The organism is Neobacillus niacini (assembly GCF_036961885.1).
Lineage (GTDB): Bacteria > Bacillota > Bacilli > Bacillales > Cytobacillaceae > Neobacillus > Neobacillus niacini_H.
Genome location: NZ_JBALNQ010000023.1, coordinates 84,329 through 180,990 on the forward strand (window position 1 = coordinate 84,329; position 96,662 = coordinate 180,990).

At 38.3% G+C, this 96,662-nt stretch carries 97 protein-coding genes, 1 pseudogene and 1 riboswitch; of the genes and pseudogenes, 65 read left to right on the forward strand and 33 right to left on the reverse strand.

Annotated elements, in window-relative coordinates:
• Positions 1-122: 122 nt before the first annotated feature.
• The 9 genes from larB to V7124_RS11190 all read left to right on the forward strand — a co-directional run bounded on the left by larB (position 123) and on the right by V7124_RS11190 (position 11,040).
• Positions 123-893, forward strand: coding sequence for a nickel pincer cofactor biosynthesis protein LarB (gene larB / locus V7124_RS11150; protein WP_335488980.1), 771 nt, complete (start codon positions 123-125; stop codon positions 891-893).
• Positions 874-1,779, forward strand: coding sequence for a LarC family nickel insertion protein (locus tag V7124_RS11155; RefSeq protein ID WP_335488983.1), 906 nt, complete (start codon positions 874-876; stop codon positions 1,777-1,779). Before larB ends, V7124_RS11155 begins: the two co-directional genes overlap by 20 nt.
• A gap of 338 nt (positions 1,780-2,117) precedes the next feature.
• The gene (gene larC, locus V7124_RS11160) at positions 2,118-2,591 is read left to right on the forward strand and encodes a nickel insertion protein (protein ID WP_335488986.1); all 474 of its coding nucleotides are present in this window, start codon (positions 2,118-2,120) and stop codon (positions 2,589-2,591) included.
• Positions 2,592-2,901: 310 nt separating this feature from the next.
• Positions 2,902-3,399 (forward strand): TRAP transporter small permease, encoded by a 498-nt coding sequence (locus tag V7124_RS11165; RefSeq protein WP_335412481.1) that lies wholly within the window; start codon positions 2,902-2,904, stop codon positions 3,397-3,399.
• Position 3,400: 1 nt separating this feature from the next.
• The gene (locus tag V7124_RS11170; RefSeq protein ID WP_335412478.1) at positions 3,401-4,696 is read left to right on the forward strand and encodes a TRAP transporter large permease; all 1,296 of its coding nucleotides are present in this window, start codon (positions 3,401-3,403) and stop codon (positions 4,694-4,696) included.
• 50 nt (positions 4,697-4,746) lie between these two features.
• Positions 4,747-5,772 carry a TRAP transporter substrate-binding protein gene (locus V7124_RS11175; RefSeq protein WP_420489509.1) on the forward strand — a complete coding sequence of 342 codons (1,026 nt, stop codon included), beginning with the start codon at positions 4,747-4,749 and terminating at the stop codon, positions 5,770-5,772.
• Positions 5,773-5,877: 105 nt separating this feature from the next.
• On the forward strand, positions 5,878-7,707 hold the full coding sequence (locus V7124_RS11180) for a sensor histidine kinase (protein WP_335412474.1): 1,830 nt from the start codon (positions 5,878-5,880) through the stop codon (positions 7,705-7,707).
• The gene (locus V7124_RS11185; RefSeq protein WP_335412472.1) at positions 7,704-8,495 is read left to right on the forward strand and encodes a response regulator transcription factor; all 792 of its coding nucleotides are present in this window, start codon (positions 7,704-7,706) and stop codon (positions 8,493-8,495) included. Before V7124_RS11180 ends, V7124_RS11185 begins: the two co-directional genes overlap by 4 nt.
• 208 nt (positions 8,496-8,703) lie before the next feature.
• Entirely contained in the window at positions 8,704-11,040 is a 2,337-nt protein-coding gene (locus V7124_RS11190; protein ID WP_335488989.1) for a glycoside hydrolase family 3 protein, read from the forward strand.
• A 63-nt stretch (positions 11,041-11,103) separates the two neighbouring features.
• Here the strand turns inward: V7124_RS11190 and V7124_RS11195 are convergent, their stop codons facing one another.
• Entirely contained in the window at positions 11,104-11,589 is a 486-nt protein-coding gene (locus V7124_RS11195) for a QueT transporter family protein (protein WP_335488992.1), read from the reverse strand.
• Between the two features lie 8 nt (positions 11,590-11,597).
• Positions 11,598-11,642, reverse strand: a riboswitch (PreQ1 riboswitch).
• Positions 11,643-11,903: 261 nt separating this feature from the next.
• Between V7124_RS11195 and V7124_RS11200 the strand changes: the two genes are divergently transcribed.
• The 7 genes from V7124_RS11200 to V7124_RS11230 all read left to right on the forward strand — a co-directional run bounded on the left by V7124_RS11200 (position 11,904) and on the right by V7124_RS11230 (position 17,048).
• Positions 11,904-12,764, forward strand: a complete 861-nt coding sequence (locus V7124_RS11200; RefSeq protein WP_335488995.1) for an energy-coupling factor transporter ATPase — start codon at positions 11,904-11,906, stop codon at positions 12,762-12,764.
• Positions 12,764-13,651 (forward strand): energy-coupling factor transporter ATPase, encoded by an 888-nt coding sequence (locus tag V7124_RS11205; RefSeq protein WP_335488998.1) that lies wholly within the window; start codon positions 12,764-12,766, stop codon positions 13,649-13,651. The genes V7124_RS11200 and V7124_RS11205 overlap by 1 nt, the downstream gene beginning before the upstream one ends.
• Complete coding sequence (locus tag V7124_RS11210; protein WP_335489001.1) at positions 13,641-14,483, forward strand: energy-coupling factor transporter transmembrane component T family protein; 843 nt, start codon at positions 13,641-13,643, stop codon at positions 14,481-14,483. The genes V7124_RS11205 and V7124_RS11210 overlap by 11 nt, the downstream gene beginning before the upstream one ends.
• Before the next feature lie 24 nt (positions 14,484-14,507).
• Positions 14,508-15,059 (forward strand): ECF transporter S component, encoded by a 552-nt coding sequence (locus tag V7124_RS11215; protein ID WP_335412462.1) that lies wholly within the window; start codon positions 14,508-14,510, stop codon positions 15,057-15,059.
• A 20-nt stretch (positions 15,060-15,079) separates the two neighbouring features.
• Positions 15,080-15,502: a VOC family protein gene (locus V7124_RS11220; RefSeq protein WP_335489004.1), complete on the forward strand. Its 423-nt coding sequence runs from the start codon at positions 15,080-15,082 to the stop codon at positions 15,500-15,502.
• Between the two features lie 60 nt (positions 15,503-15,562).
• Positions 15,563-15,955 (forward strand): globin, encoded by a 393-nt coding sequence (locus V7124_RS11225; RefSeq protein WP_335489008.1) that lies wholly within the window; start codon positions 15,563-15,565, stop codon positions 15,953-15,955.
• A 265-nt stretch (positions 15,956-16,220) separates the two neighbouring features.
• Positions 16,221-17,048: a glycerophosphodiester phosphodiesterase gene (locus V7124_RS11230; RefSeq protein ID WP_335412458.1), complete on the forward strand. Its 828-nt coding sequence runs from the start codon at positions 16,221-16,223 to the stop codon at positions 17,046-17,048.
• A 60-nt stretch (positions 17,049-17,108) separates the two neighbouring features.
• Here the strand turns inward: V7124_RS11230 and V7124_RS11235 are convergent, their stop codons facing one another.
• Positions 17,109-17,864 carry an SDR family oxidoreductase gene (locus V7124_RS11235; protein WP_335489145.1) on the reverse strand — a complete coding sequence of 252 codons (756 nt, stop codon included), beginning with the start codon at positions 17,862-17,864 and terminating at the stop codon, positions 17,109-17,111.
• 417 nt (positions 17,865-18,281) lie between these two features.
• Between V7124_RS11235 and V7124_RS11240 the strand changes: the two genes are divergently transcribed.
• From V7124_RS11240 to V7124_RS11285, 10 genes are all read left to right on the forward strand, one after another.
• Positions 18,282-19,577, forward strand: coding sequence for an ABC transporter substrate-binding protein (locus V7124_RS11240; RefSeq protein ID WP_335489011.1), 1,296 nt, complete (start codon positions 18,282-18,284; stop codon positions 19,575-19,577).
• Positions 19,578-19,783: 206 nt separating this feature from the next.
• Complete coding sequence (locus tag V7124_RS11245) at positions 19,784-20,644, forward strand: carbohydrate ABC transporter permease (RefSeq protein ID WP_335412454.1); 861 nt, start codon at positions 19,784-19,786, stop codon at positions 20,642-20,644.
• Positions 20,644-21,462, forward strand: a complete 819-nt coding sequence (locus V7124_RS11250) for a carbohydrate ABC transporter permease (protein WP_335412452.1) — start codon at positions 20,644-20,646, stop codon at positions 21,460-21,462. Before V7124_RS11245 ends, V7124_RS11250 begins: the two co-directional genes overlap by 1 nt.
• A gap of 102 nt (positions 21,463-21,564) precedes the next feature.
• Positions 21,565-22,608, forward strand: a complete 1,044-nt coding sequence (locus tag V7124_RS11255) for a LacI family DNA-binding transcriptional regulator (protein ID WP_335489014.1) — start codon at positions 21,565-21,567, stop codon at positions 22,606-22,608.
• Between the two features lie 79 nt (positions 22,609-22,687).
• A complete protein-coding gene (locus V7124_RS11260; protein ID WP_335489016.1) occupies positions 22,688-23,419 on the forward strand; it encodes a ThuA domain-containing protein in 732 nt (243 codons plus the stop codon).
• Between the two features lie 22 nt (positions 23,420-23,441).
• The gene (locus V7124_RS11265; RefSeq protein WP_335489147.1) at positions 23,442-24,482 is read left to right on the forward strand and encodes a Gfo/Idh/MocA family protein; all 1,041 of its coding nucleotides are present in this window, start codon (positions 23,442-23,444) and stop codon (positions 24,480-24,482) included.
• 60 nt (positions 24,483-24,542) lie between these two features.
• Complete coding sequence (locus V7124_RS11270; protein ID WP_335489019.1) at positions 24,543-25,511, forward strand: sugar phosphate isomerase/epimerase family protein; 969 nt, start codon at positions 24,543-24,545, stop codon at positions 25,509-25,511.
• A gap of 97 nt (positions 25,512-25,608) precedes the next feature.
• Positions 25,609-26,289, forward strand: coding sequence for a YesL family protein (locus V7124_RS11275; protein ID WP_335489022.1), 681 nt, complete (start codon positions 25,609-25,611; stop codon positions 26,287-26,289).
• 144 nt (positions 26,290-26,433) lie between these two features.
• On the forward strand, positions 26,434-27,513 hold the full coding sequence (locus V7124_RS11280; protein WP_335489025.1) for a Gfo/Idh/MocA family protein: 1,080 nt from the start codon (positions 26,434-26,436) through the stop codon (positions 27,511-27,513).
• A gap of 196 nt (positions 27,514-27,709) precedes the next feature.
• Positions 27,710-29,368 (forward strand): glycoside hydrolase family 13 protein, encoded by a 1,659-nt coding sequence (locus tag V7124_RS11285; RefSeq protein WP_335489028.1) that lies wholly within the window; start codon positions 27,710-27,712, stop codon positions 29,366-29,368.
• Between the two features lie 16 nt (positions 29,369-29,384).
• Here V7124_RS11285 and V7124_RS11290 read toward each other — a convergent pair whose 3' ends face one another.
• Positions 29,385-30,761, reverse strand: coding sequence for an MATE family efflux transporter (locus tag V7124_RS11290; protein ID WP_335489030.1), 1,377 nt, complete (start codon positions 30,759-30,761; stop codon positions 29,385-29,387).
• A gap of 225 nt (positions 30,762-30,986) precedes the next feature.
• Between V7124_RS11290 and V7124_RS11295 the strand changes: the two genes are divergently transcribed.
• Positions 30,987-33,224 carry a sensor domain-containing protein gene (locus V7124_RS11295; protein WP_335489033.1) on the forward strand — a complete coding sequence of 746 codons (2,238 nt, stop codon included), beginning with the start codon at positions 30,987-30,989 and terminating at the stop codon, positions 33,222-33,224.
• Between the two features lie 61 nt (positions 33,225-33,285).
• Here the strand turns inward: V7124_RS11295 and V7124_RS11300 are convergent, their stop codons facing one another.
• From V7124_RS11300 to V7124_RS11310, 3 genes are all read right to left on the reverse strand, one after another.
• Complete coding sequence (locus V7124_RS11300; protein ID WP_335412434.1) at positions 33,286-33,675, reverse strand: hypothetical protein; 390 nt, start codon at positions 33,673-33,675, stop codon at positions 33,286-33,288.
• Positions 33,676-33,780: 105 nt separating this feature from the next.
• Positions 33,781-34,629, reverse strand: coding sequence for a LiaG family protein (liaG, locus tag V7124_RS11305; RefSeq protein WP_335489036.1), 849 nt, complete (start codon positions 34,627-34,629; stop codon positions 33,781-33,783).
• A gap of 135 nt (positions 34,630-34,764) precedes the next feature.
• Complete coding sequence (locus tag V7124_RS11310; protein WP_335489039.1) at positions 34,765-35,703, reverse strand: DMT family transporter; 939 nt, start codon at positions 35,701-35,703, stop codon at positions 34,765-34,767.
• Positions 35,704-35,933: 230 nt separating this feature from the next.
• Between V7124_RS11310 and V7124_RS11315 the strand changes: the two genes are divergently transcribed.
• The 4 genes from V7124_RS11315 to htpG all read left to right on the forward strand — a co-directional run bounded on the left by V7124_RS11315 (position 35,934) and on the right by htpG (position 39,969).
• Positions 35,934-36,353 (forward strand): SRPBCC family protein, encoded by a 420-nt coding sequence (locus V7124_RS11315; protein ID WP_335489042.1) that lies wholly within the window; start codon positions 35,934-35,936, stop codon positions 36,351-36,353.
• Positions 36,354-36,722 carry an ArsR/SmtB family transcription factor gene (locus V7124_RS11320; protein WP_335489044.1) on the forward strand — a complete coding sequence of 123 codons (369 nt, stop codon included), beginning with the start codon at positions 36,354-36,356 and terminating at the stop codon, positions 36,720-36,722.
• A gap of 596 nt (positions 36,723-37,318) precedes the next feature.
• Positions 37,319-37,936 carry a LysE family translocator gene (locus tag V7124_RS11325; protein ID WP_335489046.1) on the forward strand — a complete coding sequence of 206 codons (618 nt, stop codon included), beginning with the start codon at positions 37,319-37,321 and terminating at the stop codon, positions 37,934-37,936.
• A 152-nt stretch (positions 37,937-38,088) separates the two neighbouring features.
• Entirely contained in the window at positions 38,089-39,969 is a 1,881-nt protein-coding gene (htpG, locus tag V7124_RS11330; protein ID WP_335489049.1) for a molecular chaperone HtpG, read from the forward strand.
• A gap of 57 nt (positions 39,970-40,026) precedes the next feature.
• Here htpG and adhE read toward each other — a convergent pair whose 3' ends face one another.
• From adhE to V7124_RS11345, 3 genes are all read right to left on the reverse strand, one after another.
• Positions 40,027-42,630: a bifunctional acetaldehyde-CoA/alcohol dehydrogenase gene (adhE, locus tag V7124_RS11335; RefSeq protein WP_335489051.1), complete on the reverse strand. Its 2,604-nt coding sequence runs from the start codon at positions 42,628-42,630 to the stop codon at positions 40,027-40,029.
• A gap of 92 nt (positions 42,631-42,722) precedes the next feature.
• Entirely contained in the window at positions 42,723-42,950 is a 228-nt protein-coding gene (locus tag V7124_RS11340) for a hypothetical protein (RefSeq protein ID WP_335412419.1), read from the reverse strand.
• Between the two features lie 163 nt (positions 42,951-43,113).
• Positions 43,114-43,503, reverse strand: a complete 390-nt coding sequence (locus V7124_RS11345) for an SET domain-containing protein (protein ID WP_335489053.1) — start codon at positions 43,501-43,503, stop codon at positions 43,114-43,116.
• Positions 43,504-43,785: 282 nt separating this feature from the next.
• Between V7124_RS11345 and V7124_RS11350 the strand changes: the two genes are divergently transcribed.
• The 5 genes from V7124_RS11350 to V7124_RS11370 all read left to right on the forward strand — a co-directional run bounded on the left by V7124_RS11350 (position 43,786) and on the right by V7124_RS11370 (position 46,857).
• A complete protein-coding gene (locus tag V7124_RS11350) occupies positions 43,786-44,721 on the forward strand; it encodes a dipeptidase (protein WP_335489056.1) in 936 nt (311 codons plus the stop codon).
• A gap of 128 nt (positions 44,722-44,849) precedes the next feature.
• On the forward strand, positions 44,850-45,080 hold the full coding sequence (locus tag V7124_RS11355) for an excisionase family DNA-binding protein (protein ID WP_335412586.1): 231 nt from the start codon (positions 44,850-44,852) through the stop codon (positions 45,078-45,080).
• Positions 45,081-45,221: 141 nt separating this feature from the next.
• The gene (locus V7124_RS11360) at positions 45,222-45,599 is read left to right on the forward strand and encodes a DUF488 domain-containing protein (RefSeq protein ID WP_335489059.1); all 378 of its coding nucleotides are present in this window, start codon (positions 45,222-45,224) and stop codon (positions 45,597-45,599) included.
• 10 nt (positions 45,600-45,609) lie between these two features.
• Positions 45,610-46,332, forward strand: a complete 723-nt coding sequence (locus V7124_RS11365) for a GDSL-type esterase/lipase family protein (protein WP_335489062.1) — start codon at positions 45,610-45,612, stop codon at positions 46,330-46,332.
• Positions 46,333-46,392: 60 nt separating this feature from the next.
• Positions 46,393-46,857 carry an SRPBCC family protein gene (locus V7124_RS11370; RefSeq protein ID WP_335412409.1) on the forward strand — a complete coding sequence of 155 codons (465 nt, stop codon included), beginning with the start codon at positions 46,393-46,395 and terminating at the stop codon, positions 46,855-46,857.
• 113 nt (positions 46,858-46,970) lie between these two features.
• Here V7124_RS11370 and V7124_RS11375 read toward each other — a convergent pair whose 3' ends face one another.
• Complete coding sequence (locus V7124_RS11375) at positions 46,971-48,029, reverse strand: YeiH family protein (protein ID WP_335489065.1); 1,059 nt, start codon at positions 48,027-48,029, stop codon at positions 46,971-46,973.
• Positions 48,030-48,152: 123 nt separating this feature from the next.
• On the opposite strand from V7124_RS11375, the gene V7124_RS11380 reads away from it, so the two are divergent.
• The 5 genes from V7124_RS11380 to V7124_RS11400 all read left to right on the forward strand — a co-directional run bounded on the left by V7124_RS11380 (position 48,153) and on the right by V7124_RS11400 (position 52,892).
• Complete coding sequence (locus V7124_RS11380) at positions 48,153-49,037, forward strand: LysR family transcriptional regulator (RefSeq protein WP_335412406.1); 885 nt, start codon at positions 48,153-48,155, stop codon at positions 49,035-49,037.
• Between the two features lie 123 nt (positions 49,038-49,160).
• Positions 49,161-50,111 carry a hydroxyacid dehydrogenase gene (locus V7124_RS11385; protein WP_335412404.1) on the forward strand — a complete coding sequence of 317 codons (951 nt, stop codon included), beginning with the start codon at positions 49,161-49,163 and terminating at the stop codon, positions 50,109-50,111.
• Between the two features lie 120 nt (positions 50,112-50,231).
• Positions 50,232-50,576 carry a UxaA family hydrolase gene (locus V7124_RS11390; protein ID WP_335412401.1) on the forward strand — a complete coding sequence of 115 codons (345 nt, stop codon included), beginning with the start codon at positions 50,232-50,234 and terminating at the stop codon, positions 50,574-50,576.
• 3 nt (positions 50,577-50,579) lie between these two features.
• On the forward strand, positions 50,580-51,737 hold the full coding sequence (locus tag V7124_RS11395; RefSeq protein ID WP_335412399.1) for a UxaA family hydrolase: 1,158 nt from the start codon (positions 50,580-50,582) through the stop codon (positions 51,735-51,737).
• 87 nt (positions 51,738-51,824) lie between these two features.
• Positions 51,825-52,892: an Ldh family oxidoreductase gene (locus V7124_RS11400; protein ID WP_335412397.1), complete on the forward strand. Its 1,068-nt coding sequence runs from the start codon at positions 51,825-51,827 to the stop codon at positions 52,890-52,892.
• 43 nt (positions 52,893-52,935) lie between these two features.
• Here V7124_RS11400 and V7124_RS11405 read toward each other — a convergent pair whose 3' ends face one another.
• A complete protein-coding gene (locus V7124_RS11405) occupies positions 52,936-53,631 on the reverse strand; it encodes a FadR/GntR family transcriptional regulator (protein ID WP_335489068.1) in 696 nt (231 codons plus the stop codon).
• A 508-nt stretch (positions 53,632-54,139) separates the two neighbouring features.
• Here V7124_RS11405 and V7124_RS11410 point away from each other — a divergent pair.
• From V7124_RS11410 to V7124_RS11420, 3 genes are read left to right on the forward strand one after another with little or no spacing between them, the layout of a single operon-like run.
• Entirely contained in the window at positions 54,140-55,141 is a 1,002-nt protein-coding gene (locus V7124_RS11410; protein ID WP_335412392.1) for a TRAP transporter substrate-binding protein, read from the forward strand.
• 19 nt (positions 55,142-55,160) lie between these two features.
• A complete protein-coding gene (locus V7124_RS11415) occupies positions 55,161-55,742 on the forward strand; it encodes a TRAP transporter small permease (RefSeq protein WP_335412389.1) in 582 nt (193 codons plus the stop codon).
• A gap of 13 nt (positions 55,743-55,755) precedes the next feature.
• Positions 55,756-57,030, forward strand: a complete 1,275-nt coding sequence (locus tag V7124_RS11420) for a TRAP transporter large permease (protein ID WP_335412387.1) — start codon at positions 55,756-55,758, stop codon at positions 57,028-57,030.
• Between the two features lie 132 nt (positions 57,031-57,162).
• On the opposite strand, the gene V7124_RS11425 is transcribed toward V7124_RS11420, so the two are convergent.
• Together V7124_RS11425 and trhA are read right to left on the reverse strand one after the other, a co-directional pair.
• Positions 57,163-57,504, reverse strand: coding sequence for a YqzG/YhdC family protein (locus tag V7124_RS11425; RefSeq protein ID WP_335489071.1), 342 nt, complete (start codon positions 57,502-57,504; stop codon positions 57,163-57,165).
• A gap of 148 nt (positions 57,505-57,652) precedes the next feature.
• Positions 57,653-58,300 carry a PAQR family membrane homeostasis protein TrhA gene (gene trhA, locus V7124_RS11430; RefSeq protein ID WP_335412382.1) on the reverse strand — a complete coding sequence of 216 codons (648 nt, stop codon included), beginning with the start codon at positions 58,298-58,300 and terminating at the stop codon, positions 57,653-57,655.
• A gap of 133 nt (positions 58,301-58,433) precedes the next feature.
• Here trhA and V7124_RS11435 point away from each other — a divergent pair, with 133 nt between their 5' ends.
• Complete coding sequence (locus V7124_RS11435) at positions 58,434-59,024, forward strand: DUF1836 domain-containing protein (protein ID WP_335412380.1); 591 nt, start codon at positions 58,434-58,436, stop codon at positions 59,022-59,024.
• 305 nt (positions 59,025-59,329) lie between these two features.
• On the opposite strand, the gene V7124_RS11440 is transcribed toward V7124_RS11435, so the two are convergent.
• Complete coding sequence (locus tag V7124_RS11440; RefSeq protein ID WP_335489074.1) at positions 59,330-60,904, reverse strand: glycosyl hydrolase family 28-related protein; 1,575 nt, start codon at positions 60,902-60,904, stop codon at positions 59,330-59,332.
• Positions 60,905-61,070: 166 nt separating this feature from the next.
• Between V7124_RS11440 and V7124_RS11445 the strand changes: the two genes are divergently transcribed.
• Positions 61,071-61,967: a hypothetical protein gene (locus V7124_RS11445; RefSeq protein WP_335489077.1), complete on the forward strand. Its 897-nt coding sequence runs from the start codon at positions 61,071-61,073 to the stop codon at positions 61,965-61,967.
• 55 nt (positions 61,968-62,022) lie between these two features.
• Here V7124_RS11445 and V7124_RS11450 read toward each other — a convergent pair whose 3' ends face one another.
• Positions 62,023-62,769, reverse strand: a complete 747-nt coding sequence (locus V7124_RS11450) for an RDD family protein (RefSeq protein WP_335412374.1) — start codon at positions 62,767-62,769, stop codon at positions 62,023-62,025.
• A gap of 127 nt (positions 62,770-62,896) precedes the next feature.
• On the opposite strand from V7124_RS11450, the gene V7124_RS11455 reads away from it, so the two are divergent.
• The 7 genes from V7124_RS11455 to V7124_RS11485 all read left to right on the forward strand — a co-directional run bounded on the left by V7124_RS11455 (position 62,897) and on the right by V7124_RS11485 (position 66,598).
• Positions 62,897-63,199 carry a DUF3892 domain-containing protein gene (locus V7124_RS11455; protein ID WP_335412372.1) on the forward strand — a complete coding sequence of 101 codons (303 nt, stop codon included), beginning with the start codon at positions 62,897-62,899 and terminating at the stop codon, positions 63,197-63,199.
• Positions 63,200-63,316: 117 nt separating this feature from the next.
• Entirely contained in the window at positions 63,317-63,706 is a 390-nt protein-coding gene (locus V7124_RS11460; RefSeq protein WP_335412370.1) for a cupredoxin domain-containing protein, read from the forward strand.
• 232 nt (positions 63,707-63,938) lie between these two features.
• Entirely contained in the window at positions 63,939-64,172 is a 234-nt protein-coding gene (locus V7124_RS11465) for a hypothetical protein (RefSeq protein WP_335489080.1), read from the forward strand.
• On the forward strand, positions 64,147-64,503 hold the full coding sequence (locus V7124_RS11470; RefSeq protein ID WP_335489083.1) for a DUF2085 domain-containing protein: 357 nt from the start codon (positions 64,147-64,149) through the stop codon (positions 64,501-64,503). Before V7124_RS11465 ends, V7124_RS11470 begins: the two co-directional genes overlap by 26 nt.
• A gap of 266 nt (positions 64,504-64,769) precedes the next feature.
• Positions 64,770-65,198, forward strand: a complete 429-nt coding sequence (locus V7124_RS11475; protein WP_335489086.1) for an HIT family protein — start codon at positions 64,770-64,772, stop codon at positions 65,196-65,198.
• A gap of 20 nt (positions 65,199-65,218) precedes the next feature.
• A complete protein-coding gene (locus V7124_RS11480; protein ID WP_335489090.1) occupies positions 65,219-65,848 on the forward strand; it encodes a histidine phosphatase family protein in 630 nt (209 codons plus the stop codon).
• Positions 65,849-65,881: 33 nt separating this feature from the next.
• Positions 65,882-66,598 carry a nucleotidyltransferase domain-containing protein gene (locus V7124_RS11485; RefSeq protein WP_335489094.1) on the forward strand — a complete coding sequence of 239 codons (717 nt, stop codon included), beginning with the start codon at positions 65,882-65,884 and terminating at the stop codon, positions 66,596-66,598.
• Positions 66,599-66,607: 9 nt separating this feature from the next.
• Here V7124_RS11485 and V7124_RS11490 read toward each other — a convergent pair whose 3' ends face one another.
• Complete coding sequence (locus tag V7124_RS11490) at positions 66,608-67,168, reverse strand: maltose acetyltransferase domain-containing protein (RefSeq protein WP_335489097.1); 561 nt, start codon at positions 67,166-67,168, stop codon at positions 66,608-66,610.
• Positions 67,169-67,422: 254 nt separating this feature from the next.
• Between V7124_RS11490 and V7124_RS11495 the strand changes: the two genes are divergently transcribed.
• The 4 genes and pseudogenes from V7124_RS11495 (at position 67,423) to V7124_RS11510 (ending at position 69,327) form a co-directional block, all read left to right on the forward strand.
• Complete coding sequence (locus V7124_RS11495; RefSeq protein ID WP_335489100.1) at positions 67,423-67,833, forward strand: GNAT family N-acetyltransferase; 411 nt, start codon at positions 67,423-67,425, stop codon at positions 67,831-67,833.
• Between the two features lie 12 nt (positions 67,834-67,845).
• Positions 67,846-68,271 (forward strand): annotated as a pseudogene (locus V7124_RS11500) (histidine phosphatase family protein); the annotation flags it as partial.
• Between the two features lie 108 nt (positions 68,272-68,379).
• Entirely contained in the window at positions 68,380-68,910 is a 531-nt protein-coding gene (locus V7124_RS11505) for a GNAT family N-acetyltransferase (protein WP_335489150.1), read from the forward strand.
• Between the two features lie 30 nt (positions 68,911-68,940).
• Complete coding sequence (locus tag V7124_RS11510; RefSeq protein ID WP_335489102.1) at positions 68,941-69,327, forward strand: iron chaperone; 387 nt, start codon at positions 68,941-68,943, stop codon at positions 69,325-69,327.
• Between the two features lie 180 nt (positions 69,328-69,507).
• Here the strand turns inward: V7124_RS11510 and V7124_RS11515 are convergent, their stop codons facing one another.
• Complete coding sequence (locus V7124_RS11515) at positions 69,508-70,878, reverse strand: MFS transporter (RefSeq protein ID WP_335489105.1); 1,371 nt, start codon at positions 70,876-70,878, stop codon at positions 69,508-69,510.
• A gap of 124 nt (positions 70,879-71,002) precedes the next feature.
• On the opposite strand from V7124_RS11515, the gene V7124_RS11520 reads away from it, so the two are divergent.
• Positions 71,003-71,614, forward strand: coding sequence for a hypothetical protein (locus V7124_RS11520; RefSeq protein ID WP_335489108.1), 612 nt, complete (start codon positions 71,003-71,005; stop codon positions 71,612-71,614).
• An 85-nt stretch (positions 71,615-71,699) separates the two neighbouring features.
• Here V7124_RS11520 and V7124_RS11525 read toward each other — a convergent pair whose 3' ends face one another.
• On the reverse strand, positions 71,700-71,834 hold the full coding sequence (locus V7124_RS11525; protein WP_335412347.1) for a hypothetical protein: 135 nt from the start codon (positions 71,832-71,834) through the stop codon (positions 71,700-71,702).
• Between the two features lie 46 nt (positions 71,835-71,880).
• Positions 71,881-72,138 carry a hypothetical protein gene (locus tag V7124_RS11530; RefSeq protein ID WP_335412345.1) on the reverse strand — a complete coding sequence of 86 codons (258 nt, stop codon included), beginning with the start codon at positions 72,136-72,138 and terminating at the stop codon, positions 71,881-71,883.
• 426 nt (positions 72,139-72,564) lie between these two features.
• Here V7124_RS11530 and V7124_RS11535 point away from each other — a divergent pair, with 426 nt between their 5' ends.
• Positions 72,565-72,891, forward strand: a complete 327-nt coding sequence (locus V7124_RS11535; protein WP_335412343.1) for a YnfA family protein — start codon at positions 72,565-72,567, stop codon at positions 72,889-72,891.
• Between the two features lie 31 nt (positions 72,892-72,922).
• Here V7124_RS11535 and leuD read toward each other — a convergent pair whose 3' ends face one another.
• From leuD to V7124_RS11595, 12 genes are all read right to left on the reverse strand, one after another.
• The gene (gene leuD, locus V7124_RS11540; protein ID WP_335489111.1) at positions 72,923-73,507 is read right to left on the reverse strand and encodes a 3-isopropylmalate dehydratase small subunit; all 585 of its coding nucleotides are present in this window, start codon (positions 73,505-73,507) and stop codon (positions 72,923-72,925) included.
• Complete coding sequence (leuC, locus tag V7124_RS11545; RefSeq protein WP_335412339.1) at positions 73,507-74,925, reverse strand: 3-isopropylmalate dehydratase large subunit; 1,419 nt, start codon at positions 74,923-74,925, stop codon at positions 73,507-73,509. The genes leuD and leuC overlap by 1 nt, the downstream gene beginning before the upstream one ends.
• A gap of 114 nt (positions 74,926-75,039) precedes the next feature.
• On the reverse strand, positions 75,040-76,146 hold the full coding sequence (gene leuB, locus V7124_RS11550; RefSeq protein ID WP_335412337.1) for a 3-isopropylmalate dehydrogenase: 1,107 nt from the start codon (positions 76,144-76,146) through the stop codon (positions 75,040-75,042).
• Positions 76,147-76,191: 45 nt separating this feature from the next.
• The gene (locus V7124_RS11555) at positions 76,192-77,739 is read right to left on the reverse strand and encodes a 2-isopropylmalate synthase (protein WP_335412335.1); all 1,548 of its coding nucleotides are present in this window, start codon (positions 77,737-77,739) and stop codon (positions 76,192-76,194) included.
• Positions 77,726-78,757, reverse strand: coding sequence for a ketol-acid reductoisomerase (gene ilvC, locus V7124_RS11560; protein WP_335412332.1), 1,032 nt, complete (start codon positions 78,755-78,757; stop codon positions 77,726-77,728). Before ilvC ends, V7124_RS11555 begins: the two co-directional genes overlap by 14 nt.
• Positions 78,758-78,780: 23 nt before the next feature.
• Entirely contained in the window at positions 78,781-79,302 is a 522-nt protein-coding gene (gene ilvN, locus V7124_RS11565) for an acetolactate synthase small subunit (protein WP_335412328.1), read from the reverse strand.
• Complete coding sequence (gene ilvB, locus V7124_RS11570) at positions 79,299-81,026, reverse strand: acetolactate synthase large subunit (protein WP_335412323.1); 1,728 nt, start codon at positions 81,024-81,026, stop codon at positions 79,299-79,301. The genes ilvN and ilvB overlap by 4 nt, the downstream gene beginning before the upstream one ends.
• A 478-nt stretch (positions 81,027-81,504) precedes the next feature.
• Positions 81,505-83,175: a dihydroxy-acid dehydratase gene (ilvD, locus tag V7124_RS11575; RefSeq protein WP_335489113.1), complete on the reverse strand. Its 1,671-nt coding sequence runs from the start codon at positions 83,173-83,175 to the stop codon at positions 81,505-81,507.
• A 10-nt stretch (positions 83,176-83,185) separates the two neighbouring features.
• The gene (ilvE, locus tag V7124_RS11580; protein WP_335489116.1) at positions 83,186-84,094 is read right to left on the reverse strand and encodes a branched-chain-amino-acid transaminase; all 909 of its coding nucleotides are present in this window, start codon (positions 84,092-84,094) and stop codon (positions 83,186-83,188) included.
• A gap of 566 nt (positions 84,095-84,660) precedes the next feature.
• Positions 84,661-85,947: an ammonium transporter gene (locus V7124_RS11585; RefSeq protein WP_335489119.1), complete on the reverse strand. Its 1,287-nt coding sequence runs from the start codon at positions 85,945-85,947 to the stop codon at positions 84,661-84,663.
• A 151-nt stretch (positions 85,948-86,098) separates the two neighbouring features.
• Positions 86,099-86,434 (reverse strand): MerR family transcriptional regulator, encoded by a 336-nt coding sequence (locus V7124_RS11590; RefSeq protein WP_335412312.1) that lies wholly within the window; start codon positions 86,432-86,434, stop codon positions 86,099-86,101.
• Positions 86,435-86,565: 131 nt separating this feature from the next.
• The gene (locus V7124_RS11595) at positions 86,566-86,856 is read right to left on the reverse strand and encodes a hypothetical protein (RefSeq protein ID WP_335412309.1); all 291 of its coding nucleotides are present in this window, start codon (positions 86,854-86,856) and stop codon (positions 86,566-86,568) included.
• 296 nt (positions 86,857-87,152) lie between these two features.
• Between V7124_RS11595 and V7124_RS11600 the strand changes: the two genes are divergently transcribed.
• The 3 genes from V7124_RS11600 to V7124_RS11610 all read left to right on the forward strand — a co-directional run bounded on the left by V7124_RS11600 (position 87,153) and on the right by V7124_RS11610 (position 89,451).
• Positions 87,153-87,968 carry a basic amino acid ABC transporter substrate-binding protein gene (locus V7124_RS11600; RefSeq protein ID WP_335489122.1) on the forward strand — a complete coding sequence of 272 codons (816 nt, stop codon included), beginning with the start codon at positions 87,153-87,155 and terminating at the stop codon, positions 87,966-87,968.
• Between the two features lie 107 nt (positions 87,969-88,075).
• The gene (locus V7124_RS11605; protein WP_335412304.1) at positions 88,076-88,732 is read left to right on the forward strand and encodes an amino acid ABC transporter permease; all 657 of its coding nucleotides are present in this window, start codon (positions 88,076-88,078) and stop codon (positions 88,730-88,732) included.
• A complete protein-coding gene (locus V7124_RS11610; RefSeq protein WP_335412301.1) occupies positions 88,729-89,451 on the forward strand; it encodes an amino acid ABC transporter ATP-binding protein in 723 nt (240 codons plus the stop codon). The genes V7124_RS11605 and V7124_RS11610 overlap by 4 nt, the downstream gene beginning before the upstream one ends.
• A gap of 39 nt (positions 89,452-89,490) precedes the next feature.
• On the opposite strand, the gene V7124_RS11615 is transcribed toward V7124_RS11610, so the two are convergent.
• Positions 89,491-90,000 (reverse strand): hypothetical protein, encoded by a 510-nt coding sequence (locus tag V7124_RS11615; protein ID WP_335412298.1) that lies wholly within the window; start codon positions 89,998-90,000, stop codon positions 89,491-89,493.
• A 241-nt stretch (positions 90,001-90,241) separates the two neighbouring features.
• Between V7124_RS11615 and V7124_RS11620 the strand changes: the two genes are divergently transcribed.
• Positions 90,242-92,998, forward strand: a complete 2,757-nt coding sequence (locus V7124_RS11620; RefSeq protein ID WP_335489126.1) for a dynamin family protein — start codon at positions 90,242-90,244, stop codon at positions 92,996-92,998.
• Positions 92,999-93,042: 44 nt separating this feature from the next.
• Here V7124_RS11620 and V7124_RS11625 read toward each other — a convergent pair whose 3' ends face one another.
• Positions 93,043-93,450 carry a DUF1761 domain-containing protein gene (locus tag V7124_RS11625; protein WP_335489129.1) on the reverse strand — a complete coding sequence of 136 codons (408 nt, stop codon included), beginning with the start codon at positions 93,448-93,450 and terminating at the stop codon, positions 93,043-93,045.
• 397 nt (positions 93,451-93,847) lie between these two features.
• Here V7124_RS11625 and V7124_RS11630 point away from each other — a divergent pair, with 397 nt between their 5' ends.
• Together V7124_RS11630 and V7124_RS11635 are read left to right on the forward strand one after the other, a co-directional pair.
• Positions 93,848-94,993 (forward strand): acyl-CoA dehydrogenase family protein, encoded by a 1,146-nt coding sequence (locus V7124_RS11630; protein WP_335489132.1) that lies wholly within the window; start codon positions 93,848-93,850, stop codon positions 94,991-94,993.
• 16 nt (positions 94,994-95,009) lie between these two features.
• Positions 95,010-96,572 (forward strand): fatty acid--CoA ligase, encoded by a 1,563-nt coding sequence (locus V7124_RS11635; protein WP_335489135.1) that lies wholly within the window; start codon positions 95,010-95,012, stop codon positions 96,570-96,572.
• Positions 96,573-96,662 lie beyond the last annotated feature (90 nt).

The window sequence follows — 96,662 nt, forward strand, 5'->3', positions numbered from 1 at the left end:
GGAGAAGTAAAAATGGTCCCCATGAGGGGTTCATGAAGCCAAAATTGCGGTGGAGAAGTAAAAATGGTCCTCATGAGGGTTCATGAGGCCCAAAATTGCGAGTTTTTAAAGGGGGGAATCAAGTGCTTGAAGAAATTTTAGAACAAGTTCAAAAAGGGACCCTCAGCATTGCGGAAGCAAAAGATCAATTGGCGACGTTTGAAAATTTGGGGTTTGCAAAGGTTGACCATCACCGTAAGAAACGCCAGGGCTTTCCAGAGGTTGTCTATGGCGAAGGGAAAACATCTGAACAAATCATATCGATTATTCAGGCTTTAAGGGCAAGGAATAATCAGGTCATGGTAACAAGAATTTCCAAAGAAAAGGCAGCAACTGTTCAACAGGCATGTCCCGAATTTATTTATCATGAAGTTGCCCAAATACTATTTTGGAAAAACCAAGAAGAGTCAAAAGTTCATTCCAATGGTTATATCGCTGTAGTTGCAGCGGGTACTTCTGATTTAAGAGTGGCAGAAGAGGCAGCCGTTACGGCAGAAATATTAGGCAGTAAGGTCCATCGGATTTATGACGTGGGAGTAGCCGGAATTCATCGTCTGTTGAATCATGCCGAAGAAATCCAAAAAGCAACGGTTTCAGTAGTGGTAGCAGGCATGGAAGGAGCACTTCCGAGTGTAGTGGGCGGACTCGTTTCCCACCCTGTCATTGCCGTTCCGACAAGTGTCGGGTACGGGGCGAATTTTAACGGGTTATCTGCCTTGCTGACAATGCTGAATTCATGTGCTTCTGGAATTAGTGTTGTTAATATTGATAATGGCTTTGGCGGCGGGTATAACGCGGTATTAATTCATCAACTTGCACAAAAAGGGGAAAGAAATGAAGACACTTTATTTTGATTGTTTTTCAGGAGTTAGCGGGGATATGGTCATTGGCGCTCTTATTGACGCAGGTGCCGATCCAGTAAGATTAGTAGAAGAATTAAAAAAATTACATATTGAAGATGAATATGAATTGAAGTGGAAAAAAGTCGTAAAGAACGGGATAACAAGTACAAAATTTGATGTGGTGTTATTGAATCAACATCATGACCATGAGCACACACATAGCCATGATCACGAACATGACCATGGACACACACATAGCCACGATCACGAACATGACCATGGACACACGCATAGCCATGATCACGAACATGACCATGAGCACACACATAGCCATGATCACGAACATGACCATGGGCACACACATAGCCATGATCACCACCATCACCACGATCACCGCTCATATCAAGATATCGCAAAATTAATTAACGAGGCTGATTTTTCTCAACCAGTAAAAGATACCGCCTTGAAGATTTTTAAAAAAATTGGAGAAGCAGAAGGACTCATACATGGAGTGCCTTTGGAGCAGGTTCATTTTCATGAAGTGGGTGCGGTTGATTCAATAATTGATATTATTGGGACAGCAATCCTAGTTCATCAGTTAGAGATATCAGTAATCAAATCATCTCCGATTCCAGTTGGAACCGGAAAAATCCGTATCGATCATGGCCTCTATCCAGTACCAGCCCCTGCAACACTCGAAATATTAAAGGGTGTTCCGATCGAACATTCAGAAGTTAGATTTGAGCTCACAACGCCGACTGGTGCAGCGATTGTCGCGGTTTTAGCGGAAGAATTTTGCTCAATCCCTTCAATGAAAGTAACAGCAATTGGCTATGGAGCAGGAACGAAGACCTTTAAAGATCACCCAAATGTTGTGCGAGTCATCATCGGAAAATAAGGCTGCTTGCTTCTACATAATGGCCTTTTATAGTGCCCCAAATACAATTAGAAACAAGATCTCGGTCACTATAGACCTGCTATAGTGCCCCAAATACAATTAGAAACAAGATCTCGGTCACTATAGACCCGTTATAGTGACCCAAATCTATTTAGAAACAAGGTTTCGGTAACTATAGGCCTGCTATATATAGTGCCCCAAATCTATTTAGAAACAAGGTTTCGGTCACTATAACCCGCCTATCGTTGCAAAAATGGCAATCATCCTCAAAAACAGCAAATAAAATCGAAACAACAGCTTACTAGATTTCCATATCTAAAGTGAGAGGAGTTACCGGAATGAATTCTCACCCTCCTAATCATGAACACATAGATGATCAGATGGTCAAAATGGAAGTAAATTTGGATAATATCCCAGGAGAATGGCTTGGCTATGTAATGGACTTACTTTTCGAAGCGGGTGCTAATGATGTTTTTTACACACCAATCTATATGAAAAAAAATAGACCGGCCATCTTGCTTCAGTTACTTTGTTCTCTTGAAAATGTCACGAAAATGAAGGATATCCTTTTTAAAGAAACCACCACGCTTGGTGTTCGTTTTTATCCATTAACGGTTCATCGATTAGAACGAGTATTTATTAAAGCTGACACAAAATGGGGACCCATCACTGTCAAAGAAGGAATACTTAATGGACAGGTCGTTCAGCGGGCACCTGAGTATGAGGAATGTAAGAATCTAGCACAACTCCATGATATTCCTTTAAAACAGGTTTATGAACAGGTATGGAAGAGCCTTGATACCAAAGAGTAAAAAAGTCAATAAAAAAATGAAACGAGGCTGTCCAACTCAGGGCGGTCTCGTTTCATTATGGACGTATTGCAGAACCTATATTGACATGCAAAGTAAATGAATGCTAGAATCAATTCTGAAAATTAGTTTATTAAACTAACAAAAAAATAAATTTACCCAAATTTCGCACAACCAAACAAATGAAAAGGCTTTCTAATTTCCGAAACCTAAAAAAAACACAAATTCTTCTAAAAAAACAACATTTTAAAACATCCCCCTTATCCGTAAAATGTTTATAAAGTAAACGTTTTCAACTAAAGGGGGGAGTCACATGGAGTATATAAAAAAGTTTTTTAAAGCGATCGATTCTATTTTCGAAAAATTCACATTAGTAGCTTTGGTATCATTAATACTTATTGTTACAACACAGGTTATGACGAGGAAATTATTTAACTTTGTTTTCTTTTGGTCAGAAGAAATTACCCTGCTGCTATTAGCATGGTTTGCCTTTATGTCCATTGCAATCGGCTTTAGGGAGTATATTCATTTAGGAATTGACTCGTTCACAAACCTATTTCCAAAATCTTTTAATAAGGTCTTAGATAAAATCATTAGTGCTACTATTTTTGCATTTGGTTTTTATTTGATCGTCCAAGGTTGGGAATTTACATTGTTGACGATGGAATCCACTCTTCCAGCAACAAAACTCCCAAGTAGTATCACATACGTGGCGATGCCGATTACAGGAATTATGATATGTGGTTACTCGCTCCTGCAATTCTTCAATATTAATACAACCAGACATGATGGTGTGGAGGAGGGAATGTAAAATGGATACGAACACAATCGGAATTATTATCTTAATCTCAAGCTTTGTTATTCTAGTGCTGCTTCGTTTTCCGATTGCTCTTACGCTTGTGGTATCGTCCTTGCTAACAGTAATCTATATGAAAATCCCACTTCCTGTTATTGGTCAGCAAATGATTCAAGGAGTTAACTCCTTTTCCTTGCTCGCTATTCCATTCTTTATCCTAACAGGACAAATTATGAGTGAAGGTGGACTTGCACTAAGGATAGTGAATTTTGCCAGTTTACTAGTAGGAAGAATACGTGGTGGACTTGCAATGGTAAATAGTGTTGCAGCATTGTTTTTTGGAAACATCTCAGGGTCAGCTGTGGCGGATGTTTCATCAGTAGGATCTGTTATGATTCCCATGATGAAAAAGAAGGGATACGAAGCAGATTATGCAGTTGGGGTAACAATAGCCTCCGCTATTCAAGGGGTAGTTGTTCCACCGAGTCATAATCTCGTCCTTTACTCGTTAGCAGCTGGGGGCGTATCTATCGCAAGTCTATTTATGGCAGGTATCGTGCCGGGATTCATTATGTTAATTTCGCTCATGATCACGAGCTATATAATCGCTAGAAAACGAGGGTACGGTAAAGCAGATCCTGTACCAAAGTCACAATATCTCAGCATTATCTTACATGGCTTTTTATCCTTAAGTCCCGCCGTTATTATACTTGGCGGAATCATGAGCGGCTGGTTTACAGCTACAGAGTCTGGTGCATTAGCATGTTTATATTCTTTTATTCTAGCATTTGTTATTTATCGAGAAGCACCTATCTCTAGTATGTGGAAAATACTCACCAGAACAATGAGAACGGTTTCGATGGTATTCTTCTTAATTGCAGCATCTGCGTCCTTTGGCTGGATCCTTGCTTATTTGCAAATTCCTGCTGCAGTAACAGAATTGTTCCTAAGTATTTCTGACAATCCAATTATCATTTTATTAATTATTAATATCTTATTGCTCCTTCTAGGTGCACCTATGGACATGGCACCAATGATTTTAATCATGACACCAATTCTCCTTCCAGTTGTAACCAGCTTTGGAATGGATCCTGTCCATTTTGGAATCGTATTGATCTTAAATGCAGGGATTGGTTTATTAACACCACCAGTTGGAACCGTTTTATTCGTTGGTTGTGCGATTGGTAAGGTCTCCATCCAGCAGGGTACAAAAGCGATGATGCCATTTTTCTATGCTTTACTTGTTGTTCTGTTAATTATCACCTATATCCCAGAGGTTGTTATGTGGCTGCCGAATATGCTAGTCAAATAGTCTAGGATAAGGTGAAGATTATATAAAAATAGTAAAAAGGGGTGTTGATTTTGTTAAAGAAAAAGGTTACTGGTATTTTAGCAGCAACATTGTTAATGGGTACATTCCTTGCGGCCTGCGGGAAAGAAGAAGCAAAGCCGAGCAGCAGCGGTACCAAGGAAGAAGAAAAACCGTCCTATACGTTCCGCTTAGCTGACAATCAGCCAGTAGATTACCCAACTGTCATGGGTGACAAAAAGTTCGCTGAGTTAGTAGAGGAAAGATCCGATGGCCGTATTAAAATTGAAGTTTATCCATCGGCACAGTTAGGCGATGAAAAATCTGTTCTTGAACAAGTTCAACTTGGAGCGATTGAGTTTACTCGTATCAACGCCAGCCCACTTGCTGAATTCAATAAAGAGTTTACTCCACTTGGACTTCCTTATGTCTTTGAGAGTGAAGATCATCTTTGGAATTTCTTAAATGGAGATATGGGAACAAAATTACTTGATGGACTTGAGCAATCTAAGATGAAGGGATTAGCATATTACGATTCTGGTTCACGTAGTTTCTATTCCACAAAAGAACTTAAAGGTGTGGAAGATTTAAAAGGACAGAAGATTCGTGTTCAACAAAGTAAAATTAATATTGATTTCATGGCTGCCCTAGGTGCAAGTGCTACACCAATGCCATATGGAGAAGTATTCAGTGCCCTTCAAACAGGTATTATTGATGGAGCTGAAAACAACTTACCAAGTTTAGATTCATCTAACCATTTTCAAGAAGCTAAGAACTTGATCCTTGATCACCACCAACGTATTCCTGAAGTTCTCTTAATTAGTAAAGTTGCTTGGGATAAACTTGACAAAGAAGACCAAAAGCTTATTAAGCAAGCTGCACTTGATTCTGTTGAAACACAAAGAGCTGAGTGGGATAAATACGAAGAGAAATCTGAAAAGAAATTAAAAGACGCAGGTGTTACATTTACCGAAGTTAAAGATCTTAAACCTTGGACAAATGCTGTAAAGTCTATGGTTGATGAATATTCAAAAGAGTATAAAGATGTAATGGATGCAATAGCGAAAGCTCGTCCATAATCTTTCGCTACAAAAACACCCTGCTGGTTATTTTATCCATTTACCAGCTGGGTGTTTTCTGTTTTATTATAGATAGGAGTCAGAAAATTATAAGGAAGTGAAAAAATGCAATGGCGGAAGAAAAAAATAGTTGAATTTATTGAACGGTATATTCTCTTGAAAAATCAATCACTAATGACCAAGCTTTGCATTTTTTCTAGCTTTCTCGTTATTTTTCCTGTCCTTTCAGTGGCCATCATTTCCTATTCACGCTCCTCCGTTGAATTAGAAGAGGAGCTCCGACAACATAGCAGTCAAGTTATTGAACAAGTAGAATCACATATTGAATATTATTTACAGGAATTTGAAATTACCAGTTTAAAAATTATCAATTCTCCTGAGGTATCTAGACTTTTTAAAGATGATAAAAGTGATAATTTGGTAGAAGGAGCCAGAAACACATTAAAAAATGCTGCCTATTCTCGTGCGGATATATCCAATATTACTGTTTTAGTGGGTGACGATATTGTCATTGATACACTTGGGGATAGGAATTATTATCCTTCCACTAAAATAAAAGAAGAATATTGGTATTCATCCGTTCCTTTAAACGGAATGACCATGTTAGTCACTAGAACACTAAAACTAAAAAACAAAGAACAGCCGGTTATTTCTCTCGTAAGGAGATTATACAATCCTGATACTCTCCTCCCAGTTGGAGTGCTAATTATTGATATTAATTTTCGGAGAATTGAGGAAATATCAAACAAAGTAACAATTAGTAGAAACGGATATTTTTTTATATTGGATGCTAATGGGCATTATGTATATCATCCCGATTATTCGAAGCTTGGAAAAAAGGTTGAATATAGCCAGCTATCAAAGCTTAAAACCAGTGGGAACAGTACACAAATTTTAGAGAATGAACGGAATGATTTTGTCACCTATACGTTTTCCCCGAATATCGGCTGGAGTTTTTTTACGGCGGTACCTTATAAAGATATAACGGGTGGAATTATTCAAATCGGAAGAACAATCATCCTGACGATTCTATTCTCATTAATGATTGCCTATACAATTGGTTTTGTTTTTGCAACTAGCATCATTCGACCAATCCGACGCTTGCAACAGTTTATGAAAGAAGTTGAGATTGGAAAACTTAATGGCAGGGTACTAGTCGAATCAAACGATGAAATTGGACAGTTATCCGCTGGTTTTAATAATACAGTTGAAAAACTCTCTAATTTACTTGAAGAAGTATATATCTCAAAATTAAGAGCGACTGAAATGTCTCTAAAACAAAAAGAAATTGAAATTAAGATGCTTCAGTCTCAAATGAACCCCCATTTTTTATATAATTCCTTAGAAACAATTAGAGGGATGGCGTTAGAAGAGGGTCAGGAAGATATTGCAACGATGTCTTTTTCCCTTGCAAAGCTTCTACGGTACAATCTTAAAAATGAATCGTCAACCGTTAGCTTAAGAGAAGAAATTAAGTTTTGCCAGACCTATCTTCAGATCCAGAAGTTTCGCTTTGATGACCGTTTTGAGTACGAGATTGATATACCGGATTGGGCGATGGATCTTCAAGTTGTAAAATTTTCACTGCAGCCCTTAGTGGAAAATTGCTTTGTTCATGCCTATGGCCAAATGATTAAAAAGTTCAAGATTAAGATAACAGCAATTCTTCATTCAGAATCGGTTTATACCATTTTAATTGAAGATACTGGTACCGGAATTCCTAAAGATGTGTTAGAGGCACTTACCAAAAAAATAGACGAAAAAGTAACAAACTCTGATGGGAATAAAATTGGAATTTTAAATGTTCATCAAAGGATTCATTATGTGTTTGGTGAGGATTATGGCTTAAGAATTAGGAGTCAAGAGGGTAGGGGAACAATTGTTGAAATGCATCTGCCAAAAAAGGAAAATAAAGAGGTAGGGGAAGTTAGATGAGAAAAATCTTGTTAGTGGACGATGAGCGATGGGTTCGTACCGCTCTAAAGTGGACAATCAACAAATTGAATCTTCCTTTGCAAGTAGTTCATGAGTGCAGTAATGGTTTGGAAGCATTGGATTGGATTAAATTAAATGAAGTAGACCTGATTCTAACGGATATTCGAATGCCAATTATGGATGGTATTGCTTTGGTTAAGGAACTTAGTACTTTAAAAGGTGAATATGACGTTATTGTCATATCGGTTCATGATGAGTTTCATTTTATTCAACAAGCCATGCGGGGAGGTGTCACGGACTACCTTCTTAAACCGATTGAAGAAACAGAAATAAAAGCTTGCCTAGAGAAATGGTTAAATAAAAAAAGCAGTGAAGGAATAACGAGCAAGCAAACCAAACCTGAAAAAGAAACTCTTCCCTTATCAACGATTGATCGAGTCTTGGAATATATAAAGAAAACACCATTAGATCAAATTACTTTAAAAGAAGCGGCAGAAAGTATTCATATTAATCCTAGTTACCTAAGCCAACTGTTCAAACAACAGCTCAATAAAAAGTTTGTTGATTATATTACAGAATTGCGAATTGAAGAAAGTAAACGGTTATTGCAAAATACATCCTTAAGAATGTCTGAAATAGCTGAAAGAGTGGGCTATTCTGATCTCGCTTACTTTAGTAATAATTTTAAGAAAGTAGTGGGATGCTCGCCATCCGAGTATCGAAATATCCATTTAAAAAAGGACGAAAGTAAAACGAAAAGAGCGACAAGTATAGAGTCAGGAACCTAGGTTTCTGGCTCTATTTTGCATTTTTTTAGAAAAGTATAGGTATGTAGTCATGGGTATTTTTAACTGAATATTTTTAATATTAAAAAAACACAAATAAAACTAAAAAATACCCCTCCTAGGAAAGTACTTTTAGGTTGTACAATCAAGTAGAGTTGGAAGCGCTTACTTACATAGAAGGAGGGAAACTGGCTGATGTGACACCTTATTAATGAAAATATCTTTAGGAGAATTAACAACCATTCAATTAGAAAAAGAGGGGGAAGAAAAAATGGCATCATTATCAAAACAGATTAAAAAATCTTCAAAACTAAGAAAAAAACTTCTGGCAACCGCACTTACTCTATCATTAGTTGCGCCAGTCATTGGACCGCAGGCAGGTTTTGCAAATGATGAACAAGGATACACAGGTGAGGAAGGAGCAGCTACTCCTTATTCTGGACGAGGTGCCATTACAACTTATAAAATTGCAAAAGGTGAAGGCCAGCCAGAAATTGAAGTGGCAACTCAAGATAGAATTCTTGAAATTAACGGCAAATATTTTAGAGATGCGAATGGCAGTAAAAGCTTAGATGTTTACGAAGACTGGACAAAGCCAGTTTCAACACGTGTAGCGGATTTGATTAGTAAAATGAGTCTTGAACAAAAAGCCGGATTGATGTACATAAATACTCATACCCCAGTAGCCGATCCAGCAGATGGGAAATTTGTAACCCCTGCGAACAGTAAAATTGTTACTGATAAAAAATTGCGTCACGTGATTTACCGTCTAACTCAAAACTTAGGCGATATTGCCAATTATAATAACCAAATGCAACAATTAGCAGAGGGTCTTGAATTAGGTATTCCGGTTGTGATTACTTCCAATCCAAGAAACTCTGCCTCAACAGATTATACCAATATTACCAATGCTCAAGATCAACATACCTTCTGGCCAGGAACTTTAGGTTTAGCAGCAGGACGAGATGTAGAAGCAGTTGCTGAATTTGCCGATATTGCCCGCCAGGAATGGAGAGCGGCTGGTATTCGAAAAGTTTATGGATATATGGCTGACGTTGCAACAGATCCACTTTGGGCAAGAATCGAGGAGACATTCGGTGAAGATCCAAAATTAGTTGGAGACATGAATTATGAAATCGTTAAAGGGTTCCAAACTGAAACTCTTGGCAAAGACAGTGTAGCCATTACAGTTAAACATTTCCCTGGCGGTGGAGCTCGTGATGATGGGCAAGATCCTCACTTTGCAAACGGCAGCTTTAACATTTACCCTACTGAAGGAAGCATGGAGAAGTATCATATTCCTCCTTTCATGAGAGCGATTGAAGCAGGTGTAGCATCCGTCATGCCGTATTATGCCTATCCTAGCAATGATAGTGCTAATCAAGGGTTGCCAGCGTACAGTGAAACTAAGCAATTTGAGGAAGTTGGTATGACTCTTAATAAAGGAATCATTGATTACTTGCGTGAGGGTCTTGGTTTCAAAGGATATATTAACTCTGACTCAGGTGCAGTTGCGGGCAGCGCATGGGGCTACCTAGTTGATGAAGATGGAAATCCAATTCCTAATGCACAAAAAGTGGCCAAAGCCATTAATGCAGGAACAAATATTATTTCAGGTGGTGCAAATCCAGAGTATGTAATCGAGGCAATTAGTAGCGGCTTACTAAAAGAAGCTAAAGTGGACGAATCCATTACGTATACTCTATCAGAAATGATGACATTAGGTCTATTTGAAGATCCATACGTAAATCCTTCAGAAGCTATTGCTGCTGCAAACAATGAAGAAAACAGAGCATTAGCTTACGAAGCACACCAAAAGTCAGTTGTTCTAATGCGCAATGATAAAATCGATGGTGGTAAAAAACTATTACCATTAACAAATGGAAAGTTAAAAGATGTTAAGCTTTATGTTGAAGGATTTATTGGGGTTGCTCCAGGAAGAAATAATCCAAATCCTCAAAAAACTATTAATGAAGAATCAGCAAAACAAACTGCTGCATTTAATGCAGACTTAAAGAAAATGCTCAAAGAAAAATTCCCTAACATTACGTTAGTGGATAGTGTTGACCAAGCAACTCATGCATATTTATATATTAAACCAACTCAATCTAACTGGGATAATGACCCACGTATTGACGTTAATGAAACAACAGGTATTCTTGAACTAGATCGAATCATTGAAATTCAAAAAGCTGTTCCAACCATTACTGCGGTAAACTTTACGAACCAATGGCTTATTAATGAACTTGAGCCAAATGCTGCTGCATTAATCGGTACTTTTGGTACACTACAAGAGGCAGTATTTGATGTAATCACTGGAAAATTCAAACCGGTAGGAAAACTTCCATTCGCTATTCCAGCTAGTACAGAAGCGGTAGAAAAGGAAATTGGAGATGTTCCAAGCTTTGCGCCTGAAGAATATGCAGATTTCGAATATGTGAATAAAAATGGTGACAAATACGAATACGGATTTGGTCTTGCTTACAGCGATGGCAACAACGGAAAAGCAGTTGGTAAACCTGCTCATGCCGAAAAATCCTCGAAATAATAAAATTAGCACAATTTAAGACTGTTATAAAAAGAGATGCTACCCAAGTAGCATCTCTTTTATCTATACTCTTTTTTCAAAATGAACACGTTTATTAATAAAATACATAATCGGCATACCTACTGCCATTACAATAAATTCTCCTGCTGCTACAGTCAGCCAGGTAAATAAGAACGGCAATTCAAATGCCAAGTTTAATTCAAAGGCAATGATAAACATCGTTATAGTGAAAACTACCGTATTCACAATCATTCGAGCCCAAATACCTTTAATAAAGCGTGCGGAAATGATCGTGATGGATAACGCTAATACGGATTGACCAACTCCAAAAACTAGGTCATAAGCGACCATTGGCGAAAAGAAAAGGTTGCTGAAAAATACTCCTAAAATGATTCCGAACATGTACTTTTTATTGAATACGACGAGATGGTTAAACATTTCGGAAACACGGAATTGAACATTCGTAAAGCCAAAGGGTGCGATTAAACCGGATACAGCAATATATAGCGCAGCTAAAATCGCGTTTACAACAAGTGTTTTAATTTTCATATTTATTACTCTCCTTAGTTTTTTTACGTGGGAGGTTCTCGAACCACGTTTTATAGGCAATGTATTATATTAATAGAAATAAATCTACTAGTCAATGGAAAAAATTTTTAAAGTATTATCGAAACATAAACTTACTGGAATAATTGGATAATATTCCCCCCAATGTACATTCTAAAGGTAAAAAAAGAACGTCAAATTAATACTTCAGGATACCCCCAATTTAGTCTTCATGCTATTATATTTCTTGTGTATCATTTCCTATGGTTGAATAATATTCTGAATATTAATAAAATAGAAGTGAGAGGGGGGACTAGATGGAACCCATTATAGTTTTAGAGAATGTATCCTTTTCATATAAAATCAATGAAAACTCTTCTGTTTCTGTTCTTAAAAATGCTTCATTCTCGATTTTTCCTGGTGAATATGTTGCGATTATTGGCCACAATGGTTCTGGGAAGTCGACATTATCCAAGCATTTTAATGGGCTATTAACACCTGGCTCAGGGGATGTTTGGGTGCACGGACATAATACGAAGGATGAAAGCAAGAGGCTCGATATCCGTAAAGCGGTAGGTATGGTCTTTCAGCATCCTGATAATCAAATTGTTGCAACCATTGTGGAGGAAGATGTAGCTTTTGGGTTAGAGAATATTGGTGTACCGAGAGCAGAGATGAAACAAAGAATTGATGAAGCGTTGGACGTAGTAAAAATGACTGAGTTCAGGAAGAGGCCGCCGCATCACTTATCTGGGGGACAAAAACAGAGAGTTGCAATAGCTGGGGTACTTGCGATGCAGCCAGATTGTATCGTGTTTGATGAGTCAACCAGTATGCTTGATACCTTTGGCAGAAATGAGGTTCTTCAGGTTATGCGAAAAATGAATGGGATGGGAATGACGATCATTACCGTTACCCATCGCATGTCAGAAGCAGCAGAGGCGGACCGCATTATTGTGGTGGAAGACGGGAAAATTGTTATGGATGGACCACCACAAGAAATTTTTAAACATAAAAAGGTATTAATGGATCTTCAGCTAGATATCCCGACCGTTAGTCAAATCGCTGAAATTGTCCATAATGAATATCAGATTTTTTCTAAAGAGTTAATTAAAGAAGATGAACTCATTGATGAAGTAAAAAGAGTTTCAAGAGCACGGAGCGGGGAGATGGGCTAATGCCTGGTAAGCCAATATTAGAAATAGAAAATTTGTTTCATACATACATGAAAGGTACTCCAATGGAGCATGAGGCTTTGAAGGGGACGAGCATGGTGATCAGTGAGGGGGAATGTATTGCGATTATTGGGCACACCGGCTCAGGTAAATCCACCCTAATCCAGCATTTTAATGGTCTAATTCGTCCTGATTCGGGGAAAGTCATCGTCGATGGGGTAGATTTATCAAAAAAACGAATTGACATAAAAGCGTTACGAAGAAAGGTTGGACTTGTTTTTCAAAATCCAGAGGACCAAATTTTCGAAAAATTAATTGGTGATGATGTTGCTTATGGCCCTTTTAAACTTGGTTTGCCTTTAAAGGAAGTAAGGGAACGAGTTAAATGGGCGATGGATATGGTTGGGTTGAATTTTGAGGTAATGAAGGATAGGCAAACATTTGCCTTAAGCGGCGGACAGAAGCGCAAAGTTGCACTCGCTGGAATCCTTGCGTTACAGCCCAAGATATTGGTTCTTGATGAGCCGACAGCAGGTCTTGATCCAAGGTCTCGAAATGAATTGCTTGATAAGATTAAGTACTTAAATAAGATGGAAAATCTAACGGTCATTTTTGTTTCACATAACATGGAGGAAGTCGCTTACTTAGCAGACAGGGTTTATGTAATGGCGAATGGTTCTGATGTCTTATCAGGTACGCCTGAGGAGATTTTTACAGATAAGGAGAAACTGCAGGATTACCAAATTGGAACGCCCGAAACGGTACAAATTTTATACCGGTTGAAAGACATGGGGTACAATGTAGATATTGCTGCTTTTACGATTTCCGAAGCAGCAAACGAAATCATAAAGGTTCTTGCCAATGGAAAGGGGGAGAATCATGGCGAGTGAATTTGAACTATCTCGAAATATTACGATTGGTCAATACATCCCAACTGGTTCTTTTATTCATAGGCTGGATCCGAGAGTAAAGCTGTTTGTATTCACTATTCTTGTTATAGCCATAGCCCTCAACACTAGTTATATAGGGAATATTATCGGTCTGCTATTATCCATTTATTTATTCTTGGTATCCAAAATACCTATCAGTTATGGATTATCTGGCATCAAGCCGGCAATCCCCTTTATAATCATATTAGGTGTGCTTCAGCTAATTTTCCAAGGTAATGTATTTTCTGGTGGGACGGTATTTTTTAAGTATGGTTTTATTTTGATAACGAGTGAAAGTATTCGATTAGTGATTGTTTCAGCGATACGGTTTGTAGAAATCATTTTATTAAGCAGTGTTCTTACTTTATCGACTTCAACTACTGAGTTAACCCATGCTATCCAAAGTCTTTTAAGCCCATTGAAGAAAGTGAAATTTCCTGTCCATGAGATATCATTGATCATCACGATTGCGATTCGTTTTGTGCCAACCTTTGCGATTGAAATGGAAAAAATGATGAAGGCACAAGCTTCAAGAGGGGCAGATTTCGGATCAGGGGAATGGTGGAGAATCATTCAGAGGACAAAGGATATGTTTCCGATTATTATTCCCTTATTTACGATTGCGTTATCAAGAGCAGAGGACCTTATCTTAGCAATGGAATCCCGATGCTATACTCCGGGGAATGATAGAAGTGCCTATTCTGTTTATAAAGCGTATGGTCGAGATTACGTCGTATTAATCATTGGGCTATTATTTTCAATTCTACTACTTTTTTATCCATTTCCGTATTAGAGATTATAGAGGGGGAAAAATGAAATGAAAGGTTCATTAACGATTAGAAATATTGTTATTGCTGGTGTCCTTGGTGCGATCGCCATTCTTTTAGGAGTCACTCGAATAGGCTATATTCCTGTCCCTACAGCAGCTGGAAATGCAACCATCATGCATATCCCTGCTATTATTGGGGGAATCATGCAGGGACCCGTTGTTGGTGCGATTGTCGGCCTTATCTTTGGTGTTTCGTCTTTTTTAAATGCAACCGTGCCTCTATTCAAAGATCCTTTAGTGGCCATTTTGCCTAGACTGTTTATTGGAGTCGTCGCCTGGCTTGTGTATGTTGGAATCCGCAAAAAAAGTGAATATCTTGCGATTGGTACTGCAGCATTCTTAGGAACCTTGACCAATACAGCACTTGTTTTAACGATGGCCGTCGTGAGAGGCTATATGGCCGCTGGTGTTGCATGGACAGTGGCCATAACGAGTGGAATCCCTGAAGCGATTGTTGGTACGATTGTAACGCTAGCGGTCGTCTTAGCGTGGAAGCAAATGGGTAAGGGAAAGAAATCTAAAATTTCAGAGGACCTATGAGTTGTAAATGAGGGAAGAGTATGCTGCACCATGTTGAAATAAATGTTTCGAATCTACCTAAAACGATTGAATTTTGGGGATGGCTATTAACGGAATTAGGGTATGAAGAGTATCAAAAGTGGGATAGGGGTATTAGTTGGAAACATCAGGAGACGTATCTCGTTTTTGTCCAAGCTGAAGAACGATTCCTAGATAGTCCCTACCATCGAAGCAGAGTTGGATTAAACCATCTAGCCTTTCATGCAAAGTCAAGGGAACATGTAGATGAAATGACTGAAAAATTGAAGGAAAGGGGGGTTAATATCCTCTACTTTGATAAACATCCATACGCTGGAGGTTCAGACTATTACGCTGTTTTTTTTGAAGATCCGGATCGAATAAAAGTGGAATTAGTTGCCCCTTGTTCGCCTAAATTTGTTTTGGTCTTTAATAGTGTGATATAAATCACGAAGCTCCACCTGTTTTTTCTTTATAATCAAAAGAAAGTAAAAGGGGTGTGGAACGTGGATTATAAGTTTAAAACTCTTTATAGTGAAATTGGCGGGCAAGAAACGATCGATAAACTTGTTGATGCTTTTTATCCTCGAGTCTATGCAGATCCAGAGTTACGGCCGCTTTTTGAAGGGGATATGGAAGAAATTAAAAGGAAGCAACGAATGTTTCTTCCGCAATTTTTAGGAGGTCCGGCACTGTATAGTCAAGAATTCGGACCGCCGGCAATGAGAGGGCGTCATCTACCTTTTGAAGTAACACCAAGGAGAGCGCAGTGCTGGCTTCGCTGTATGAAAGAAGCTTTTATCGAGATTGGTCTATACGATAATCCGGCAGGGTCTGCCTTTTATGATCGATTAACACAGGTTGCGGGAATCATGGTAAACAGTCCGGATAAAGAGTAAAGTATCAATAGGGTGCCCACAAAACGTGGACACCTTTTTTGAAGCTTGCTCCCTATTCGGCATCGGTCATGCGATAGGGATACCATATCACTGCTTATTTTTTTGCAAAGGGTAAAAGACCGAATTATTTGTAAATTAATGCATGAACATTTAACTAGTTTATTTTACCTTACATTAATCAAGTCTAAACGTTGATAACATATTAGCTAAACAATTCTCCCATACAATACTAATTGTAGACACATTTAAAAGGGAGATGGAGAAAATGAAAAAAGCAACTTTATTTGGAGCTGGCCTTGCTATTACGTTATTATTAAGTCCGTTCCAGCAGGCTTTTGCAGCAGAAACAACGGGGGAGTTACGTCAAGTTGATACGGTAGCCCACCGCGGGGCAACAGGGTATGCTCCTGAAAACACCATTGCCGCTTTTGATAAAGGGGTAGAAATGAAAGCAGATTATATTGAAATTGATGTTCAAAGAAGTAAGGATGGAGAATTGGTCATTATTCATGATAATAACGTTGACAGAACAACAGATGGTACCGGGTATGTGAAGGACTTAACGTTTGAACAGATTAGAAGTCTTGATGCAGGCAGCTGGAAAGCGGAACAATTTAAAGGGGAAAAAATTCCTACATTAGATGAAATTCTTGATCGGTATCATGGGAGAACGGGTATTTTAATAGAATTAAAATCACCTGAGCTTTATCCTGGAATTGAAGAACAAGTAGCCCAAAAATTAATTGAACGAAATCTAGATAAGCCTCAAAATGAAAAAATCATCATTCAATCTTTTAATTTTGAATCTATGAAACTAACAAACAGCCTATTACCGAAAGTGCCCATTGGTGTCCTTACATCCAATAGGGCTCACACAACGGAACAAGCATTACAAGAATTCTCAGCCTATGCTGACTACTTTAACCCAAGCTATGGCATTGTTACGGAAGAATTAGTTAATCAAGTTCATGCACTGGGAATGAAAATCCAATCCTGGACAGTTCGCAGCCATGAAGCAGCTCAATTTCTTTTAGATATGAACGTGGACGGAATTATTACCGATTATCCTGATTACGTAGATCCAAGAAAATAGGACAAACTATTGCCAAAAGAGGGAAAACGTGGACACCCTTTTTTGATGAATACAATCTCCCTAGCTTCTTAAAAAACCACCTTCAGAATTGAATATTTGTCCTGTAATCCATTGTGCTTCTTCGCTGGCAAGGAATGCAACTAGGCGAGCAGCATCTTCAGGAATTCCAATACGTCCAAATGGAAATTTTGGCAACAATTCTTGCTTGATTTCTTCGTTCATCCACCCAGTGTCCGTTGGACCTGGGTTTACTGCATTTACTGTAATTCCAAGAGGTGCAAGCTCTGCAGATAAGGAAAGAGTAAAAGCAGATATAGCCCCCTTCGTTGCAGCATAAGCCAATTCACCCGCCATGGGACCAAGTGCTTGTCCTGATGTAAGATTAATAATCCGTCCCATCGCATTCTGAGAGTCTCTAATCCGACGTGCAAATTCAACAGACAATAGGAAAGTGGCTCTCATATTTACTGCATAATGATCATCAAGTATTTTTGCATCTAAATTCATATACCCATCTCTAGTGGAATGAGCTGCATTATTAACCAAAATCGTAGGTGAACCTAATTTTAAATTTACTAAGTCCATTAATTTAGCCGGTGTGCTTGATTTCGAAAGATCCATTTCTACATTTGCACATTTAACTTTATGTTCTTCTATGCTGGCTTGAAAATTTACAATCCAGTCTCTATCAGCATTCAAATGAGTAAAGAAAATATCTGCACCTTCTATTGCTAGTTTTTTACAAATTGCAGCTCCAATTCCTTTTCCATGACTTACCCCGGTAACAACCGCTATACATCCATTAAGATTTTTAATGATAACACCACCCCAAAAAAGTTTTATAGTACTTTTACTATATTATATGAAAAAAATTACTAGAATACTAAATAATTCCATGTGTTCACTTGTGAAAATTTATCAAGCATAGTTGTTTATAAAAATTACCTTGAAAATTAGAAGATAAAGAATTCTGTAAAAATGATGATAAAAAAAATATTGTGATTCTAGTAATGCTGTGTTAAGATAAATTCAATCACGTAGTGCAAACGTTTTCGTAAATATTTCATAGAGTTAAATTTTGTGTAATTACTAGTTGGATAAAGGGTTACCCAAATTTTATTTCTTTTAAACTATTATTGGAAGCGTTTACGCTATGTGCTTTTGCATGAATTTATGCAAACGAATTCATGGTGGGAAAACGATTAAAGACTTTATATTAGGAGGAAAAAAGGAATGAAGAGTAAAAAGTTTTATGCGGGAATTCTATCAACTCTCTTAGCATCTAGCCTTGTATTAGGTGGATGTGCATCTTCTAGCAGTAGCGAGAAAGAGGATTCAGGGGATAAGGTAACAGTTGACGTTTTCCAATTTAAAGTTGAGTTTAAAAAACAATTTGAAGATCTTGTAAAAAAGTATGAAGACGAAAACCCTGATGTCGATATAAATGTAAAAACAGTCGGTGGCGGAAATGACTACGGTGCATCATTAAAGTCAGCCTTCTCTGCAGGAGATGAGCCGGACATTTTTAACGTAGGCGGGCCGTCAGATGTTGAAGATTACAGAGAATGGCTGGCGGATTTATCAGAGACAAAATCAGCATCAGCCGCTCTTGAGGGAACACTTGATAGCGTCAAGGAAGGCGAAGAAGTTCTTGGCTTGCCGTTCAACCAAGAAGGTTACGGATATATTTACAATAAGAAAGTGTTTAAAGATGCTGGAATCGACCCAGCTACACTCAAAACATATGAAGATTTAGAAAAAGCGGTTAAAACATTAGATAGCAAGAAGAAAGAACTTGGCCTTGATGCAGTATTTGCGCTAGCGGCTAAAGAAACTTGGGTAATCGGTAACCACTTAGCGAACGTTTACATGGCTCCTGATTTCAACCATAGTGTTCTTGAAGCATTTAATGCAAAATCTGCACCATTCACAAAATCAGAAGAATTAAAGAGAATGCTTGACCTACAAGCTAAGTATTCAGTACAGCCCGTATTAAGCCTAGACTATTCTCAACAAGTTGAGCAATTATTCTCATTAGGAAAAGTTGCAATGATCCAGCAAGGAAACTGGACTTATAACTCTATCCTAGATATCGATCCAGAACACGCTGAAAAAAATATTGGTATGATTCCAATTCCTGTTGAAGGTTTTGAAGGAAAACTACCTGTAGGTGTTCCAATGTACTGGGCAGTAAATAAGAAGAGTGATGAAAAAGTAGTACAAGCTTCTAAGGACTTCTTAGATTGGATGTATACATCTGATGCTGGTAAAACTGCTGTAATGGAAGACTTTAAATTTATCCCTGCATATGAAGGTTATGACACAGCAAAAATTGCTGATCCACTTTCACAGGAAATTTACAAATATTCTTCTGAAGGCAACACAATTGGCTGGGTATTCTTAGGATCACCTATCGGTTGGCAGGAAGAAGTATTAGCTGTTAATATGCAAAAATATTTAAGTGGCGAAAGTTCTTGGGAAGAGGCAATAAAAACCGCACAAGAATCTTGGGAAAAATCACGTAAATAGTCTAGATTTATGTATTTGATTGTTTATTTTAATAGGTTGAACACGCTAGTAAAGTAATGTAAAAAGCTAACGAAGCGTAACTGATGCTTCGTTAGCTTCTTTAAAAACATTTTTATACTGGGTTATTAGCAATTAGATCAAATTTTGGCAGTACATTTTTAACTTACCGATATACACATGTCGGGAATTGTATTGGGGGGACTTAGGTGAGAAATCGGGATATATCGTTTTGGATTTTTGTGACACCAGTTCTTTTAGCTTTAGGACTAGTGGTCATCATCCCTTTACTCTATGGGTTTGTTTATTCCTTCACAAACTGGAATGGTCTTACCGCTGACGAGTTTTTAGGCTTTAGCAACTATATTGATTTATTTAAGGAAGAAGAATTCAGAGCTTCACTTTGGTTTACGATTAAATTTGCCGTTGTATCGGTCATCTTATTGAATGTCCTAGGTATGGGACTCGCCTTACTTGTTACACAAGGTCTAAAATCAAGCAACTTTTTAAGAACTGTATTCTTTATGCCTAACTTAATCGGCGGGCTTATTCTAGGATTTATTTGGCAGTTTATTTTTGTAAGTGCCTTTAGTAGTATCGGAGATTTACTGGGAATTGAAGCTTTAAAAGGTTGGTTATCTACTACAGAAACAGGCTTTTGGGGACTTGTGATTCTTAATTGTTGGCAGTGGGCTGGATACATTATGATTATTTATATTGCCTATTTGGAGAATATACCGGGTGACTTACTTGAAGCAGCAGAAATTGATGGGGCAAATAGCTTCCAACGATTCAAAAATATTATTTTTCCATTGGTTGCACCTGCCTTCACGGTAAGTATGTTTTTGACGGTTTCACACTCTTTTAAAATATACGATCAAAACTTATCATTAACAGGTGGAGGACCATTCAACTCCACACAAATGGTAGCGATGGAAATTTATAAAACTGCCTTTAATGAAAACCAAATGGCTTTAGCGCAATCAAAAGGAGTTATCTTCTTAATCCTAGTTGCAGCTGTAGCCTTGACAAATGTTTACTACAACAAGAAACGGGAGGTCGACTTGTAATGAAACAAAAGAAAAAAAGTCGTTTTTTACTTGAGATTTTCGGCCTTCTACTAGCTATTCTTTGGTTATCACCATTTTACTTAATGCTTGTAAACGCCTTTAAAACAAAAAGGGAAATTTTTACGGATGTGCTGGGAATGCCAGATGAATTTACCGCGGATAACTTTGTCGAGGCTTTTGATCATTTAGACTTTATTAGCTCTCTATTTAACTCCCTGCTTATTTCTGTTTTAGGTGTAGGGGTTATTATCCTGTTTTCTTCAATGGCAGGTTATGCATTAGCAAGAAATAAAAGTAAACTAAGTGGGATTATCTTTTTCCTTTTTGTTGGTGCAATGCTTATTCCATTCCAATCCGTCATGATTCCGCTTGTCTCGATCTTCGGCCAAGCTGAAATGTTAAATCGAGTTGGTTTAATCTTTATGTATTTAGGATTTGGAAGCAGCCTTTCCATTTTCTTATACCATGGCGCTATGACAGGTATTTCTATATCACTAGATGAAGCTGCATACATTGATGGAGCGAGCAAATTCCAAGTGTTTTGGCATATTATTTTCCCATTGTTAAAGCCCATTTCAGTTACTGTTGGAATTTTGAATGTAATCTGGATTTGGAATGACTTTTTATTACCATCACTTGTATTAAAAGAAGAGTCTGCGACGATTCCTTTAAAAATGTTCTTTTTCTTTGGACAATTTACAAAGCAATGGCATTTAGCCTTAGCAGGATTAACAATTGCAATTATTCCTGTAATCATTGCTTACTTCTTTGCACAAAAACAAATTATTAAAGGAGTATCTGACGGGGCTGTCAAATAGAGCTATAATAGGGTAATAGTTTGTTGTTTTTTTATAAATAGATAGAATTAACAACTTTAGTGAATGATTATCCATATATATAGCAAAAAAGGGGGAAAAGGGATGTCAGTTACGATTAAAGATGTTGCGAAAAAAGCCAATGTGGCTCCCTCAACTGTTTCACGTGTTATGTCTGATAGTCCAAGTATTAGTGAAAAAACAAAACGGAAAGTTCGTAAAGTTATGGAAGAAATGGGCTATCATCTTAATCTTAATGCTAGAACTCTAGTTCAGAAATCAACACAGACTATTGGGATTGTCATGAAGAATTCAACAAGCCAATCTCTGCTTAATCCTGTTTTTCCTGAAGTGTTAAGTGGAATAAGTGCTTTTTGCCATAAGCAAGGTTATAGTATGCTCCTCACCACAGGGGAAACAGAAGAGGACATCTTTGTTGATACGGTAAAAATGGTCCAAGGGAAACGAGTGGATGGCATTATTGTCTTGTATTCAAAAAAGGACGATAAAGTAGTTCCATTTCTCATGACGTCCGGAATTCCTTTCGCCGTGATTGGAAAACCTGTATATGAATCAAATAAAATGATGTATGTGGATAATGATAATGTTCAAGCTGCAAAGGATGCTACGGATTATGTCATCAAACGTGGGCATCAGCGGATAGGTTTTATCGGTGGAGACATCCGGTTCGAAGTAACAGAAGCGAGATTAAACGGTTATAAGGAAGCAGTAAGAGACGGTAATTTGGAAATTAATGAGGACTATATAAAAAACTTTCCATATGATCGGGACCTAGGATCACGAGCAATTAATGAATTATTGAATTTAGCAGAACCTCCCACAGCAATCGTCGTTACAGATGATTTAAATGCACTAATTATATTGTTAGCTTTAAAAGAACGTAATATTAAGGTACCAGATGACATTAGTATTGTGAGCTTTAATAACACGATAATTTCAAGTCTATCAACCCCTCCTTTAACTTCGGTAGATATACAAACGTTTCAATTGGGGTATGAATCGGCGCGATGCTTATTAGAACAGATAAAAGAACCAGAAACAATTAAAAAGAGTATTATCATCCCTGCAATTATAGTGGAAAGAGAATCATGTAAAGTGTACAACATGAAGAAGCCTCAAATTAATTGAAAACTGAGGCATTCGTGCATAAAATTACGCAAACGTTTGCCTAACATAAAATTATCTAGAATATAAGGAGAGGATAAAAATGAATGTATTGGTATGGAATGAAAACCGACATGAACAGACAAATACAGTGGTCGCAGAAAATTATCCAAATGGGATCCATGGAGCAATTGCCGAATTTTTAAAAGAAGACCAAATTAATGTTAAAACCGCAACGTTAGATGAGCCTGAACACGGTTTAACTGATGATGTATTAAATGAAACAGATGTATTAGTTTGGTGGGGCCATAAAGCACATAATGAAGTTAAGGATGAGATTGTAGAAAAAGTACACAAAAGAGTATTAGAAGGTATGGGCTTAGTTGTCTTGCATTCAGGCCATTTCTCAAAGGTTTTCAAAAAGTTAATGGGGACAGGCTGTGACCTTAAGTGGCGTGAGGCTGGTGAAAAGGAGCGCATTTGGGTGGTTGATCCAACACATCCGATTGCAGAAGGCCTTGGACAATACATTGAATTAGAGCAAGAAGAAATGTATGGTGAACATTTTGATATTCCTACACCAGATGAACTCGTATTTATTAGCTGGTTTGAAGGTGGAGAGGTTTTTCGCAGCGGCTGTACGTTCAAACGCGGACAAGGTAAAATTTTCTACTTCCGTCCTGGACATGAAACATATAAAACATATCATAATACAGAAATTCAAAGAGTAATTAAAAACGGTGTAAATTGGGCAAAACCTTCTAAAACTGCTACACCTGTATATGGAAACTCGAAGCCATTAGAGACTATCTCAGAAAAGGCAATAGTAAAATAAGCTAGTACGAAGGGGAGCGAAAATTATGACATTAAAAGTAGCTGTTATTGGATGTGGCAGTATTGCAAAACACCGCCACTTACCAGAATATCATGCACACTCTGGGGTCGAAATTACCGCGGTATGTGATATCGTTAGAACACGTGCGAATGAAATGGCTGAAAAATATAATGCCAAAGCTTACACAAGTTATGAAGTGTTATTTGCAAATGAAAAGATCGATGCAGTAAGTGTTTGTTTGCCAAATGCTCTTCATGCACCTGTATCGATTGCAGCATTAAATGCTGGATGCCACGTTTTATGTGAAAAACCAATGGCGACATCAAGAGAAGAAGCGGACCAAATGATAGACGCCGCTCACACTCATAACAAGAAATTAATGATTGCTCATAATCAACGTTTTGTGCCTTCCCATGTGAGAGCAAGGCAATTAATCGAAAATGGTGAAGTAGGTAAAATTTATAGCTTTAGAACCACGTTTGGCCACGGTGGTCCAGAAGGTTGGAGTGCTGACGGAAAAGATAGCTGGTTCTTTAAAAAAGAACAAGCTTTTATTGGGGCAATGGGTGACTTGGGTGTTCATAAAGCTGATCTTCTTCGCTATTTATTAGGAGTAGAATTTGTTGAGGTTGCCAGCTTTGTAGAAACAAGTGCAAAAGAAAACACAGATGTGGATGACAATGCTGTATTTATTCTAAAAACAGAAAACGGCATTATTGGAACACTTGCAGCTAGTTGGGCTTACACGGCGAGTGAAGACAACTCTACGGTGATTTACGGTGAAAAGGCGATTTTACGATTAGAAGATGATCCGAACTATTCCTTAATCGTTCAATATCGTACGGGTGAAGTGGTTCGCTATGAATTAGGAAAAATACAGTCTAACGATGAGGGTGGACAAAAGAATACACATGTAATTGAAAACTTTGTTTCTTCTATTGAAAATGATACGGTGCCTCCTATTAGTGGTGAGGAAGGTAAAAAGTCATTAGAAGTGATTATTGCGGCAATTGAATCTAATGAAAGTAAAGAGATTACCAAGATTTTTCAGGTGCAATCATAAGTAAATCAGTGAAACAGGATAATTTGTTGAATTTATATAATTGAATGGAGGTTAGTAATCTTGAAATTAGGTGTTTTTACCGTTCTATTTTCAGAAAAGTCATTTGAAGAAATGCTGGACCATGTACAAGCGTCTGGCTTAAAAGCTATAGAAATTGGCACAGGTTGTTATCCTGGTAATGCCCACTGCCCAGTAGATGAATTGCTAGAAAGCGAAGAAAAGCGAGCTGAATATCTTGAAAAAGTTCAATCTCGTGGTTTAACCATTAGTGCTTTCAGTTGTCATGGAAACCCCATTTCACCTGACGAGCAATTTGCAAAAGAATCACATGATACCTTAACCAAAACAATTAAGTTGGCAGCGATGATGAATGTACCGGTAGTGAATGCTTTTTCTGGTATCCCTGGAGACCAAGAGGGAGCGAAGTTTCCTAACTGGCCTGTAACACCATGGCCGAATGAGTATTCAGAACTCTTACAATGGCAATGGGAGGAAAAACTTATCCCGTATTGGAAAAAACAAGGTCAATTTGCTCAGGAAAATGGAGTAAAGATCGGCTTGGAGCTCCATGCAGGATTTCTAGTTCATACTCCTCATACGATGCTTAAGTTACGGGCGGCAACATGTGATGCTATCGGTGCAAATCTTGATCCTAGTCATTTATGGTGGCAGGGTATTGATCCAGTTGCAGCAATTAAAATATTAGGTAAGGAAAATGCCATCCATCATTTCCATGCAAAGGATACATATATAGACCAAGAAAATGTAAACATGTATGGATTAACAGATATGCAGCCTTATTCAAACGTGCAAACCCGAGCTTGGACTTTCCGTTCTGTAGGATATGGCCATAGTATTCAAGAGTGGTCTAATATCATAAGTGCCCTAAAAACATATGGGTATGATTACGTAATCAGCATCGAGCATGAAGATCCAATCATGTCAATTGATGAAGGTTTCAGTCGGGCAGTCAAAAATCTAAAAAGCGTGATTATCGAAGAAGCTCCATCCGATATATGGTGGGCATAGAATTGATATAAAAAGTGCCCCCTTTAAGTACACTTGTGTTTAGTCGATGAGACACACTTACTTGAGGGGGTTTTTATTTCAATATGGGAGGTCAAATATGAAGAATACTTCTGGTATGATGGGGGGATTATACCGCCTTTGTGATTGGTTTATGAGATTTAGTGTAGGCAATATACTATGGATGGTTTTTAATATTCCCATTGTGTTTATTTTATTTAATATACTATATGTGGAACAAAAAGGGGTCCAGTTCTTTTTACTAGTTCCTCTTATTATTTTGCTGCCACTTTTATTTTTTCCCGCAACGACCGCGATGTTTGCGTCTGCACGGGATTGGGTTATCAAGGACGAGAGTACCAGCTTAAAGCAATATTGGCGTTACTATAAAGAAAACTACATTAAAAGTCTAATGGGCGGTTTGGTTTTAACTGCTGTTTGGACCATCTGGGCTGTGGATTTCTACTATTTTAGTAAGGACAATGCCATACTTATGGGTATTTTCTTATTTCTAGGAATGGTGTTATTTGTTTTCTCGATCAACTTCTTTACAGTTATTTCACATTACCGCTTGAACTTACTGACTGCTTTGAAGAAAACCTTACTAATTACAATTGGAAGTCCGGTATTATTTTTAACGATTCTCATTAGCAGCAGTATCCTACTATATATTAGTTTAAATGTATTTTGGTTTTTGCTTCCTTTTTTTACAGGGGCATTAATCGCTTACTTATCATTTTCTGCATTTTATCGATATTATCTGAAAGTAATATCCGCTTGAGTTGGTGAAAATAACAATTTGTCCAAAAGGCAAAATAGTACATGTTTTAATTATATCATCTAAATCTTATAACTTATTTTCATAAAAAGATGGAATCAAATAAGGAATGTTTTGAAAAAGCAGGATAGAAAAGGAGAGTCAAAATTGAAGAATAAAGAATATCAATTAGTCATTGTTGGTTATGGCGGGATGGGAAGCTATCATGCGAAGCAGTTGCTCAAAGAAAACAAAAATATAAATGTTGTTGGAACATATGATGTTATGGAGGAAAGAAAAGCGGCTTCTATCACAGACGGCTATAAGGCATATGAAAGCTTAACTGCAGTTTTAGCCGATGATGACGTTGATTTTGTCCTCATTGCCACTCCAAACGATGTGCATAAAGAAATCGCAATCGCGGCCTTAAACGCTAAAAAACATGTCATTTGTGAAAAACCTGTCACCATTTACAGTGAAGAGTTAGTAGAAATCATGCAGGCAGCAAAATTGAATGACCGTACGTTTATAGTGCACCAAAATCGCAGATGGGATGAAGATTTTCTCACCATAAAAAAAGTATATGATGAACAGATTATTGGTGAGGTCTTTCATATTGAATCTAGGGTCCAAGGTGCAAATGGAATTCCTGGAGACTGGCGCCACCTGAAAGAGTTTGGCGGAGGAATGGTACTCGATTGGGGTGTACATTTGTTGGATCAATTATTATTTATGGTCGATAGTAAGATTACAAGTGTCTATGCTCAGTTATCTTATGTTTTAGGCGATGAAGTAGATGATGGATTTCAGGCATTTATAACTTTTGAAAACGGGACCACTTCTTTAGTGGAAGTTGGAACAACAAACTTTGTTCAACTGCCGCGTTGGTACACAAAAGGGACACAAGGAACAGCTGTCATCCATGATTGGGATATCAACGGTAAAATCGTGACTCAGAATCTTGGTGAAAATATAGAAGCTCCAAAACCAATTAAAGCTGGGCAAGGACTGACGAAAACAATGGCCCCTCCGTCTGAAAAAGCTGTCAGTACATTGGAATTGCCGAAAGTAGAAAAGACAATGGAAAGCTTTTATGACAATGTGGTTTCAGTGGTGGAAGGAAAAGCTGAACCAATCGTCAAAAATGACGAAGTGTTACGTGTCTTACAATTAATTGAAACAATTTTCAAAGCAGCCGAACTGAACGAAGTGATCAAGGATTTTGATAAAACTAGAAGTCATGTATGACTGACGAGAAATTAACGATTTGAAGCATTGAAAACAGCTAGTAACACTTATGTATTAGTAAGGACATTAGTGTTGCTAGTCTTTTGTTATGAACAAGATAACAGGTTTCGCAAAAACTTATTTGGGATCAGTTTTGATTGACCAACCAGTATCGCGAATGTGGTGGGTAAAGACATCAAAGAAAAGAGGTGCAGACATGAAGAAAAAATGGTGGAAAGAAAGTGTTGCCTATCAGGTATATCCCCGAAGCTTTATGGATAGTAACGGAGACGGGATTGGGGATTTAAAGGGAGTAACCTCCAAATTAGATTACCTGAAAGAATTAGGAATCGATGTAATTTGGCTGTCTCCAATGTACAAATCTCCTAATGACGATAACGGCTACGATATTTCCGATTATCAGGATATTATGGATGAATTCGGGACAATTACCGATTTTAATGAGCTGCTGGAAGGTGTTCATAGCCGCGGCATGAAGCTAATCCTGGATTTAGTGATCAACCACACAAGCGATGAGCATCCATGGTTTATAGAGTCTCAGTCTTCTAAAGACAGTCCAAAGCGAGACTGGTATATTTGGAGGGACGGAAAAGACGGGAAAGAGCCGAATAATTGGGAGAGTATTTTTGGCGGTTCTGCTTGGAAATATGACGAAACGACCGATCAGTATTTCTTGCATATTTTTTCAAAAAAACAGCCTGACCTTAACTGGGAAAATAAACAGGTTCGGAAATCGCTTTATGAGATGGTAAATTGGTGGCTTGATAAAGGAATCGATGGATTCCGTGTCGATGCGATCAGCCATATTAAAAAAGAAGAAGGTCTTCTAGATATGCCAAATCCTGAGGGCTTAAAGTATGTCCCTTGCTTTGAAAAAATGATGAATGTTGATGGTATTCATTCGTTCCTAGATGAACTAAAGGAAGAGACGTTTTCAAAGTACGACATCATGACAGTCGGCGAGGCAAATGGTGTAACGGTTGATGACGCAGCGGATGTTGAACAGTGGGTCGGCGAAAAACAAGGGAAGTTCAATATGGTTTTTCAATTTGAGCACCTTAATCTATGGGATGCTGAAGTGAAAAAAGAACTTAACATTGTCGAGTTAAAAGATGTTTTAACCCGCTGGCAAAAAGGTCTTGAAGGAAAAGGGTGGAATGCTCTTTTTATCGAGAATCATGACAAGGCACGTGTAGTCTCAACATGGGGAAATGACCAAGAGTTTTGGCGTGAAAGTGCAACTGCATTCGGAGCAATTTACTTCTTTATGCAGGGAACACCATTTATTTATCAGGGTCAAGAAATAGGAATGACAAATGTTAAATTTGATTCGATTGATGACTATAATGATGTATCTGCAAAAAACATGTACGCTTTGAAGAAGGCAGAAGGAATTTCCCATGAAGAAATAATGGAAGTGATTTGGGCTTCCGGTCGTGATAATTCTAGGACTCCTATGCAGTGGTCAGCAGAGAAAAATGCTGGGTTTTCTTCAGGCAGCCCGTGGCTTAAGGTTAACCCGAATTATAAAGAAATTAATGTTGCTTTACAGAAAAAGGATGAAGATTCGATACTGAATTTTTACAAAAAAATGATACAACTTAAGAAAGAAAATGAAGTGTTAACTTATGGCACGTACGATTTGCTGCTCGCTGAAGATCCACAGATTTTCGCCTATACCAGAACGCTTGGTAAAGAAAAGATACTAGTAATCGCGAACCTTTCTGTAAATCCAGCTGAAACTAGTAGTATTAACATTGAAAAATGTTATCTTTTATTAAATAATTATCAGGTAGCAGAGCAAGAAAATATGCACATTTTACAGCCTTATGAGACGAGAGTTTATCGAATGTAAATGTAAAAGACGATTTCTAATTTGAAATCGTCTTTTGTGCGCTTAGCTTTGGTTTAGAAAGCCGTTCCCACGGCTTTGAAAGCCATCGCCTTAAAGCAAAGCAGCCGCGCAGCCACTCATCTGCACCCTGAGCAAGCCAAATTCCTAACAGACCTAAGCCAAAATGAACACCAAAAAGATAGCTAAGAAGTACGGCTATTCCCCACATCGAAATAATGCCAATAACAACTGGAAAACGAACATCTCCTGCAGATTTTAAGGAGTTCATTAAGACAATATTCATCGCTCTCCCAGGTTCAACAAAGACAATAGCCCACAGGACAGGAAGTCCAACTATAATAATGGTGGGGTCCTCTGTAAATACATTTAAAATCGAACCCCCACCCATGGCGATGGCAAGTGAAGCTAGGGTTGATGCGACCATGGCGATTTTTAAGGTGCGAATTCCACGTTTTAAGGCACGGTCAAATTGTTTAGCCCCAATATAACGTGCTACTAACAGCTGAGTACCTTGAGCAATGGCGAGTGTAAACAAAAAACAAAGCATGTTAATATTCAAAATATATACTCTCGCCGCTAATGAGGCGGTCCCCATTGTAACAACAAAGCTAGTAATGACCACCTGTGATAATTGATAGGAGAGATTTTCTCCAGCTGATGGAATCCCAATTTGGAGCAATCCGCGGATATCATCCTTTTTAACATTGAATATGTCTTTGAAAACGATTTTTAAGGAAAGTCGGCGATATAACAAATAGAGCAGAGCGCAAACCGCAAAGGCACGTGCGGCAAAAATAGCCCAGGATACACCCGTCACGCCTGTAACCGGTAACCCAAAAATTCCTGTAGTGGCAACGATATTACCGCCAATACTAATCAAATTCATAACAATAGTAACCATCATTGATTCCTTGGTATATCCATAACTGCGAAGGATTGCACTCAAGGCGAGCGAGAGTGACTCGAAAAAGAGAGATAGTGCACATATTTGGACAAAGGTAAGTCCATAGTCAAACACCTGTCCATGAATATTATATAATCGAAGCATGGGTTCTCCTAAAACATATACAAGAATGGCTATGGATATTCCAAACCAGAAATTCAATCCAAATACGGAATATGATAATTGTCTGGCACGTTTAAGTTTTCCTGCCCCAAGATTTTGACTTATTAAAACCGTTGCACCGATGGAAGTGACGTTAAAAACCAAAATGAAGATATTTAAAAGTTGGTTGGCTACACCAACACCTGCTACTGCTTGATCGGAGTAATGACTTAACATGAGGGTAGCCACAATGCCCATCCCCATATGAAGGGAAAGCTCAATTAAGAGCGGCCAAGTAATAGTAAAGAGTGTCTGTTCTTGAAATTTAGTGTTTTTTTGTTCTTCCACGAAATTCTCCTATTTCTAAATGGTTTTATAAAATAAGTTATATTTTACTCTTAAATAGTTAATTAAGGAATAGGAAAATAATAGGCCCAATGTATCTATAGCAGCTATATGGATTCATACTATTAAGATACAAAACACTACTCCGGATATGAAAAATAATTCAATTGTTATATTGTAAAAAATTTGCTATTTTTAATGTATAACATACTAGAATTGGAGACAAACATGGTAAAAAAAGGTAATTTATATATGTTGTTATTAATCCTCTTCTTTTTTTTATTGGCCGCTTTTGAAGCAGCAGATATTGTATTTCCTGAGATGATTCATTCAATTAAAATAGTTAGTTATATTACTCTTACTATCTATATAGCTTCTACCTTCATCATTTTCTTCTTATTAAAAGAATATGATAAGAAAGCAGATGAATTTCAAAAAAATCAAAAAAAGATGGAAAATATATTTGATACTCTTGATGTTGCAATTTGGTCCCATGATATGAAGAATGACAGTTTACTAATTACTCCAGGGATTGAAAAGTTATACGGCTATAAAATGGAAAATTTTTACGAAGATACAAATCTGTGGAAAGAAGTAATTTATCCAGAGGATTTGTATGTTTTAGAGGATAGAGGACAGAAACTTGCAATGGGACAACCGGTTACTAGCCAATATCGAATCATACGACCAGATGGTGAAGTCCGCTGGATTCAGGATAGAGGGATTCCGACCATTGACCAAAAAGGTGATTTTGTAGACTTTAATAGTGTGTTATTCGATATTACTGACCGCAAAGAAAGTGAAGGACTTTATCAAAGTTTAGTAGAGATGTCACCCGATATCATTGCCGTTGTTTATAATGGGAAAATTGAATATATAAATGAAGCAGGCTGTAAATTAATTGGGGCGGATTGTCAGGCGGAAGTGATTGGCCAATCGGCTAAGAATTTTGTTTCTTCTCAAATTACAGATTTAATCAAGAGTAGAGTATTCTCTACAGATAAATTGGAAACTGAACGATTTCTTTTTGAATTTCAGGTAAGAAGAACAGACGGTGAAAGCATTGAGGTAGAGATGGCAGCAAGGACTATTCTCTATGAAGGTCGCTTTGCCGTTCAAGTAGTGGGCAGAGATATCACTCAACGGAAAAAATCGGAGCAAACCATTAAATTTATGGCCTATTATGATACTTTAACGGGGTTGCCAAATCGAAATCAGTTTAGATACCATCTAAATGAAATATTACACCATCAAGAGAATAAAACCCACGCTGTCATTTTCTTAGATTTAGATCGATTTAAAATCATCAATGATACGAAAGGTCACACGGTTGGCGATATTATACTTCAAAAGGTGGCAGCACGATTAGAAAACGCAGTTCAAAATGAAGGATTAGTATCTCGCCAGGGCGGCGATGAATTTATTATACTGTTAGAAGATAGTGAAAAAGAAAATGCATCACGAGTGGCTAAACGAATTCTTAATGAATTTTCAACCCCATTTGAAGTGTATAGTGACGAATTCTATGTTACCCCAAGTATCGGTATTAGTATCTATCCCACAGATGGAACAGATGAGGAAGCACTTATTAAAAATGCTGATACAGCTATGTACCAAGCTAAGGACCACGGAAAAAATACCTATCAATTTTACTCAAATAATCTCGATGGCATCTCAACGTGGAAAATGAAATTAGAGAACTGGTTGCGAAGAGCCTTGGAGCAGGAACAAATGACCCTTCACTATCAGCCCCAGTTTGATCTCCGTACAGGTCAAATTGTCGGGGTAGAAGCGTTGATTCGTTGGACTCATCCAGAATACGGATATATTGCTCCGGCTGAATTTATTCCACTTGCAGAAGAAACGGGTCTTATCGTGCCACTCGGAAAATGGATTTTAAGAAGGGCATTTGAACAGAGAAAGGCGTGGAAGGACGCTGGATATGAGGATTTCCCTATAGCAGTAAATGTTTCTGTACGGCAATTTCAAGATGAAAATATTCTCCCATTCATTTCTGAGATGATTGAGGAGGTTGGACTTGAGGCAAGTTATTTGGAACTCGAAATTACTGAAAGTCTGATGCAAAACTTAGATAACTCTACTATTATTCTGAATCAATTAAAGGATTTAGGCGTTCAGTTATCTGTGGATGACTTTGGGACAGGCTACTCGTCATTAAGCTATTTGAAACATTTACCGATTGATAAAATCAAGATTGATAAATCCTTTGTAGACGACATTATTTCACATTCTAATAAAGGAATGATGGTGAAGACCATCATTGATATGGGGATGAATTTGAAATTCTCTGTCATTGCGGAAGGTATCGAAACGGAAGAGCAGGTGAAATTCCTAACTAGGAACGCATGCCAAATCGGACAAGGCTATTACTATAGCGAACCATTATCTGCAGAAAAGTTTGAAGAATTTCTGTTAAAAGGGAATGTCCCTGCTCAATTGGAATGATAAAGAGGCGGAAATCTCCGCCTTTTTTGTATTCCAAAAAAGACTTTCGGTGAATGGTTTGCTAATTTCCCCATTTTAGGTGTATGGATAATGTACAGCAACTCATGGGTACACTTGGGTCTGTGTGTGCTGTAAGATCGAAAGTCACACCAGTTGGCGTAAAATTTGTTTTCACAGGCACTTTTAGTCCAAGTGATTTCATTAAGGTATCCACTTCTGCATGGTTCCCTTTCTGTGCAGCTGACATTAACTTAAGATCAAAGTTTGAATCTCCTAATCTGTCTAAAAGGATACTACCTTGGTCCATTAATAATCTATAGGTCTTAATGGACTTCTTGAAGACATTCACATCCACCTGCGGATATTGCCTAGGTATTGGCTGATATTGATTATAACTCGGGTAAATACGCGGCTGAGGGTGAAGTGGGTAAGGATAATGGTAAAAGTACATCATAACGCTCCTTCCATAGTAAAAGCACAGGGCATTATACGTTATGAAAAATGGACACTTTTGGTTACAGTTAAAGAGCGCATGGTCCATACGCTCTTTTTTATACTAAAAAATATCAACATCACCGCTTGAAACGGAAATATCTATCTTATGTTTACCGGAACCATGGGTTCCTTTAAGGCTTTTCTTATTGCTGCTCGTAGTAGTTAAAGGAAACTCACTCTGTATATTTCCACTGCTTACATTGCCAACTAAGCTGAAATCAGCGTTATCGGGCAAATCGAGGTTCACGTTTCCAGAACTAAGGTCAATTTCAATCGAATCATTTAACTTATCCATTTGAACGGAGAATTTCCCTGATGAAACATCTGCATGAATGGCGCCAGTATAATGTTCGATATCTAAATTTCCAGAACTAAGGTCAAAAGTACCTGTTTTCGTCGTTAAAGTGTCAATTTCAACATTGCCAGAAGAACCATCATGTGTAAATTCTGCCACTTCTAAATGATCGAGATTTACATTCCCTGAACCAATATCTAAAGAAAGCTTATTTAATTTCATTGAATCTCCGGAGAAATCCAAGCTGCCTGATCCAAGTTGAATGTTCATATTCCGATTATAATCTTCAGGAATATAGATTTTTAGTTTTCTCTTTTCGGAAAAAGCGAACCAATTAAACATTTTTTTTTGCGTTTCAACTACTAATCTGTTTCCATCTTCTTTTACGATTAGTGAGCCATTACCAGTTAATACCGCTTCTACATCATTTCTGTCCTCAGGAATAATTGTGGTGCGAACGGAACCCACATTTATCTCTATGGTGTCAATTTTCTGTGATACCGTAGCCCTGCCTTCCTTACTGCCGCCAGACATAAAACCATCTAACTGGAACGACTGGTTAAAAACAATATATAACCCAGTAATAATCAATAGAAGAATCACAATCCTTTTCATTCTAAATCCCCGCCCTTCACTTCTTATAGTTTAATAATAAGTGATTCTTGATTAACTACCAATGTACTACAGATTTATTTTTTCCTAAGACTTGAGACGTATTAGGCAGTGAAAAAAGCAGTGTGTGATCACTGCTTAAACCGAGCTGTATGGGATTTTCTTTTTCTGCTTTGTCTGCCGTATATACTCATCTACCGCACCTGATCCAAGTAAAACTCCAAATAATATTAATAGGAAGCCAATAATTTGAGAAAAAATAATAACTTCACCTAGGAATATAACTGCACTAATCAGTGCGAAAAAGGGGTTAAGGTTAATAAAAATAGCGGCTTCGGACACCCCGACTTTTCCAATTGAATCATTATATATCGTATGGCCAAAAGCAGTTCCAATAATTGCAGAGCCTAAAAACACCAGCCAAACACCTGGAGACCCGTCTGTGAGCGTGCCTAATCCCTGTGGCTCCTTAAATAAGCCAATGATAAAAAGAATAAATGAACCAATTAGCAGCATGTATCCCGTCATAAGGCGAGGATCCAAGGTTTTGGAAATCTTCTTTATCATCACAAAGCTGAAGGATTGCGTTAGAATAGAAAGAAACACATAGATATCACCAATGGAAATATTACTAATTCCTCCATTCCCGACCACAACAATAAAGGAAACCCCCGTTAAGCCCAAGATGATCCCCGAAAACTGTAACAACGAAATCCTATTTCCTAAAAAGAAAAATGCAATAATCGTTGTTAATAATGGAGCGAGCCCCAAGATAAGTCCGCCGTTTGAAGCTGAGGTTTTTGACAGGCCAATGGATAAAAAATAATGATGACAGACTACATTGAAAAATGTCGCTATCAGGATATAAACAAATTCTTTCTTTGTCGGTAACCTTATTTGTTTAATGAAATAAAGGATAATAAATACGCAAATGGCCGCTGTAAAAACCCTTAGAGCTGTAATGGTTATAGGTGGAAAGACATCAACAATAATCTTTAATGCAATGACATTAAGCCCCCAACTCATCATCACTAAAACTAACAGAATATAAATCTGGTATTTTTGCGATTTTGACAAATGCTCATCTTCTTTCTAAATTGTTCGAATTTTATGATGGTATCATTATACAACATTCATATAAAATTCAAAGAGTTTTATCTAGAGTGTGTTTATCTTTCTGATTTATAAATCGAGATTATGGGGAAAATAAACGGGAAAAAAGATTGACATGAAACCAAATGGTTTTATATAATTTAGAAAGCGAAACCAATTGGTTTCATATTAAAGGATGAAGGTAGGATTAATCATTGGAAAATACATTACAAGATATTAAACAAACAGTTTTAATTAATGCCCCTATCAATAAGGTTTGGGAACAAGTATCAACTTCAGAAGGGATTGCTGCTTGGTTTATGCCAAATGACTTTAAACCCGAAGTAGGCTATGAATTCCATATCCAATCTCCGTTTGGTCCATCTCCATGTAAAGTGACTGAATTTGATCCCCCAAATGGGCTTTCGTTTAACTGGGATACGGATGGCTGGTTTTTATCGTTTAGCTTAAAGGATTTAGGTGATAAAACAGAGTTTACCGTTATTCATGGCGGTTGGCCGCAATCTGACGCAATTATTGGCAAGGCCAACCAAAAGGCTTCTGCTATTCGTGATAATATGTCTCAGGGGTGGGCAGGGATCGTTCAAAAACTGCGCCAACTTTTGGAGAGCTAAGTGTCAACTCCCGCACAAAAGCATGATGTATTTCAAGCAATTGCAGACCCTACTCGGAGAGAGGTACTACGATTACTTGCGGAAAAAGAGTTGCCCATTTCAGAAATAGCAATTCATTTTCCCATGACTCGTACGGCCATTGCCAAACATCTTCAAGTCCTTTCGTCAGCTGAATTAGTCAGTGGTCGGAAGCAAGGCAGAGAGAAAATTTATCGGCTGCAGCCAGAGCCGTTAACCGAACTTAAACAATGGCTGTCCTTCTACGAAAAATTTTGGGAAAACAAGCTATCAATTCTTAAGCATATTGTAGAAAACCCAAGTGAAAATAGTTTGAGCGTCATTCATACAGAAGAAACCGACAAAAATTAATGTCGGTTTTTTTGTGCTTAGAGTTATAGTGACCGAGAGATAGGAAATGAAAGGGTTTGGGTAACTATAAGAGGCTTATAGTTACCGAGACATGAAATATTAAGGTGTTTGGGTAACTATAAGAGGTTCATAGTGACCGAGAGATGGAAAAATAAGGTGTTAGGGTAACTATAAGAGGTTTATAGTGACCGTGAGATGGAAAATTAGGTGTTTGGGTAACTATAAGAGGTTCATAGTTACCGAGAGATGAAATATTGAGGTGTTTGGGTAACTATAAGAGGGTCATAGTGACCGTGAGATGGAAAATAAGGTGTTTGGGTAACTATATAAGATTCATAGTTACCGAAGAGCATTTAAACAAGGCATTTGGGTCAATGCAGAGGTGCTGGAGTGACCGAAGAGCATCTAGAAAAGGCAATTGGGTCAATGCAGGAAGCACGGAGTGACTGAACAGCATCTAGAAAAGGCATTTGGGTCAATGCAGAAAGTCCGTATGCCGATGCTCTCGGACATTCTTTCTCCAACACTTAATAAAAAGCCAATCTCTAGAATAGTGTGATAAAATACTTGTAAACACGTATATAGAGGAGAGGGATATGTGGGCGTTTATTTTGGTCGTACTGGTGCTTTTTTTAATCCCAGGTCCGGCTGTTTTTTTAACATTAACTCAGACATTTAAAGGCGGATTAAAAACTGGGATCATTACCGGTGTTGGAATTGCTGTGGGGGATTTACTTCATTCGATTGCAGCCGTTCTTGGACTATCTGCCATCCTGATGTCATCAGCATTAGCTTTTGAGGTAGTAAAATATTTAGGTGCAGCCTATTTAATCTTTTTAGGAATAAAAGCATTGCTTGAAAAAACAAAAAAACTCGAACCACAGCCAATTGCCAAACAAGAGAATCCGGCTGTATCCTTTCGACATGCATTATTAATAGAATTACTTAACCCAAAAACATCCTTATTTTTCTTGGCCTTTCTGCCTCAATTTGTAAAATCAGATGGTCCACCGGTAGTTATTCAATTAGTAACACTAGGTCTAGTTTTTGTAATAATGAGTATTTTGTACACCTCATCCCTAGCTTTTCTAGCAAGTTCATTAGGGAATAAGCTATTCAAGAAAGATGGTAAGGTATCCCGCTGGCAGGGAAAAGTTGTCGGAACCATTTATATTGGATTAGGTTTACAATTGGTCTTCCAAAGCCAAAAATAAAAGTAAGGCGGCACATGAAAAAGTGTGTCGCTATTTTATTGACAGCGTCAACGATTTTATGATATTTAAATAATGTCGGCATTAGCACTCTTAAGTCGAGAGTGCTAATCATTCAATTTCAATTTAATTAAAATGAGTAAGGAGTGGTTTCTATGGCAAAAAAGCAGTTTAAGGCAGAATCTAAAAGGCTGTTAGAAATGATGATTAACTCTATTTATACCCACAAAGAGGTATTTTTACGAGAGTTAGTCTCAAATGCAAGTGATGCGATTGACAAAATCTATTACAGAGCTTTAACAGATGATGCGTTAAGCTTCGATAAGGATAGTTACTTTATTAAAGTAATTCCAGACAACGAAACGAGAACCTTGAAAATTATTGATACTGGTATAGGAATGACAAAAGAAGATTTAGAGACAAATCTTGGAACAATTGCTAAAAGTGGATCTTTAGCTTTTAAGAAGGAAACAGAATTAAAAGATGGTTATGACATTATTGGTCAGTTTGGAGTCGGTTTCTATGCTGCATTTATGGTAGCAGACGTAGTGACTGTTATAAGTAAAGCATTAGGCAGCGAGGAAGCCTACAAGTGGGAATCGAATGGAGCAGAAGGTTATACCATCGAACCTGCTGAAAAAGAGTCAGTTGGCACTGAGATTATTTTAAAAATCAAAGAGAATACTGAAGATGAAAATTACGATGAGTTTTTAGAAGAATATCGTTTAAAGTCAATTATTAAAAAATACTCTGACTTCATCCGCTATCCAATTAAAATGGATGTTTCTAATAGCAGACCAAAAGAAGGCAGCGAAAACGAGTTTGAGGACTTTGTAGAGGAACAAACTATTAATAGTATGGTTCCAATCTGGAAGAAAAATAAAAGTGAACTAACAGATGAAGATTATGCGAACTTCTACACAGAAAAGCGTTACGGGTTTGATAAGCCAATTAAACATATCCATATAAGTGTCGATGGGTCCATCCGTTATAATGCGATTTTATATATCCCGGAAAAAACTCCATTTGACTTCTATTCAAAAGAGTTTGAAAAGGGCTTAGAACTTTATTCAAATGGCGTGTTGATTATGGACAAGTGTGCAGACCTGCTTCCTGACCATTTTAGCTTTGTCAAAGGGATGGTTGACTCAGAGGACCTTTCTCTTAACATTTCAAGAGAAATGCTCCAGCATGATCGCCAATTAAAGCTGATCTCTAAAAACATTAACAAAAAGATTAAAAGTGAATTACAAAGCCTCATAAAAAATGACCGTGAAAAGTATGAAGAATTCTATAAATCATTTGGCCGTCAATTAAAATACGGGGTGTATAGCGAATTCGGCGCAAATAAAGAAGTATTACAGGATCTCATCATGTTCTACTCTTCAAAAGAGAAGAAGCTAGTTACATTGGATGAATATGTAGAAAGAATGCCTGAAAATCAAAAATATATTTATTATGCATCTGGTGAGTCCATTGAAAGAATCGATAAGCTTCCTCAAGCAGAGTTTGTTTCTGAAAATGGATATGAAATTCTTTACTTCACTGAGGATATCGATGAATTTGCAATCAAAATGTTAATGACTTACAAGGAAAAAGAATTCAAATCAATCTCTTCAGGTGACTTAGGAATTGAAGGGGAAGAAAACAAGGAAGAGTCCGACTCAGTAGAAAAGGAAAACAAGGAAATCTTTGACTATATGAAAAACATTTTATCTGGAAAAGTTAAAGATGTTAGAGTTTCAAAACGGTTAAAGTCGCACCCTGTCTGCTTGGCTACTGAAGGTGATATATCCATAGAAATGGAGAAAATCCTTGCTGCAATGCCTGATAATCAAAACATCAAGGCAGATAAGGTTTTAGAAATTAACAAAAATCATGAAGTTTTCCAATCACTAAAGGATGCCTTTGAAACGGATAAAGGAAAATTAGATCTTTATACAAAGTTACTTTACAATCAAGCACTTCTAATTGAAGGATTACCAATCCAGGATCCAGTCGAATTTACAAATGATATTTGTAAGATTATGGTATAAAAAACTACAAAAAGCCATCATTGTGGATGGCTTTTTGTGTTTGTTTATTAAACTCTTTTAAACTCCCTTATATGCTTTACGATAAATTTCAGCTAATTCGGTTACTAAAGGAAGCTTAGGGTTAGCAGTGGTGCATTGGTCTTCGAATGCCCGGTCTGCCAGATAGTCTACTTTGCTTTCGAAAGCGTCAGCATCAATATTATTTGCTTCGATACTCATTGGAATATCAAGCTCTTTTGCAAGTCGAATGATGGCTTGAACCAGGCTTTCTACTCCTTCCTCTGTGGTATTCGCAGGCAATCCTAGTGTTCTCGCAATTTCTGCATAACGCTTATCTGCCACAAAGTGTGCATATTTAGGGAATGCTGTAAATTTATTTGGTTTAGTAGCATTATAACGAATCACATGTGGCATTAATATTGTATTTGCACGTCCATGAGCGATATGGAATTCTGCGCCTAACTTATGGGCAAGGCTATGGTTGATCCCAAGGAAAGCATTTGCAAAGGCCATCCCAGCAATCGTTGATGCATTATGCACCTTTTCACGTGCCAATTCGTCACTACCATTTCGATAGGCTCTAGGCAAATATTCGAATACAAGTTGGATTGCTTTCATCGCAAGCCCATCTGTATAGTCATTAGCCATACAGGACACATAGGCTTCAATGGCATGTGTCAATACGTCCATCCCAGTATCGGCTGTAATATGCTTCGGAACAGTCATAACAAACTGTGGGTCAATGATCGCTACGTCTGGTGTTAATTCATAATCTGCAAGAGGATATTTCATATTTGCTTCTTTATCGGTAATAACCGAGAATGACGTAACCTCTGACCCAGTTCCTGAGGTAGTTGGAATGGCTACAAATTGTGCTTTTTCACCTAATTTAGGGTATTTTACAATTCGTTTTCGGATATCAAGGAATTTCTGTTTTAAACCAAAGAAATCTGAATCTGGATTCTCATAGAACAGCCACATACCTTTGGCAGCATCCATGGCGGACCCGCCACCAAGGGCAATGATAACATCCGGCTGGAATTTAGCCATCATTTCGGTACCCTTCATAACTGTTTCAATGGATGGATCAGGTTCTACCTCTGAAAAAATTTCACAATGGACGTAATCAGCACGTTTTCTTAAATAATAAAGGACTTTATCAACATAGCCTAGTTTCACCATTCCGGGGTCCGTTACAATGAATGCTTTTGAGATCTTCGGCATTTTAGCCAAATACTGTGTTGAATTTTTCTCGAAATAGATTTTGGACGGAACTTTAAACCATTGCATATTAACATTCCTTTGGGCTACTTTTTTAATATTGATTAAGTGAATCGCACCAACGTTCGTTGATACAGAGTTTCCTCCATATGAACCACAGCCAAGTGTAAGTGAAGGCATATAAGCATTGTAAATATCACCAATGGCACCTTGTGAAGATGGGGCATTGACAATGATTCTTCCAGCTTTCATCCGGTAGCCATACTGCCTAATCACTTGTTGATCCTGAGAATGGATGACTGCAGAATGTCCTAAACCGCCAAATTCTAACATTTCTTCTGCTCTTTTTAAACCTTCTTCAAGACTGCTGACCCTGTAACAGGCTAGGATAGGGCTTAATTTTTCTCTTGATAGCGGGTATCCTGGTCCGACGCCAGTTAATTCAGCTACAAGAATTTTTGTGTTTTCAGGAACGGTTACTCCTGCTAAAGCAGCAATTTTGCTAGCAGCCATTCCAACAATATCAGGATTAACAGCACATGATTTTTCATTAATGACTAATTTTTCGACTTTTTCTTTTTCTTCTTCATTTAAAAAGTAACAGTTATTCGCAATCAACTCATTTTTGACAGCTGAATAGATTTCTTGCTCAATAATAACTGCCTGCTCAGAAGCACATATCATTCCGTTGTCAAAAGTTTTTGATAAAATTAAGTCATTTACTGCTTGATGAATGTTAGCTGATTTCTCCATATAGCACGGAACATTTCCAGGTCCAACACCGAGAGCTGGTTTACCTGAGCTATAAGCGGATTTGACCATTCCTGCACCGCCAGTTGCTAGGATCATAGATACTTTTGAGTGATTCATCAGTGCTTGTGTAGCCTCAATAGAAGGCGTTTCAATCCATTGAATGCAATTTTCAGGAGCACCTGCCTTTATAGCTGCGTCTCTAAGGATTCTTGCTGCCTCACTGCTGCATTTTTGTGCAGAAGGATGGAAGGCAAAAACGATTGGATTTCTCGTTTTTATGGATATTAGTGCTTTAAACATTGTTGTGGATGTTGGATTGGTTACAGGTGTAACACACGCGATGACACCAACTGGTTCGGCGATTTCAATGATTCCTTCGTGTTCGTTTTCGTTTATGATGCCAACGGTTTTATCATATTTGATATTATGATAGACATATTCAGTTGCAAACATATTTTTAATGATTTTATCTTCATAAACACCTCGATTGGTTTCTTCAACAGCAAGTTTTGCAAGCTGCATATGCTGATCAAGTCCTGCTAAGGCCATTTGTTTCACAATCGTATCAATCATTTCTTGGTCAAAGCTGCGGAATTCCTCTAAAGCTTTTAGACCATTTTCCACTAAGGTATCAACCATAGTCGTTACACTTTGCAAGTCCTTGCCCATTTTTTCTGTCACTGCCATTATATATTCCTCCAATTACTTAAAAGTTTGTGAAATATTTCACAATCATATATAAAAAAATAATAACAAACGATTGGATAGAATCTTACTGGTTATTCACAAACTGGATTTCGTGGTATTTTTTCAAAGGAGATGTCATTCAGTACTTTAGAATATTTTTTTACAACGATGACATAATTGACTGTCCATATATAATTTGGAATAACCTCATTATCCTTAATCATCATCGCCTCAAATTCGTCACCAATAATCTCTTCGAATGCTTCTTGTGTATACGTTTCAGAATCAGTAGAAAAAGATCTCCATTCACATATCATCATGTTTAATCACTCCTTGTTCCTTAATAAATTTATCATAACATCTAATTTTGATAAAAGTTTGTGAAATATTGAACAAACTTTGAAAGTTTGACAAATATACCAAAAATGATTCTTTTTACCTAAAAAGAGAGTTATGGAAAAAAAACAGCCCGGTTAGGGGCTGTTATTTTTCTTGCTTTTCTTTATCGAACCAAAGCAGTTCTTGATCCTCTTCGTCACCATTATAGTTGATAAGAATCTCTTCACCAGCTTTAATGTCTTTGTAAGCAAAAAAATCAAAGGTATGGTTTGGAAAATTAATTTCATACGTAGCATTTGGCTGATAGGAATGGTTAAATAACATTCCATAACCTAAAAGAAGGCATGTGTGATTAATACCATATTCGAATGCGTAATCAGCAAGCAGTGTTTTTTCAATATGTTCATGCTCTGCATTTGGATAGGCAATAACGGGTGCTTCATGGAGAAGTTCACCTTTTTTAATATCACGAGTTGCAAATACTCCTCGATTAAACTCTCCATCGCTAAGTGTTGAAGTTTTTATTTCTATCATGTTCGTCACCTACATTTACTTTCTTCGAAGTCAATTATCAGGGCTCTTTCCTTTACGAAAACAGCCATTATCTTTTCAGTTTGACAGGTAATGTGTTTGAAAGCAACTGTTTTTCTGTATCTCGCATGATAGTGTTTCTTAAAAGGGTAAAATTTAATCGGCAAAGATATAAAAAAACGATACTAGGCTAAAATAGCCATTCCTAAATACTATTTCGTTGTCGCATAAAGTAACCTTTATGTCGTATTTATGATAAAATTTTTATAAAAAGGAGTCGCTTAAATGAAAATAATTGACCTGCATTGTGATGCATTACTTAAGCTTTCAGAAGGAGAAGGGACACTGCGGTTTGCGGATGCGAAGGAATTACAGACAAACAAAGCTCGGCTGCATAAAGGGCAAGTCAAGGTACAGTGTTTTGCGATTTTTATTGAGCCTGATATTCCATCAGACCAGAAGTTTCAGGTAGCGCTTGAACAAATTGATTATTTTTACAAGGAAGTTCTCGGAAAGAATCCAGATATGGTTCATATTAAAGAATGGTCTGATTTTGAGCGGATCAATATCGGGCAAATCGGCGCCATGCTAACACTTGAGGGCGTCGATGCAATTGGAAACGATTTAATGAAGCTTCATATTCTTTATCAGTTGGGGGTTCGCTCTGTTGGATTGACCTGGAATCATGCAAATTTAGCGGCGGACGGGGCTGGTGAACCGCGCGGTGGCGGGTTGACGCTTTTTGGAAAAGAGATTGTCACGTTTAATAACGAGCACCAGATCCTTACGGACATTTCTCATCTAAGTGACAAGGGAATTTGGGAGGTCATTGAATTAGCTAAGTTTCCTATTGCCAGCCATTCTAATTCCCGCACGATCTGTAACCATCTTCGGAATGTAACGGATGAACAGGCAACGGCGATGTTTGAAAGAAACGCGATGATTCATGTGGTCTACTATCCTCCATTTGTAAAAGAATCCGGAGAAGTCACCATTATGGACCTTATGAGACATATCGATCATTTCTGTACATTAGGCGGTGTAAGTCATATTGGGTTTGGTTCTGATTTTGATGGAATTGGGACATTTATAACCAATCTAGAGGACGCATCGAAATCACAAAATCTCATTAATGAATTATTAAAGCATTTTAAAGAAGATGAAGTGAGAGGATTTGCATATCAAAACTTCCTTGACCATCGACCAGGTGTAGTAGGATGAAGGCCAGAGAAGCTGGTTTAATAGTAGAAGCTGCCAACAGGTGCTAAAAATACAGGCAGTAACTACAAAAGGAAGAGCTGGAAGAGTTGTAAATAATATATCACCATTACGGATGAGGAATGAAATATATGTATCTAACCATTAAAGAAACAGCAGAATATTTATCAATGCCAGAATCAAAAGTAGAAGCACTAATCAAACAAAAGAAAATCCGCGCCATCCATGACGGCGAATCCTGGATCATCAACAAAGAACAATTCAACACACACCTAAAACAAATCGAAAAATATAAACACCTAGTCGAAGAAATTCTAAGCGAACCCGTCCCCGAAGACCTCGACATCAAGGACGAAGACTAATTTTGGTGCCAATTTTTTGGTGGCACCATTTTGGTGCCCATTTTGGTGCCTGTCACCGCCCGTGGACACTGTCACCGCCCGTGGACACTGTCCACGTGGAATGGACACTTTTCTCAATAAACTGATAAGGAGGGTTTAAAAATGGGTGGTTTTTTCTTGAAGAGGGTTTATGAGCCGTATGATGAGTCTGATGGTTCTAGGATATTGGTTGATCGTCTATGGCCTCGTGGAATTTCGAAGGATGCTGCAAAATTGACAGCATGGCAAAAGGATATTGCTCCAACACCAGAGCTTCGTAAATGGTTCTGCCACAAGCCTGAATTGTTTGAGGAGTTTCGTACAAAATACATAGAGGAATTGCATACGGATGTGCAAAAGCTAAAGATTATTGAGGAATTAAAAATAATGGCATCTGAAGGAATGGTTACACTGCTTTATGGAGCAAAGGATCCTATATATAATCATGCAATTGTGTTACAAGAAGAGCTCAACAGAATGATAAATGAAGTAAAAGCATAGGAGTTTTAACATGAAAAAATACTTCTTTTTCTTCTGTATTATTTTAGCCCTGTTTGGCACTTATAACGTTACTCGCGGTTCTTCAGCCAATACAAAGGTGATTAACCTAGTAGCCCTCGGTGATTCCATCACACATGGAATAGGGGACCCTGCAAAAAAGGGATACATTGAAGGAGTTAAAGTAAAATTACAGGATATACAGAACACTCCAGTCAAACTAAGTAATTTTGCCATACCTAGATATTCTACCGAAAAAGTCCTCGAACAACTTCAGGACAAAAGCATCAATACGAAAATAAAAAAAGCCAATTATATTATTCTTTATATCGGAACGAATGATTTTCGAAAGAGTGCGAGTCATCAATTTAACCCACTTGATGTAAAAAAGGTAAATGAGGGTAAGGCTGCTTTTACAACCAACCTTAATAAAATTCTAGAAAATATAAGAAAAAATAATTCTGAAGCTCCAATTTTTGTTTTGGGTCTATATCAACCATATGTCGAATACTCGAATCGCAATGAAATTCTAAACACCATAAAAGATTGGAACCATGGGATTGTCCAAGTGGCAGGTAATTATGACCGAACTTTCTTTGTTGCCACGCTTGACCTATTTCAAGATAAACCCAAAAGTACCTATTTCAGTGATTCTCTACATCCCAATCCTGCTGGATATACATTAATTGCTAATCGATTATCTGAAATAATAGTAAAAGAAATTAGTAATAAATAATCTTGGAATAGAAATCATAGTGATAATAAGCAGTGAATAAAGGAAAAAGGGGGAGTTATTATGATAACACTAAACGAAAAACCCGTGGTTAAGGCAGAAATGCTTATTCGCAAACCCGTTGAGGAAGTATATGAAGCTTTTATCAACCCAGAAATAACTACAAAATTTTGGTTCACCAAAAGCAGCGGAAGATTAGAGAAGGGTAAAACCATCAGATGGGACTGGGAAATGTATGGTGTGGGTGATGAATTAACTGTTAAGGAATTAGAGCATAACAAGGTAATAAGAATTGAATGGTCAAATGGCACCCAGGTGGAGTGGGTATTTACTTTCCGCAAAGATAATGAAACATTTGTGTCGATAACCAACTCAGGATTTTCAGGAACCGGGGATGAAATGGCAGCTCAAGCTATTGATTCAATGGGAGGATACACGATGGTCCTCTGCGGGTTAAAGGCACTTTTAGAGCATAACGTCATGTTGAATCTTGTTTCCGACAAAGCTCCAGATGCCCACGTTAACTAGAAAGAATAGAAAACGATGAAGCCATTCCATATGATGAAGAGGTCTAAAGTAAATAGTTTGTTCAATAGAAAAAACTGGTCAACATTAACGTCATGTTGACCAGTTTAATAGTTTTAGATGACAAAGAACGTAATAATTGATAGAAGGATAGATGTGATTAGCATGGCTAGTAGTGGTCTTAAGGCTTTTGTACGGAGGTCACGGAGGCTTACGTTAAGGCCTAGTCCGACCATGGCTGATGTAAGGATAAATGTTGTTGCGGTGGAAATGCCGTCTAGAACAGGTACCGGTACAGATATCCATGTGCCTAATACATAGCTTCCGAATAAACTCATTAGTATGAAACCTACCAAAAACCAAGGAAAATCAACTTTTGTTTCTCCTGCCTTCCCTGCAGTTTTCCGTTTCATCCAATACATCAAAATAAAGCATAACGGAACGAGCAGCAGAACGCGTCCTAGCTTGGCCAGCAGCGCCATCGCTAAACCATCCGGACCAGCAGGGGCACCCGCCAAAGCCACATGGGCAATTTCGTGAAGGCTGGTGCCGCTCCAGATTCCATAATCAACAGCGGACAACGGAAGAATCGGGCGGATAATCGTATATACAATAGAAAAAATGGTTCCGACTAAAGCAATGATGCCCACCCCTATCGCTGTATCCTCTTCTTTGGCTTTGATGATGGGTGCTACCGCTGCAATTGCTGCTGCCCCGCATACACCAGTGCCAACCCCAAGAAGTAACGACAAAGAAGAATCTGCTTTCAGCCGTTTACCGAGCCAAATTGTCGCGAGGATGGCAAATAAGATGACTCCGGCATCCCGAACCACGAGTCCTAGGCCTTGGTTTAAAATTATATCGACGTTTAATTTTAGACCATATAAGATAATTGCAAACCGTAAAAAATATCTTGCTGAAAACTGGATTCCTGCTCGAATTTTTTCTGGATATCCGAAAAATTGCCGGTATATGATTGCTAAGGTAATTGCACAGGCCATCGGTCCAACCCGGCTAAAGCCAGGTATGGCCGAAAGGGCGAATCCAGCTGCCGCAATGACAATCGTAAAGGCAATTCCTCCTAACCACAAATCAGTAGATTTTGGCTGCGGCTTTTTTTGCTGCTGGCCCAAATTTTCCTGTAATGATAAGGCACTTGCTGATTGACTACTCATTCAATCCCCCCTAAACTTTATTTTTCTAATTATAGATTACTCTCGTTTTGTAGATAAGAAAAATAATGATATATAATGGTAATAATAAGTAAATCAATATACATCAATAACAAGGGGGCTAATATGCATCAATATTTACAGGTATTTGTTAAGGTAGTGGAAAAGGGGAATTTTTCAAAAGCTGCAGTAGAACTTCATATGACCCAGCCGGCGGTCAGCCAATACATCAAAGTCCTCGAGGAATCCGTTGGAGCCCGGCTTTTAGAACGGAGTAATAAATATGTCCGATTGAATAAGGCGGGAGAAATTGTCTATCATCATGCAAAAGAGATTATCGCCCTCTATTCAAAAATGCAGTATTTAGTCGATGATCTCACCAACAATGCCTGCGGACCTATTGCAATTGGGGCAAGCTACACATTCGGAGAATATATCCTGCCGCACATCATTGCAAGGCTGCAGGTACACTATCCGCTTATTTCACCGTCCATCCAGATTCACAATACAAAAGAAATCATTGACCTCGTCCAAACCCATCAATTAGACATTGGCATTGTAGAAGGGCATATCCCCGAAAAGATCCCCAATGTGGAGATTGTTTCTGAGGATAGAATGGTTATAGTCACTTCACCCCACCATCCATTGCTAAGAGTGAACAATGAAAGGATTCTAGAGGAGTTAGAGCAAGAGACATGGATTTTACGAGAAAAGGGCTCGGGAACAAGGGAAGCCGCCGATCATTTGTTCCAACAATTCAATTTTACCCCTCAGAAAATCATGGAATTCGGAAGTACACAAGTCATCAAGGAATCGGTTGAGGCGGGGCTTGGGATCAGTCTGCTTTCTCAATGGGCCATCAATAAGGAACTTATGTATGGTGTATTAGGAATTGTCGCTGTTAAAGGACTGCCGTTTAAACGCAATTTCTCCATCTTAACGCATTCGCCTTACCAGACAAAAGCATTACAACAATTTATAGAAACATTGCGAGAATACTTGGGAGAGTGAAGCATGGGGAACCAGCCCTATGCTTCAAAAATCTATTGACCAAACTAGCAGGTGGGTGTTTTAATATGGTTATAGTGGTTGGGTCACCGAGCCATCCTCAACTTGAAGGAAGGGAGTTTTTTTATGAAAGCCTTGATAACAGAATTAATCTGGAATGAAGGAATTGAAGAACTAAAACAACATGGGTTCGACGTGCATTATGATGAAGGTCTTTGGAAAAAACGCGAAAAGCTGCTTGAAACGGTTAAAGAGTATGATGCCATTATTGTTAGGAACCAAACAAAGGTGGATCAAGAACTATTAGATTCCGGAATTCGCTTGAAGGCAGTCGGCCGCTTGGGAGTTGGAATGGATAACATTGACGTCGCAGCAGCGAAAAATCGCGGCATTCAAGTGGTTTATGGAGGTCATGCGAATGCCACGTCCGTTGCGGAATATGTTATGGCCGCCATGTTAAGTGCCAATCGTTCGCTTTTTCAAGCAGCTGCGGACTGCAGGGCGGGGAATTGGAACCGTAAAAGGTTTACCGGTGGCGAGATTGCGAACAAAACACTCGGATTAATTGGACTAGGAGAAATCTCTCATCGTGTAGCGAAGCGGGCACAAGCTTTTGGCATGAAAGTAATTGGCTATGACCCGTTTATCAACGAGTACGACTATATCGTTTCAGAAACAGGTGTTCAGCTAATACAATCCTTGGAAGACATTTTAACAGATGCCGATTTCATTTCCTTGCATATTCCATTGACACCAGCGACGCATTATTTTATTTCGGAATCAGAATTGAAAAAGATGAAACCTACAGCATTTATTATTAATACCTCTAGAGGGGGGATTATAAAGGAATCTGCACTGGTGGCTGCTTTACATGATTATACAATTGCCGGAGCCTTTTTGGATGTACTAGAAATAGAACCTATCTCACAATCTAATCAACTTTTAGCCTGCGAAACAGCCATAATCACACCTCATATTGCAGGACTCACCGACGAATCCCAAATTAGAACCTCATTATTAGTAGCAAAAGAAGTAGTGAAAATTGTAAATGGCGAACGTTCCTTATGCACTATATAAAAAATATTTTGAAAATTTAAATATTAGTGTTGACTATCCCAAGATTAGATGATTTAATAAGTGTATAAATATTGGTTGGGTCACTCAACCAATTCTCAATCATCAAAAGGAGGCTTTCAAATGAGTAACAATAGTCAAGCAAGTACTCTTACGGAGAAGCAGTCAGAGGCAGCTGGAAATGTAAGCACTCACAAATTTTTAATCCATCATCGCGGCGATCATGTAGGTGTTGCTACAAGTCCCATTCAAAAAGGGGAAAAAGTAGTCGGGATTTATATGGATGATAACTCCGATATTGTTGTTACAGCTAAAGGGGATATTCCTTTGGGTCACAAAATTTCTCTAGTTAATTTAGAGGCAGGGGAACCAGTTTTAAAATATGGCGTGCAGGTTGGTTTAACAACAGACAGGTGGGAAATCGGTGAATACGTTCATACTCACAATATTAAAACGGCGAGGTGGTAGAAAATGAGTCAACAGCTTTTTGGTTATCGCAGGGAAAATGGTAAGGTCGGCATTCGGAATCACGTCATTATTTTACCGGTAGATGATATTTCTAATGCAGCGTGTGAAGGTGTTGCAAGACAAGTGCAAGGAACGCTGGCACTTCCTCATGCATACGGCAGGCTTCAGTATGGTCCAGACTTAGATTTACATTTTAGAACGATGATTGGAACGGGTTCTAACCCTAACGTAGCAGCTGTTGTCGTCATCGGGATTGAAGAAAATTGGGCGAAGAAAATCGCTGATGAAATTGCCAAAACTGGTAAACCAGTATCCTATTTTTCTATCGAGGGAAATGGTGATTTAGAAACGGTCCGTGCGGCATCCTGGAAGGCGAAGGAATATGTTCAATGGGCCACTGAGCTACAGAGAGTCCCAATTGAATTAAAGGAATTAACGGTTAGTATTAAATGCGGTGAGTCAGATACGACAACTGGGCTGGGTTCATGTCCGACAGTGTCGCAAGCTGTTGATCGCTTAGTGGATGCCGGTGCTACTGTTTTCTTTGGGGAAACATCTGAACTAACAGGCGGCGAGCATTTAATCCGCGACCGGATGGCTACACCGGAATTGCGTGACCAATTCATGGCCATCTATGATAACTATGTTGGCGAAATTGCTTCTAAAGGTGTTGATCTATTAGGATCACAGCCAACTCAAGGAAATATCGCAGGAGGCTTGTCCACCATCGAAGAAAAAGCATTGGGCAATATTGCGAAAACAGGATCGAAGGAAGTCATTGGTGTCTTGGAACCTGCTGACAAACCAGAGAATGGACCTGGGCTTTACTTCATGGATACATCTTCTGCAGCAGCAGAATGTATTACGCTAATGGCAGCCGGAGGAGCGGTGCTTCACTTATTCCCTACAGGTCAAGGAAATATTATTGGCAACCCAATTGAACCTGTTGTGAAGATCACGGCTAACCCTATCACTGCTGCCACGATGAGTGAACACATTGATGTTAACGTGCAAGGTTTACTGTCGCGCAATATTTCTCTCGAAGAAGCTGGAGATCAATTAATGGAAATGATTTGCCGTACCGTTAATGGACGTCTTACCAGTGCAGAAGCTTTGGGCCATCGAGAATTTGTAATGACTAAACTATATCGCAGTGCGTAAAACTTTTCTCCCTACACATGTTTATGCGTAGGGAGTTCCCTTTTTGGGGAGGCTTTTTAAAATAATTTTATGATGAGGAGTTTAAGAATGGGAACCTACAGTGAAGCTGATCTTAAGCGATTTTGTGAAAATGTACTAATCAAAGTGGGAATGAGTCATGAGAATGCCTCTGTGGCTGCTGATTCTTTAGTCAAAGCGAACCTGGAAGGGGTTGACAGCCACGGAATCAGCCGTCTTCCCATTTATGTAAAGCGCTTCAATGATCGTCGGATAAATGTGAATCCCGACATCAAAATGACGGAGCAAACCGCTTCTGTTTTACTTGTTGATGGGAATAATGGTCTTGGTCATGTTGTCAGTTATCAAGCAATCGTAAAAGGAATAGAAATGGCTAAACAGAGTGGGATAACGGCCATTGCAATTAAAAATAGCAATCATTTTGGGACTGCTTCTTATTTTTGCCAGCTGGCATGTGAACAAAATCTCGCTTGTATCGGATTCACCAATTCTCCCCCGGGAATTGCTCCTTGGGGCGGGAAACATGCCTTTTTCGGAACGAATCCCATCGCATTTGGTTTTCCTACCGGGAACAATCAGCCAGTGATTATTGATTTATCCACTAGCATTGCCGCCAGAGGGAAAATTATTTTAGCAGCGAAGCAGGGAAAATCGATTCCTGATGGATGGGCGATTGATGAAGACGGCCTCCCAACAAATGATGCGGAAGCGGCACTAAGAGGTTCTGTGCTGCCGTTAGGTGGAGCGAAGGGATCAGCTTTAGCTTTAGCCGTTGAAATCTTAACCGGTATCCTTTCCGGAGCCGCTTTTGGACCCCATGTGAAAAATCTTTATCATGAAGCCGAAACCGAGGGCGCAAATGTGGGGCATTTCTTCATCTTGCTGGACATCGAAAAGTTTATGAACTTATCTACCTTTTTTACCTCGCTTGAACATCTTTTAATAGAGATGAAGGAAATCCCAAAGGTGCCGGGAACGGATGAAATCAGATATCCAGGGGAAAGAAGAAAAAGGGACAGGGAGCGGCGGCAAGTGGAAGGAATTGAATTAACGTCTAGTGTAGAATCGGAACTAACTTGTATAGGCGATGATTATAACGTCCCATTTCCAAAACCGATATCAGTAGAAAAAATATAAAAGGAAAAGGCTGTTCTCTATCAATGCAGAACAGCCTTCTTCATTAATCGGTTATAGCATTTTCTGTAATCGAACGCTCAACGCTTTCCAAGTGTTCCTTCATACAATGCTGTGCTAAATCTGGATTCTTTTGTTTAATTGCCTGTAAAATCTTGGTGTGTTCTTGGACGGATTGTAAGGCACGACCAGGAATTTGAATCGTTTTATTCCGTGATTCCGACAATAAATCGATTAAATAATTCATGATCCTGATTAGGACTACATTGTTTGAGTTATTCGCTAAAGTGATATGAAATTTATGGTCTAATTCCGCTAGACGAATATAATCCACCTTTCCTTTAACCATTTCATTTGCTTCATTCACAATTTGTTCCAATTCAATCCATTGTTCTTCATCCGAATTTTCAATTGCCCACTTTACTGTCCATTCCTCGAGGATTTTTCGGACTGAGAAAAAATCCTTGATCTGTTCAGTTGAAACAAAAAATGCTTCCGTCATCTTTTGAATTTGATGTTCCGGCGACGCAACAAATACTCCTGTACCATGCTTCACTTGTAAGTATCCGTATGCTTCGAGGATTTTATAGGCTTCCCTTACCGTATTTCTGCTCACGGAAAGCTCCATCCCCATCTCTCTTTCCCCTGGGATCCGTTCGCCTACCTCGTATTCTCCTGCATGAATCTTTTTCTTAATACTGTCTGCAACCTGTTCAGAAATTCCTTTTCTATTAAATTCCATTTGGACCTTAACCTCCTCTGTCAAAATTTAATGACCGCTTCTCTTTTTTTAAAAATAGTAAATTTATCCTAGTGGCTCAACCTTTATTTAAACATTACGTAAATAGCTTGTAAATGAGTGATATCAATAAAGGAGATATAAATTTTTATGTTATAGTAATCGATACAATGCTTCGTTGTTTATAGCAGAAATACGACTTCTTTGTAAAAAGAAGGCATAAATTTATATGGAAAATGTCATCTATTCGTAGTCTTGCTAAGGCGGTAATTGGTTAGGTGACCCAACCAATTTACTTTATTAAACCATTTTTACTGTGACTATGCAATAAATTTATTTAATTGAACAAAAAATGTTTGATTTTTTTGAAAATTGAAATATAATTAATTTAATGGTTGGGTGACCGAACCATAAAGGGAGGAGGAGTACATATTAGCTTGAGCTTCAACATGTGTCTAGGCTGTTTTGTGGAAATTGAAAAGGCTTACAATAATGGCAGGGAGGTTAGGAAATGAAAAAAGGGTCTGTCTTCATTCTAATAGTTTTAACCTGTTTACTAATGATTAGTGGCTGTTCCAGTGAAACGAATAGTGAGAAAACCGATGCAGAGTATGTTTTAAGGCTTGGACATTTACAGACAGAAACTCATCCTTATCATAAAGGAGCTTTAAAATTTAAAGAGCTTGTGGAGGAAAATTCAAAAGGTAGAATGCGAATTGATATTTTCCCAAGCAGCCAGTTAGGAAACGGGCGGGATCAGATTGAGGGGGCTCAAATAGGCTCGATACATTTTCACATCGGTTCTGTTGCTCCAGTTACCAACTTTGCTCCGCAGTTTAATGTTCTGAATCTGCCTTATTTATTTGAAAGCCGTGAGCATGCATTCAAGGTTCTCGATGGGGAAATCGGCAAGGAGCTCGGAGTCGATTTGGCGAATAGAGGGCTAATGAATTTAGGTTTTATGGAAAACGGCTGGAGACATATGACAAATAATGTAAGGCAGATAAAAACGGTTGAAGATGCAGCTAGTATGAAAATTAGGGTTCAGGAATCACCACCCTATATTTCCTTTGTTAAAGCCCTAAAATCTACTCCTGTACCAGTACCGTTCGGAGAACTTTATACGGCGCTTGAGCAGAATGTGGTAGATGGGCAAGAAAACCCACTTGCACAGATTTACCTAAACAAATTTAATGAAGTTCAAAAGTATCTGTCGTTAACCCATCATAACTATGATGCAGCTGTTTTTATCATGAGTAAAACAACCTTTGACACGCTGCCAAAAGACCTTCAAAAAGTGATAGCAGAGGCCTCTAAAGAAGCGATTCAATTTGAAAGAAAAACCGCTTTAGAGGATGAGGAAAAGCTGCTAGAAGATCTGCGGAAAACAGATATTCAAATAGAAGAAAACCCTGATTTCGACTCCTTTAGGGAAGCTGTGAAACCAGTGTACAAAGAATTCGAAGATTCCATTGGAAAAGATCTGCTGGAAGAAATAGATAGCTTAAAATAAGCGTGTGGGGGTGCTATTAATGAAAGAGTTTATGACGAAAATGAGTAAAAAGATTAATAAAGCTAGTCAAATGCTCTTGATTTTATTTTTCATTATTGCTTTCGTGTCTACAGTTTATCAAGTTTTTTCCAGGTTCGTTTTACAAAGCTCTGTCATGCAAAATATGCTCCCGATGGTTGACTTTTCCGTATTTAATTTAAGCTGGATTGAAGAGCTGATCCGCTATTTGTTTGTTTGGATTGTTTTTTTAGGAATCGGAATAGTCTACAAGAGCAAAGAACACGCTCAGGTGGAAATTTTGCTTCATTATTTTTCTGAAAATTGGAAAAGTAAACTGCAAGTCCTCATCGAAGTCATTAACTCTGCTGTCTTTCTATTTTTAATTGTGTATGGCTGGAGTATCTTAAAATTTACCAGCCAGCAACTATCCCCTTCAATGGGACTAAATATGACATTGATTTATGGAGCAGTATTCGTCTGTTCGCTCATCTGCCTCATCCATTCTATTGTTAATATCCTTGGTTTGGTATTTGAAAAAGAAAAAAGTGCTGAGATGGTTCAAGCAAGCATGGAAAAAGAGAATCCCCATTTGGGATCATGAAGGAGGAATATGAATGACGGTATCAGTTATTATCCTGGTTGTCCTATTTTTATTAATGTTTCTTGGTGTCCCGATTGCGATTTCGTTAATCTTAGCATCTATTTCCGGCTTTTTGACCAGCATCTACTATATCCCATTAGAAGTCGTTCCTCAAAGACTCATAACCTCTGTAGATTCTTTTCCGCTTCTGGCCATTCCATTTTTTATGTTAACGGGTGAATTCATGATGTCCGGTAGTATGGGACAAAGGATTGCGGGATTTGCTTTTGCGGCTGTCGGCTGGGTACGTGCTGGTTTAGCCCAGGTTTCGACGTTAACAAGTATGTTTTTCGCTGGTATTTCGGGATCGGGAGCAGCTGATACGGCCGCTGTTGGGAAGATGATGATCCCCATGATGGAAAAAAAGGGGTATGATAAAGGATTTGCCGCTGCAACGGTAGCAAGTGCCGGAACCATCGCTGTTGTCATTCCACCTTCGATTCCTATGATTGTTTATGGAGTAACCGCTGGAGTATCGATTGGGGACTTGTTTACAGCCGGGATTGTGCCTGGAATCTTAATTGGTATATCCATTATGATATTAAATTATTGGCTGACAAAGAAGAATAACTATTCTCAAGAGAACACAAAGTTTGAATTCGCTACTTTTAAAAGGACCTTTTGGGAAGGTATATTGGCTTTGATTCTTCCATTAATTATCATATTCGGGATCCGGGGAGGGATTTTTACACCGACGGAAGCTGGTGCAGTAGCGGCCGCGTATGCTTTTATTATCAATAAATTTGTCTACAAGGATATGAATTGGAAGGATGTACCTGAGGCATTTATTAAAGCAGGAAAAATGACGGCGATGGTGGTGTTTATTATTGCTGCCGCTAACCTATTTGGCTGGCTTCTAACCGCTGAACAAATCCCGCAGATGCTTGTTAAGCTTGTAACAGGATTCTCTGACAATCGTTATCTAATCTTACTTATGTTTACGGTCATATTCTTTATCGCTGGATGCTTCTTAAACGCATCTGCTGCAATTACCATATTAACACCACTATTGTTGCCAATTGCTCTAACTGCAGGAATTGATCCTGTCTTTTTTGGCCTAATCATGGTCGTCAATCTTTCAATCGGGTTAATCACACCGCCAGTTGGATTAGACCTCTTTGTGGTAAAAGGAATCGCCGACGTTTCCTATGATAGACTGATTCGATCGGTTTTACCATTTATCGCCGTCATGGTCGTTGACCTATTAATCATTACGTACTTCCCGGCAATATCAATGTTTTGGGTGTAAAGTGTAGTGAATATTGTGGTTCGTTATAAGGGGTAGTCCTTCTATTTTAATAGGAGGCCCTTTTTTTTGTTGTTCTGTTTTCACACAAGGGAGAGTATCTGGACTTATTTCATCTTCGCGTGTTTCAAACTACTATCTCGGTGTCTCTTTTAAGGTGATGTTAATGATTTTTTCGGTTTCATTATTAAATTCAATATTTACAAAAACGCCGAATTCCTTTTGTGTGCCTTTTAACCATAATTTAAATTTTTCTGTTGATGTATGTTGTCCAATTACCTTTCCAATATGGAGATAATCGACGACTCGAGCATTCGGATACTTTTTTTGCGTTTCTTTAACAGCCAGTTGCCCCCACTTAGCATAAGGGGGTATAGGCTTTTGCTGTGCATATGCGGTATCGTGTAAAGTTCTGGGATATGAAGGACTTGAGAAGACAGTTAAAGTTGCACATATAAAAATCAAAAGGATTCTCATGGACTCCAGCTCCTTTGCTTTTTATTATTATGCAGGTTCAAGTTATTCCTTATGTATTTTTATTAAAAATGGAAAATGCCTCTGTCGTCACAGGAGGCATTTTCTATTTTATATAAGGCAGTCATTGAAACGTTTGTAGAAAAGAGTCTTAGATAACAAAAAAGAACACACATAAAAAGTGAGACAAGCTGCCAAGCATAATAAAAATGTGGAAAATCTCATGAAAGCCCATGTATTTCGATTGAAGAAATTTTGGTTTAGCCCCGTAAATGACTCCACCAATTGTATAAAATATGCCGCCAAGTACTAATAAGAATAAGCCTGTAGGTTCTAAACTTCCTGCTAAAGGAGAGAAGACAAACACAATCATCCAGCCCATAACAAGATACAGTGCTGTTGAAATCCAGCGTGGACAATTAAACCAGACCATCTTAAAAACAACTCCGCTTAACGCTACTGCAGCAATTATGGAAAATAAAATATTTCCTGTTGTTCCATTCAAACTGATAAAGCAAAAAGGTGTGTAAGTACCTGCGATTAATATAAATATCATCGAATGGTCCAGGCGTCTTAAGAATGCAATGACGTGATCTCTTGCTATTACCATATGATAGGTGGCGGATGCAGAATAAAGGAGGATCATACTAATCCCAAAAATGATGACCGCTGTAATGGCCATTTTAGACGAGGTGGTGCTTGACACTTTAATTACCATTGCTAGAAGTCCAACAAATGATAAGAGTGCTCCTGTTAAATGTGTGAGTCCATTAATTGGTTCACGAATATAATTGCTCAATCCAATAACCCTCCCAATGCAACATGTAGTTTTAATAACTACTTATAATCATACTAACAAAATATAATCTAGTCAATGATAAATTGTTACGATATAATGTTTTATATACACGACTAGGAACGGGGTTAATTTAATGGAAAAGATCCACGCAATTATTAATGAGCTTGGGCTGGAATCCAATCTTAAACTGAATGACATACCAGATATTGATTTATATATGGACCAGGTTATTCAGCTATTTGAGAGCAAATTTGCTGACTCAAAGCGAAATGAAGAAGAAAAAGTTCTTACGAAGACAATGATTAATAACTACGCAAAAGGGAAGCTAATTTTTCCAATAAAAAATAAGAAATACTCCAAAGAGCATTTGATTTTGATGAGCTTAATTTATCAGCTAAAGGGATCTCTCTCCATTAACGATATTCAGATAACACTTGATGGGATTAATAAGAGGATCATCAAAGAGGATATCGAGTTAGATTCTTTTTACACGAGTTACTTAACTCTTTCTAAAAAGAATGTAGCGGATTTCAATAAGGATATCGATGAGAGGGTTAAGGATGTTATGGATGAAGTTACAAAAATGGAGGATAGGCATTCACCTTACTTAGAGCAGGTATTAATGATTTCTTCACTTGTTCATATGAGTAATTTATATCGAAAAGTCGCTGAAAAGCTAGTCGATGAAATCGTGGTTGAAAAGGAAGAAAAGCGTCATAGATGATTACCTAAATGGATCCTTTGAAGTTCCTCACTTATCGGTTTGAGGATCAGGTTAAACACCTGAGCTGAGAAATAGACGGAAGAATTCCGGGTAAGTCGTAATTTTCATTAAAAAAGGCTTAAATAGACGGAGAGATTCCGCCTATTGACTCGAAAAAGTCAAAAATGGGAGATTTTGCTTTGCTTAAGCGGAAAACCTCCCCTTATTTTTCCTCGAAACGAGCTCCATTCTAAAATTACGCGGAAAACCTCCGCTTATTTTACACTTGCTGATTATTTGAGGACACGACAACTTATTTAAAAGATTTACTTCTTTGACGCTTTTTCCTCTACTATTACCTTTTTAACCAAAATATCCTTAACACCGGCACCTATATCAATTGCTTTTGTAGCAGAATCACGAACCTCAACGTTACTGATAGTCACAGAATCAGCCTTGTTACTTCCTCCATAAATTTTAATACCTACACCAGCACTTTTAAAATTCTTGATAGAAATGTTGTTTAGAATAACATTCCTTGCACGATACTGAATCGCAATGACGGGGTTGTCCTGATAGTTATATTCCGGGTCACCAATCAAAGAAAAGTGATTAATAACGACATTTTTATAAGCAGAAACAACCAAGCCACGTGGAGTGGAATATTGATAAAGATTTGTAAAAATAGGTGCAATCGCTGCAAGATTAATCGCAACAATATTGTAGGCAGTTTTCGATTCGGGGTCCGTACTTTTGTGATGACCAATATGGCGGAAATTATATGACCTGTTATCGTTTACTGAAATATGCCCAACAATTTTTACATTAGAGGCTGCAGAGGAATTTTGATGAGCCTTTATTTCGACTCCCCCAAAGCATCTTGTAGTCGAATTATTAACAAGGAGGACATTAGATGACCCGTCATCCACTTCAATTCCATTTGAATTTGAAAAACCTCTATTGTGGGCCCGGCCGCTTGGGTCACACATATGAGAGCGAGAAATAAAAATGTAATCACTATGATGGGTAGTAATCCCGTCATCTCCAAATCCATATCCATTAAGATTATCAAGCCAAACATACTTGCTGCCGCCTTTGGCACGATATCCGTCCCCGCCATAATTGTACAATGTAGAGGAAATATCAAAGCAATGGAGTCCAGGGTTAATACCTTCTACATCTTTTACCCAGCCATAGGTAACATTCGCATAGGTTAAACAGCTTGAATAATTACCCCAAGTACTTGTCTTTTCTGCGTTTCCGAGCCTTTCGACATTCCAGTCTAAACTCAGTCCTTGCACCAAAACATGATGATTACCTCTCCAATGGTTGGTGTTGGTAATTAATCTTGTTCCTTTTGGAGCGTCATCATGAAGTTTAATGGTTGTTTTCCATTTTCCTGCCCCTACTAGATAGGTCCAAGATGGTAGACAAATTCCTTTTGTAAAAAATACACCTTCCGGAACAATTACTTTTACTCGGCCGTTACCGATTGCTTTTTTAAATGCAACTGTATTGTCCGTTATTCCATCTCCAATCCCGCCATAATCTTCAATATTTACCTCTTTCGTTATGGAATGGAGTAAGTGCTCGTACTCCTCATCCAATATCGTTTTCCATTCAGGAACCACGTTTCCTTCAGAATCCACATGTGTTTGTGTCGGCTCTACTATTTGTGTAGGTTTAGCAAAAAGGCGAAATAACTCTTCATTGATTTTTTGAGATAATGTTAGCGGGCTGGGGCTATTACTGGGTTGCGGAACAGGAACCTTTTCCACACATTGTTGAAAAAGCCTATCTGTTTCAGAGAGTACCTGTTTATAATTTAGTTGATTTCCTGTAATTTGTGAGAGGAGTTGTGCATTTTTTCGAGGGTCATGGTATTTATCTAAAAACAGCATCCGTTCACACTCCAATGGAAAAATAATATGATTTGATTATCTCTTATTTAGAGTGAAAATTCTAGTAAATTCGTAAATTCTGAACCTTTTGTGAACAAGAAGGCAGAAGCATTAATGTATAGAACTATATATATAAATAATAAATTCTGAAAGGAGGATTTCAATCATGAAGTACAAAAGGACCATAAGCCTACTAGTCTTAGTCATTGCCTTATTGTCAATCATTGCTACTACTAACGCCATTTTCTCGAATCAAGGTCAAGGTGAATTTGAATACAAATCAATATTTGGAGAGACTATTTCTATCTATGGTAAGGGGCTTTATCAGCATGAATCGGTATCAATGGCTGCTCAAGCACTCGCCCAGGATTATGTTACGCTGCTTTTAGGAGTTCCATTGCTATTATTATCATTTTATTTTTATAGAAAAGGCCTGCTTAAAGGTAGCCTACTCCTAACGGGAACATTAGGATATTTCCTATACACCTATGCCTCTTACTCATTTCTTTCCATGTATAATTCCATGTTTCTCGTCTATGTTGCCCTCATGTCAGCCAGCTTCTTTGCCTTTACCCTTATGATGATGCAATATGATGTTGACCAATTACCATTATATTTTTCGGAAAAACTTCCGGTGAAATTTTTAGGTGGTTTCTTATTATTTGTTTCGTTTGTGTTTGGAATGATGTGGACAGGGAAACTAGGTTTTCCACTCTTAAACAACACGCCACCTGCGGATCTGCAGCACTATACAACTTTTGTCATTCAGGCACTAGATCTTGGGTTTGTCATTCCAGTCGGTTTGCTTGCCGGTGTTTTGCTGATTTTGAGAAACCCATTTGGTTATTTGCTGGCTCCTGTGATCATCATAAAGGAAATAACTTTGCTGACAGCATTGACCGCAATGGTTTTTCTTCAAATGAAAGCTGGAGTGGAGATTGGTTATTTGCTAGTTTGGAGTGTTATTCTTTTTAATCTCTTAGTTATTTTTTGTATGATTTTAGTATTGGTAAACATAGAAGAGACCTTAACGGTAAATCGCCATGACCTGACATTACATTAACAATCGAAAAAGAAGCTGGTTATCGTTGACCTAAACAACAATAACCAGCTTCTTTTTATATAAAAACCCCTGCCGCCAACATCCCAACAGGAATGCAGGAGGCAATACAAAGCCTGGAAATACTTACTTTTCCATATAAGATAACTGTACCAATTTTATGATCCCAAGCAGACATTCCATGCCCTTTTAAGTCACGATAGGAGAAAAAGAAGCAAATAAAGGTAAGAATCGGGATCCCAAAACCCATACCTAAAACATTAACAAAAAAACTTCGCTTAAAGGCAGTAATAAAATGGATTTTCTCTCCATCCACGCTTTTAATCTTTGTATTTAAGAAAGCCCTTCCAATAGTATTGCCAAAAATAGCAATGATTGCTGGTTCAGCTATGATCCATAAAATTAAACAAAGAATAAATACATAAAAGTTGGAAGTTTCTGCTATGAAAGTTGGTGAAAAAATGGATAGTAAAGTGATAATAAAAAGGGAAAATAAGGATAGGTCTAAAAATCTTGCTAAGTAGCGAACATAGGGCCTTCCATTTGGATAGGTAGCCTCTTCATATTCTGCATTAGTTTTGAATTTATCTGGGAGGAGATGGATGCGTGTAGATTCGAAAATAGAATCAGAAAATAGTTCGAGACTTTTGGCCATTTGCCAGCTGTTCATTGATTTATTCCAGACATAGGTATCACCAGATAGGACTCTTTGTTCGATTAACTTTTTTAATTCAAACAAGCATACTGGACCCTGCTGCTGAGAATCTTTAATAAAAAACCAAACATTTTTATCACTTAATTCCATGTGATCGCCCCCAATCAGGTAAATTATACCACAATAGGTAATCGTCTTTTTTTGTCCGTTTTGTGTAATTTGCATATTCGTTTACAATTATCCACAAAATACTAACATACGTTCGGAGGTGGTTAAAATAGTAGATAAGAATTTCGAAAAAGTCTATGAAGAATACAAGCAGCAAGCTCAGATTGAGGTTGGTCAAAGCAACCAAGATGGAAAAGAAGAAATTGTGGCTGTGAGGAAGAACGATGATGGGGACATCATCGCTTTCAAAACAAGTTCTGGACGGGAGTTGGATTACATCACCGCCCTTACAGAAGCGAAATCTGGTCAGATCGCTCATATAGATGTTTTCCATAAATACGGCAGAGACATCATTCGCAGTGAACCAGATGGTATTAAAGAAAACAACCTTGATCAGCTACCTGAATTTTAATATAGCTAAGAGAGCTGAGCAAAAAACTAACTGTCTCAGTTTCCTATTGCTATTAAACCTTTTGATAATAATTAATGAATTGGTGAAAACTAATTTTTAGGAAAGGAGGGATTGCAAATGTCTGTGAAAAAGTGGTTAACAGGATTGGTCATTTTGATTACAATGGTTGTGGTTGTAACAACTTCAGGCTCACTCGGCGTATTTGCCGAATCCCGTGTTGCAACACAGCCTATGGAAATGGCGAAAGCGATTGAGGTCCAGTTGAACGATAATTACTTTAATCCAAAGGTCATCACTATTCCAAATGGAAGAACGACAACGTTGATATTGAAAAACGTTGGTAAGAGGAAACACACCTTCACAGTGAAGGATCTTAGAATTGACGCAGAAGTCCAGCCGGGAAAAGAAATAAGCATTACAGTGAAACCGGAAAAGCCTGGTACATATGAATTGATATGTCGATACCATTTCAATGAAGGAATGGCTGGAAAGGTAATAGTCAATTAAAAAAGCAGGGCCAAAGGGCCTTGCTTTTTTAATTAACAACGGTAATTCATTTATTACCAAAACAAAATGGTCTTTGCCTAAAAACTGGAATATAATTAAAATTATACTTCTTAGGGGGGGCAAAGCTTTAATCGCATCTATTTTTCTACTAATTGTAGGATAATTAAAGTTAAAGAATCAGAGATTAAAAGAATGAAAAGGTGAACTTATGTTTTTTCTATTGCTTACAGGAATGATTATTGCATTTGTAGTTGGTACAACGCTGCTGGTTAATGGTGAAATCTTATTTGGTTCGATTGCAGCCGGCATAGGTATTCTTTTGCTACTGTTTGTTTTATTTTTTTACGGAAAGAAGAAGTACCGAAAAAAAAAGAAATATGATTGTACGCCAGACTGTTTAGATTTTGATTGTGGACCAGACTGTGATGGGAGACCAGATTGTGACTGTAGCCCAGATTGTAACTAGGTTGAAGTCAATCGTTTATCTTGTCCCGTGCCATCGGATGAAGTCTAGAAGTATCACCCTAAAAGGCTACACGCTGCCGATTTGCGCTAGATGTACAGGAATTTTAGCAGGCTATTTATTTTTTCCATTGTTATTGCTCCTGAATTTGAATGTTCCATTCTGGCTGGGGGTACTATTAAACCTGCCCATGGTGATTGATGGCTGGACACAAAAACGGAAATTCCGGATGAGCAATAATTCATTACGATTATCAACAGGAATCGTGAGTGGCTTGGGTCAGAGTATGATTATCGTTAGTGCGAGTCAAAGTATTATTTCTATTTTGTTGTAATAAAAGTACACTTTTATCCGTTTCAAACTTGTCCTATAAAGCATTAAATAGTATAGGACGAAGGAAAAAGTAAAAACTCTTTTTCCTATTTGGAAGGGAGTGTGCATGATGCTTGATTCATTGGTTGAATTTTTAAAACAGCTACTTACACTGATTTATCAATTCATTTTATTCATCTTAGAAATATTTCAAAATTTATTATAAGGGTCGGGAGTAACGGCCTTTTTTTGGTATTTAAAGATTACCAGAAGTAAAGGAGTGTTTGAATGGAATGCTTAGGATGTAATCTGGCTAATAAAAGTCTACCAGTGCATGTGGTTTTCGAAGATGATTTTGTTTGCTGTTTCTTGGATCATGAACCATTCAACGAGGGTCATGTGTTAATTTTGACGAAGAAACATATTTATGACCACGATGAACTAGATGAAGATACTGCGCATTCAATCATGAAGGCGTCTATCCTTTTATCCAAAGCAATAAAAAAACTATTTAATCCTGATGGCATCACCATATGCCAAAATGGCGGAATCTTTAATGAATTAACACATTACCATTTGCATTTAGTGCCAAGATATAAAAATCAATCATTTGCTACTTTTTATTCCAATGAAGAAGATGAATACATAGAAGAAGAAACGAAATTAATTCAGACAAAAAACAACCTAAGAAAAGCCATTAGTGAGTTACTGTTTTAACTAATTAAAAGAGGGCAGGGATGTTTGTGATCATACTATACATAACAAGGCACGGTGAAACAGAGTGGAACCGGGAAAAAAGATTGCAAGGCTGGTTGGATTCGAATCTAACAGATAATGGAGTAATAAATGCTGTATCTTTAGGTGAACGACTGAAGAAAACTGAGTTAGCAGCGATATTTTCAAGTCCAAGTGGAAGGACCATGGCCACCACTAATTTGATACGTGGGGATAGAGATATTCCAATCATTTTCGATGAAAATCTAAGAGAGATTAATATGGGCGACTGGGAAGGGAATACTCATTCATCCGTCAAAGAAAGGTATCCAAAAGAATATGATGCCTTCTGGAATGCTCCACATTTATTTTTGCGAGATGGGGCAGAGTCATTTGAACAAACAAGGGAAAGAGTTATACAGGTGATAAATCGTATAAAAAGAGATTATCAATCTGGGAATATATTAATTGTAACCCATGCAGTGGTAATTAAATGTTTTTATTCTTTTTTTAAGAATACTTCTATTGAAACTTTATGGGATCCGCCTTTTATTCATGACACAAGTCTTACAGTGGTAGAAATGGCTGAAACCGGATTTAAAATAGTGTTGGAAGGAGATATCTCTCATCGGGAGCCTGTTAAAATAAAATAATTTAACTACTAACTACAGTAGAGGTGATGGAGAATGAGCGAAATTCATAAGGCAGAACCATTCGAAGCTGCACTGCAATTTATCCATACAAGTTTTCCGAATTGTGATGGAGCCTTGTTAGCAGGAAGTGTGGTTCGAGGGGAAGCTACAGAAACATCTGACCTAGATATTGTTGTATTTGATCAGACTGTAAAATCGTCCTATCGAGAGTCTTTAATAGACTTTGGTTGGAATATTGAAGTCTTTGTACATAATTTAATCTCTTATAAGGAATTTTTTATCAATGACTGCGTAAGAGCGAGACCTTCATTACCGAGAATGGTTTCTGAAGGAGTTGTCTTGAAAGACTTTGAGAGAATGGAATCTATAAAACAGGAGGCAAAAGCCTTATTAGATAAGGGCCCAGCGGAGTGGACCCATGAAATGATAAAAATAAAACGATACTTTATTACAGATGCCTTAGATGATTTTGTAGGATGTACGAATAGGGCAGAAGAAATATTTATTGCGAACACGCTTGCTGAATTGGTAAGTGAATTTGTTTTGAGAACCAATCGTAAATGGATTGGGACCTCAAAATGGTTAGTGCGGTCATTAAAACTCTATGACGAAACGTTTGCAGAACATTTCATCGATGTTTTCGATACTTTTTATCAAACAGGTGATAAAAGTAAAATTATTAATTTGGTAGACAATATCTTGCAAGCCCATGGAGGGCGGCTATTTGCCGGTTTTTCCTTAGGAAAATGATGAATAAATTTAGATTTCAACTTTTTTAATAATCTTTGCCGGGTTCCCACCAACGACAACATTATCTGGGACATCTTTCGTTACGATTGCACCGGAAGCGATCACGACATTGTTACCAATTTTTACTCCAGGATTTATTACCGCTCTCCCGCCTATCCAGACGTTGTGACCGATCTGTACAGGAATTCCATATTCGGCGCCTGATATTCTTTCCGTTGGATTTAGAGGGTGTGTCGCTGTATAGATATGTACACCTGGAGCAATAAAACAGTTATCACCGATTCTGATTTCACAAACATCCAAAAAAACACAATCAAAATTAGCATAGAAATTCTCGCCAACATGGATGTTGTAACCATAATCACAGCGGAATGTTGGCTCTATGTATAGACTCTTTCCAGTAGAACCGAACAGTTCTTTTAAAAGTTCTGTCCTTTTTTCTTCGTCCGTTTCAAGGGTTTGATTGTATAACCTAGTTTGTCTTCTAGCATTTATTCGCTCTTCAAGTAATTGTGGGTCTGCTGCCAGATAAAGCTCACCAGCAATCATTTTTTCTTTTTCAGTTTTCATTTTTAAACTCCTCGTTTAATAGATATTAAAAACGATTGTATCATAAAGACACACAAACTTTCAGAGGTTCCGATCTTTAATGAAGATCCCCAAAACAAAAGTCCAAATAGGTTAGGCAATTCTTATTTTTAGAAGGATTAAAAGGAGAAAATGCTGAATAGTAACACGAGGGGAGTATGATGAATCCGATAAAAAAGATGGCAATACTGACATTACCGATATAAATGATAACCAATTTAACGAGGTGCTATCCAATGAATCTAAACCTGCAAAATATACATATTCGTCAATATCAAGAAAGTGACTTTACTAGAATACAAGAGTTAAACCAAGAAGAAGGCTGGAATAACTTAGTGGAAAAGAACGAAGATACGATGGAGGCGTGGAAAAATTCAAATGTAACTTTCGTTGTTGAGGTCGAAGGTGGGGAAATAGGGGGGTATATTAGAGGTCTTACCGACACGCGTATCACGCTATATATTTGTGAATTATTAATAGATAAGAAGTATCGAGGATTAGGTCTTGGGAAAGAGTTACTTCACCACATCCACGGTCTTTATCCCAAAACTAGAATGGAATTACTCGCCTCTAGTACCTCACATACTTTTTATGAAGGTCAGGACTATCGCCCATTTTATGGATTCAGAAAGACATTTGAAGAATAGGAGAGAAGTACAATGAAGAACATTTATCTGATTAGGCATTGCGAGGCTGAAGGGCAGCCGGCGGAAGCACCTCTAACTGACAAAGGTCTAAAACAAGCCATCTCTTTATCTGAATTCTTTAGAGGAATTCCGATTGATCGTATTATTTCAAGTCCATATAAGCGTGCTATACAATCAATCGAGCCCCTTGCGATAGCAAACAACTTGGAGATTGAAACAAACGAACTATTAACAGAACGTGTACTTAGCAATCAAAACCTTTCCGATTGGCTTGAAAAACTAAGAGACACCTTTGATGATCTTGAATTGAAGTTCGAAGGCGGGGAGTCGAGTACTGAAGCAACGAAACGAATTGTAACAGTAATTGAGGAAGTTTTGAACGGTGAAGCTCAAAGTACCATCATTGTTACACATGGTAATTTACTATCATTACTCTTAAATCACTATAATCAACAATTCGGATTTGAAGATTGGAAAGTTTTATGCAATCCAGATGTGTTTCTTTTGAAAAAAGAGAACGATACAGTTCTATATGAAAGAGTGTTAATGGAATCAAGCCAACATTTATCTTTGACAAAACCAACGGTAGATTTAAAAGAAGAATATCTCTCATTCTATGAAGAATGGTTAGAAAGCCAAGAGAGTATGGTACCTTGGGTTATTAAAAAAGACCCAGCAAACTTTGCGGCAATGGTCCAATTTTTAAATGACAGTGAGCAAGGCATTAATCTTCCTAAAGGGTGGGTTCCGGATTCGACATTTTGGTTAATAAACCAAGATAAGAGAATACTTGGTGTAGTGAAGATTAGACATCAATTAACGGAGTTTTTATTAAATAGTGGCGGACATATTGGTTATGGTATTCGTCCTTCAGAGAGAAGGAAGGGTTATGCGACCAAATTATTGTCTCTATCACTTGAAAAAGCTAAAGAATTAGGAATTAAAAAAGCACTTGTGGTATGTGATGAAGATAATACTGGTTCCTTTAAAACGATTATTAATAACGGAGGTATTCCAGATTCAGATTTTATCGAAGCAGATGGGAACATTATAAAAAGATTTTGGATAGACTTATAAAAGATAAATTAGGTTAAAAAGGGAGCAACCATGGAAGCAAATAAAACAATTAATTCAATCGACGAGTACATAGTCCAATTTCCAATTGAAGTTCAAGAAATATTACAGAAGATAAGGAGTGTAATAAAAGAGTCGGCACCAGAAGCAGTGGAAAAGATAAGTTATCAAATGCCGACTTTTTATTTACATGGAAATCTAGTGCATTTTGCGGCCAATAAAAATCACATTGGATTTTATCCGACTCCTAGTGGGATTGCGACTTTTGAACAGGAGTTATCAGAATATAAAAGTTCCAAAGGGGCAGTCCAGTTTCCGAAAAATAAGCCGATTCCATATGGAATCATTAGTGAAATTGTGAAATTTAGAGTCGCTGAAAATGAGAAGAAGGCAGAAGCGAAAAGTAAAAAGATTAAATAGAGGAGAATATCAACAGGTCTTGAAATTGTATTCCATTTGGATTAGGAGAGTGTAGCAACATTGAGCCAAGTGGATAACTGATTAGCGAATCCTTAAGCTGTTTTTTTGGAGTACCTCCAGCTATTAAAACAAAAAAAGCAATGCGAATTCACCCTGAATTCGCATTGCCTTTATAATTAGCTATGGAGTATTTGTTGCGGATTTGTCTTTTGTTATGAACAGTATTCCTGGCAGTAAAATAACAGATACAACGATTAAAATGATAGTTATCCAATTTTGGTTGGTATCATTGACTCCTGTTACAAACATCACACCAAATATGCTAGAAGCAAGGATATTACCTATGAACCTTGATGTCATAAATAGACCTGAAGCGGTTCCACTTTCCGATACAGAAACAAATGAATAAAGCAGCGTTTGTAAACCTATGTTTAGAAACCCATTACTCAATCCGATGACTGATAACACAATAAATATCCAGTAAAGTGGAGAGTTATGATTGACTGTCAGTAATAGGACAACACCAGCTATTCCTATCAATACCCCTGTTAGTAAAGGAATTCTATATCCTGACTTTTCAATCCAACGCGTCGCTAGTGGTGTAATAATAATGGCAAAAACGGAAATAGAGAGCATAATGATACCCGTTTGTTTGGAGCTAAGCATTAATACAGACTGTAAATAAATCGGCATTGAAAGCAGCAGGGAAAAAAATATCACGGTTGAAAAAATATATTGAATATACACTGATGAAATATTGGGGTTTTTCTTTAAGAAAATAACATTGATAAAAGGTTCTTCTTTCTTTTTTTCAAAGAAGTAAAATAAAAAGGTCAACGCGAAAGAACCAATTAATGCCCATAAATTTATACCACTTTCTAGTGTTTGGAAAAAATACATCCAAAAAGAGATTAAAAGACCAAACAAAATTATCCCAATGCCATCCCACTTGAAAATTTTGTTTGTAATCTTTTCATCTTTCGGAATAGAAAGAGCAGCCAAAATGGCAGAAATAATGATAATTGGAAAATTAACATAAAAGATAACATGCCAGCCGCCCTGTTGAATTAACAGCCCACTGATTGTCGGTCCAAATGCTGCCGAGGTGGTAGCAAATACCGATAGTGTACCGATTACTCTATTTTGATTTTTCTTTATACATGAACGAACAATACCGATCCCAGCAGGATATAGAGCGGATGTTCCGATTGCTTGTATGGTTCGCATTCCTAATAGAAACGGCATATTCGGCGATAAAGGAGCGGTAAAGGAAGAAATACCTACCAATAATAGTCCAAACAGAAAGATTTTTTTTCTTCCATAATAATCACTAAATTTACCAATAAGTGGTAGAAAAATAGCACTTACTATAAAATAGGAAGCAATCAACCATGCAATATCTTTTGATGAAAGCAAAAACTCATTTTTTATCTCTGGCAATGCAACCGTAATCATCGTTGTATTTAGTGGGTTTAATATTACGCCTAACGCAATAGCAACGATAAGAAAATTTTGATTTTTAACGAATGGAACATTTTTTGTTACAGACATCACATACAATCTCCTCTTAAAATAAGTACTATTAATCAATAGTAGCAAATAATGGTCCTTTTGAGAGATAAAGACTTTAAAAAGTTCTAACATATTAAGACATTTTTAGATGGGGGAGTTATTTATGAAGCGAATGCCTTTTGAACGACCGGCTGACCATTATGATGAACGTATTATTTCAATTGATGAGCAAATTTGTGCATTACTGAAGGAGAGAAAGGAAGTTTCGAACAATAATCCAGGATTTCCACCGACAGAACAAATCGAGGAATGGGCAAAAAAGTACGATCAGTATGAGGATGTATTGAATTCGATATTTTCTACACTACGAATGGAAGAGGAATTTAAACCTAAAGTGGAGCCGAAGAATTTTATTAAGCATTTGCAGATCCTAAAATCGGTTGAAAAAAATGCTAGGTTGTACACTGTAACTTTTATTCGTCAATTCGAGAATGCCAGCGTTGTCCAATTGAATATTGATTGGGAAGAAAAGACTGAGGATATAGATGATCAACGTCACCTGCGCCATCACCATTTTCTTAATCTAAGTTTAGGAGAGAATTATGAATGTCGACAAGACAGTGGAAGCGGTTCTGGAGGACACTTCCGACAAAATTATATAGTGTCGCCACCCATTCCAGATGACCCTTCTGGACTTAAGCTGGTTTTTAAAGAATATCATGACTTTTACAAGGGAAAACCAACCGGTCTTGAAATTGAATTCGATTTGGATTAGGGGAGTGGGAAATAATATTAAAAAGTTCTGTCCTTTATCAGCAATAGGAAGGACAGAACTTATGAAATATTCTTCCTGTTTTTTTTTAGCTTTTCTTCCCTTGGTATTTCATCTTATACTCAGCTTCGCTCATATTTGGATTCTTCCGTGGTGTACTCTTGCTTAGTGCCTTCTTCATTTCCACATTTGCATCATCATTCGTATTATATTTTCCATCCATAAAATTACCTCCTTTTGGTACCTATTATGAAACAGAACGGTGTAGTTCATTCACCAGCATCATCATCACCACCACCGCTATTCTCAACTCCATCATTTGCCCCATCAATACTATCATCGAAGTAATCATTAATTTTTCCAATCAACGACTGTTTTGGTTCCTTAATTTCATTATCAAAACTTGTTCCTAAAAAAGTAGAAATAGAGTACCTTTGAGTAGTTTGCTGTCTACTTTTTGTTAATATAAAGTAGAGTACAGTAATGGCAATGAGTAATAAGAAGAATATGAATACTAAGTTAAGCAAATAACACCACTCCTATACATGTCCATTACTTACATTATGATAGGTAAACTTTTTTAATACCGAACTGGTGTGTCAAATTAGAATTGCGGTAGTTCTCTTTGGACCGCTGGAGATTTTTTCAAGGTAAAACGGTAATCAAAAGCCAGCTCTGATGACCGCTGGAGTGATTTTCAAGGTAAAACGGTAATCAGAAGTCAGCTCTGATGACCGCTGGAGTCATTTTTTAAGTAAAACGGTAATCAGAAGTCAGCTCTGTTGACCACCGGATTGAATTTTAAGGTAAAACGGTAATCAGAAGTCAGCTCTGATGACCGCTGGGGTGATTTTTAAGGAAAACGGTAATCAGAAGTCAGCTCTGGATGACCGCTGGAGTGATTTTTAAGGTAAAACGGTAATCTGAAGTCAGTTAAAAGGGTGGCGTTCTACATGATTCAAGCAACAATATTATTTATACTTGCAGGAATTGCAGAAATAGGAGGTGGCTACCTAATTTGGCAATGGCTGCGAGAAGGGAAGCCATCCTACTGGGGACTCATTGGTGGCATAGTTTTGGCCATATACGGTGTAATTGCGACCTTTCAATCATTTCCTACATTCGGTAGAGTTTATGCTGCCTATGGGGGAGTTTTCATTGTGCTTTCACTATTTTGGGGGTGGGGCATCGATAAAAAGACTCCAGATTTATATGACTGGGTTGGTGGCGGAATATGTTTAATTGGTGTATTAGTGATGTTATTAGCACCAAGACAATAAAAAATGAGCTTGGATGTCCAAGCTCATTTTTCTATTTTTGTACAAGCTCATATTGTGAAATCTTATCTTCGTAATTTAGGGTAACGCCAATTTCGTCCCAACCGTTGAGCAACATTTCTTTAGGATATGGAGCAATATCAAATGTAAACTCCAACCCTTGATTATCGGTAACCAATTGGTCTTCTAGATTTACGGTAAGTGTGTATTCCTCGTTCTCGGCCTTGCGCATAATGCTTTGGACCTGTTCTTCACTAGCTTGAATGGTAAGGATACCATTTTTCACACAGTTATTTTTAAAAATGTCTGCGTAGCTTTGGGCAATAACCACTTTGAAACCAAAATCCTGAATCGCCCATGGGGCATGTTCACGAGAGGAGCCGCACCCAAAGTTTTCACCAGCTACTAAAATTGACGCTCCCTGATATTTTGGGTGATTCATGGAAAAGTCCTCTCGAAGATTACCATCATCATCAAAGCGCCAGTGATAGAATAAAAATTGCCCAAAACCGCTTCGCTCAATTCTTTTTAAAAATTGCTTCGGAATTATCTGGTCTGTATCAACATTACTCCGATTTAACGGACAAACGACTCCTGTATGAATACGTAGTGGTTCCATTATAGTACCTCCTGAGCAGTAAACTGTCGAACATCCACGAAACGGCCTGCAACTGCAGCAGCAGCTGCCATTTCAGGGCTGACAAGGTGAGTACGAGATCCATTTCCTTGACGGCCTTCAAAATTTCGGTTAGAAGTGGAGGCACAGCGGCCGCCTGGAGGAACAATGTCATCATTCATTGCAAGGCACATACTGCAGCCAGCTTCACGCCATTCAAAGCCTGCTTCTTTAAAAATTTGATCAATTCCTTCTTTTTCGGCAGCTAATTTTACGCTAAATGAGCCTGGAACAACAATGGCCTTCACCTTAGGATTAACCTTGTGTCCACGAACAACATCAGCCGCTCTGCGTAAATCACTTAACCGTGAATTTGTACAAGAACCGATAAAGACATGATCAATTTCTACATTTGAAATCGGTTGACCTGCTTCAAGACCCATATATTGAAGAGCACGTGAAATTTCATCTTTTTTATTCGCCTTGTCTTCATTATCCGGATTTGGAACAGAGGCGGTAATTGGGATACACATGCCTGGGTTTGTTCCCCATGTAACCTGGGGTTCAACCTCAGATGCCTCAATTTCAACCACAGCATCATATTGTGCACCTTCATCAGTGGCAAGTGCGCTCCATTTTGCTACAGCTTCTTCGAAAGCTTCACCCTTAGGAACACGTCTACGTCCCTTAAGGTATTCAAAAGTTGTTTCATCTGGAGAAATCAAGCCTGCTCGTGCACCAGCCTCAATGGACATATTACAAACGGTCATACGCTCTTCCATTGAAAGGGAGCGGATTGCTTCCCCTGTATATTCCATCACATAACCGGTTCCAAATTGGACCCCAAATTTTCCGATAATCGCTAAGATTAAATCCTTCGCCGTTACACCGGTACCAAGATTGCCATTCACCTTAACATTCATCGTTTTTGGAGGTGCTTGCCAAAGTGTTTGTGTAGCAAGGACATGTTCCACTTCACTAGTCCCAATCCCGAATGCTAGAGCACCAAAGGCACCATGTGTAGAAGTATGACTATCACCACAGACGATTGTTTTTCCGGGCTGTGTAAGACCAAGTTCTGGACCAATAACATGGACAATTCCATTGTCGGGATGCTGACGGTCTGAAAGTTCAACGCCAAATTCCTGACAGTTTTCTTTTAATGTGTCAATTTGTTTCTTTGAGACTGGATCCTTGATGACATTCCGATCACGAGTGGAAACATTGTGATCCATCGTCGCATAAGTCAAATCCGGGCGGCGCACTTTGCGTCCATTCATTCGTAATCCTTCAAATGCCTGAGGAGAGGTTACTTCATGAACAAGGTGCAAATCAATATAGAGTAAATCAGGTTTTCCTGCTTCTTGATGTACCACATGCTGCTGCCAAACTTTTTGAATAATATTTTTTGGTTTTTGCATAATGTCCTTCCTCACGTTTCTAGATTTAGTAGAGAGGGGGGAGTTCGTCCCCTAAAAAATACGATTCTTGATAAGGAGAAGCAGCTGGACTGATGAGCCCAGCTGCTAAAAAAATTACACGTAACAGCTCATGATACATTTAGACGCGTTTTGCGACTTAATATAATCGACAATTAGACGAGTCATTTCCACTGTGCCCACTTGTCTTCCTTCAGGAATATGAAGATCTGCTGTATGGAATCCACTATCTAACACAGACTGTACCGCATCTTCAATCAATTTCGCCTCATCGTTTAATTGAAAAGAGTAACGCAGCATTAACGCTGTTGATAAAATCATTGCCGTTGGATTGGCAATACCTTTACCTGCGATATCTGGTGCAGAGCCATGGACAGGTTCATATAAACCAATACCATCTTCACTTAAGCTAGCTGAAGCAAGCATTCCCAATGAGCCTGTAAGAACAGAGGCTTCATCGCTTAGAATGTCACCGAACATGTTCTCTGTAACGATAACATCGAACTTAGAAGGATTAGTAATTAATTTCATTGCAGCCGCATCCACCAATACATGTTCAACCACCACATCTGGATACTGAGCTTTTTTCTCTTCGACAATTTCGCGCCACATTTTACTGGACTCTAACACGTTTGCTTTATCAACAGAAGTAAGGTGTCCACGCCGTCCTTGTGCTGCTTGGAATCCTTTGTCTACGATTCTTTCAATCTCTTTACGCGTATAAGCAAGTGTGTCAACCACCGTTTGGCCGTTGTCACGCCGTTCACTTGGAGTACCAAAGTAAATCCCGCCAGTTAGCTCCCGAACAATCAATAAATCACTACCTGCAACAACTTCCTCTTTTAGGGGAGAAGCATGCAGTAAGTTTTTAAATCCTTTAATCGGTCGTAAGTTTGCGTATAAATCAAGGGCCTTGCGAATACCAAGTAATCCTCTTTCAGGGCGCAAATGGGAGGGGTTGTTATCCCATTTTGGGCCGCCGACTGCACCTAATAATACAGCATCTGCCTGCTTACAGGCGTCTACTGTTGTTTCCGGCAGCGGGGTGCCGTATAGGTCAATGGCTGCTCCTCCGATCTCATGGGATTCGAAGCTAAAACTATGGTTAAATTCTTCAGCAATTGCATGTAATACATCTTTTGCAGAATTAATAACTTCCTTGCCGATCCCATCACCAGGTAGTAATACAATACGTTTTTTCATTCGAAGCAACCTCCTCATCATTTTTTAAATCGCCTTAAAAGTCTCTTAAACTTGAGCTGCCTCTACTTGAACAACAGCTTTTTTGTTAAAAAATACTCGGTTGACAGTATTCAAGAACGCTTTAGCGGAAGCCTCTAATACATCTTGTGCTGATCCACGGCCACTTACCTGTACACCATCCACCGTCATTTTTACATGGACCTCAGCTAAAGCATCTCGACCTTGACCAACTGAATTTAATTTAAAATCAGTAAGGTGAATTTCTTCCTTAATTAGAGCTTCTAATGTGTTCATTAATGCCTCAACGCTGCCGGAGCCAGTTCGGGCTGTTTCGACTCGAACACCTTCAGGCGTGTTGAGCGCAACAGTCGCAGTAGGGAGGTTTGATGAACCATAATGAACTTGGAAAGCAAGAAGTTCATATTTTTTCACGTCAACAACGTCCGTTTGGATATCCGTTAAAATGGTGAATAGATCCTCATCGGTAACTTCTTTTTTACGATCGGTAAGCTGTTTAAAAGCAGTAAAGGCTTCTTGTAGTTTTTCAGTAGATAACATAAAGCCCATATTTTCGATCTTATCCTTAAAGGCGTGACGTCCTGAATGCTTACCAATGACTAAATCATTTGATTGAATACCGACCATTTCAGGAGTAATAATTTCATAGGTTAATGTATTTTTCAAGACACCATCCTGATGAATTCCTGATTCATGGGCAAAGGCATTTTTTCCTACGACCGCTTTATTTCCAGGAACCATCATTCCTGTAAAGCGGCTGACTAAATCACTCGTACGCTTGATTTCTTTTAAAACAAGATTCGTAGTGAAAGGGTACTTATCTTTTCTAATATTTAGAGCGACAGCTACCTCCTCTAGTGAGGCATTTCCTGCACGCTCACCAATACCATTAATGGTACCCTCAACCTGGGTGACTCCGTTTTCGATTGCTGCTAGTGAATTGGCTACGGCCATCCCTAAATCATCATGACAATGGCAGGATAATGAAACCTTGTGGATATTGGGAACATTTTCTCTAATATAACGGAACATGTAACCATATTCTGCTGGAGTTGCATACCCTACAGTGTCAGGAAGGTTAATAACAGTTGCACCAGCATCGATGACCTTCGTAATGATTCGGACAAGAAAATCTAGGTCCGAACGAGAGGCGTCTTCAGCTGACCATTCAATCTGTGGAAATCTTTGTTTTGCATATGCCACCATATCAACTGAGGTTTGAATAACTTCCTCTGGTGTTTTAAACAATTTATATTTCATATGAATAGGGGAGGTTGCAAGGAATACATGCAACCTTGGTTCTGCTGCATCTTTTAAAGCGTCCCACGCAATGTCAATATCCGATTTGGTTGCTCTTGCCAGACCAGTAACAGAACTATTTTTAATCGCCCTGGCAATTGCTCTTACTGCCTCGAAATCCCCTTTGGAGGAAGCCGGGAACCCGGCCTCCATAATGTCAACGCCAAACCGTTCAAGCTGTCTGGCAATTTCCAATTTTTCCAACTGGTTTAAATTAACACCAGGAGATTGTTCTCCATCGCGTAGTGTCGTATCAAAGATGTTAACGTGAACCATTTACCACCACTTCTTTCTTTTGATCTACTGGTTTTTTAATAAATGGCATTAAAGCACGAAGCTCACGGCCAACTACTTCAATTTGGTGTTGATTTTCGCTGCGGTTGATTGCGTTAAATTGCGGACGGTTTGCTTGATTTTCTAGGATCCATCCTTTTGCAAATGAACCTGTTTGAATATCCTTTAAAATGTCTTTCATGCGGGCTTTTGTATCTTCGTTGACAACACGTGGTCCGGAAACAAAATCTCCCCATTGCGCTGTATCAGAGATAGAGTAGCGCATGTTTTCAAGTCCTCCTTCATATAGAAGGTCAACAATTAATTTCAATTCATGTAAACACTCGAAGTAAGCTACTTCAGGCTGATATCCAGCTTCTACTAAAGTTTCGAAACCAGCTTTGATAAGGGCAGTAGTACCGCCGCAAAGAACGGCCTGTTCTCCGAACAAATCTGTTTCTGTTTCTTCTTGGAAAGAAGTCTCTAATACGCCTGCACGAGCAGAACCAATTCCTTTTGCATAAGCTAATGCTAAGTCACGCGCTTGACCTGTATAGTCTTGGTATACTGCGTAAAGTGCTGGAACACCCGCTCCTTCAGTATACGTACGACGTACTAAGTGTCCTGGACCTTTAGGAGCAACTAAGAATACGTCAACATCAGCAGGAGGAACAATTTGTGTAAAGTGAACGTTGAAACCATGGGCAAATACTAATGAGTTACCAGCTTCAAGGTTTGGTTTGATGCTTTCTTCGTAAACTTTAGGCTGCATTTCATCAGGAAGTAATACCATGATAACTTCAGCTTGTGCAGTTGCTTCTGCAACAGATGTAACCTCAACACCATCTTCAACTGCTTTATCCCAAGATTTACCGCCTCTTAAACCAACAACAACGTCAAAACCGCTTTCCTTTAGGTTTAATGCATGTGCATGACCTTGTGATCCATACCCGATTACTGCGATCTTTTTTCCTTGTAATACTGCCTCTTGAATATCTCCGTTATATAATACTTTTGCCATTATAATCATCCCTTCGAAAATGTTTATTTTATTTGAGAGTAGGTAGTTAACTCGTTAACTTGTGGTTGATGTCCGCGTAAGAATGCGGTTAATCCTGTTCTAGCAATCTCTTTTATTCCATATGGTCGAAGCAGATCAATCAACGCATCAATTTTATCTGGACGACCTGTAATCTGAATGGTTAAGCTATCTTTGCTTACATCAATAATCAGGGCACGGAATGGATCGATAATACCGCTAATTTCACTGCGAAGCTGTGAACTGCCCGCCACTTTAATTAAAGCAAGTTCACGCGCGACAATCGCTTTATCCGTAATATCCGAAACCTTTAAAACATCAATTTGCTTGTTTAGTTGTTTCGTAACTTGTTCTAATCGCTGTTCATCCTCAACTTCAACCACTAGGGTCATTTTTGAAATTCCTTCAGTTTCAGTTGGACCAACTGAAATACTTGAAATATTAAATTGTCGTCTTTGCAATAGACCTGTTACTCGGTTTAAGACACCACTTCGGTCCTGAACGGTTAAGGATATAATCCTTTTCATGATGGTTTCACCCCAATCATTTCGTGTATCCCTTTGCCAGGAGCTATCATTGGGAAAACTTTCTCCTGCTGGAGCACTCGACAATCCATTAACACAGGACCATCATAAGCAAATACTTCAGGAAGCTTGGTGATTAATTCCTCTTGGCTTTCAATCTTTAACCCTCTAATATGATAGCTTTCAGCAAGCTTCACAAAATCTGGCTGCGTATGCAGGATGGACTCCGAAATACGGTTGCCGTGTAATAATTCCTGCCATTGTCGAACCATACCTAGGGCACCGTTATTGACGATAATAATTTTGACAGGTAGGTTTTGTTCATAGATTACGGATAATTCCTGAAGTGTCATTTGAAAACCAGCATCACCGACAATGGCTATAACCGTACTTCCAGGAGAAGCCATTTGCGCTCCGATAGCAGCTGGGAAACCGAAGCCCATTGTGCCAAGTCCACCGGAAGTAACCCAGCGATGCGGTTTTTCGAAATTGTAATACTGTGCTGCCCACATTTGATGCTGCCCAACGTCCGTTGTAACAACGGCATCTCCATTTGTTACTTTATGAATGGCTTCAATCAGCCATTGTGGAGACATTCCATTTGGATCGTGTTTATACCATAATGGAAATTCATCCTTATACTTATTTAGTGTTTCTAACCAAACTTCAGTTTCAGGTGATTCTACGCTTTGATTCATTAATTCAACCAATGCTTCTTTTGAATCTGAAACAATTGGTATTTGAGTAGGTACATTTTTTCCAATTTCAGCAGGGTCAATATCAATATGGGCAACCTTAGCTGTTGGTGCAAAGTGCTTTAAATTCCCTGTGAGACGATCATCAAAACGGGCACCGATATTAATAAGTAAATCTGCGTTATATATAGCCATGTTGGCTGTATACGTTCCATGCATACCGCCCATCCCAAGAGAGAGAGGATTGTTTGCTGGAAAAGTCCCTAACCCAAGTAGAGTGGTTACAACTGGAATCTTGTGTTTCTCAGCAAATTCCGTTAATTCTGTAGAAGCTTTTCCGTGTAAAATTCCAGCACCGGCAAGAATAACTGGCTTTTTTGATTTTGCAATTGCGTCAGCTAGTTTCTTAATCTGAAGCGGATTTGGTTTTGTTGTCGGCTGGTATCCTGGAAGATTGATCGTGCCTTCTTCAGGGGTAGCGAATAATTCTCCAGCAGAGATATCTTTTGGAATATCGATTAACACCGGACCTGGTCGGCCCGTAGAAGCTATATGAAAGGCTTCTTTTACAATCCTAGGTAAATCGGAAATGTCTTGTACTTGGTAATTATGTTTCGTGATAGGTGTTGTAATGGCCATAACATCTGCTTCCTGAAATGCATCTGTTCCGATGACACCTCGTGCAACCTGACCAGTGAAGATCACTAATGGTAAAGAATCCATCATTGCATCTGTAATTCCAGTAACCAAGTTGGTAGCTCCAGGACCTGAAGTTGCTATCACGACACCGGGTCTACCAGTGATACGGGCATAACCTTCAGCCGCATGAATACTTCCTTGCTCGTGACGGAAAAGGACGTGCTTAATGGTGTCTCTGGCACGATAAATCGCGTCATATATTGGTAGAACCGCACCACCCGGATACCCAAACAGCGTATCCACTCCTTCATTAATTAACAAATCAATGAGCAGGTCTGCACCTGTTTTTGGCGCCGTACTGGTTTGGTAGTTCGGCTTTGCTTCTACTTTCACCTTGTAATCCCTCCTAGTGGATATTCGTAATAAACCAACATATTGCCTAATAATAGTAAAAAAGACCTATTCCTCTCCGAATAAACTGCAGTCAAAAAATAAAAGCAGAATATATCGGGGAGAAATGGCCTTCCATTTCTCGGTACCACCCGTTTTTACAGTATCCTCACGAATACTGTCTCTTGAAGCGACTAAATATACCTAACCGCTTCTTTTGGTAACAGGTGTCTAAAGTGAACACCTGATTGAGCCTAATAAGTATGACTGTTCAGCTCAATACTCAGGGATGATGTCGGAATAAGATGTATTACTGGGCTTCCAGCAACCCCAGCTCTCTGAAAATACATTTCCTTATTCCTTTATTCCCGTCATCGATTTTTACTATTAAGTTTTCAAATTCACTGTAATGTCTTTAACCTCGGCTATTAAAAGGGAGCCTAAACCCTGAGTAGGTTAAAGCGACAGCAGTAGAAATTAATTAAATTTTCATAATTCCACCAGTATTGGCGGAGGTAACTAACTTTGCATATTTAGCTAAGTAACCTGTTTTGATTTTTGGTTCAGGCTTTTGCCAAAGTCGGCGTCTTTCAGCAAGAACCTCGTCATCGACAATTAGTTCAATCGACCTTGCGTCTAAATCAATTAAGATTTTGTCGCCATTTTCAACAAGAGCAATAGGTCCGCCTTCAGCTGCTTCAGGTGAGATATGACCTATTGAAATACCTCGACTTGCGCCTGAGAAACGTCCATCTGTAATGAGTGCAACTTCTTTTCCTAATCCACGACCCATAATAGCAGAAGTAGGAGCAAGCATTTCTGGCATTCCTGGACCGCCTTTTGGACCTTCGTAGCGAATAACCACTACGTGTCCTGCCCTAACAGTACCATTATTAATATTTTCTTGTGCTTCTTCTTGAGATTCAAAAACAATTGCTTCTCCCAGGAAAGTTTTAATTGATGGATCAACTGCACCAACTTTAATAACACTGCCATCTGGAGCAATATTTCCATATAGGATGGATAGTCCACCAACAGGGCTATATGGATTATCTTTGGTTCGGATGACATTTTCATTTGTTATTGTTGCATCCTTCACATTTTCTTGCAGCGTTTTTCCAGTAATCGTTAAGCAATCATGATGAAGTGCACCTTCAACTTTATAAAGCTCGTTGATAATGGCACTAACTCCTCCAGCATAATGAATATCTTGCATGGAATAATCAGATGCAGGCATAATTTTTGCTAAATATGGTACTTTTTCAGCAATCTTATTAATCTCCCGCAAATCATATTCAATTCCAGCTTCATGGGCAATTGCCAGGGTATGAAGCACTGTATTCGTTGATCCGCCCATAGCCATATCGAGTGCAAAAGCATTATCAATGGCTTCTCGTGTAATAATATCTCGTGGACGAATATCATTTTTTATTAATTCAACCAAATGTCTAGCTGCTTGGCGGATGAGCTCATGTCTTTCTTCTGAAGTTGCAACAATCGTTCCGTTTCCTGGAACGGTCATTCCTAGAACTTCCATCAGACAATTCATCGAATTTGCGGTGAACATTCCTGAGCATGATCCACAAGTAGGACAGGCATTTGTTTCAATGTCGAGTAATTCCTGTTGGGTCATCGTACCACTATGGTAAGCACCTACACCTTCAAATACAGAGGTCAGAGAAAGATTTTTTCCAGTGGTTGGTGAAACACCTGCTTCCATCGGCCCGCCAGATACAAAAACGGAAGGGACATTGGTACGGGCAGCTGCCATTAACATTCCTGGTGTGATTTTGTCACAATTCGGAATGTAGAAAACACCATCGAACCAATGAGCATTAATGACTGTTTCTGCACTGTCAGCAATAATTTCTCGGCTTGGAAGGGAATAGCGCATTCCAATGTGACCCATGGCAATTCCGTCATCAACGCCAATTGTGTTAAACTCAAACGGGATTCCGCCAGCTTCTCGGATTGCTTCTTTTACGATCTCACCGAAACGATTAAGGTGTTTATGTCCAGGAATAATTTCAATAAATGAGTTACAGACACCGATAAATGGTTTATCAAGGTCTTTCACTGTTACCCCAGTTGCGTATAAAAGACTGCGGTGGGGAGCACGATCAATCCCCTTTTTAATCATATCGCTTCGCATTATTTATCTCCTAACTGACAATGGCATGGTTTGTAGATTCAGGATAACAAGCCACTCCGTCTGTTGTTACGATTTTTCTAAATTCCTCTAAAAGGTCGTTAGTTACGACTCCAGGTGTTCCGCTGCTAATGATTCGACCATCGACATTAATAACAGCAATGACTTCTACAGCTGTTCCAGTTAAGAAAACTTCATCAGCCACATAAACATCATGACGAGTGAAAGGTGATTCTCTAACCTCGTAGCCTTTTGCTCTTGCCACATCAATGATAGCGTTTCGAGTGATACCTTCTAACGCTCCTAAGTAAACGGGAGGAGTAAAGATAACTCCATTTTTTACGATAAAGATATTATCGGCTGAACCTTCCGTTACATAGCCTTGATCATTGAGCATCAAAGCTTCTTCTACACCAGCTTGTGTTGCTTCTAATTTAACTAGAATATTATTTAAGTAATTTAGTGATTTAATTTGTGGACTTAGAACATCTGGACGATTTCTTCTGCTTGGTACAGATGCAATTTTGATTCCTCGATCGTAATATTCCTGAGGAAACATTTTCAATTCCTCAGCGATAATAATAACGCTAGGTGTTGAGCAGGTGGAAGGGTCCAGTCCGAGATTTCCTTTACCCCGTGACACAACAACACGAATATAGGCGCTGTCTAGTTCATTTTTTCTGATGGTATCGACAATCAATTGTGTCATTTCTTCCTTTGTATAAGGAATCTTCAGCATAATGGATTGTGCTGACTCGAACAGTCTTTTTAGGTGGGCATCGAGTCGAAAGACGTTTCCGCTATAAACACGAATGCCTTCAAATACTCCATCTCCATATAAAAAACCATGGTCAAAAACTGAAACGACAGCATCCTCTTTCCTGACGAATTCTCCGCCAAGGAATATCCATTGACTTCCCAACCTAACCACTCCTTTTAGTCATAAAACACTCTGATAGTTATAAACAATTGTGGAAAAATATCCATGCCGTATATCCTATGTAAGGGATGACCAGAGGCATGTTTATTTGTAAGAATATTTAATGCAAATTATATTTTCAGTAATCTTACACCCAATCTAAATCTTGGTCAACACAAAAATCTGACAATTCAAATAAATCGGAAATGTTGTTAGCGTTTTCATTCCTTTTAAATTAAGGTTGTGAGGAAATAAAAATAGTAAAAAAATTTTTTTTAATGTCAAAAAAGAAGGGCGAATTGGAAGTGTTTCAAACGTGGTTTCTACTATGGTGTACTAATTAACAGCTTGGTTCAATTTAAGGATCATAAAAAATGAAATGATAATTAGTTTTCTACTATACTTGTTTTTTCGCTGTTGCTGTTATCTTATTTTTGCTAGATATTCGTATATTTCGCGTAGATCTTTATATCCCCTTGCTTGAGCAATCCCGAGATAATGTTCATTCATTAATTTCACTCTTTTAAAATATAATTCCATCCCCTGTCAACTTGAAAGGGGATGGCGGATTAGAATCTAGCGTTTAGCTTTGGCTCTGATATAATTACAGTTTTTTCAGTTTTTATTATTTCAGGGTACCCATAACTACCGTGTTCGCTCATGTCAAGTCCGATAATTTCTTCTTCTTCCGTAACACGCAAGCCATTCATCACTGCCTTCATAATGGTTAATAGGATAAAGGATACAATAAAAGCAAATGCTCCACTGCTTACAACACCTAATGCTTGAACTCCAAGCTGGTGCAGTCCGCCGCCATAGAATAATCCAGGCTGACCAACTGTTGCCAATTCTGGTGTTGCGAAAAATCCTGTTGTTAATGTTCCCCATACACCTGCTGTACCGTGGACAGACAAGGCAGCGATGGGATCATCAATTTTTCTGCTTTCGAAGAAACGAATACTATAAAATACAAGGAGTCCTGAGATGAAACCAATTAGGACTGCAGCCCATGTATCAACAAAGGCACAGGAAGCTGTGATCGCCACTAAACCAGCTAAGGCGCCATTTAACATCATTGGAACATCTGCTTTTCCTAGAACAATCCATGAAATAATCATTGCCGCGATAACGCCGGCACCAGCAGCTAAGTTGGTATTAAGTGCTACAAAACCGAAGAATGCGCCGTCAACTGAAACAGTACTGCCTGCATTAAATCCAAACCAGCCCACCCATAAAATTAAAACGCTAAGTGCTGTAAATACTTGGTTGTGACCAGCTAAATTGTTTGCTGAACCATCCTTATTATATTTTCCAATCCGCGGCTTAAGAATAATGGTAGCCGCCAATGCTGCCATCGCACCTGTTAAATGTACAACGGTTGAACCGGCAAAGTCTTGTTTACCGTGTTCTGCTAACCAGCCGCCGCCCCAAATCCAGTGGGCAATTGGAGGATATACAAAACATGCGAATAATACCGCGAATACGAGGTATGCTCCTAATTTTGCTCTTTCTGCAAAGCCGCCAAATGCAATCGTTAATGAAATTCCAGCAAAGGCTAATTGAAATAAGAAGAAGACGGAACCGGAGAGTGCTAAACCTTCTACGTCATATCCAGAGTAGAAAAAGTTTGAAAGACCGATAAGTGGGTTTCCTTCTCCAAAGATTAAACCATAGCCGACTGCCCAAAATACGATAGAAGAGATACCAAACGTAAGGATCGTTTTCCCTGCGATATGTCCGGCATTTTTCATTCGAGTTGATCCCGTTTCAAGAAGGATAAATCCTCCAATCATTAGAATGACAAGTACTGCGCCAACCATTACCCATAAACTGTTGATTAAGAATAAAGTATCCATCGTTTCTCCCCCTTTAGTTCGTGTTAATTTTCTTAACATTTGTTGTATTTGTATTTTTACATGGATTTTGTGAGGATTCTACAATTGCGTAAGGTTTCCTAACACGGTTTTTGATGCAAAGCTTTTTTGACAAAAAAAACCATCCTCATGATTAAGAGGATGGACCTTTTCGTATGCCAAATTGTGCATTCAATTGTCCTTGTATCATCTTTTTTCTCACATCATCTTGACTTTGCTTCTTCTGAGCTCGAAGCATTTCCTTTCTAATTTCATGTGTTTGTACGCCATCTTCAATTTTATTCGCGATTTCCACTAATAACTCAACATCGGCAAAAGAATACTTCCGGCTACCTCCAGGGGATCGTTCGGGGAAAATTAGCTTCCGTTCTTCGTAATAGCGTATTTGCCTCTCCGAAAGTCCAGTAAGGTCCCTAACAATCCCAATTGTTATCACTTTTTTATTTTTATAGGAAAAGTCACTAGTCATTTTTGCGATCACTCCTCCTTTTGTATATTTTATAAAAATTTCAAACTATTACAATACTTTATGTTAGATTATCTAACAATGATTGTGCCTTATAAAAAAGAACCGAGCACTGGCTCGGTTCTTTGACTTTTTTAATATTCACCATCAAATGGTGTGAATGGGAAGTTAAATCTTCTTTCGACTTGACGAAGGCGTTGATTAACGCGTTGAAGTCGGCGTTGAAGCTGATCGATTTCTCTTTCTTGACGCTGATTCTCCCTTTCAAGTTGAGTGACTCTGCGCTCAAGCTGTTGTGGTTGTCTATCTGGATCATACAAGTCAAACTGGTCTTGTTGTGAATAAAGGTCTTGCTGGGCATAAGGATCATACGTGTTGTAATCATACTGTGCTGGCGGTGCTTGATAATAGCCATAAGGATACATTGGGCAACTCTCCCTTTTTAATTTAGTACCCTATAGATTATGTAGGTATGTGCTGAGAGTGTGGGTGAAGGCCTAAATAACGACTTGTTCAGTTAAAAAAGAGACCAAAAAATAATTCATATTCAAATAAGTAACTATTTTCATATTGTTTTTTTCTCTCTTAAATAGAGTAAAAAAGAAAGTTTCATCATTAAAATATTGAATAAATAGACAAATAAAGTTATAATCATTTATATTCTAAAAATTACAAATTTTTAAAAGATTAACTTTCCTACAAAAATATTAGGGGGATAAAAATGAAGAAGATTAAACTTTTAACAACGCTCATGGTCATGGCATTCATGTTAATTCTCACAGCCTGTGGTTCTAGTGAAACGAGCAGTAATGGCTCAAATTCTAATAAGGAGAAAAAACTTCGCGTTGTAACGGACGCTGCATATGCACCATTTGAGTATCAGGATAAAGGAGAAATTGTTGGCTTTGATATCGATTTAGTAAAAGCAGTAGCGAAAGAAGCAGGATACGAAGTGGATGTTGCTCATACTGGATGGGATCCAATTTTCGTAGAATTAGAGAAGAAAATTGCTGATATCGGAATTTCATCGATTACGATTAATGACGAACGTAAGAAAACCTATGATTTCTCTGTGCCATATTTTTTATCTACAAATAAAATCATGGTTCCAGAAGGAAGCGATATAAAAAGTGCTGAAGATTTAAAAGACAAAAAAGTGGCTGTTCAAAATGCAACTACTGGACAGGAAGCGGTCGAAGGTCTTCTTGGTAAAAACAGCAGCCAAATTAGAAAGTTCGAAAACAACAACTTAGCTATCCTTGAGCTTAAGGCTGGTGGAGCAGACGCTGTTGTCGCTGATAATACAGTAATCGAAGAATATGCAAAAAATAATCCGAATGATAAATTTGTCATCATTGAAGATAAAGGTGCATTTGACCAGGAATTCTATGGAATGATGTTTTCAAAAGGAAGCAAGATAAGAGCTGATTTTGATAAGGCACTAAATGAGATATTGGATAATGGCACATATGCTGAAATCTATAAAAAGTGGTTTAAGGTTGATCCAAATATCCAAATCTTAAAAGATCAACAATAAATAGAAAAATTGCGTAACTCATAAAACAAGCAGTTACGCAATTTTTGATTTTTCACCTAGTCTTACATATTTTAACAGAGGCTCAACGTAAATATAGGGGGATTTTTATGGATATACATTGGGATATTTTAGCGGAATACGCGCCCTTTTTTCTAAAAGGGACACTGCTGACAATTGGACTATCTTTGGCTGGTATATTAATAGGAACAGTACTTGGATTATTTATCGGATTAGGAAAAATGCTGAAAAATAAATTCTTATCCTTGCCGTTTGGCATTTATATCACTATTTTCCGTGGTACGCCGATGCTTGTGCAAATTATGTTAATTCATTTTGCGGTAGTTCCACTGTTTACTGGGGGAACGAATGCGATTGCGGCAACCATTTTAACGCTGTCATTAAACTCTGCAGCCTACATAGCTGAAATTTTTCGTGCAGGTATTCAATCGATTGATAAGGGGCAAATGGAGGCTTCCCGTTCTCTCGGAATGTCTCATGTCCAAGCGATGCGTTATGTTATCCTTCCACAAGCGTTTAAACGGATGATTCCACCATTAGGCAATGAATTTATTGTGTTAATTAAAGAATCTTCACTCGCTTCAATCGTTGCAGCCCCTGAACTGATGTATTGGGGACGAGCTATGCAAGGTCAATATTTCCGTGTATGGGAGCCATACATTACGGCTGCGCTTATTTACTTAGTACTAACGGTCTCACTAAGCTTTTTATTAAGTCGTCTTGAACGGAGGTTGGCAACAGAATGATCGTAGTGGAAAAATTAAAAAAATCGTTTGGAACCAATGTTGTCCTAAAAGATATTAATGTAACGGTTAAACCGCAAGAGGTGGTTGTGGTAATTGGTCCATCTGGTTCTGGTAAATCTACCTTCCTCCGATGTATTAATCTATTAGAAACTATTACTGGTGGACATGTGTATATAGAAGGAATTGATATTACCGACAAAAAGACAGATATCAATAAAATTCGGACCGAAGTGGGGATGGTTTTTCAGCAATTTAACCTATTTCCCCATAAAAAAGTTATCGAAAATATCATGCTAGCGCCCATGAAGGTGAGAAATACTCCTGCACAAGAAGCAAGGAAAAAAGGGCTGGCATTGCTTAGGAAAGTAGGGTTAGAGGAGAAAGCAGAGGCGTTTCCTGATTCCTTGTCAGGTGGTCAAAAACAGCGTGTTGCGATTGCAAGAGCGCTGGCAATGGAACCAAAAATCATGCTGTTTGATGAACCCACTTCGGCACTCGACCCTGAAATGGTCGGAGAGGTTTTAGAGGTTATGAAACAGCTCGCTAAAGAAGGCATGACGATGGTGGTGGTAACCCATGAAATGGGCTTTGCCAAGGAAGTAGGGGACCGAGTGATCTTCATGGATGACGGCCTCATTGTAGAAGAAAATACTCCAAGTGAATTATTTGATCATCCAAAAGAAGATCGAACAAAAGCATTTTTGAGTAAAATTTTATAAAAATAATAGGGAGCCCGCAGCCTCCCTATTATTTGGCTTTTATTTTTCAAAATCAAATACATCAACAATTTTATCTGCTTTAAGCCGGTTTTGACAGAGTCGAAATAATTGGTTCAAGAACCCTTCCACTTCTAAAGGTGTTTGAGGAATTTTGATTTGTACCGTGGTTGAACCAAACATTTGCTTAAAATAGGCTTTTCTTTGATTATTTTTCCCGTCGCGTTTTAACGGTGTGTACTTCCAAATGATATGAGGAATTCCGTCGATTTCCTCGATTACTCTCAGTTCCGCTGCCGTGCTTGATTTATTGTGCAGGTAAACAACTAAATAATAGTTGTCATTCCGGTGCCAATCAATGAATAGGAAGTAATAGCTAGTATCGCTGTCAACCCTAGTAACTTCATAGCCTGCTAAAGTTTGCTTCCCGTTTGTCCATTGATGAAACCGAGGCAACGTGCCATTAACGGTTTCTAGTTTCTTACTATCATACATAGTAGATTCTAACATTCCTAGTAAATCAGCCAAATATACAGCTTGGTCCTTTTCCAAAGTGAACTCTCCTTTAGGTAGCATAAATTCATTATACTTTTAATTTGAAAAAAATGTAGAAGGGCTAAATGAAGCCTTTGTATTCAAATTGACATACAATTGAAATGAGAATAAAAAAACCGTTTGGTAGAATCGATATAATAAGGACTAAAAATGAGTACATTGTCCGAATTGTATAGAGGAATAAATCTGCCTCTTTTCCATATGAATGCATAGAGATGGCGATAGGAGGGTAACAGACATGACGTTAGAAAGTCAGTTAATACAAAAAACATATTATCAAATGTATATAAATGAACATGAAAATCTACAGCCCATACGTGTGTTAGGGGATGCGTACCAGGAAGAGCTTCAGAAAGATTTGCCGAAATTAACTTCTATCCGCTTTGCCCAGGGGGAAATTTATTTTCATAATCGAGATTTTGAAGCCGCCATATTCAAATGGGAAAGCATTGCAGGAGAGCTTGAACTTTGGGCGCGGAAAAATATTGCCGATGCCTACTATGAATCAGGGCTTCTTTCTAATGCAGAGGACCTGTATCTTTCCATCGATACAAACAATCTTACATTAAAGACAGAAGTGGCACTTCAGCTGTTTTCTCTTTTTATAGAAAGAGGAAAGCTTGAGGCAGCAGTAGAGATTATTAAAAAAACAATTGACTCGAACCCGGATTATCCAAATGTGACAATGATTGCACGTGCTTATTTTGAGGAACAGCTGGATTGGGAAAATGCCATTGAACTGGCAGTAAATGAAGCGAAACGAACGGGCTCACTTGAATGGTTTGATACAGTGAACGCATATGTCCAAAAAGGAATAACTAGGGACCTAAATCCCAACTATTTCTTACAAGCTTTATTTGAATTGTATAGTATCGACCAGAATATGTTCGAAGAGCTTACAATTTCACTTTGGAACACTTATGAAGGTGAGGATTCTTATTTTACCTGGCTAAAAGAGGTTAATCATCTGCTGCTCAATCTGGAAATTAGCAGAAACAATCATTTGCGATTACTTTCAGGCCTCCATTATGAAACCTATTTTGCTATGATTAATGGAAACTATTCTATAAAAACCCTAGAGGATCTTGTACCAGATCTACTGACGAATTGGCTTCATTTAACTGCTCCAAAGCATACAGTCCTTGTATCAGCTGCGGTATTATCATGGAATGAGCTTTTTCCTACAAGCATTAGTATGTCAGTGGTCAGTGAAGCTGAAAATCTTATTAGCGAAACAGAATGCCACATCAATGAATTAGAAGAGTGTGTAAATCTCTTCAACGGAATTATGGGTTGGGCTAAAATCCACGATATGGGTGAGAATAACCGTTTAAATTGGGTGGTAGAGCAATTGACTGATTTTGACACCCATCACCTGTTCATTACCGGTTTTAGCGGCAGCGGGAAGTCTGCTTTTGTTAATACCATTCTTGGAGAAGAGATTCAGGATAGTCCTACCTCTTCACTCGTAGTGTTTAAGGACAACGAGGATTTAAATATAATTGAAATCACAGATGAAGAAACGACTTCACTCAACGATTTTACCCATTTTCAAGAGCGAATGGACCGACGCCGCAATGCACTTGAATCAATCATTGAATTTCAACAGCCTTTTCCATTTTTATATGAGCAGAAACTGGCCCTTATTGAAACACCAGGTTTAAATGGAAGCCATCAAGAGCGTTATGAAGTACTCCAGTATCTGCAAATAGCAGATACATTATTATTTGTTTTAGATGCAAATGCACCGTTTGGGGATAAAGAAAAAACAACACTTACACAAATTCATGAGCTTGCTCCCGATATTCCCGTCCATTTTCTCTTGAATAAGATGGATACGATTGTGAATGAGCAGGAGGCAATAAGAATCTTCGAAGAAACAAGCTCAAGGATTCATTCTTATTTGCCAGAGGCACAAGTATTTGCCTTTTCCTCCCACTATGAAAGGGGACAACAATTAGTCGATTTAAAAGGTTTTATTCAATCCATAAACGATGCAAGAAACATAGCAGATAAACGATTGGCGAAGCTTTTATTTTTCATAAGAACAACCATTTCCAGACTGTTGCAAAAGAGGATTGAAGTTGAAAATCAACTCATTGAATCTGTTTGTTGGAATGAAGAAGTAGTCATGAAGTTGAATGGGGCCGTTAATCAATTAAAGGATGCCGAGTCGCAAAAAGCTATGGCGATTACAAGGTCTTACCGTGTCATTAAGGAATCCCTACAAAATGAAATTTCTGACTCTGTACCAAAAATACTTCAAGAATGTTCTGAGTTAATCAAGGAAGACAGCAATTTTAGTACAATTCATGTAGAGCTTAATGATGTGATGAATAGTAGAGTGCAAGATTACTTGGAGCAAGAAGTCATGCCAAAGTATTTTTCTGCACTCCAGGAATGGATTAGCAGTGGAAATGATGAATTTGAGCAAGGCCGGGAATTTTTAACTGAAATGGCTGAAGGCTTAAATAGCTTGTACGGGGAACAGCGTATTAAGATCGAATGCGACTTCAAAGTGCTTGATGATTGGCGCCGTGATACAGATAGACTGACAAGTAGGTTTCATTTAGAGAAGGTGAATATTCTACTTCGAAATACCCCGTCACAATTCTTATTAAAAAGTGCAGGAAAACTATTTGGAGCCTTATCTCAAAATAAAGCGATGCTTTATAACAAATACAAAGCATTTGTAAAAAATGATAATTATTCTGAACCAACCGAAGAAATTATCGAACGCTTTTTCCAACAGTTTGAGCTTTTTGAAAAATCATTGGAACGAGACATTACCATGTTTTTTAGACAGCCATTGAAAATACTTAATGAAGCCATTGAAGAATCATTATCCCAAATAACGACCAAACAAGATTTATTGAAAAAAATGAATACCAATCCAGAAATGTTCCGTGATCCATTGACATTATTTGAAGTCAGACTTCGTCAATTTGAATGGACCACAGTAGCTGGCAAGGGTGTACAAACGACGATTTATTAATAGAAAAGAGGTTGCCTCATATTTTTGAGGCAACCTCTTTCTAGTTAAACAAAAGCAGCAATAATGATTCCCATCACTGTTAAGGCTACGATATGGTACCCTGCGCTGATGAAGAACAACGTATAGTTACGGCTTTCAAAGAATGTAGGTGATAGCTCTCTAAAAGCGGCAATTAGGCCAATTATAAACCCAAATAATGCTCCATCTAAGATCGTAACCGTATCTAAAAGATTTATAAGTAAGGAAAGAACAACGGCTGTTAAAAAGCCTCCGAGTGTGGTTAATCCATAACCCACGTATGCGCCTTTCGGATCAATATCCTCCATTTTTTTCCCTAATGCTTTCACCCATATGTTAGAAAACAGTAAAGGTGAATACCAGAGTGCTCCAATCACCATGTTTGCAACAACTGCCAAAATTATGGAGAAAATACTTATATTCGTAAAATCCATTCTATTACCCCTTTTGAAAAAATTCTTATTTTCATGATAACGGAAAACGCTGAAAATGATAAACATTATTTATAAATATGGAGAATTTTGCAAAAATATCTATAAGAATCCGGGTCTTAAGTAGAATTTAGTAGAATGGAATTTGATAGAATTAACAATTAAATATTCAAAAAATTCTTTATCTTTGGTACAATATATGTTGGAGTGAAAGTTCCCAGTTACCGTTATTATGAAAGCGCTTTATCGTTTATCTTGCTTGGTGGCGCCTATATCATCCATCATGATTTTCATCACCAAGAAATGCTTCTGGGAAAATAGTAAAATACCGACTTTCGAAAAAAATGAACCAAGTTAATGCTTTAGAAAGTATGAGGCAACTAAGTAGGAGGTATTGATAATGAAACATCCATATTTAACAGAAGATCATGAAATTTTCCGAAAGTCATTAAGAAAGTTTTTAGAAAAAGAAGCTGTACCTTTCTATGCTCAATGGGAAGAGGAGAGAATGATTCCCCGTTCCGTATGGAGAAAGATGGGGGAGCAGGGCTTCCTTTGTCCCGATATAGATGAGAAATATGGCGGCAGCGGTGTTGATTGGGGTTTTTCTGTTGTCATTAATGAAGAGTTAGAAAGAGTTGGTTCCGGTTTAGTGGGAGTGGGACTGCATAATGATATCGTAGTCCCCTATATCAATTCATTTGGTTCAGAGGAACAAAAGCAGCGCTGGCTGCCTCGTTGTGTGTCTGGTGAGTTCATTACGGCCATTGCGATGACCGAACCAGGTACAGGGTCTGACCTAGCCAATATCAAAACTACCGCCAGGCTTGATGGAGACCATTATATACTGAATGGTCAAAAAACCTTTATTACAAATGGAATTCAATCCGATCTCATTTTGGTAGCTTGTAAAACTGACCCCAATGCTGTACCAAAACATAAAGGTGTCAGCTTGCTGTTAGTCGAGCGCGATACTCCTGGATTTTCACGGGGAAGAAAGCTGAACAAAGTTGGTCTGCATAGTCAGGATACCGCAGAGTTAATTTTTGAAGATTGCAGAGTTCCAAAGGAGAATTTACTTGGAGAAGAAGGCAAAGGCTTTCTTTACATGATGGATAAACTCCAGCAGGAACGGCTGCTTGTTGCGATTGCTGCGCAAACAGCAGCTGAGGTTATGCTTCGGGTGACGATTGACTATGTGAAAAGCCGTGAAGCATTTGGTAAATCAATCAGCCAGTTCCAAAATACACAATTTAAGATTGCCGAAATGGCGACGGAAGTTGAAATGGGAAGGGCATTTTTAGACCAATTAATCGCTGAACATATGGATGGTCAAAATGTAGTAACCAAGGTTTCGATGGCGAAATGGAAGCTGACAGATACGGCAAAGAAAATCGCGGGAGAATGCCTACAACTACATGGCGGCTATGGATATATGGAAGAATACGAGATTGCCAGGAGATTTCGAGATATTCAGGTTTCAAGTATTTATGCTGGTACGAATGAAATCATGAAAACGATTATTGCAAAAAATCTAGGATTATAATTGGGGGGCGATTCATGTGACAACGACTATTGGACAAATTTTTGATTTAACAGTGAAAAGGTTTCCGAATAAGGAAGCTATTTATGATGTTAGGAAAAATGTCCGCTATACCTATAAAGAGTGGAGTGAACAGGTTAACCGCCTTGCGAATGCATTGTTGAAGCAAGGTGTAAAAAAAGGCGATCGTGTTTCAACTTATATGTTTAATACGGAGGAACTTGGGACTGCCTTTTTTGCTTGCGCAAGGCTTGGTGCCGTTTTTAATCCGATTAATTTCCGCTTAACGCCTGAAGAAGTGGCATATATTTTAGCTGATGCAACTCCTAAGGTGGTTCTTTTTGAAAAAGCATTAGAGCCTGTTATTTCTGCTATTCAAAATCGCTTTGATACGACATCCTTTTGGTTTATTGATGATGAAACACCAGCCTATGCTGATAGCTATCAAGAAAAACTAGCAGCAGCTTCTAGTGAAGATATTGTGGCTGAGGTAAATGAAAATGACATTTACGCGTTTATTTATACCAGCGGGACAACCGGCCGACCAAAAGGAGTTATGCATAGCCACCGGAATATGGTAGATCAAAGTGTTTTCTGTATTGCCGCGCAAAAACTCGAAGCGGAGGATGTCGGCCTTGTGACCGCGCCAATGTTCCATTGTGCAGAGCTTCATTGTGCCTTTTTGCCAAGGATTCATGTTGGTGCTAGAAACGTCATTTTGCATCAATTTAATCCAAAGGTCATTCTCCAATTAATTGGGCAGGAGAAGATTACAAAGTTCTTTGCAGCTCCAACGATGTGGAACATGCTTCTTCAAGAAGATTTAAGTCAATATAACACTGAAAGCCTAAATTTAGGATTGTATGGTGCTGCACCAATGGCGCCTTCACTCGTCCATGCCCTCCATGACCGTTTCGGAATTAGGCTGGTTCAAGCCTATGGCATGACGGAAATGGGTCCAGCAATTACCTTCCTATCGGAAAAAGACCAGCTTAGAAAAGCAGGATCTGCCGGGCAAGCAGCTTTGAATCATGATATTCGTGTGGTGCGTACCCGAGAAGATGGACCATCAGATCCCGATGATATCGTTCCAGTTGGTGAAACAGGAGAAATTATTGTCAAAGGTCCCTGCATGATGATAGGTTACTTTAATCGCGAGGAAGCGTCAGAAAAGTCATTGTATAAAGGCTGGTATCATTCAGGAGATATTGGGTATTTAGATGAAGAAGGCTTTCTTTATGTAAATGACCGAGTCGACGATATGATCATCAGCGGCGGAGAGAATATTTATCCACGTGAAGTCGAGGATCTTTTACATGCACATGATGGTGTCCTGGATGTTGCAGTCGTTGGTCAGCCAGATGACCGTTGGGGTGAAACCGTTACAGCATTTGTCGTGAAAAAGAATCCTCTGGTGACTGAACAGGAGTTAGATGAATACTGTAAAAACAGTGATAGTCTTGCAAATTACAAGCGTCCACGTAAATACGTATTCTGTGAAGCTTTGCCGCGTAACGCAAGTGGGAAAATTCAAAAATTCGTCCTACGGAAACAGTTAGAAGAGTTGTTTACGCAGGGATAAATATCTTGTTAGGCTGCCGTGGGAGACTCGGCAGCCTTTAGTTGCGGATGGTGTGAATTAGTTGCGGATGGCGTGAATTAGTTGCGGATG

Bases quoted from the DNA above. Each gene is read 5' to 3' on its own strand.
- V7124_RS11155 (WP_335488983.1), top strand. From the start codon at position 874: ATGAAGACACTTTATTTTGATTGTTTTTCAGGAGTTAGCGGGGATATG.
- larC (WP_335488986.1), top strand. From the start codon at position 2,118: ATGAATTCTCACCCTCCTAATCATGAACACATAGATGATCAGATGGTC.
- V7124_RS11165 (WP_335412481.1), top strand. From the start codon at position 2,902: ATGGAGTATATAAAAAAGTTTTTTAAAGCGATCGATTCTATTTTCGAA.
- V7124_RS11170 (WP_335412478.1), top strand. From the start codon at position 3,401: ATGGATACGAACACAATCGGAATTATTATCTTAATCTCAAGCTTTGTT.
- V7124_RS11180 (WP_335412474.1), top strand. From the start codon at position 5,878: ATGCAATGGCGGAAGAAAAAAATAGTTGAATTTATTGAACGGTATATT.
- V7124_RS11185 (WP_335412472.1), top strand. From the start codon at position 7,704: ATGAGAAAAATCTTGTTAGTGGACGATGAGCGATGGGTTCGTACCGCT.
- V7124_RS11190 (WP_335488989.1), top strand. From the start codon at position 8,704: ATGAAAATATCTTTAGGAGAATTAACAACCATTCAATTAGAAAAAGAG.
- V7124_RS11195 (WP_335488992.1), bottom strand. From the start codon at position 11,589: ATGAAAATTAAAACACTTGTTGTAAACGCGATTTTAGCTGCGCTATAT.
- V7124_RS11200 (WP_335488995.1), top strand. From the start codon at position 11,904: ATGGAACCCATTATAGTTTTAGAGAATGTATCCTTTTCATATAAAATC.
- V7124_RS11205 (WP_335488998.1), top strand. From the start codon at position 12,764: ATGCCTGGTAAGCCAATATTAGAAATAGAAAATTTGTTTCATACATAC.
- V7124_RS11210 (WP_335489001.1), top strand. From the start codon at position 13,641: ATGGCGAGTGAATTTGAACTATCTCGAAATATTACGATTGGTCAATAC.
- V7124_RS11215 (WP_335412462.1), top strand. From the start codon at position 14,508: ATGAAAGGTTCATTAACGATTAGAAATATTGTTATTGCTGGTGTCCTT.
- V7124_RS11220 (WP_335489004.1), top strand. From the start codon at position 15,080: ATGCTGCACCATGTTGAAATAAATGTTTCGAATCTACCTAAAACGATT.
- V7124_RS11230 (WP_335412458.1), top strand. From the start codon at position 16,221: ATGAAAAAAGCAACTTTATTTGGAGCTGGCCTTGCTATTACGTTATTA.
- V7124_RS11240 (WP_335489011.1), top strand. From the start codon at position 18,282: ATGAAGAGTAAAAAGTTTTATGCGGGAATTCTATCAACTCTCTTAGCA.
- V7124_RS11250 (WP_335412452.1), top strand. From the start codon at position 20,644: ATGAAACAAAAGAAAAAAAGTCGTTTTTTACTTGAGATTTTCGGCCTT.
- V7124_RS11255 (WP_335489014.1), top strand. From the start codon at position 21,565: ATGTCAGTTACGATTAAAGATGTTGCGAAAAAAGCCAATGTGGCTCCC.
- V7124_RS11260 (WP_335489016.1), top strand. From the start codon at position 22,688: ATGAATGTATTGGTATGGAATGAAAACCGACATGAACAGACAAATACA.
- V7124_RS11275 (WP_335489022.1), top strand. From the start codon at position 25,609: ATGAAGAATACTTCTGGTATGATGGGGGGATTATACCGCCTTTGTGAT.
- V7124_RS11285 (WP_335489028.1), top strand. From the start codon at position 27,710: ATGAAGAAAAAATGGTGGAAAGAAAGTGTTGCCTATCAGGTATATCCC.
- V7124_RS11295 (WP_335489033.1), top strand. From the start codon at position 30,987: ATGGTAAAAAAAGGTAATTTATATATGTTGTTATTAATCCTCTTCTTT.
- V7124_RS11300 (WP_335412434.1), bottom strand. From the start codon at position 33,675: ATGTACTTTTACCATTATCCTTACCCACTTCACCCTCAGCCGCGTATT.
- liaG (WP_335489036.1), bottom strand. From the start codon at position 34,629: ATGAAAAGGATTGTGATTCTTCTATTGATTATTACTGGGTTATATATT.
- V7124_RS11325 (WP_335489046.1), top strand. From the start codon at position 37,319: ATGTGGGCGTTTATTTTGGTCGTACTGGTGCTTTTTTTAATCCCAGGT.
- htpG (WP_335489049.1), top strand. From the start codon at position 38,089: ATGGCAAAAAAGCAGTTTAAGGCAGAATCTAAAAGGCTGTTAGAAATG.
- adhE (WP_335489051.1), bottom strand. From the start codon at position 42,630: ATGGCAGTGACAGAAAAAATGGGCAAGGACTTGCAAAGTGTAACGACT.
- V7124_RS11340 (WP_335412419.1), bottom strand. From the start codon at position 42,950: ATGATGATATGTGAATGGAGATCTTTTTCTACTGATTCTGAAACGTAT.
- V7124_RS11345 (WP_335489053.1), bottom strand. From the start codon at position 43,503: ATGATAGAAATAAAAACTTCAACACTTAGCGATGGAGAGTTTAATCGA.
- V7124_RS11350 (WP_335489056.1), top strand. From the start codon at position 43,786: ATGAAAATAATTGACCTGCATTGTGATGCATTACTTAAGCTTTCAGAA.
- V7124_RS11355 (WP_335412586.1), top strand. From the start codon at position 44,850: ATGTATCTAACCATTAAAGAAACAGCAGAATATTTATCAATGCCAGAA.
- V7124_RS11360 (WP_335489059.1), top strand. From the start codon at position 45,222: ATGGGTGGTTTTTTCTTGAAGAGGGTTTATGAGCCGTATGATGAGTCT.
- V7124_RS11365 (WP_335489062.1), top strand. From the start codon at position 45,610: ATGAAAAAATACTTCTTTTTCTTCTGTATTATTTTAGCCCTGTTTGGC.
- V7124_RS11370 (WP_335412409.1), top strand. From the start codon at position 46,393: ATGATAACACTAAACGAAAAACCCGTGGTTAAGGCAGAAATGCTTATT.
- V7124_RS11375 (WP_335489065.1), bottom strand. From the start codon at position 48,029: ATGAGTAGTCAATCAGCAAGTGCCTTATCATTACAGGAAAATTTGGGC.
- V7124_RS11380 (WP_335412406.1), top strand. From the start codon at position 48,153: ATGCATCAATATTTACAGGTATTTGTTAAGGTAGTGGAAAAGGGGAAT.
- V7124_RS11385 (WP_335412404.1), top strand. From the start codon at position 49,161: ATGAAAGCCTTGATAACAGAATTAATCTGGAATGAAGGAATTGAAGAA.
- V7124_RS11390 (WP_335412401.1), top strand. From the start codon at position 50,232: ATGAGTAACAATAGTCAAGCAAGTACTCTTACGGAGAAGCAGTCAGAG.
- V7124_RS11395 (WP_335412399.1), top strand. From the start codon at position 50,580: ATGAGTCAACAGCTTTTTGGTTATCGCAGGGAAAATGGTAAGGTCGGC.
- V7124_RS11400 (WP_335412397.1), top strand. From the start codon at position 51,825: ATGGGAACCTACAGTGAAGCTGATCTTAAGCGATTTTGTGAAAATGTA.
- V7124_RS11405 (WP_335489068.1), bottom strand. From the start codon at position 53,631: ATGGAATTTAATAGAAAAGGAATTTCTGAACAGGTTGCAGACAGTATT.
- V7124_RS11410 (WP_335412392.1), top strand. From the start codon at position 54,140: ATGAAAAAAGGGTCTGTCTTCATTCTAATAGTTTTAACCTGTTTACTA.
- V7124_RS11415 (WP_335412389.1), top strand. From the start codon at position 55,161: ATGAAAGAGTTTATGACGAAAATGAGTAAAAAGATTAATAAAGCTAGT.
- V7124_RS11420 (WP_335412387.1), top strand. From the start codon at position 55,756: ATGACGGTATCAGTTATTATCCTGGTTGTCCTATTTTTATTAATGTTT.
- V7124_RS11425 (WP_335489071.1), bottom strand. From the start codon at position 57,504: ATGAGAATCCTTTTGATTTTTATATGTGCAACTTTAACTGTCTTCTCA.
- V7124_RS11435 (WP_335412380.1), top strand. From the start codon at position 58,434: ATGGAAAAGATCCACGCAATTATTAATGAGCTTGGGCTGGAATCCAAT.
- V7124_RS11440 (WP_335489074.1), bottom strand. From the start codon at position 60,904: ATGCTGTTTTTAGATAAATACCATGACCCTCGAAAAAATGCACAACTC.
- V7124_RS11445 (WP_335489077.1), top strand. From the start codon at position 61,071: ATGAAGTACAAAAGGACCATAAGCCTACTAGTCTTAGTCATTGCCTTA.
- V7124_RS11450 (WP_335412374.1), bottom strand. From the start codon at position 62,769: ATGGAATTAAGTGATAAAAATGTTTGGTTTTTTATTAAAGATTCTCAG.
- V7124_RS11460 (WP_335412370.1), top strand. From the start codon at position 63,317: ATGTCTGTGAAAAAGTGGTTAACAGGATTGGTCATTTTGATTACAATG.
- V7124_RS11465 (WP_335489080.1), top strand. From the start codon at position 63,939: ATGATTATTGCATTTGTAGTTGGTACAACGCTGCTGGTTAATGGTGAA.
- V7124_RS11475 (WP_335489086.1), top strand. From the start codon at position 64,770: ATGGAATGCTTAGGATGTAATCTGGCTAATAAAAGTCTACCAGTGCAT.
- V7124_RS11480 (WP_335489090.1), top strand. From the start codon at position 65,219: ATGTTTGTGATCATACTATACATAACAAGGCACGGTGAAACAGAGTGG.
- V7124_RS11485 (WP_335489094.1), top strand. From the start codon at position 65,882: ATGAGCGAAATTCATAAGGCAGAACCATTCGAAGCTGCACTGCAATTT.
- V7124_RS11490 (WP_335489097.1), bottom strand. From the start codon at position 67,168: ATGAAAACTGAAAAAGAAAAAATGATTGCTGGTGAGCTTTATCTGGCA.
- V7124_RS11495 (WP_335489100.1), top strand. From the start codon at position 67,423: ATGAATCTAAACCTGCAAAATATACATATTCGTCAATATCAAGAAAGT.
- V7124_RS11505 (WP_335489150.1), top strand. From the start codon at position 68,380: ATGGAATCAAGCCAACATTTATCTTTGACAAAACCAACGGTAGATTTA.
- V7124_RS11510 (WP_335489102.1), top strand. From the start codon at position 68,941: ATGGAAGCAAATAAAACAATTAATTCAATCGACGAGTACATAGTCCAA.
- V7124_RS11515 (WP_335489105.1), bottom strand. From the start codon at position 70,878: ATGTCTGTAACAAAAAATGTTCCATTCGTTAAAAATCAAAATTTTCTT.
- V7124_RS11520 (WP_335489108.1), top strand. From the start codon at position 71,003: ATGAAGCGAATGCCTTTTGAACGACCGGCTGACCATTATGATGAACGT.
- V7124_RS11525 (WP_335412347.1), bottom strand. From the start codon at position 71,834: ATGGATGGAAAATATAATACGAATGATGATGCAAATGTGGAAATGAAG.
- V7124_RS11535 (WP_335412343.1), top strand. From the start codon at position 72,565: ATGATTCAAGCAACAATATTATTTATACTTGCAGGAATTGCAGAAATA.
- leuD (WP_335489111.1), bottom strand. From the start codon at position 73,507: ATGGAACCACTACGTATTCATACAGGAGTCGTTTGTCCGTTAAATCGG.
- leuC (WP_335412339.1), bottom strand. From the start codon at position 74,925: ATGCAAAAACCAAAAAATATTATTCAAAAAGTTTGGCAGCAGCATGTG.
- leuB (WP_335412337.1), bottom strand. From the start codon at position 76,146: ATGAAAAAACGTATTGTATTACTACCTGGTGATGGGATCGGCAAGGAA.
- V7124_RS11555 (WP_335412335.1), bottom strand. From the start codon at position 77,739: ATGGTTCACGTTAACATCTTTGATACGACACTACGCGATGGAGAACAA.
- ilvC (WP_335412332.1), bottom strand. From the start codon at position 78,757: ATGGCAAAAGTATTATATAACGGAGATATTCAAGAGGCAGTATTACAA.
- ilvN (WP_335412328.1), bottom strand. From the start codon at position 79,302: ATGAAAAGGATTATATCCTTAACCGTTCAGGACCGAAGTGGTGTCTTA.
- ilvD (WP_335489113.1), bottom strand. From the start codon at position 83,175: ATGCGAAGCGATATGATTAAAAAGGGGATTGATCGTGCTCCCCACCGC.
- V7124_RS11585 (WP_335489119.1), bottom strand. From the start codon at position 85,947: ATGGATACTTTATTCTTAATCAACAGTTTATGGGTAATGGTTGGCGCA.
- V7124_RS11590 (WP_335412312.1), bottom strand. From the start codon at position 86,434: ATGACTAGTGACTTTTCCTATAAAAATAAAAAAGTGATAACAATTGGG.
- V7124_RS11595 (WP_335412309.1), bottom strand. From the start codon at position 86,856: ATGTATCCTTATGGCTATTATCAAGCACCGCCAGCACAGTATGATTAC.
- V7124_RS11600 (WP_335489122.1), top strand. From the start codon at position 87,153: ATGAAGAAGATTAAACTTTTAACAACGCTCATGGTCATGGCATTCATG.
- V7124_RS11605 (WP_335412304.1), top strand. From the start codon at position 88,076: ATGGATATACATTGGGATATTTTAGCGGAATACGCGCCCTTTTTTCTA.
- V7124_RS11610 (WP_335412301.1), top strand. From the start codon at position 88,729: ATGATCGTAGTGGAAAAATTAAAAAAATCGTTTGGAACCAATGTTGTC.
- V7124_RS11620 (WP_335489126.1), top strand. From the start codon at position 90,242: ATGACGTTAGAAAGTCAGTTAATACAAAAAACATATTATCAAATGTAT.
- V7124_RS11625 (WP_335489129.1), bottom strand. From the start codon at position 93,450: ATGGATTTTACGAATATAAGTATTTTCTCCATAATTTTGGCAGTTGTT.
- V7124_RS11630 (WP_335489132.1), top strand. From the start codon at position 93,848: ATGAAACATCCATATTTAACAGAAGATCATGAAATTTTCCGAAAGTCA.